Source organism: Nesterenkonia sedimenti (assembly GCF_012641515.1).
Taxonomy (GTDB): domain Bacteria; phylum Actinomycetota; class Actinomycetes; order Actinomycetales; family Micrococcaceae; genus Nesterenkonia; species Nesterenkonia sedimenti.
This window is the reverse complement of the sequence record NZ_JABAHY010000001.1, coordinates 1-110143: the sequence shown is the minus strand read 5'-3', so window position 1 is coordinate 110143 and position 110143 is coordinate 1. Positions and strand designations below refer to the sequence as shown.

The 110143-nt window shown below is 62.8% G+C and carries 119 protein-coding genes, 2 tRNA genes, 1 rRNA gene and 4 pseudogenes (1 of these 126 cut by a window edge); 52 read left to right on the top strand and 74 right to left on the bottom strand.

What is annotated here, in order from left to right; genetic code table 11:
• The 3 genes in view from HGQ17_RS00630 to HGQ17_RS00620 are tightly spaced (at most 29 nt apart) and all read right to left on the bottom strand, a layout consistent with a single transcriptional unit that may run on beyond the window.
• Window positions 1-234: the 5' end (the start) of an ATP-dependent DNA helicase RecG gene (locus tag HGQ17_RS00630; protein ID WP_168886039.1), read on the bottom strand. 1950 nt of this gene lie to the left of the window's left edge; only the first 234 of its 2184 coding nucleotides appear in the window; its start codon is at window positions 232-234; its stop codon lies beyond the left edge, outside the window.
• Window positions 231-1205, bottom strand: coding sequence for a DAK2 domain-containing protein (locus HGQ17_RS00625; protein ID WP_168886038.1), 975 nt, complete (start codon window positions 1203-1205; stop codon window positions 231-233). Before HGQ17_RS00625 ends, HGQ17_RS00630 begins: the two co-directional genes overlap by 4 nt.
• Before the next feature lie 29 nt (window positions 1206-1234).
• Window positions 1235-2332, bottom strand: coding sequence for an LCP family protein (locus HGQ17_RS00620; protein WP_168886037.1), 1098 nt, complete (start codon window positions 2330-2332; stop codon window positions 1235-1237).
• A 166-nt stretch (window positions 2333-2498) separates the two neighbouring features.
• Between HGQ17_RS00620 and HGQ17_RS00615 the strand changes: the two genes are divergently transcribed.
• Window positions 2499-2906 carry a DUF3515 family protein gene (locus HGQ17_RS00615; protein ID WP_168886036.1) on the top strand — a complete coding sequence of 136 codons (408 nt, stop codon included), beginning with the start codon at window positions 2499-2501 and terminating at the stop codon, window positions 2904-2906.
• Window positions 2907-3013: 107 nt separating this feature from the next.
• On the opposite strand, the gene HGQ17_RS00610 is transcribed toward HGQ17_RS00615, so the two are convergent.
• The 3 genes from HGQ17_RS00610 to HGQ17_RS00600 form a co-directional block, all read right to left on the bottom strand.
• Complete coding sequence (locus HGQ17_RS00610; RefSeq protein ID WP_168886035.1) at window positions 3014-3964, bottom strand: tetratricopeptide repeat protein; 951 nt, start codon at window positions 3962-3964, stop codon at window positions 3014-3016.
• 10 nt (window positions 3965-3974) lie between these two features.
• On the bottom strand, window positions 3975-5579 hold the full coding sequence (locus HGQ17_RS00605) for a hypothetical protein (RefSeq protein ID WP_168886034.1): 1605 nt from the start codon (window positions 5577-5579) through the stop codon (window positions 3975-3977).
• 144 nt (window positions 5580-5723) lie between these two features.
• A complete protein-coding gene (locus HGQ17_RS00600; protein ID WP_168886033.1) occupies window positions 5724-6359 on the bottom strand; it encodes a hypothetical protein in 636 nt (211 codons plus the stop codon).
• A 139-nt stretch (window positions 6360-6498) separates the two neighbouring features.
• Between HGQ17_RS00600 and HGQ17_RS00595 the strand changes: the two genes are divergently transcribed.
• Complete coding sequence (locus HGQ17_RS00595; RefSeq protein WP_324615125.1) at window positions 6499-6810, top strand: hypothetical protein; 312 nt, start codon at window positions 6499-6501, stop codon at window positions 6808-6810.
• Between the two features lie 223 nt (window positions 6811-7033).
• Here the strand turns inward: HGQ17_RS00595 and nucS are convergent, their stop codons facing one another.
• The 20 genes from nucS to argS all read right to left on the bottom strand — a co-directional run bounded on the left by nucS (window position 7034) and on the right by argS (window position 28081).
• A complete protein-coding gene (gene nucS / locus HGQ17_RS00590; protein WP_168886032.1) occupies window positions 7034-7726 on the bottom strand; it encodes an endonuclease NucS in 693 nt (230 codons plus the stop codon).
• A gap of 99 nt (window positions 7727-7825) precedes the next feature.
• Window positions 7826-8089, bottom strand: coding sequence for a F0F1 ATP synthase subunit epsilon (locus HGQ17_RS00585; protein ID WP_168886031.1), 264 nt, complete (start codon window positions 8087-8089; stop codon window positions 7826-7828).
• 5 nt (window positions 8090-8094) lie between these two features.
• Complete coding sequence (gene atpD, locus HGQ17_RS00580; RefSeq protein ID WP_168886030.1) at window positions 8095-9552, bottom strand: F0F1 ATP synthase subunit beta; 1458 nt, start codon at window positions 9550-9552, stop codon at window positions 8095-8097.
• 13 nt (window positions 9553-9565) lie between these two features.
• Window positions 9566-10462, bottom strand: coding sequence for a F0F1 ATP synthase subunit gamma (locus HGQ17_RS00575; protein WP_168886029.1), 897 nt, complete (start codon window positions 10460-10462; stop codon window positions 9566-9568).
• A 43-nt stretch (window positions 10463-10505) separates the two neighbouring features.
• Window positions 10506-12134 (bottom strand): F0F1 ATP synthase subunit alpha, encoded by a 1629-nt coding sequence (gene atpA, locus HGQ17_RS00570; RefSeq protein ID WP_168886028.1) that lies wholly within the window; start codon window positions 12132-12134, stop codon window positions 10506-10508.
• Window positions 12135-12213: 79 nt separating this feature from the next.
• A complete protein-coding gene (locus tag HGQ17_RS00565) occupies window positions 12214-13044 on the bottom strand; it encodes a F0F1 ATP synthase subunit delta (RefSeq protein ID WP_168886027.1) in 831 nt (276 codons plus the stop codon).
• Window positions 13044-13604: a F0F1 ATP synthase subunit B gene (locus HGQ17_RS00560; RefSeq protein ID WP_168886440.1), complete on the bottom strand. Its 561-nt coding sequence runs from the start codon at window positions 13602-13604 to the stop codon at window positions 13044-13046. Before HGQ17_RS00560 ends, HGQ17_RS00565 begins: the two co-directional genes overlap by 1 nt.
• Window positions 13605-13682: 78 nt before the next feature.
• Complete coding sequence (locus HGQ17_RS00555) at window positions 13683-13886, bottom strand: F0F1 ATP synthase subunit C (protein WP_168886026.1); 204 nt, start codon at window positions 13884-13886, stop codon at window positions 13683-13685.
• Window positions 13887-13949: 63 nt separating this feature from the next.
• Window positions 13950-14759 (bottom strand): F0F1 ATP synthase subunit A, encoded by an 810-nt coding sequence (gene atpB / locus HGQ17_RS00550; protein WP_168886025.1) that lies wholly within the window; start codon window positions 14757-14759, stop codon window positions 13950-13952.
• Between the two features lie 168 nt (window positions 14760-14927).
• Window positions 14928-15380, bottom strand: coding sequence for a hypothetical protein (locus HGQ17_RS00545; protein WP_168886024.1), 453 nt, complete (start codon window positions 15378-15380; stop codon window positions 14928-14930).
• The gene (locus tag HGQ17_RS00540; RefSeq protein WP_168886023.1) at window positions 15367-16482 is read right to left on the bottom strand and encodes an MraY family glycosyltransferase; all 1116 of its coding nucleotides are present in this window, start codon (window positions 16480-16482) and stop codon (window positions 15367-15369) included. Before HGQ17_RS00540 ends, HGQ17_RS00545 begins: the two co-directional genes overlap by 14 nt.
• Window positions 16479-17144 carry an L-threonylcarbamoyladenylate synthase gene (locus HGQ17_RS00535; protein WP_407670731.1) on the bottom strand — a complete coding sequence of 222 codons (666 nt, stop codon included), beginning with the start codon at window positions 17142-17144 and terminating at the stop codon, window positions 16479-16481. The genes HGQ17_RS00540 and HGQ17_RS00535 overlap by 4 nt, the downstream gene beginning before the upstream one ends.
• Complete coding sequence (gene prmC, locus HGQ17_RS00530) at window positions 17132-18064, bottom strand: peptide chain release factor N(5)-glutamine methyltransferase (RefSeq protein ID WP_168886021.1); 933 nt, start codon at window positions 18062-18064, stop codon at window positions 17132-17134. The genes HGQ17_RS00535 and prmC overlap by 13 nt, the downstream gene beginning before the upstream one ends.
• On the bottom strand, window positions 18057-19157 hold the full coding sequence (gene prfA / locus HGQ17_RS00525; RefSeq protein WP_168886439.1) for a peptide chain release factor 1: 1101 nt from the start codon (window positions 19155-19157) through the stop codon (window positions 18057-18059). The genes prmC and prfA overlap by 8 nt, the downstream gene beginning before the upstream one ends.
• 188 nt (window positions 19158-19345) lie before the next feature.
• Window positions 19346-21247, bottom strand: a complete 1902-nt coding sequence (gene rho / locus HGQ17_RS00520) for a transcription termination factor Rho (RefSeq protein ID WP_168886020.1) — start codon at window positions 21245-21247, stop codon at window positions 19346-19348.
• A 200-nt stretch (window positions 21248-21447) separates the two neighbouring features.
• A complete protein-coding gene (thrB, locus tag HGQ17_RS00515) occupies window positions 21448-22488 on the bottom strand; it encodes a homoserine kinase (protein WP_168886019.1) in 1041 nt (346 codons plus the stop codon).
• A gap of 7 nt (window positions 22489-22495) precedes the next feature.
• On the bottom strand, window positions 22496-23563 hold the full coding sequence (gene thrC, locus HGQ17_RS00510; protein WP_168886018.1) for a threonine synthase: 1068 nt from the start codon (window positions 23561-23563) through the stop codon (window positions 22496-22498).
• Between the two features lie 4 nt (window positions 23564-23567).
• Window positions 23568-24899, bottom strand: a complete 1332-nt coding sequence (locus tag HGQ17_RS00505; protein ID WP_168886017.1) for a homoserine dehydrogenase — start codon at window positions 24897-24899, stop codon at window positions 23568-23570.
• 51 nt (window positions 24900-24950) lie between these two features.
• Window positions 24951-26411 (bottom strand): diaminopimelate decarboxylase, encoded by a 1461-nt coding sequence (gene lysA / locus HGQ17_RS00500; RefSeq protein ID WP_168886016.1) that lies wholly within the window; start codon window positions 26409-26411, stop codon window positions 24951-24953.
• 11 nt (window positions 26412-26422) lie between these two features.
• Window positions 26423-28081: an arginine--tRNA ligase gene (gene argS / locus HGQ17_RS00495; RefSeq protein WP_168886015.1), complete on the bottom strand. Its 1659-nt coding sequence runs from the start codon at window positions 28079-28081 to the stop codon at window positions 26423-26425.
• Window positions 28082-28390: 309 nt separating this feature from the next.
• Here argS and HGQ17_RS00490 point away from each other — a divergent pair, with 309 nt between their 5' ends.
• Genes HGQ17_RS00490 through HGQ17_RS00480 form a run of 3 tightly spaced genes read left to right on the top strand, consistent with a single transcriptional unit; the run spans window position 28391 to window position 30991 of the window.
• Window positions 28391-29176, top strand: a complete 786-nt coding sequence (locus HGQ17_RS00490; protein WP_168886014.1) for a class I SAM-dependent methyltransferase — start codon at window positions 28391-28393, stop codon at window positions 29174-29176.
• Window positions 29173-29670, top strand: a complete 498-nt coding sequence (locus HGQ17_RS00485; RefSeq protein ID WP_168886013.1) for an RES family NAD+ phosphorylase — start codon at window positions 29173-29175, stop codon at window positions 29668-29670. The genes HGQ17_RS00490 and HGQ17_RS00485 overlap by 4 nt, the downstream gene beginning before the upstream one ends.
• A 40-nt stretch (window positions 29671-29710) precedes the next feature.
• Window positions 29711-30991: an MFS transporter gene (locus tag HGQ17_RS00480; protein ID WP_168886012.1), complete on the top strand. Its 1281-nt coding sequence runs from the start codon at window positions 29711-29713 to the stop codon at window positions 30989-30991.
• A 12-nt stretch (window positions 30992-31003) separates the two neighbouring features.
• Here the strand turns inward: HGQ17_RS00480 and HGQ17_RS00475 are convergent, their stop codons facing one another.
• Window positions 31004-31504, bottom strand: coding sequence for a winged helix-turn-helix transcriptional regulator (locus HGQ17_RS00475; RefSeq protein ID WP_168886011.1), 501 nt, complete (start codon window positions 31502-31504; stop codon window positions 31004-31006).
• 111 nt (window positions 31505-31615) lie between these two features.
• Here HGQ17_RS00475 and HGQ17_RS00470 point away from each other — a divergent pair, with 111 nt between their 5' ends.
• Genes HGQ17_RS00470 through HGQ17_RS00460 form a run of 3 tightly spaced genes read left to right on the top strand, consistent with a single transcriptional unit; the run spans window position 31616 to window position 33114 of the window.
• Complete coding sequence (locus HGQ17_RS00470; protein ID WP_168886010.1) at window positions 31616-31936, top strand: YciI family protein; 321 nt, start codon at window positions 31616-31618, stop codon at window positions 31934-31936.
• A 3-nt stretch (window positions 31937-31939) separates the two neighbouring features.
• Entirely contained in the window at window positions 31940-32560 is a 621-nt protein-coding gene (locus tag HGQ17_RS00465) for a dihydrofolate reductase family protein (protein ID WP_168886009.1), read from the top strand.
• On the top strand, window positions 32557-33114 hold the full coding sequence (locus tag HGQ17_RS00460) for a dihydrofolate reductase family protein (protein WP_168886008.1): 558 nt from the start codon (window positions 32557-32559) through the stop codon (window positions 33112-33114). The genes HGQ17_RS00465 and HGQ17_RS00460 overlap by 4 nt, the downstream gene beginning before the upstream one ends.
• Before the next feature lie 5 nt (window positions 33115-33119).
• On the opposite strand, the gene HGQ17_RS00455 is transcribed toward HGQ17_RS00460, so the two are convergent.
• The 3 genes from HGQ17_RS00455 to HGQ17_RS00445 all read right to left on the bottom strand — a co-directional run bounded on the left by HGQ17_RS00455 (window position 33120) and on the right by HGQ17_RS00445 (window position 36539).
• On the bottom strand, window positions 33120-34121 hold the full coding sequence (locus HGQ17_RS00455; RefSeq protein ID WP_168886007.1) for a class I SAM-dependent methyltransferase: 1002 nt from the start codon (window positions 34119-34121) through the stop codon (window positions 33120-33122).
• The gene (locus HGQ17_RS00450; RefSeq protein ID WP_168886006.1) at window positions 34121-34468 is read right to left on the bottom strand and encodes a YciI family protein; all 348 of its coding nucleotides are present in this window, start codon (window positions 34466-34468) and stop codon (window positions 34121-34123) included. The genes HGQ17_RS00455 and HGQ17_RS00450 overlap by 1 nt, the downstream gene beginning before the upstream one ends.
• A 109-nt stretch (window positions 34469-34577) precedes the next feature.
• The gene (locus HGQ17_RS00445; protein ID WP_168886005.1) at window positions 34578-36539 is read right to left on the bottom strand and encodes a hypothetical protein; all 1962 of its coding nucleotides are present in this window, start codon (window positions 36537-36539) and stop codon (window positions 34578-34580) included.
• Window positions 36540-36599: 60 nt separating this feature from the next.
• Between HGQ17_RS00445 and HGQ17_RS00440 the strand changes: the two genes are divergently transcribed.
• The 8 genes from HGQ17_RS00440 (at window position 36600) to HGQ17_RS00405 (ending at window position 40753) form a co-directional block, all read left to right on the top strand.
• A complete protein-coding gene (locus HGQ17_RS00440) occupies window positions 36600-36956 on the top strand; it encodes an ArsR/SmtB family transcription factor (protein ID WP_168886004.1) in 357 nt (118 codons plus the stop codon).
• Window positions 36957-36984: 28 nt separating this feature from the next.
• On the top strand, window positions 36985-37968 hold the full coding sequence (locus HGQ17_RS00435; protein WP_168886003.1) for an SRPBCC family protein: 984 nt from the start codon (window positions 36985-36987) through the stop codon (window positions 37966-37968).
• Window positions 37969-38035: 67 nt separating this feature from the next.
• On the top strand, window positions 38036-38368 hold the full coding sequence (locus tag HGQ17_RS00430; RefSeq protein ID WP_168886002.1) for an SRPBCC family protein: 333 nt from the start codon (window positions 38036-38038) through the stop codon (window positions 38366-38368).
• Entirely contained in the window at window positions 38368-38952 is a 585-nt protein-coding gene (locus HGQ17_RS00425) for a dihydrofolate reductase family protein (protein WP_168886001.1), read from the top strand. Before HGQ17_RS00430 ends, HGQ17_RS00425 begins: the two co-directional genes overlap by 1 nt.
• Complete coding sequence (locus tag HGQ17_RS00420; RefSeq protein ID WP_168886000.1) at window positions 38949-39563, top strand: dihydrofolate reductase family protein; 615 nt, start codon at window positions 38949-38951, stop codon at window positions 39561-39563. The genes HGQ17_RS00425 and HGQ17_RS00420 overlap by 4 nt, the downstream gene beginning before the upstream one ends.
• Window positions 39551-40117, top strand: a complete 567-nt coding sequence (locus HGQ17_RS00415) for a dihydrofolate reductase family protein (RefSeq protein ID WP_168885999.1) — start codon at window positions 39551-39553, stop codon at window positions 40115-40117. Before HGQ17_RS00420 ends, HGQ17_RS00415 begins: the two co-directional genes overlap by 13 nt.
• Window positions 40114-40518: a VOC family protein gene (locus HGQ17_RS00410; RefSeq protein ID WP_168885998.1), complete on the top strand. Its 405-nt coding sequence runs from the start codon at window positions 40114-40116 to the stop codon at window positions 40516-40518. Before HGQ17_RS00415 ends, HGQ17_RS00410 begins: the two co-directional genes overlap by 4 nt.
• Before the next feature lie 16 nt (window positions 40519-40534).
• Window positions 40535-40753 carry a helix-hairpin-helix domain-containing protein gene (locus HGQ17_RS00405; protein ID WP_211090321.1) on the top strand — a complete coding sequence of 73 codons (219 nt, stop codon included), beginning with the start codon at window positions 40535-40537 and terminating at the stop codon, window positions 40751-40753.
• Here HGQ17_RS00405 and HGQ17_RS00400 read toward each other — a convergent pair.
• Complete coding sequence (locus HGQ17_RS00400) at window positions 40733-41287, bottom strand: hypothetical protein (RefSeq protein WP_168885996.1); 555 nt, start codon at window positions 41285-41287, stop codon at window positions 40733-40735. The genes HGQ17_RS00405 and HGQ17_RS00400 overlap by 21 nt on opposite strands.
• A 55-nt stretch (window positions 41288-41342) precedes the next feature.
• On the opposite strand from HGQ17_RS00400, the gene HGQ17_RS00395 reads away from it, so the two are divergent.
• Both HGQ17_RS00395 and HGQ17_RS00390 read left to right on the top strand, forming a co-directional pair.
• The gene (locus tag HGQ17_RS00395; protein ID WP_168885995.1) at window positions 41343-41939 is read left to right on the top strand and encodes a TetR/AcrR family transcriptional regulator; all 597 of its coding nucleotides are present in this window, start codon (window positions 41343-41345) and stop codon (window positions 41937-41939) included.
• Window positions 41940-42101: 162 nt separating this feature from the next.
• Complete coding sequence (locus HGQ17_RS00390; protein WP_168885994.1) at window positions 42102-42404, top strand: putative quinol monooxygenase; 303 nt, start codon at window positions 42102-42104, stop codon at window positions 42402-42404.
• A gap of 34 nt (window positions 42405-42438) precedes the next feature.
• Here the strand turns inward: HGQ17_RS00390 and HGQ17_RS15800 are convergent, their stop codons facing one another.
• Entirely contained in the window at window positions 42439-42747 is a 309-nt protein-coding gene (locus HGQ17_RS15800; RefSeq protein ID WP_168885993.1) for a type II toxin-antitoxin system PemK/MazF family toxin, read from the bottom strand.
• Window positions 42748-42899: 152 nt separating this feature from the next.
• Here HGQ17_RS15800 and HGQ17_RS00380 point away from each other — a divergent pair, with 152 nt between their 5' ends.
• Window positions 42900-43295 (top strand): VOC family protein, encoded by a 396-nt coding sequence (locus tag HGQ17_RS00380; protein ID WP_168885992.1) that lies wholly within the window; start codon window positions 42900-42902, stop codon window positions 43293-43295.
• Window positions 43296-43304: 9 nt separating this feature from the next.
• The gene (locus HGQ17_RS00375; protein ID WP_168885991.1) at window positions 43305-43652 is read left to right on the top strand and encodes a VOC family protein; all 348 of its coding nucleotides are present in this window, start codon (window positions 43305-43307) and stop codon (window positions 43650-43652) included.
• Here HGQ17_RS00375 and HGQ17_RS00370 read toward each other — a convergent pair.
• On the bottom strand, window positions 43637-44209 hold the full coding sequence (locus HGQ17_RS00370) for a TetR/AcrR family transcriptional regulator (RefSeq protein WP_168885990.1): 573 nt from the start codon (window positions 44207-44209) through the stop codon (window positions 43637-43639). The two genes, HGQ17_RS00375 and HGQ17_RS00370, sit on opposite strands and share 16 nt — an antisense overlap.
• Window positions 44206-44583 (bottom strand): DUF4267 domain-containing protein, encoded by a 378-nt coding sequence (locus HGQ17_RS00365; RefSeq protein ID WP_168885989.1) that lies wholly within the window; start codon window positions 44581-44583, stop codon window positions 44206-44208. The genes HGQ17_RS00370 and HGQ17_RS00365 overlap by 4 nt, the downstream gene beginning before the upstream one ends.
• Window positions 44584-44757: 174 nt before the next feature.
• Between HGQ17_RS00365 and HGQ17_RS00360 the strand changes: the two genes are divergently transcribed.
• Together HGQ17_RS00360 and HGQ17_RS00355 are read left to right on the top strand one after the other, a co-directional pair.
• Entirely contained in the window at window positions 44758-45201 is a 444-nt protein-coding gene (locus tag HGQ17_RS00360; RefSeq protein ID WP_168885988.1) for a YciI family protein, read from the top strand.
• A 3-nt stretch (window positions 45202-45204) separates the two neighbouring features.
• Window positions 45205-46350 carry an RNA polymerase sigma factor gene (locus HGQ17_RS00355; protein WP_168885987.1) on the top strand — a complete coding sequence of 382 codons (1146 nt, stop codon included), beginning with the start codon at window positions 45205-45207 and terminating at the stop codon, window positions 46348-46350.
• Here HGQ17_RS00355 and HGQ17_RS00350 read toward each other — a convergent pair.
• The 3 genes from HGQ17_RS00350 to HGQ17_RS00340 all read right to left on the bottom strand — a co-directional run bounded on the left by HGQ17_RS00350 (window position 46347) and on the right by HGQ17_RS00340 (window position 48701).
• Entirely contained in the window at window positions 46347-47036 is a 690-nt protein-coding gene (locus tag HGQ17_RS00350) for a YqeB family protein (RefSeq protein ID WP_168885986.1), read from the bottom strand. The two genes, HGQ17_RS00355 and HGQ17_RS00350, sit on opposite strands and share 4 nt — an antisense overlap.
• An 88-nt stretch (window positions 47037-47124) precedes the next feature.
• Window positions 47125-47691, bottom strand: a complete 567-nt coding sequence (locus HGQ17_RS00345) for a hypothetical protein (RefSeq protein ID WP_211090320.1) — start codon at window positions 47689-47691, stop codon at window positions 47125-47127.
• Window positions 47692-47744: 53 nt separating this feature from the next.
• Window positions 47745-48701: a helix-turn-helix transcriptional regulator gene (locus tag HGQ17_RS00340; protein WP_168885985.1), complete on the bottom strand. Its 957-nt coding sequence runs from the start codon at window positions 48699-48701 to the stop codon at window positions 47745-47747.
• 61 nt (window positions 48702-48762) lie between these two features.
• Here HGQ17_RS00340 and HGQ17_RS00335 point away from each other — a divergent pair, with 61 nt between their 5' ends.
• From HGQ17_RS00335 to HGQ17_RS00315, 5 genes and pseudogenes are all read left to right on the top strand, one after another.
• Window positions 48763-49347: a DinB family protein gene (locus tag HGQ17_RS00335; RefSeq protein WP_168885984.1), complete on the top strand. Its 585-nt coding sequence runs from the start codon at window positions 48763-48765 to the stop codon at window positions 49345-49347.
• The gene (locus tag HGQ17_RS00330; RefSeq protein ID WP_168885983.1) at window positions 49332-49562 is read left to right on the top strand and encodes a hypothetical protein; all 231 of its coding nucleotides are present in this window, start codon (window positions 49332-49334) and stop codon (window positions 49560-49562) included. The genes HGQ17_RS00335 and HGQ17_RS00330 overlap by 16 nt, the downstream gene beginning before the upstream one ends.
• A 41-nt stretch (window positions 49563-49603) precedes the next feature.
• A complete protein-coding gene (locus HGQ17_RS00325; protein WP_168885982.1) occupies window positions 49604-50065 on the top strand; it encodes a VOC family protein in 462 nt (153 codons plus the stop codon).
• Between the two features lie 5 nt (window positions 50066-50070).
• A pseudogene (locus HGQ17_RS00320) lies at window positions 50071-50589 on the top strand (IS256 family transposase); the annotation flags it as partial.
• Between the two features lie 47 nt (window positions 50590-50636).
• Window positions 50637-51074: pseudogene (locus HGQ17_RS00315) on the top strand (transposase); the annotation flags it as partial.
• Between the two features lie 97 nt (window positions 51075-51171).
• On the opposite strand, the gene HGQ17_RS00310 reads toward HGQ17_RS00315, so the two are convergent.
• Genes HGQ17_RS00310 through HGQ17_RS00300 form a run of 3 tightly spaced genes read right to left on the bottom strand, consistent with a single transcriptional unit; the run spans window position 51172 to window position 53183 of the window.
• Window positions 51172-52170 carry a M56 family metallopeptidase gene (locus HGQ17_RS00310; RefSeq protein ID WP_168885981.1) on the bottom strand — a complete coding sequence of 333 codons (999 nt, stop codon included), beginning with the start codon at window positions 52168-52170 and terminating at the stop codon, window positions 51172-51174.
• A gap of 6 nt (window positions 52171-52176) precedes the next feature.
• The gene (locus HGQ17_RS00305; RefSeq protein WP_168885980.1) at window positions 52177-52584 is read right to left on the bottom strand and encodes a BlaI/MecI/CopY family transcriptional regulator; all 408 of its coding nucleotides are present in this window, start codon (window positions 52582-52584) and stop codon (window positions 52177-52179) included.
• Window positions 52581-53183 (bottom strand): hypothetical protein, encoded by a 603-nt coding sequence (locus HGQ17_RS00300; protein WP_211090319.1) that lies wholly within the window; start codon window positions 53181-53183, stop codon window positions 52581-52583. Before HGQ17_RS00300 ends, HGQ17_RS00305 begins: the two co-directional genes overlap by 4 nt.
• A 94-nt stretch (window positions 53184-53277) precedes the next feature.
• Here HGQ17_RS00300 and HGQ17_RS00295 point away from each other — a divergent pair, with 94 nt between their 5' ends.
• From HGQ17_RS00295 to HGQ17_RS00285, 3 genes are read left to right on the top strand one after another with little or no spacing between them, the layout of a single operon-like run.
• The gene (locus HGQ17_RS00295; RefSeq protein ID WP_168885979.1) at window positions 53278-54111 is read left to right on the top strand and encodes a DsbA family protein; all 834 of its coding nucleotides are present in this window, start codon (window positions 53278-53280) and stop codon (window positions 54109-54111) included.
• A 6-nt stretch (window positions 54112-54117) separates the two neighbouring features.
• On the top strand, window positions 54118-54960 hold the full coding sequence (locus HGQ17_RS00290; RefSeq protein ID WP_168885978.1) for a cytochrome c biogenesis CcdA family protein: 843 nt from the start codon (window positions 54118-54120) through the stop codon (window positions 54958-54960).
• On the top strand, window positions 54960-56189 hold the full coding sequence (locus HGQ17_RS00285; RefSeq protein WP_168885977.1) for a hypothetical protein: 1230 nt from the start codon (window positions 54960-54962) through the stop codon (window positions 56187-56189). The genes HGQ17_RS00290 and HGQ17_RS00285 overlap by 1 nt, the downstream gene beginning before the upstream one ends.
• Before the next feature lie 196 nt (window positions 56190-56385).
• On the opposite strand, the gene HGQ17_RS00280 is transcribed toward HGQ17_RS00285, so the two are convergent.
• Genes HGQ17_RS00280 through HGQ17_RS00270 form a run of 3 tightly spaced genes read right to left on the bottom strand, consistent with a single transcriptional unit; the run spans window position 56386 to window position 58148 of the window.
• Window positions 56386-57198, bottom strand: a complete 813-nt coding sequence (locus HGQ17_RS00280) for a MerR family transcriptional regulator (RefSeq protein WP_168885976.1) — start codon at window positions 57196-57198, stop codon at window positions 56386-56388.
• A gap of 48 nt (window positions 57199-57246) precedes the next feature.
• The gene (locus HGQ17_RS00275) at window positions 57247-57753 is read right to left on the bottom strand and encodes an SRPBCC domain-containing protein (protein WP_168885975.1); all 507 of its coding nucleotides are present in this window, start codon (window positions 57751-57753) and stop codon (window positions 57247-57249) included.
• Window positions 57750-58148 carry an ArsR/SmtB family transcription factor gene (locus HGQ17_RS00270; protein ID WP_168885974.1) on the bottom strand — a complete coding sequence of 133 codons (399 nt, stop codon included), beginning with the start codon at window positions 58146-58148 and terminating at the stop codon, window positions 57750-57752. Before HGQ17_RS00270 ends, HGQ17_RS00275 begins: the two co-directional genes overlap by 4 nt.
• Window positions 58149-58232: 84 nt before the next feature.
• Here HGQ17_RS00270 and HGQ17_RS00265 point away from each other — a divergent pair, with 84 nt between their 5' ends.
• The gene (locus HGQ17_RS00265; protein ID WP_168885973.1) at window positions 58233-58463 is read left to right on the top strand and encodes an SRPBCC family protein; all 231 of its coding nucleotides are present in this window, start codon (window positions 58233-58235) and stop codon (window positions 58461-58463) included.
• Between the two features lie 10 nt (window positions 58464-58473).
• Here HGQ17_RS00265 and HGQ17_RS00260 read toward each other — a convergent pair whose 3' ends face one another.
• The 3 genes from HGQ17_RS00260 to HGQ17_RS00250 are packed head-to-tail and all read right to left on the bottom strand — an operon-like array spanning window position 58474 to window position 60776.
• A complete protein-coding gene (locus HGQ17_RS00260; protein ID WP_168885972.1) occupies window positions 58474-59193 on the bottom strand; it encodes a type 1 glutamine amidotransferase in 720 nt (239 codons plus the stop codon).
• An 11-nt stretch (window positions 59194-59204) separates the two neighbouring features.
• The gene (locus HGQ17_RS00255) at window positions 59205-60053 is read right to left on the bottom strand and encodes an Fpg/Nei family DNA glycosylase (protein WP_168885971.1); all 849 of its coding nucleotides are present in this window, start codon (window positions 60051-60053) and stop codon (window positions 59205-59207) included.
• A 15-nt stretch (window positions 60054-60068) separates the two neighbouring features.
• A complete protein-coding gene (locus HGQ17_RS00250; RefSeq protein ID WP_168885970.1) occupies window positions 60069-60776 on the bottom strand; it encodes a LysE family translocator in 708 nt (235 codons plus the stop codon).
• Between the two features lie 89 nt (window positions 60777-60865).
• Between HGQ17_RS00250 and HGQ17_RS00245 the strand changes: the two genes are divergently transcribed.
• Complete coding sequence (locus HGQ17_RS00245; protein ID WP_168885969.1) at window positions 60866-61777, top strand: LysR family transcriptional regulator; 912 nt, start codon at window positions 60866-60868, stop codon at window positions 61775-61777.
• 31 nt (window positions 61778-61808) lie between these two features.
• Window positions 61809-63935, top strand: coding sequence for an intein-containing Rv2578c family radical SAM protein (locus HGQ17_RS00240; RefSeq protein WP_168885968.1), 2127 nt, complete (start codon window positions 61809-61811; stop codon window positions 63933-63935).
• 3 nt (window positions 63936-63938) lie between these two features.
• On the opposite strand, the gene HGQ17_RS00235 is transcribed toward HGQ17_RS00240, so the two are convergent.
• Entirely contained in the window at window positions 63939-69266 is a 5328-nt protein-coding gene (locus HGQ17_RS00235) for a DUF4011 domain-containing protein (protein WP_168885967.1), read from the bottom strand.
• A gap of 70 nt (window positions 69267-69336) precedes the next feature.
• On the opposite strand from HGQ17_RS00235, the gene HGQ17_RS00230 reads away from it, so the two are divergent.
• Window positions 69337-69648 (top strand): antibiotic biosynthesis monooxygenase family protein, encoded by a 312-nt coding sequence (locus HGQ17_RS00230; protein ID WP_168885966.1) that lies wholly within the window; start codon window positions 69337-69339, stop codon window positions 69646-69648.
• A gap of 4 nt (window positions 69649-69652) precedes the next feature.
• Here the strand turns inward: HGQ17_RS00230 and HGQ17_RS00225 are convergent, their stop codons facing one another.
• A complete protein-coding gene (locus HGQ17_RS00225) occupies window positions 69653-70291 on the bottom strand; it encodes an NUDIX domain-containing protein (RefSeq protein WP_168885965.1) in 639 nt (212 codons plus the stop codon).
• A gap of 121 nt (window positions 70292-70412) precedes the next feature.
• On the opposite strand from HGQ17_RS00225, the gene HGQ17_RS00220 reads away from it, so the two are divergent.
• The 6 genes from HGQ17_RS00220 to HGQ17_RS00195 all read left to right on the top strand — a co-directional run bounded on the left by HGQ17_RS00220 (window position 70413) and on the right by HGQ17_RS00195 (window position 74366).
• Window positions 70413-70488 (top strand) — tRNA-Arg (locus tag HGQ17_RS00220).
• A 256-nt stretch (window positions 70489-70744) separates the two neighbouring features.
• Entirely contained in the window at window positions 70745-70915 is a 171-nt protein-coding gene (locus HGQ17_RS00215; protein ID WP_168885964.1) for a hypothetical protein, read from the top strand.
• 256 nt (window positions 70916-71171) lie between these two features.
• Window positions 71172-72557 (top strand): MBL fold metallo-hydrolase, encoded by a 1386-nt coding sequence (locus tag HGQ17_RS00210; protein ID WP_168885963.1) that lies wholly within the window; start codon window positions 71172-71174, stop codon window positions 72555-72557.
• Window positions 72558-72589: 32 nt separating this feature from the next.
• The gene (locus HGQ17_RS00205) at window positions 72590-73174 is read left to right on the top strand and encodes a rhodanese-like domain-containing protein (protein ID WP_168885962.1); all 585 of its coding nucleotides are present in this window, start codon (window positions 72590-72592) and stop codon (window positions 73172-73174) included.
• A gap of 7 nt (window positions 73175-73181) precedes the next feature.
• Window positions 73182-73946, top strand: coding sequence for a sulfite exporter TauE/SafE family protein (locus HGQ17_RS00200; protein ID WP_168885961.1), 765 nt, complete (start codon window positions 73182-73184; stop codon window positions 73944-73946).
• A gap of 141 nt (window positions 73947-74087) precedes the next feature.
• Window positions 74088-74366: a metal-sensitive transcriptional regulator gene (locus tag HGQ17_RS00195; protein WP_168885960.1), complete on the top strand. Its 279-nt coding sequence runs from the start codon at window positions 74088-74090 to the stop codon at window positions 74364-74366.
• 32 nt (window positions 74367-74398) lie between these two features.
• Here the strand turns inward: HGQ17_RS00195 and HGQ17_RS00190 are convergent, their stop codons facing one another.
• Both HGQ17_RS00190 and HGQ17_RS00185 read right to left on the bottom strand, forming a co-directional pair.
• Complete coding sequence (locus HGQ17_RS00190) at window positions 74399-75046, bottom strand: vitamin K epoxide reductase family protein (protein WP_168885959.1); 648 nt, start codon at window positions 75044-75046, stop codon at window positions 74399-74401.
• On the bottom strand, window positions 75027-75308 hold the full coding sequence (locus HGQ17_RS00185) for a DsbA family protein (RefSeq protein WP_168885958.1): 282 nt from the start codon (window positions 75306-75308) through the stop codon (window positions 75027-75029). Before HGQ17_RS00185 ends, HGQ17_RS00190 begins: the two co-directional genes overlap by 20 nt.
• 28 nt (window positions 75309-75336) lie before the next feature.
• Here HGQ17_RS00185 and HGQ17_RS14955 point away from each other — a divergent pair.
• Window positions 75337-75543, top strand: a pseudogene (locus HGQ17_RS14955) (IS3 family transposase); the annotation flags it as partial.
• A 171-nt stretch (window positions 75544-75714) separates the two neighbouring features.
• On the opposite strand, the gene HGQ17_RS00180 reads toward HGQ17_RS14955, so the two are convergent.
• Window positions 75715-76761: a YeiH family protein gene (locus HGQ17_RS00180; protein ID WP_168885957.1), complete on the bottom strand. Its 1047-nt coding sequence runs from the start codon at window positions 76759-76761 to the stop codon at window positions 75715-75717.
• Between the two features lie 78 nt (window positions 76762-76839).
• Here HGQ17_RS00180 and tgt point away from each other — a divergent pair, with 78 nt between their 5' ends.
• Window positions 76840-78126: a tRNA guanosine(34) transglycosylase Tgt gene (tgt, locus tag HGQ17_RS00175; RefSeq protein WP_168885956.1), complete on the top strand. Its 1287-nt coding sequence runs from the start codon at window positions 76840-76842 to the stop codon at window positions 78124-78126.
• A gap of 26 nt (window positions 78127-78152) precedes the next feature.
• Here the strand turns inward: tgt and HGQ17_RS00170 are convergent, their stop codons facing one another.
• On the bottom strand, window positions 78153-79124 hold the full coding sequence (locus HGQ17_RS00170) for a 2-hydroxyacid dehydrogenase (RefSeq protein WP_168885955.1): 972 nt from the start codon (window positions 79122-79124) through the stop codon (window positions 78153-78155).
• A 125-nt stretch (window positions 79125-79249) separates the two neighbouring features.
• On the opposite strand from HGQ17_RS00170, the gene HGQ17_RS00165 reads away from it, so the two are divergent.
• From HGQ17_RS00165 to HGQ17_RS15795, 4 genes are all read left to right on the top strand, one after another.
• On the top strand, window positions 79250-79564 hold the full coding sequence (locus HGQ17_RS00165) for an FAD-dependent oxidoreductase (protein ID WP_168885954.1): 315 nt from the start codon (window positions 79250-79252) through the stop codon (window positions 79562-79564).
• The gene (locus HGQ17_RS00160) at window positions 79561-79797 is read left to right on the top strand and encodes a hypothetical protein (protein WP_168885953.1); all 237 of its coding nucleotides are present in this window, start codon (window positions 79561-79563) and stop codon (window positions 79795-79797) included. Before HGQ17_RS00165 ends, HGQ17_RS00160 begins: the two co-directional genes overlap by 4 nt.
• On the top strand, window positions 79730-80041 hold the full coding sequence (locus HGQ17_RS00155) for an FAD-dependent oxidoreductase (RefSeq protein ID WP_168885952.1): 312 nt from the start codon (window positions 79730-79732) through the stop codon (window positions 80039-80041). The genes HGQ17_RS00160 and HGQ17_RS00155 overlap by 68 nt, the downstream gene beginning before the upstream one ends.
• Window positions 80042-80273: 232 nt before the next feature.
• Window positions 80274-81506: an exonuclease domain-containing protein gene (locus HGQ17_RS15795; RefSeq protein ID WP_168885951.1), complete on the top strand. Its 1233-nt coding sequence runs from the start codon at window positions 80274-80276 to the stop codon at window positions 81504-81506.
• A gap of 311 nt (window positions 81507-81817) precedes the next feature.
• On the opposite strand, the gene HGQ17_RS00145 is transcribed toward HGQ17_RS15795, so the two are convergent.
• A tRNA-Pro gene (locus tag HGQ17_RS00145) sits at window positions 81818-81894 on the bottom strand.
• Between the two features lie 198 nt (window positions 81895-82092).
• On the opposite strand from HGQ17_RS00145, the gene HGQ17_RS00140 reads away from it, so the two are divergent.
• On the top strand, window positions 82093-83493 hold the full coding sequence (locus HGQ17_RS00140; RefSeq protein ID WP_168885950.1) for a serine hydrolase: 1401 nt from the start codon (window positions 82093-82095) through the stop codon (window positions 83491-83493).
• A gap of 31 nt (window positions 83494-83524) precedes the next feature.
• Here HGQ17_RS00140 and HGQ17_RS00135 read toward each other — a convergent pair.
• The 10 genes and pseudogenes from HGQ17_RS00135 to HGQ17_RS00085 form a co-directional block, all read right to left on the bottom strand.
• Window positions 83525-84058, bottom strand: a pseudogene (locus tag HGQ17_RS00135) (cob(I)yrinic acid a,c-diamide adenosyltransferase).
• Between the two features lie 274 nt (window positions 84059-84332).
• Complete coding sequence (gene der, locus HGQ17_RS00125) at window positions 84333-85838, bottom strand: ribosome biogenesis GTPase Der (RefSeq protein WP_168885947.1); 1506 nt, start codon at window positions 85836-85838, stop codon at window positions 84333-84335.
• Window positions 85838-86500, bottom strand: a complete 663-nt coding sequence (cmk, locus tag HGQ17_RS00120; protein ID WP_229503217.1) for a (d)CMP kinase — start codon at window positions 86498-86500, stop codon at window positions 85838-85840. Before cmk ends, der begins: the two co-directional genes overlap by 1 nt.
• 50 nt (window positions 86501-86550) lie before the next feature.
• Complete coding sequence (locus tag HGQ17_RS00115) at window positions 86551-87660, bottom strand: prephenate dehydrogenase (RefSeq protein WP_168885945.1); 1110 nt, start codon at window positions 87658-87660, stop codon at window positions 86551-86553.
• Window positions 87653-88591, bottom strand: coding sequence for a pseudouridine synthase (locus HGQ17_RS00110; protein WP_229503200.1), 939 nt, complete (start codon window positions 88589-88591; stop codon window positions 87653-87655). Before HGQ17_RS00110 ends, HGQ17_RS00115 begins: the two co-directional genes overlap by 8 nt.
• A 121-nt stretch (window positions 88592-88712) precedes the next feature.
• Window positions 88713-89369 (bottom strand): SMC-Scp complex subunit ScpB, encoded by a 657-nt coding sequence (gene scpB / locus HGQ17_RS00105; protein WP_168885943.1) that lies wholly within the window; start codon window positions 89367-89369, stop codon window positions 88713-88715.
• On the bottom strand, window positions 89354-90235 hold the full coding sequence (locus HGQ17_RS00100) for a segregation and condensation protein A (protein ID WP_168885942.1): 882 nt from the start codon (window positions 90233-90235) through the stop codon (window positions 89354-89356). The genes scpB and HGQ17_RS00100 overlap by 16 nt, the downstream gene beginning before the upstream one ends.
• 38 nt (window positions 90236-90273) lie before the next feature.
• Window positions 90274-91158: a ParA family protein gene (locus HGQ17_RS00095; RefSeq protein WP_168885941.1), complete on the bottom strand. Its 885-nt coding sequence runs from the start codon at window positions 91156-91158 to the stop codon at window positions 90274-90276.
• 99 nt (window positions 91159-91257) lie between these two features.
• Entirely contained in the window at window positions 91258-92073 is an 816-nt protein-coding gene (locus tag HGQ17_RS00090; protein ID WP_168885940.1) for a methyltransferase domain-containing protein, read from the bottom strand.
• Window positions 92074-92091: 18 nt separating this feature from the next.
• Entirely contained in the window at window positions 92092-94035 is a 1944-nt protein-coding gene (locus HGQ17_RS00085; protein WP_168885939.1) for an acetate--CoA ligase, read from the bottom strand.
• 165 nt (window positions 94036-94200) lie between these two features.
• Between HGQ17_RS00085 and HGQ17_RS00080 the strand changes: the two genes are divergently transcribed.
• Genes HGQ17_RS00080 through HGQ17_RS00065 form a run of 4 tightly spaced genes read left to right on the top strand, consistent with a single transcriptional unit; the run spans window position 94201 to window position 98445 of the window.
• Complete coding sequence (locus tag HGQ17_RS00080; RefSeq protein WP_168885938.1) at window positions 94201-94842, top strand: GntR family transcriptional regulator; 642 nt, start codon at window positions 94201-94203, stop codon at window positions 94840-94842.
• A gap of 19 nt (window positions 94843-94861) precedes the next feature.
• Complete coding sequence (locus HGQ17_RS00075; RefSeq protein ID WP_168885937.1) at window positions 94862-96379, top strand: MmgE/PrpD family protein; 1518 nt, start codon at window positions 94862-94864, stop codon at window positions 96377-96379.
• Between the two features lie 2 nt (window positions 96380-96381).
• Window positions 96382-97278 carry a methylisocitrate lyase gene (gene prpB, locus HGQ17_RS00070; protein ID WP_168885936.1) on the top strand — a complete coding sequence of 299 codons (897 nt, stop codon included), beginning with the start codon at window positions 96382-96384 and terminating at the stop codon, window positions 97276-97278.
• 30 nt (window positions 97279-97308) lie between these two features.
• A complete protein-coding gene (locus tag HGQ17_RS00065) occupies window positions 97309-98445 on the top strand; it encodes a bifunctional 2-methylcitrate synthase/citrate synthase (protein ID WP_168885935.1) in 1137 nt (378 codons plus the stop codon).
• Window positions 98446-98447: 2 nt separating this feature from the next.
• Here HGQ17_RS00065 and HGQ17_RS00060 read toward each other — a convergent pair whose 3' ends face one another.
• Complete coding sequence (locus HGQ17_RS00060) at window positions 98448-99692, bottom strand: citrate synthase (protein ID WP_168885934.1); 1245 nt, start codon at window positions 99690-99692, stop codon at window positions 98448-98450.
• 84 nt (window positions 99693-99776) lie between these two features.
• Between HGQ17_RS00060 and HGQ17_RS00055 the strand changes: the two genes are divergently transcribed.
• The gene (locus tag HGQ17_RS00055) at window positions 99777-100970 is read left to right on the top strand and encodes a citrate/2-methylcitrate synthase (RefSeq protein ID WP_229503199.1); all 1194 of its coding nucleotides are present in this window, start codon (window positions 99777-99779) and stop codon (window positions 100968-100970) included.
• On the opposite strand, the gene HGQ17_RS00050 is transcribed toward HGQ17_RS00055, so the two are convergent.
• The 10 genes from HGQ17_RS00050 to rrf all read right to left on the bottom strand — a co-directional run bounded on the left by HGQ17_RS00050 (window position 100957) and on the right by rrf (window position 109937).
• Window positions 100957-101583, bottom strand: a complete 627-nt coding sequence (locus HGQ17_RS00050; RefSeq protein ID WP_168885933.1) for a trimeric intracellular cation channel family protein — start codon at window positions 101581-101583, stop codon at window positions 100957-100959. The genes HGQ17_RS00055 and HGQ17_RS00050 overlap by 14 nt on opposite strands.
• 40 nt (window positions 101584-101623) lie before the next feature.
• Window positions 101624-102610: a site-specific tyrosine recombinase XerD gene (gene xerD, locus HGQ17_RS00045; protein ID WP_324615124.1), complete on the bottom strand. Its 987-nt coding sequence runs from the start codon at window positions 102608-102610 to the stop codon at window positions 101624-101626.
• A 1-nt stretch (window position 102611) separates the two neighbouring features.
• Window positions 102612-104312, bottom strand: a complete 1701-nt coding sequence (locus HGQ17_RS00040; RefSeq protein ID WP_407670711.1) for a CTP synthase — start codon at window positions 104310-104312, stop codon at window positions 102612-102614.
• A gap of 22 nt (window positions 104313-104334) precedes the next feature.
• Entirely contained in the window at window positions 104335-106074 is a 1740-nt protein-coding gene (gene recN, locus HGQ17_RS00035; protein ID WP_168885931.1) for a DNA repair protein RecN, read from the bottom strand.
• Between the two features lie 8 nt (window positions 106075-106082).
• The gene (locus tag HGQ17_RS00030) at window positions 106083-107066 is read right to left on the bottom strand and encodes an NAD kinase (protein WP_168885930.1); all 984 of its coding nucleotides are present in this window, start codon (window positions 107064-107066) and stop codon (window positions 106083-106085) included.
• A gap of 11 nt (window positions 107067-107077) precedes the next feature.
• Window positions 107078-107866: a TlyA family RNA methyltransferase gene (locus HGQ17_RS00025; protein ID WP_168885929.1), complete on the bottom strand. Its 789-nt coding sequence runs from the start codon at window positions 107864-107866 to the stop codon at window positions 107078-107080.
• A gap of 36 nt (window positions 107867-107902) precedes the next feature.
• A complete protein-coding gene (locus tag HGQ17_RS00020; protein ID WP_168885928.1) occupies window positions 107903-108091 on the bottom strand; it encodes a hypothetical protein in 189 nt (62 codons plus the stop codon).
• A complete protein-coding gene (locus HGQ17_RS00015) occupies window positions 108088-108897 on the bottom strand; it encodes an HAD-IIA family hydrolase (protein ID WP_229503198.1) in 810 nt (269 codons plus the stop codon). The genes HGQ17_RS00020 and HGQ17_RS00015 overlap by 4 nt, the downstream gene beginning before the upstream one ends.
• Window positions 108898-108899: 2 nt before the next feature.
• Window positions 108900-109721 (bottom strand): hypothetical protein, encoded by an 822-nt coding sequence (locus HGQ17_RS00010; RefSeq protein ID WP_229503197.1) that lies wholly within the window; start codon window positions 109719-109721, stop codon window positions 108900-108902.
• Window positions 109722-109820: 99 nt separating this feature from the next.
• Window positions 109821-109937: ribosomal RNA gene (gene rrf / locus HGQ17_RS00005) — 5S ribosomal RNA — on the bottom strand.
• Window positions 109938-110143 lie beyond the last annotated feature (206 nt).

The following is a 110143-nucleotide window of genomic DNA, read 5'->3' as shown; positions in this document are numbered from 1 at the left end:
CCGGCTGTGCAGGCTCCGCTTGGAGGATTTGACCACATCGGCCACGAAGTTGACCACCTCGCCCTCGCGGAGGTCAATAATGCGGGAGCGCTGCCCGGGGGCCAGGTACCTGCGCGGGAAGTGCCGCATAAGTTCCCCGACGGTCTCGTAGCCCATTTGCGCCCGGACTGTGGCGGCCTGCCCATGCGGCAGTGCGCTCTCCAGGGGTGAGTCCTCGAAGATGGGACCGCTCATAGCTGGGTCACCGTGCTGTCCTCGAGCTCGCCGGCCTCCTGAACTGCGGCCAGGGTGGCATCGACATCGCCGGTGTGCACGTGAATCCGCCATCGCAGTACCGCCTCGGAGTGGTCATCTCCGGCCGATGCCCCATCGATGGGGGTGATGATCACTGAGTCGCCCAGCTCATCCAGCTGATGGCGCAGGGAGGCAGCGCCCAGGGGATTGAGCTGGACAGTGCACATCAGCTCCACTCCCCCATCTTGCACATGGCTGTGCTTGGCTGTCTCGACTGTGGGCTGATTGGTCTCGGGGTTCCAGCCGGCCACACCGGTCAGCAGGTCGTCGTCGAACTCTCTGGCGCAGATCGTGGCTGCAAGGGCTTCGAGTACGATCAGCAGCCCGAGCCCACCGGAGTCCACCACTCTCGCCTCGGACAGCGGAGCAAGCTGCTGCTCGGTGCGGATGACCGCCTCGCGAGACCGGGCGACCATCGATGGCATAGCCTCCTCCAGTGCGCTGCGCGCCTGGGGGTCGGCTGCCGATTCAGCGGCCTCTGCCACAGCGTCGCGTGCAGCATCCAGAACAGAAAGCATCGTCCCATCCATGGGGCTCGACAGTGCCGACCAGGCCCTGAGGCTGGCCCGGCTAATGCCCTGGCTGAGCCCGGAGAGGGTCAGCCGCGGGCTGCCGGAGAGCGGTTCGGCGAATCCACTGATGAACACCGCCAGCAGGATCCCGGAGTTTCCTCCGGCCTGGTTCATCGCCGCGGAGCCGGCATGGGCCAGCAGTTCACCGATGTCTTCGGTCTGATGCTCCTCCACCGCGGCCCGGCTGGTCTGGACGGTGGCCAGCATATTGGAGCCGGTGTCCGAATCCGGGACGGGGAAGACATTGATCCGATTCAGGCGGCCCCGATGGGTCAGCAGGGCGGATTCGGTCAACGCGAACCATTCGCGGACTGCAGCGGTGCCCCTGACTTTTCTCACAGCACCCTATTGTTCCGCATTCCGGGGACTCAGTCGGAGAGGTATTCCTCCAGCGTGCCGTTGCGCAGGTGCTCGGAGATCTGTGCCTGGGCCGCCTCGTCCTGGTGCCAGATCCACTGACCGTCCGAGGAGTAGCCACTGCCAGCGGTGGGCAGGGTCATGAACTGGATATTGTCCAGGGCATCCCGGGAATCCCATGCCAGGCTGCCTGCGGTGGTAGCCGTGAAGTCGGGGTCGGTCATCAGATGGGAGGCGAAGGTTGAGACCATCTCATTGGTCCTGACCGGATTGGCGAAGTTTGAGGGGCTTGCCGCACCGTTGAGCACACCGCGGATGAAGGCCTGCTGGTTGCGGATGCGCTGGAGGTCGCCGTCGCCGAAGCTGGCGCGGTGGCGCACAAAGCTCAGCGCCTGATCGGAGTCCATCCGCTGGGTGCCGGGGTTGAAGGTGTAGCCCTCGTTGGTGGTGAAGGACTCCGAGTAGGAGGAGTTCACGGTGACACCGCCGAGGGTGTCCACCAGTCCGGTGAAGCCCTGCATATCCACTGCTGCGACATGGTCGATCCGGGTATCCAGTAGCTGTTCGACAGTGTTGACCGCCAGCCAGTGGCCCTGGTCGCCGCCGAGAGCGAGGCCTGCGTTGACCTTATGCCAGCCGCGGCCGCCCGGGATCTCCACCCAGACGTCTCGGGGAATGGAGATCACCTGCATGGAGTCGCGGGATTCGGGGATATGCACCAGCATCATGGTGTCGCTTCGGGCACCGCCGGGCACACGCGGAAGGTCCTCGTCCTCACCGGATCCGCCGCCGGCGTCGGTGCCGAGCAGCAGAATATTGGTGGCGTCTGTGTCCTCGGGCCGCTCCTCATCTGAGGGCAGCACAGGGTTGCCGTCGGGGCCGGTGGCATTGGGGTCCGCGCCCGGGAAGTGGGTGACGTTGTCGTTGAAGGAACGCTGCAGGGAGAACAGATAAGCTCCTGCGGCGATCAGCGCCAGGATGACAAGGGTGGCCATACTGCCCAGCACCCACCAGGCAGCTTTTTTCTTCTTCTTTTTCGGCCGGCGCTCTTCTGTGGGGTCGTATTCAAAGAACTGATCGGCTCCATGCCGTGGCTCGACAGCGGTCATGGACTTTTCTCCTCAAGATGCTTGAAGCGCAGATGGCGCAACAGTGACAATGTGCTACAGAATAAGGCACGTGACTGGAAACTTGGTACTTCTGCGCACGACACTCCGGCGAACTGCCCCTTTGGGCCTTATCGCAGCCGTTTTAGGGGGTGCAGGCTGCGCCTCCGTGGAGTCAGTGGAGTCCGCACCGAATGCCCATCATCCGGACTGTGCTGAGGTGATGCTGACCTTGCCGGAGACGATCGGCGAATTCGAGCAGCGGCCCACTTCCTCCCAGGGAACCTCGGTCTGGGGTGAACCATCAGCTGTGGTGATGCGCTGTGGGGTGGAACCTATCGGTCCCACGGACTATCCCTGCGTCTCCCCCGCCGGTGTGGATTGGGTATGGGTTGAGCAGGAGGATTACGTTCAGCTGATCAGCTATGGGCGCGAGCCCAGTGTTGAGCTGCTGGTTGATGAGGACCAGATCACTGAGTCAGCCATGATGGACATGCAGCTGACCCTCTCTGGGCCCGTCGAGCAGATCGAGCAGACCCGCGAATGCGTCTCCGTAGACGAAGCCCCGGAGATCTGAATTCCCGGACATGAGCTGCGAGCAAACGCGAGCAGCGACTTTAGGCGTGAAGTTCCGCGTCAGCGGAACGAGAGCGGCCGCGACATGCGCGCGGCCGCGGGACAAGCTCAGAAGAGGGCGGTGGCCAGCTTCTTGCGGGCGGCGGCGACTCGGGGATCCTGATCGCCGACGATCCCGAAGAGCTCCACAAGGTGCTTACGCGCAGTCTCCCGGTCATCGCCAAAATGCCCCTGGATGAATCGGATCAACCGGGCGAATGCATCCTCCACATGTCCACCGAGAACATCGGCATCGGCCACGCGCAGTTGCGCCTGGACGTCATCGGGGTTATCGGCTGCGGCCTGGCGGGCGGCTGCGAGGTCCAAATCCTGGGTCCGCTTGATCAGCTGCACCTGAGCCAGGCCAAGTTTGGCCTCTGAGTCATCCGGCTTCTCCTTGATCGCCTGCTCATAGGCGGCGATGGCGGCGTCGTAATCTCCGGCTTCCAGGGCGTCCTGGGCCTTCTTGTGCAGCGGAGGCAGCTCGGGCTCTTCACCTTCTGCATTTTCGGCTCCTGCTTTGCGGGACTGCGGGGGCACAGTGCCGCTGATGCCGTTCTGAGTGGCCAGCTGCAGGATCTGGCTGACTACCTGCGGAAGCTGTTCCACCGGAGCTTTGGTGGCGTCGAATTCAGCGATGGGCTGTCCGCCCAGGAACGCGGTGACCACCGGCAGCTGATCGGCCTGCTGAGCGATCTCCGGGGAGGCCGCAGCATCAATGGTGGCCAGCACCAGCCGTCCGCCCTGGGCGTCGACTGCTTCACCGAGTGTGGAGCTGAACTGCTGAGAGGTGGCGTCTTCCCCGTGGATCAGCACCAGCACCGGGACCTGGGCGGAGAGCTGGACGACCTGCTGCAGTTGCTGCGGCTGGACTGCCAGCACCCAGGAGTCTGATCCCTGCGCACTCCCCTGGGACTGCGGCTGCTGGGACTGTTGGGCCTGTTCGGCCAACCCGGAGAGGTCTACTGCTCCCTGAGTGTTGACGGCAGAGGTCTCTGGTGCTGAATTCTGTTCGCTCATCAGTCCTATCTTAGAACTCAAAACCTTCCGGGGCGTCAACGAATGCATCGGAGAACAGGGATGCCACTGCGACCAGTTCGATCCCCTCCTCAGATTCCGGTGCCGGGATATGCACCACGATCTGTTCACGGGTGATGATCTCCACCGGGAAGGTGGACCAGTCGGTACCAGCGGTCTCCTCGACCAGTTCATCCTCGAGCCAGATAGTGTCGCCGTCCTCCAGGGGCAGCATCTCCATCACGGATTCGAAGGAGCCTGCGGCCAGAATAGAGCCATCAGGCAGCTCCAGGCCGGTGATGCCCTCTTCGTTCAGCGCCTGGCTGGAGAACTCGATCTCGACATCCTCCTCGCTGGCGGAGATCAGCTCCTCGTTGTACTCGTGAGCACTTTCGATGTAGATGCTCTCGGCGGTGAGGTCTGCGTAGTCATGACCGGGGTCGACCATGAACTCGGAGATACCGATGATCGCCTCCAGAGGCTCCTCAGCGCTTTCGATCGGGGTGATCCCGCCGTGCTCAGCGGCCAGGGTTGGGAAGACCGACCCTGGGGGCATCTCTGCGACACTGATCAGTTTGTAGTTCTCGCGGGGGTCGGTCTGCTCGATGACCAGGATCTGGTAGGCAGTCTCGCCCTCTTCGAGATCCTCTTCCATCGCGGGGTGCTCCACGGCGACGAATGCCTGACGGGGGAACTCTGGCTCACCGGTGACCACTGCTGCGGTCACATTGGTGCCGAGCGGCGCGGGCATTCCGGTCTCAGCGAGCTCGTGGTTGCGGTAGGCCAGCTCACGGAAGTCCAGGGCGTCGCCGTCGACCCGTTCGGTGAGCAGCTCAGTGTCCATCTCGGCGTCGCCGGCTTCGACGACGTCAGCTATGTCGGCGATGATGCGGTCCAGCTGGGACTCCAGCAGCACGGAGTAGCCCTCTGAAGGCATGGGGTCCTCTTCGGCCTCTGCCTCAGGTGCCTCGCCCTCGATCTCCTCGACCCCGGGGTCTTCAACCTCCTCTGCCGGCTCCTCGTCGTCAGCCTCTTCCTCGGCCTCCTCGGTGGCCTCATCCTCTGTCTCGGCGTCCTCCTCGGAGTCAGCCTCGGCCTCTTCGTCATCCTCAGCGGCAGGGCTTTCGTCCTGCTCATCCTCCTGAGGCTCCTCAGTGGCCGTCTCCTCGGCCTCCTCGGGATCCTCTTCCTCATCGGCCTGGACTGGTCCAGCCAGGCTGACTGCAGAGATCACCGCCACGGTCATAGCCAGCAGCATGGCGAAGGCAGATGCGCCTCCCCGGCCCAGGCGGTCACGCAGACCCTTGGCCCAGCCGGAGAGCTTCTGAGTCTGATCCTGGTCCTGCTCCTCAGGCTGCTCGGTTTCCTCCTGCACGGTGGGCTCATCCTCCTCGGTGGACTCCGCTGCGGTCACGGCGTCGTCATCGTTCTTGTCATCGGTGATGGCCGGCTGAACCGCTGTGGCGTCCTCGGAGGCGACGAAGTCATCGGCAGCGGCCTCGAATTCTCCGGTGGCATCCTGCTCGGCTTCCTCGGCCACGGCGCCCTCAGCCTCAGTGAAGTCCTCACTGATGGGCGTGAAGACTTCGGTGGCGTGGTCATCGTCAGATGAGTCCACAGCCGGGGTGCTCCAATGCGACTCGGTGGACTCTGCCTCGGAGGTGGCCGGTGTCTGCTGATCGGTATCGGTCGGATCGACAGCGGCAACCGTTGCCTCGGAGCTGGTGACTGTGGTGGCGGTGGCTGCGGCAGCTGCATCAGCCTAGCCCTGCTTCTTCCGACGACGACGCGGAGCGCCCAGTGCCCAGTAGAACAGGGCCATAGCCAGCAGCAGAACCAGACCACCGGCAATGGTCATCACGATTCCGGCGGTATTGGAGAAGGTATGTGTCTCGGTGGCGGTGATGGTGGCCGGGGCAGATTCCTCACCGTCGGCGTAGATCAGCAGGGCCCAGTCCCCGGATTCCTCGCGGATATCCCAGCTGTAGAGGGTGTCACCTTCGACAGTATCGGTGCTGACCCAGAGATCGGATCCCTCCGGATTGGGAGCATCAGTCTCACCATCGACGTACTCCGCGAGAATTCGGGAGGGCGATTCGGGATCATCGGACTCCTCGAACTCGGTGACGCGGTTATGCGCGAGGTCGCCGAGCCAGGCCTCGATGTCGTAGGTGCGGGCTTCGATAATGGTGTATTCACCCTCGGATTCGATGGTGAACTCCTCACGCCCGGCCTCCGGATCGATGAGGTCATCGGTGATCAGCGTGAAGGCTGCATCCTCTGCACCCTCGGTCTCCACCGTATAGGTCTCTTCAGTCTCCTCGTTGAGCTGGGTGATACCGAAGCCCAGCAGGGTCAGGCCCAGGAGAAATGCCACGATGGCGGAGATTATGCGCACGGAAGTGATGTCCTTTGGGTTGGTGCAAAGTCTGGTGACTGTAATGTCCAGCGTCCTAGACTACAGAAGATAACGATACGATTACAATTCAGCTTTTATCAAGGTCTTGGCAACCTTCGAGGTGCGAGAGAATGGCTGTGTGGCTAAGGGAAAAGGACGACGGCGCGGCAGTTCCAAATGGCAGCAGGAGCACCGGCCGCTGAGCACTCAGTTCCTGGCACCGGGCGGATTCTCAGCGGGCCTCATCCGACGTCGGGATGGTGAGTATCACGTCCGCCATATCTCCGGGGCTGCTGCGACTAAGGACTACACCTGCCCGGGCTGTTCCCTGATCATTTCTGCCGGAACTGCTCATGTTGTCGCCTGGCGGGCAGATTCTGTGCTGGGAGATGACTTCGCTGCCTCCGAGCGCCGGCATTGGCACCGCCACTGCTGGAAGATCTCCGGCTAACGCCAGCCCCCGGCTCTCTCGCCGGCCCCCAGTGGCCCAGCTGCTGACCACTTTTCGTAGCCTTATAGGAAAATCGTAGCCTTATAGGCCTACGAAACGTCCAAAGCCCTACGAAAAATGGGGGTGGGGCCATGCCGAGACAGGAGCCGCGACGTCAGGCACCCGTGCAGATGCACGACATCCATGCGGGCCACCTCATGGAGAACGGGGCCACAGGACAAGTTCAGAACAGGGTGGGGTTGCCGGATTCTTCGCCCTTCATCTCCGTGTAGTCCAACACCACACAGCGAATACCGCGATCGGTGGCCAGGGTTCGGGCCTGGGGTTTGATCTGCTGGGCTGCGAAGACGCCCTCCACCGGTGCCAGCAGGGGGTCTCGGTTGAGCAGCTCGAGGTACCGGGTCAGCTGCTCTACGCCGTCGATATCCCCGCGGCGCTTCAGTTCAACGGCTACTGTGCCGCCGGGGCCCTTGGCGAGGATGTCCACCGGACCGATGGGAGTGGGGTGTTCCCGGCGAATCAGGGAGTGGCCCTCCCCCAGTCTTTCGATCTGCTCGGCCAACAGGCGCTGCAGATCTGCCTCGACCCCATCTTTGACCAGTCCGGGGTCGGTGCCCAGCTCATGGGAGGAGTCATGGTGGATCTCGGAGATGAGGATCTTCAGTTCGTCATCGGACTTTTCTGCCGAGACGGTCCACACTTCGCTGATGCCGGCTTCTGCCTGCTCGGCATCGGGATCGGTGACCCGCATGCTCGCCGGTGGGGACATCCAGTTCAGCGGTTTATAGGAACCGCCGTCTGAGTGCACCAATACCGCCCCGTCTGCCTTGACCATCAGCAGCCGCCGAGCCAGGGGCAGGTGGGCATTGAGCCGGCCGGAATAGGACACCGAACAATCCGCAATCACCAATCGCACAGCAAACAACCCTAGCAGTCGGCAGCAGGCCTGAATGCACTTCGCCCCGGTGCCTGCGAACAGGAACCGGGGCGAAGTTGAAAGCGAGAGATGATGCGATTATTCGCTGATATCGGCCTCATCGGCCACAACAGTGACCTTGTCGTTGTCCACGGAGAAAAATCCGCCGGAGACCTTGGCCTTGACTGTGGCACCGTCGACGGGCTCAATAGTGAGCTCGCCTTCGGAGAGCAGTGCCAGCACCGGGGTGTGCCCGGGCAGGATTCCCATATCTCCGTCGATGGTGCGGCCGGTCAGGGACTTAGCCTCGCCGGACCAGACTGCGTGGTCGGCGGCCACAACTTGAACATCAAGCACTGCCATGAGGATCAGCCTTGCTTCTGCATCTCGGCGTACTTGCGCTCGACGTCGTCGAGGCCACCGATGTTGTAGAAGGCCTGCTCGGGCACGTGGTCGAGGTCACCGTTGGCGATGGCGTTGAAGCCTTCGATGGTGTCCTTGATCGGCACGGTGGAGCCCTCAACACCGGTGAACTGCACGGCGGTGTAGGTGTTCTGGGATAGGAACTGCTCGATGCGCCGGGCGCGGGAGACGACGATCTTGTCCTCTTCGGAGAGCTCGTCGACACCCAGGATGGCGATGATGTCCTGCAGCTCCTTGTTCTTCTGCAGGATCTGCTTCACGCGGGTGGCGCAGTCGTAGTGCTCCTGGCCGATGTACTGGGGGTCCAGGATTCGGGAGGTGGAGGTCAGGGGGTCCACGGCCGGGTACAGACCACGGGAGGCGATCGCACGGGAGAGCTCGGTGGTCGCATCGAGGTGTGCGAACACGTTGGCCGGTGCGGGGTCGGTGTAGTCATCGGCGGGCACGTAGACGGCCTGCATGGAGGTGATGGAGTTACCGCGGGTGGAGGTGATCCGCTCCTGCAGCACACCCATCTCGTCCGCCAGGTTGGGCTGGTAACCCACGGCGGAGGGCATACGACCCAGCAGGGTGGAGACCTCCATACCGGCCTGGGAGAAGCGGAAGATGTTGTCGATGAACAGCAGCACGTCCTGGTTCTGAACATCGCGGAAGTACTCCGCCATGGTCAGACCGGTCAGGGCCACGCGCAGACGGGTTCCTGGCGGCTCATCCATCTGGCCGAACACCAGGGCGGTGTCCTTGAGCACGCCGGCTTCTTCCATCTCGACCCAAAGGTCGTTACCCTCACGGGTACGCTCGCCGACACCGGCGAACACGGAGGTACCGCCGAAGTTACGGGCAACACGGGTGATCATCTCCTGGATGAGCACGGTCTTACCCACACCGGCACCGCCGAAGAGGCCGATCTTACCGCCCTGGATGTAGGGGGTCAGGAGGTCGATGACCTTGATGCCGGTCTCCAGCATCTCGGTGGAGCCCTCCAGAGCTGCGAAGTTGGGTGCCTCGCGGTGGATGGGCCACCGCTCCTCGACCTCGAGGTCTTCGATGGGCATGTCCAGGGTCTCGCCCAGGACGTTGAAGATGTGACCCTTGACGGCGTCGCCGACGGGCACCGAGATCGGTGCGCCGGTGTCCCGCACGGGAGTGCCGCGGACCAGGCCGTCGGCGCCCTGCAGCGAGATGCCGCGGACCAGGTTGTCACCGAGGTGCTGGGCGGTCTCGAAGGTGATCTTCTTCTTCTCGCCGCCGATCTCCGCCTCGGCTACCAGTGCGTTGTAGATATCCGGAATCGCGTCGGCGGGGAACTCAATGTCCACCACCGGGCCGATGACACGGGCGACACGTCCGGTCGCGCCGGGCTGCACGGCCTCTGTGGGCTGTTCTGCAGTAGTGGCAGTCATCTCTCTCACTTTCTTACGACGACGCCAGCGCGTCGGCGCCGGCGATGAGCTCGGTCAGCTCCTGGGTGATTTCGGCCTGACGGGCGTTGTTCCGCAGCAGGGTGTACTTGCGGATGAGCTCGTCGGCATTGTCGGCGGCGGACTTCATCGCCTTCTGGCGTGCGGCCAGCTCGGAGGCAGAGGCTTCCAGCATGGCCGAGAAGATCCGGGACTCGATGTACTTCGGCAGCAGGGCGTCCAGCACCTCTTCTGCCGAGGGCTCGAAGTCGTAGAGCGGCATCGGGTCGGCCCCGGCACCTTCGTCCTGGGACTCCACCACGGCCAGCGGAAGCAGACGCTTGACCACCGGCTCCTGAGTCACCATGGAGCGGAACTCTGTGTACACCAGGTAGATCTCGTCTACCCCGCCCTCCTCAGTGGACTGGGTGAAGCGGTCGACCAGGGTCTGGCCGATCTCCTGTGCCCGTTCCACACCGGGGGCATCGGTCTGCCCGGTCCACACCTGGTCATACTCCCGGGAGCGGAAGTCATAGAAGGCCTGGGCCTTACGACCGTAGAGGTAGGGCCGGGCTTCGATTCCGTCCTGGCGCAGGCGGGCCAGCAGGGACTCCGAACGCTTCAGCACGTTGGTGGAGTAGGCACCTGCCAGGCCACGGTCGCTGGTCATCACCAGGACGGCCGCCCGCTTGGGGTTGGTGACCTTCTCGGTGAGGATATGGTCCACATCGTCCTGCGAGGCCACGGCGGAGACCGCACGGGTGATGGCCTCGGCATAGGGCGAGGCCGCCTGGGCACGGTTACGCGCCTTGCCGACGCGCGAGGTCGCGATCAGCTCCATCGCCTTGAAGATCTTCTTCATCGACGAGGTCGATGCGATCTTCTGGCGATAGACCCGAATCTGGGCTCCCATGCTTGTCCTTCCCTGTTAGTTCAGTCGAAGAGGCCGCTCACACCTACTTGGAGGTGGAGATCTCTTCCTGTTCGATCTCGTCCGCGGACAGTGCCTCAGCAGTCTCGTTACCGACCAGCGACTCGCCACCCTCGGAGTGGAAGTTCCGCTTGAACTCCTCGATGGCGGAGTTCAGGGTGCTGAGGGTGTCGTCCTCGAGCTTGCCGGTGGAGGCGATGTTGGTCAGCACATCGGTCTTGCGCTTGAGGTGGTCGATCCACTCGGCCTCGAAACGCTTGACATCGGAGAGTTCGACGTCGTCGAGGTGACCGTTGGAGCCTGCCCAGATGGAGACAACCTGCTCCTCAACCGGGTAGGGGCTGTACTGAGCCTGCTTCAGCAGCTCGGTCTGGCGCTCACCGCGGGTCAGCTGCTGACGGGTGGCCGGATCCAGATCTGAGGCGAACATCGCGAAGGCCTGCATATCGCGGTACTGAGCCAGGTCCAGCTTCAATGTACCGGAGACCTTCTTCAGTGCCTTGGTCTGTGCAGCACCACCGACGCGGGACACCGAGATACCGACATCCACAGCGGGACGCTGGTTGGCGTTGAACAGATCGGACTGCAGGAAGATCTGACCGTCGGTGATGGAGATGACGTTGGTCGGGATATAGGCCGAGACGTCGTTGGCCTTGGTCTCGATCAGCGGCAGACCGGTCATGGAGCCGGCACCCATCTCGTCGGAGAGCTTCGCGCAGCGCTCCAGCAGACGGGAGTGCAGGTAGAAGACGTCACCGGGGTATGCCTCACGGCCCGGCGGGCGACGCAGCAGCAGGGACACGGCACGGTAGGCCTCAGCCTGCTTGGAGAGGTCATCAAAGATGATCAGAACGTGCTTGCCGCCGTACATCCAGTGCTGACCGATAGCCGAACCGGCGAAGGGAGCCAGGTACTTGAAGCCAGCGGGGTCCGATGCCGGGGAGGCCACGATTGTGGTGTAGTCCAGGGCGCCCTTATCGGCCAGGGTCTGGCGGACCGAGGCGATGGTGGAGGCCTTCTGACCGACGGCGACGTAGATGCAGCGAACCTGCTTGTTGACGTCACCGGAGTCCCAGTTGGCCTTCTGGTTCAGAATGGTGTCGATCGCGATGGCGGTCTTACCGGTCTGACGGTCACCAATGATCAGCTGGCGCTGGCCGCGACCGATCGGGATCATCGCGTCGATGGCCTTCAGGCCGGTCTGCATCGGCTCGTGCACCGACTTACGCTCAACCACCGAAGGTGCCTGCAGCTCCAGGGCGCGGCGGCCCTCAGCCTCGATATCGCCGAGGTCGTCGATGGGGTTGCCCAGGGGGTCCACCACACGACCCAGGAACTTATCGCCCACAGGCACGGAGAGAACCTCTCCGGTGCGGGTGACCTCCTGGCCTTCCTCGATACCGGAGAACTCACCGAGGACCACGACGCCGATTTCGCGGGTGTCGAGGTTCTGGGCCAGTCCCAGTGTGCCGTCTTCGAAGCGAAGAAGTTCGTTGGACATGGTCGAGGGCAGTCCCTCGACCCGTGCGATGCCGTCGGCCGCGGAGATCACGCGTCCGACCTCAGTGCGCTCTGCGCTGCCCGGGTCGTAGGACGCGGCGAACTCGTTCAAGGCATTGCGGACGTCGTCGGCGTTGATGGTCAGATCCGCCATCTGCGTCTCCCTGCTCTCCTGTAATCAATGGCCACCAGATGCGGCCGTACGGTTCAAATTGCTTGTTGGGCCGACTGTACTAGCGGCCGATGCTTCGGTTCAGGCTGTTGATCCGGGAAGCGACAGTGCTGTCGACGACCTCGTCCCCTACCTGCACCCGGATGCCGCCGACCACAGTGGGATCGACGACGACGTCGAGCTTCAGCTCACGGCCGAAGTACTTGTCCAGGCTGGCCGAGAGCTTCTCCAGATAGGAGCTGCTGAGATCCTTGGCCACAGTCACCTGGGCGATCCAGCGTTGCTGGCGGGCTGCGATCTGCTCGGCGAACTTCTCGATGAGTGCCGAGGGCCGCAGTCCGCGCGGAGCGGTCACTGCCCGGTCGATCAGCAGTCGAGCCTCGGCAGTGGCCTGGGGACTCAGCCGAGCAGCCAGTTTCTGCTTTGACGCTGCCGGTGCCTGGCGGTCGGTCAGTGCCTGCTGGACTTCATGGGAGTCTTCGATGACCCGCCGGAAGTTCAGCAGTGCGCCTTCCAATTCCTCCAGGCCCTGCAGGCCGCCACGCTCTGCCTTAGCCGCTGCAACATCCACAGCCAGAACCTCGACGGCGTCGCCGAGGTCCCGTTCTGCACTCCAGCGCTGGGAGACAGCAGCCTGCAGGATGCTGACCGTGGCCGGCTGCGCTTTACCGCTGAAGAGCGACTGCACCACACCGGCGCGGGCTTCAGGCTCGCGGGCGGGGTCAGTCAGTGTGCGGCGCAGCGCAGCGGAACCATCCAGGGCGTCGAGTGCAGTGAAGAGCTCATCGGCCACAGCGAGGTCTGCTGCAGTGATGGTCTCGGCGAGCTCGCTGCGAAGTGCAGCCAGTGATTCGCTCGACTGCCGGGATCCGCTGAACTGGTCGGCTGCCATTACTGCGCTGCCCCCTGAGTCTGCTGCTCAGCGTCGAGGTCGGCCAGGAAACGGTCCACCACGCGCTGGGAGCGGGCGTCGTCCTCCAGGGCCTCGCCGACGACCTTGGAGGCAAGCTGGGTAGCCAGCGTGCCGACGTCGGCCTTCAGCTGTGCAGCAGCTGCTGCACGGTCTGCCTCGATCTGAGCGTGAGCCTGCTCCCGGATGCGGGAAGCTTCCGATGCGGCCTTCTCCTGAGCCTCAGAGACGATCTGAGCTGCCTCGGCCCGAGCCTCTTCACGAAGCTTGGACGCCTCAGCGCGGGAGTCGGCCAGCTGCTGCTCGTACTGTGACTTCAGTGCAGCAGCCTCGGCCTTGGCCTCTTCAGCCTGGTTGATGCCACCTTCAATGGCCTCAACCCGGTTCTGATAGGACTGCTCGAACTTGGGGGCGATGACCTTGATGACGATGAAGAGCAGCACCACGAAGCCGATACCGGCCACCGCTGCTTCCCACAGATTGGGGACCAGCGGGTTGGCGTCCTCGTAATCGGCTGCCTGGATCAGTGCTGTGCTGATCATGTGTTCACCCATCTTCTCTAGTCTGACGGTCTTCAGTGCCGCCGCAAGCGGCGGCTTAGGTGTTCAGGGCCTAAGAGGCTAGAGCACGAAGGCGAAGACGATGGCCAGAATGAACACAGCCTCAGCAAGAGCGAAGCCGAGCAGCGCGATGGGCTGCAGCACACGCTGAGCCTCGGGCTGGCGGGCGACGCCGTTGATGTAGGCAGCGAAGACCATACCGATAGCGATAGCAGCGCCGAGACCGGCGATGCCCATACCGAGCATGTTCAGGGAGCCGTCCATGTGTTTCTCTCTTTCTGTGTATTTCCGTGTTTACGGGGTGGTCGGTGGTCTTACAGGTTCAAGTCAGTGTGCATCTGCTTCGATGGAACCTTGGATGTAGATGGCCGTCAGCAGAGCGAAGACGAATGCCTGCAGGACCATCATGATCAGTTCCAGGAAGTACAGCGGGATCGAGCCGAGCAGGATGGCGATACCGAGACCGGTGTTGGCCACGCCTTCCTGCTGGGTGATCAGGAATTCGGCACCCGAGCCGCAGAGCATCACGATGATGTGGCCGGCCAGCATCACTGCCATCAGACGCAGTGAGTGGGTCAGCGGGCGGATCACGAAGTTGGAGAGGAACTCCAGGGGGGTCAGGATGACCAGCAGGGGCTTGGGAACCCCGGAAGGAACGGTCATCAGCTTCATGAATTTGCCGCCGTGGAGCTTGAAGCCCAGCACCACCCAGGTGATCCAGATGATCGCGGCCATGGCGTAGGCCGGGCCTGCGTGGCTGAAGGTGGGCATCTGCAGGAAGGGGATCGCGCCGAAGAGGTTGTTGAACAGCACGAAGAAGAAGACTGTGAACAGCAGCGGGATCCACGGCTTGAAGTGCTTATCCCCCAGGATGTCCCGGCCGATGGTGTTACGGACGAATCCGTAGGCGCCTTCGGCGAGGAACTGTCCGCGGGAGGGCACAAGGGCCTGCTTGCGGATTGCGAAGCTGAAGAGCCACCAGATCAACAGGACGGCCAGGATGACCATCAACATGTTCTTGCCGAAGCCAGTGCCCCAGGGTGCCATCCACGGGAAGATCTCCGGAAGGTGGGTCTCACTAATTGTGGGCGGCTGGAAGCCACCTTCTTCGGCGGCACTCAGGGCAAGCGATGACAACGCTGGTCCTCTCATCGGTCGTCGAATGATCGAGACAAGTATTCTGCATAGAGCATCTCTGCTCTTCTGCAAGGAAGTCGGCGCCGAGAATGTTCGGCCGCAATCCTCGGCAAGCCTACCAAAGGGCCTGTCGCATCAGCGGCATGTTATCCGGCTGTGACAACACTACTACAAGTTGTAGAAATCCGATGCATCGGGCTCGACTGTCACCCGTAAACGGGCAAAAGTCATGATCTCGACGGTCTGCCACAGCACCAGAACGCCGATTCCGGCCCCTAACGCCCAGGCCGGCTGCAGCCACTGGGAGGTGTCCATAAGGGGCAGCAGCATGGCCAGGGCGGCAATCTTCAGGCAAAAGCCGAGCATAAACATGGCCATGGTCAGATGTGGGGCGTGGCGTTCACAGAGATCGATGATCGCCAGGGAGATGGCAGAGAGTACGACGACGGCCCCTCCCCCGGCTGCTGCGGAGTAGGCTGCCTCGCTGCCGCCGATCAGTGCTGCAACAGCACTGAGCAGCGCGACAGCGCCTAGGCCGGCTGCGGTCGTGGAGATCAGGACCCTGCGCCAGCCGGTGGTGCGTGGGAAGACTTTCTGCTGGGGCTGGTCAGCTTCGGCCATGTCCTGCACCTCCTTTTCGGCGAAGCCATGGTCCCAGGGAGAGCACTGTGGCTGCACCGAGGGTCACCGCCATGACGAGGCTGACCTGCCACCAGGGCAGGAAGTTGAAGGAGACCGCCCCGAAGGCGAAGAGTCCGGCCCAGAGATAGAGCAGCAGTACTGCCTGAGGGTGTGAGTAGCCTGGGTCGATGAGTTTATGGTGCAGATGTCCGCGGTCTGGGCTGAAGGGCAGGGCTCCCCTGGCTGTTCTTCGGATCACGGCCAGCACGAGGTCCAGCACCGGCAGGATCATCACCGCCAGCGGCAGCAGCACCGGCATATAGGCCGGCACATTGCGGAACCGGAAGGCTTCGGAGTGCTCCTGCAGGGACCCGGTGATGATCAGGGCGCCAGCAGCCATGACCAGTCCCAGCAGCATGGCCCCGGTATCCCCCATAAAGATATTGGAGGGGTGGAAGTTATGCGGCAGGAAGCCCAGACAGGAGCCCACCAGCACCGCCATCAGCAGGGTCACCAGATTGGAGGCGTCGAATTCGTTGAGCTCCAGGGTCAGCAGGTAGCTGTAGATAAAGAAGGCTGCACCGCCCAGGGCGGCGACCCCGGCGACGAGTCCATCGAGCCCGTCGATGAAGTTGAAGGCGTTGATGGTGGCCACCACCAGGAAGATGGTCAGGAAGGCTTGGACCGCAGGTTCTCCCACGCCCAGCCAGCCCACGGGCATCACCTGCAGCTGGATTCCGTGCAGCACCAGGATGACACCGGCGGTGACCTGGGCTCCGAGCTTGATCAGCCAGTGGACATCCCAGGCGTCATCGGCCATTCCGGTCAGCAGGATCAGCGTCATCGCCAACAGCAGTCCGATGACCGGGGTGAGATCCTCGAAGAGTCCGCTGAGATACGGGATGGTGGCGGCTACTGCCAGTCCCGCCAGCATCCCGACGTAGATGGCCACACCACCCCACCGAGGTTTGACCTCAGTATGGATATCCCGGGCACGAATGGGTGTGTAGATGCCCAGTTTCAGCGACATCCGCCGCACCGGCGGGGTGAGCAGATAGGTAACCGCCGCGGAGACGGTCAGCACGATGAGGAAATAGATCATGAGCCCTCAGCAGGCGCGGTGACCTCGGGGACGATGGCCTGCAGTTCATGCAGCGGGATAGCACCTTCGCGCACCACCACGGGGGTCTCCTTGGTGCAGTCGACAATACTGGAGGGGTCTTGGGTGTCTCGCTGGCCGTCCTCGAGATAGACAGCCACCGCATCAGCGAGCATCTCCCGGGCCTCAGCTGCTGTAGTGGCCGCGGGCATCCCGGTCCGATTGGCACTGGATACCGCCATCGGCCCCACTGCGCCGAGCAGTTCCAGGGCCACCTCATCGGCGGGCATCCGCAGGGCCACTGTTCCATGGGTCTCCCCGAGGTCCCAGGCCAGGGATGGCTGGGCGCGCAGGATCAGGGTCAGTCCCCCGGGCCAGAAGGCATCGGCCAGGGAGCGGGCGTGGTCAGGGATGTCAGTGGCCAGTGCATCCAGAACCGCCTGGCGGGCGATGAGCACCGGTGGCGGCATACTGCGATTTCTTCCCTTGGCTGCCAGCAGTACGGCAACTGCTTGGGGACTGAAGGCGTCCACGCCGATTCCGTAGACCGTATCGGTGGGCAGAACGACGGGTTCGCCACGGCCGACGGCGGCTTTGGCAGCCTCGATCGCTTCGGCACGAGCTTCTGGGCCGGTCAGTTCAAAGGTCTGGCTCACGCGCTGTATTCTTTCACGACTGCACTGGTTGACCGTGGACGTCCACTGAGGTCCTGGTGGGTTTCCACATCTGTGAGGCTGGGATCGGTTTCGCAGATCTCCCGCAGTGCCTCTGCTTGGACCTCGGCATGTTCGAGGATAAACCAACCGCCGGGTCTCAGAAGCGCTTTGGCGGCCTCAATCACGGCCCGGGGCATTTCCAGCCCGTCACGGCCGCCTCCGTAGAGCGCCAGTTCGGGGTCATGGTCGCGGACTTCACGTTCTGTGGGCACCATATCCTCGGGGATATAGGGCGGATTGGAGACGACGACGTCGAACTCCTCGCTGACCTGTTTCGGGAATTCCCGCAGGTCACACTGGTGCAGTCTCACCGGGGCTGAACCACTGGGCAGGTTCTGGAAGTTCAGCTCGGCCCAGGCGGCAGCCTCTTCGGAGAGTTCCACGGCATGGATTTCGGCCTGCGGGAACTCGGCGGCCAGGGCGGCGGCGATGGCCCCGGATCCGGTGCCGAGATCCACTGCGTTCAGGCGGGGCTCAACCCCTGCTGTCTCCATCTGGGCACTGCGCATCTGCCTCAGGCGCTCCAGGGCGGCTTCGACCACTGTCTCAGTCTCGGGCCGCGGGATGAATGCCCCCGGACCCACGCGCAGTTCCAGCGTTCTGAACGGTGCGGTACCGGTGAGATGCTGCAGCGGGATCCGCTGGGCCCGCTCTGCCACCAGGGTGTTGAAACGTTCGGCCTGTTCCTCGCTCAGCTGCGCGCCGGTGAGGACTTTGGTCTGCACCTCTCCCCTGCTGGCGTTGAGAAGATGACCGGCCAGAAGTTCGGCATCTACCCGTGGGCTGGGGATGGAGGCTTCGGTCAGCTGTGCGGTGGCGGCTTCCAGCAGACCGCTGAGCTCCACGCTGGCGCCTGGCTGCTCAGCCATTCTGCTCAGTGGAGCCGTTCTGTTCGGCCAGTGCTGCCAGCCTTTCCTGCTCGTCCATCTGGATGCAGGACTGAATGACGGCCTCGAGGTCTCCGTTGATCACCGCATCGAGGTTATAGGCCTTGTATCCGGTGCGGTGATCGGCAATCCGGTTCTCCGGGAAGTTATAGGTCCGGATGCGCTCGGAGCGGTCCATGGTGCGGACCTGGGATTTGCGAGCCTCGGCGTTCTCAGCGTCGATCTCCTCCTGCTGGTGGGCCAGCAGGCGGGAGCGCAGCACGCGCATGGCTGCCTCTTTGTTCTGCAGCTGGGATTTCTCATTCTGCATGGCCACGACGATCCCGGTGGGCAGGTGGGTGATGCGCACTGCGGAGTCAGTGGTGTTCACCGACTGCCCACCGGGTCCCGATGAGCGGTAGACATCGATTTTGAGGTCATTGGCCGCGATCTCGATCTCCTCGGGCTCATCGACCTCCGGCAGTACCAGCACACCGGCGGCTGATGTGTGGATACGGCCCTGGGATTCGGTTTCGGGGACTCGCTGGACCCGGTGGACGCCGCCTTCGAACTTCAGATGCGCGAAGACTCCCTCGGCCGGATCATTGGTATTGGCCTTCACCGCGACCTGGACGTCCTTATAGCCGCCCAGATCGGAGGGGGTTGAGGAGATGATCTCGGTCTTCCACCCCTTGGTCTCGGCGTAGCGGGTGTACATCCGCAGCAGATCTCCGGCGAACAGGGCTGCCTCATCGCCGCCGGCTCCGCCCTTGATCTCGAGGATGGCGTTGCGAGCGTCGTTCTCATCCCGGGGAATCAGCATCCGCAGCAGCCGCTCAGCGGCAGTGTCGAGCTCTTCCTTCAGACGGGGCACCTCGGCGGCGAGTTCGGCGTCGTCGTCGGCGAATTCCTCGGCGGTCTCGAGGTCATCCTGCAGCTGGGTCCAGTGCTTATGCGCCTCCACGACTCCATTGAGCTGGGCGTAGCGGCGACCGAGCTTACGAGCCAGTGCCTGATCGGCGTGGGTCTCGGGTTCGGCCAGCTTGGCCTGCAGCTCTTTGTGTTCGGCCAGCAGAGTGCCGACGGAGTCGAACATCCGGGGGTTGATCTCGGTAGTCATGCAGATGCGTCCTTTGTCCTTTGTTCGCTGGCGCAGTTTGACAGTATCTCAGCCGGTTTCGGGGCCCAACTACAGGCAAACTGCGCCGCCGAATGAGAGGCAGGTGTGAAAAGACCCCGCTGGCCGCCCGGAATACCGGGGGTCAGCGGGGTCTTTTCGAGTCGCTACTTGTCGCCGTTGCCGCCCAAAGTGGTCTTGGAGACCAGCATCAGGAATTCGGCATTGGACTGGGTCTCCTTGAGCTTGTTCATCAGCAGCTCCAGACCCTGCTGCTGGTCCAGTCCGGAGAGGACACGACGCAGCTTCCACATGATCTTGACCTCTTCCTGGGAGAGCAGGGCCTCCTCGCGCCGGGTGGAGGATGCGTTGACATCCACGGCGGGGAAGATGCGCTTATCGGCCAGGTTGCGGCTCAGGCGCAGCTCCATATTGCCGGTGCCCTTGAACTCCTCGAAGATGACCTCGTCCATCTTGGATCCGGTCTCCACCAGGGCGGTGGCCAGGATGGTCAGGGAGCCGCCGTTTTCGATATTGCGGGCAGCACCGAAGAACCGCTTGGGCGGGTAGAGCGCGGAGGCGTCCACACCGCCGGAGAGGATCCGGCCGGAGGCAGGTGCGGCCTGGTTGTAGGCACGGCCCAGACGGGTCATGGAGTCCAGGAGGACGACGACGTCCTTGCCCAGCTCTACCAGGCGCTTGGCGCGCTCGATGGCCAGCTCAGCGACGGTGGTGTGGTCATCAGCGGGACGGTCGAAGGTGGAGGCGATGACCTCACCGTCGACAGTGCGCTGCATATCGGTGACTTCCTCGGGCCGTTCGTCGACCAGGACCATCATGAGGTGGACCTCGGGGTTGTTCTGCTTGATGGCATTGGCCACCGACTGCAGAATCATGGTCTTACCGGCCTTGGGCGGGGAGACGATCAGACCGCGCTGGCCCTTACCGATGGGGGCGACGAGATCGATGACCCGGGGGCCGATAGCCTTGGCATCGGAGGATTCAAGGCGCAGGCGCTCCTGCGGGTACAGCGGGGTGAGCTTGCCGAAGTCGACCCGCTCGGTATTGGCCTCCACTGGGCGGCCGTTGACCTTCTCGACCTTGACCAGGGCTGCGAACTTCTGCCGCTTATTGGGCTTCTGGTTCTCATTGGGGGCCTTGATGAAGCCGGTGACGACATCGCCCTTGCGCAGGTTGTTCTTCTTGACCTGCTGCAGGGAGACGTAGACATCGTTCTGACCGGGGAGGTAGCCGGAGGTGCGGACGAATGCGTAGTTGTCCAGAACATCGAGGATTCCCGCAATCGGGATCAGCTGCTCGGGGTCGAGGTTCTCCTCGACGTCCTCATGCTCGGGTCCGCGGTTGCGATCGCGGTTGCGGCGGTTGCGGTCATTGCGGTTACGCCGGCGGTTGCGGCGGTCATTGCGGCCTCCGCGGTCGTCGTCGTCATCGTTATTTCGGGCGCCGCCGCCGTCGTTGTTGTGCTGCTGCTTCTGGCGGGAGCCGTCCTGATCCTGGCGGCCGTCCTGGTCCTGCTGACGGTCCTGATGGTTCTGCTGGCGGTCGCGGTTATCGCGTCCACGGCGCTGACGGTCTTTGCCGCCCTGCTGTGCTGAGCCGTCTTCGCTGTCAGCCTCGGCGGAACCCTGCTCGGCGGAGTCCTTCTTCTGGGACTTCTGCTCGTTCTGGTTCTGCTCGCCCTGTTCAGCGGAGTCCTTGGCCTTCTCCTCCTTGGGAGCCTCAGTCTTGGACTGCTCGTTCTTGGACTGCTTGCCCTTGGATCCCTTACCGGAATCCTCGGCCTTGTCGTTCTGAGCCTTGCCGTTCTGCTCAGTGGACTTTTCGTCCTTCTTCTCGTCTTTCTTGTCTCGGTCGGCGACGGCGCCGCCGCGCTGATGGGCGGAGATCGCCTCTACGAGGTCAGACTTGCGCATCCGGGAGGAACCGGCGATTCCCAGCTGGGAGGCCAGTGCCTTGAGTTGGGCCAGTTTGAGTCCGGCGAGCCCATTTGCTCCGCCGTTACCGTTCTGTTCGGCGTCGTTCTTCACCGCAGTGGTGGTTTCTGTCACGAAGGTTTCCTTCTCCCTCGTCGGGCAGGCCGCCTCAGATGCGGCCAACGGTTTTCATGTCAGTCTTTCGCGTCAATGCGTTACAAGAATTCCCCTCATGACACACGGGGCTGTGCACGCTCCAGGAGAGTGCGGTTCAACGATTCAGCCCGGTCTGGGAGAGCGCGATCTGCGCGAAAGCTACTCGGTGATACCTACGATCACCGCAGTTCCTCCACTGTAGCACCTGTGCCCGCTATTGGCAGATTCCGGGGCTGGAATGTCCGGCCCGTGTCCCGCGCGGTGCCGGTGTTGAAGGCCTTGACTGCTTCGACGACCTCTTCGGCGTTATCCCGGTGGGTGAAGATCAACACTGCCGGACCGGCACCGGAGATCACTGCCGCATATCCTGCCGCACGCAGTTCGTCCACCAAGGACATCGACAGGGGGAAGGCTGAACGCCGGTACTCCTGGTGCAGATAATCCTCGGTGGCATCCAGCAGCAGTTCCGGGGCCGAGCTGATGGCGTGGACCAGCAGGGCAGCCCGGGAGCTGTTCTTGGCCGCCTGATCATGGGGAACGCTTCCGGGCAGGACATCCCGTGCAGCCTGGGTGGACTGTTCGAAGTCCGGGACGGCGACCACACAGCGCAGCTGTGGGTGCGGGGTCAGCGCCGCCGTCTTGAACTCGGGCTCGGGTGCAGCACCGGCCAGCCAGGAGACTGCCACTCCCCCGCGCAGTGCCGGGACATAGTTATCCGGGTGGCCTTCGATCCGGGATCCGATCTGCAGCTGCTCATCCTCGGTGAGCCCCTCGGGGATCAGCTGGTGGGCGGTCAGCACGGCCGTGGCGATCGCTGCAGCCGATGAGCCCAGTCCCCTGGAGTGCGGGATGGTGTTCTGCGCGGTCACCTGCAGATCAGGCAGCCAATAGCCGCGTGCGGCTAGGATCCGTTCCACGGCGGTGACTACCAGATGGGAGGCGTCGGTGGGCAGCGCACCTGCACCTTCACCCTCGACCACCACGCTGATCTGGGGGTTCTCCGGGTTCCGGCGTGGGCGGGCCTGGACTCGGATCTCGTCTCGCCACTCCAGGGCCAGGCCCAGGGTGTCATAGCCGGGGCCGAGGTTGGCGCTGGTGGCAGGAACCTTCAGGCTGAACTGTAGGGGCGCATCAAGGGGTTCGCGCAGCGGCTCAGCTGCTGCACCGGCAGCGGCATCGGGGGTGAGGCCCTGGCCGAGTTGTCCCAGATGTGTAGTCATCGACAGATCACAACCCCAGGGTCCGGGCCACAGTCTCCACATCCTGGGGCACCTGGGTGGGAGCGGCGTCGTCGTAGCCTGCGTTCTGCAGGGCCCAGTCGGGGTCCTTCAGCCCATGCCCGGTCACGGTGATCACCCAGCGCTTGCCTGCCGGGACCTCACCGGCGGCATGCTTCTTGATCAGACCTGCCACACCCGAGGCTGAGGCCGGCTCCACGAACACACCTTCTTTGGCGGAGAGCCACCGGTGGGCGGAGAGGATCTCCTCATCGGTGACTGCCTCGATGACACCGCCGGATTCGTCCCGGGCGGCCTCGGCCTTCTCCCAGGAGGCGGGGTTGCCGATCCGGATGGCGGTGGCCACCGTTTCGGGCTCGGTGATGGGGTGACCGGCCACGATCGGGGCCGAGCCTGCTGCCTGGAACCCCCACATGGTGGGCAGGGCGGAGGCGAGGCCGTCCTCGTAGTACTCCCGGTAGCCCTTCCAGTAGGCGGTGATGTTTCCGGCATTGCCCACCGGCAGCAGGTGATAGTCCGGTGCTTCGCCGAGGAAGTCGACGACTTCGAAGGCCGCGGTCTTCTGCCCCTCGATCCGGGAGGGATTCACTGAGTTCACCAGGAAGACGGGGTAGTTCTCCGAGAGTTTGCGCGCGACATCCAGGCAGCCGTCGAAGTTGCCGTCGATCTGGATCAGCTCGGCCCCGTGGGCGATTGCCTGGGAGAGTTTGCCCATCGCGATTTTGCCCGCGGGGACCAGAACGGCGCAGGTCAGCCCGGCCTGGGTGGCGTAGGCGGCGGCCGAGGCCGAGGTGTTGCCGGTGGAGGCGCAGACCACGGCTTTGGCGCCGTCGGCCACCGCTGAGGTGATGGCCATGGTCATACCGCGGTCTTTGAAGGATCCGGTGGGATTCATTCCTTCGACTTTGAGGTGAACTTCACCGTCGACCAGCTCGGAGAGGGCTGGGGCGTGCACCAGTGGGGTGCCGCCTTCGCCGAGGGTGATGATCCGGTCGCCGTCTTCGACGGGCAGCCGGTCGAAGTATTCGCGGATGACCCCGCGCCATTGGTGTGCCATGTGCTTATTTCTCCACTTCTACGCGCAGCACGGAGTTGACGGTTTTGACCACATCGAGGTCCCGCAGTTCCTGGACCGTCTCATGGAGGTCCTTCTCACTGGCCAGGTGGGTGACGATCTGGACCTTAGCACCGTTGTCGCTGTCCTCAACCTCACCTTCGACGGTGACCGAGCCGGGCTGGCGCATGGACTCAATGGAGACCCGGTGGGCGGCCAGGACCTGGGCGATCTCGGCGATGACACCTTCTTTATCGGCGACGTCCATATCGATGTAGTACTGGGTGGTGGCCCGCTCGATGGGCAGAGGTGCGAGGTTGACCGCATCGGAGACCCCGGGGCTCTCGGCTACCGGAGTGCGCAGCCGGCGTGCCACCGAGACCACATCGCCCATGATGGCGCTGGAGGTGGGCAGACCACCTGCGCCCTGGCCGTAGAACATCAGCTCGCCGGCATTTTCGGCGACGACAAAGACTGCGTTGAACGCGCCCCGGACACTGGCCAGGGGGTGGGTGCGCGGCAGCAGGGTCGGGTGCACGCGCAGCACTGCGCCATCTGCCTGTTTTTCGGCGATGGCCAGCAGTTTGATGACATACCCGGAGGCTGCTGCGGCTTCGATATCGTCCTGGGTGACGGCGGAGATGCCCTCGCAGTAAACCTCGTCGAAGCTGAAGGGTGCGTGGAATGCCAGGGTGCCGAGGATGGCTGCCTTGGCGGCGGCGTCATGCCCTTCGACATCGGCGGTGGGGTCGGCCTCGGCGTAGCCGAGCTTCTGGGCCTCGGCCAGGGCGTCGTCGAAGGCTGCCCCGGTGGTGTCCATCTGATCGAGGATGTAGTTGGTGGTGCCGTTGACGATGCCCATCACTTTGGTGATCCGGTCACCGGAGAGCGATTCCTCCACCGGGCGCAGGATCGGGATGGCTCCACCGACACTGGCCTCAAAGCGCAGGGCTGCCCCGGTCTCGGCGGCGATGGCGTTGAGTTCCGCACCACGGCTGGCCAGCAGGGCCTTATTGCCGGTGACCACTGCCGCGCCACGGCGCAGGGCGCGTTCAATGAGTTCCCCGGCCGGTTCCATACCGCCGATGAGTTCGACGACGAGGTCGACTTCGTCCACCAGTGCCTCGGCATCGGTGGTGATCAGTTCCCCGGGAATCTTCCAGTCCCGTGGCGCCTCGGGGTCGCGGACGGCGACTCCGGTAAGCCGCACTGGGGTGCCTACGCGGGCAGAGATGAGCTCGCGCTCCTCCACCAGAGTCCGGGCCACCTGGGCGCCGACATTGCCGGCGCCGAGCAGGCCGATAGTGATCGCATCCTCGGGGAGCGTTGCGGGGGCCATTATCACCTCTACTGTTGTTCCATTGATGAAAGTAGCCGACAGGATTTCAGCTCAGGCCGGTGCGGTGTAGCCGGTGTCCCGAGCCAGCATCTGCTCCTCTGTCTCGCGGCGGATCAGCAGGTGGGCGTCTCCGTTGTTCACAGCAACTACCGCTGGCCGGGTGAGGTAGTTGTAGTTGCTGGACAGCGAGTGGCAGTAGGCGCCGGTGGCAGGCACCGCGAGGATATCTCCGCGGGTGACAGCCGAGGGCAAGTATACGTTTCTGACGACGATGTCCCCGGACTCGCAGTGCTTGCCCACAATGCGAGACAGATCGTGTTCTCCGGTGATGTTCCGGGAGGCCAACACCGCGGAGTAGTCGGCGTCGTAGAGCACGGGCCGGGCGTTATCCCCCATACCGCCGTCGACGGCGATGTAGCGGCGGGTGAGCCCATCTTCGACGACGACGTCCTTGGTGGTTCCGGCGGTGTAGAGGGTGATACCGGCGGGGCCGACGATACTGCGGCCGGGTTCGATGCTGATCCGCGGCAGGCTCAGCTGGTGCTCGCCGCAGGCGGCCTTCACAGTGGCTGCCAGGGCCTGGGCGATCTCCTGGGGATCGCGCGGGGTATCGGCCTCGGTGTAGGCGATGCCGTGGCCACCGCCGAGATCGAGCTCGGGCAGTTCGACACCGTGGACCGCACGGATCTGGGCCAGGAACTTGATGAGCTTCTGGGCGGCGAGCTCAAAACCGGTGGGCTCGAAGATCTGTGAACCGATATGGCAGTGCAGGCCGATAAGTTCCACACCGGCGGCCTCGCGGGCGGCGTTGACCGCAGCCCAGGCCGGTGAGCCCGCATAAGGATTGGCTTCTTCGGCAGCTGTACCGGGTACCGGGGTCAGGGACAGCCCGAACTTCTGATCCTCATGTGCGGTGGCGATGTAGTCATGGGTGGAGGCGTGGACCCCGGGGGTCAGCCGCAGCATGACCGGGGCGGTGGTGCCGAGTTCGACGGCGATGGCGGAGATACGGTGGATCTCCTCCAGGGAGTCGGCGATCAGCCGGCCGATACCTGCCTGGAGGGCTCGGCGGATCTCCTGGTCGGATTTATTGTTCCCATGCAGGCCGATCCGGCGGGGGTTGACCCCGGCGGTCAGGGCGATGGCCAGCTCTCCCCCGCTGGCGGTGTCCACGCAGAGGCCCTCTTCATCGGCCCAGCGTGCGGCGTGGGTGGAGAGGAAGGCTTTGCCGGCGTAGAAGACATCGACCTCAGCCTCCGGGGCGAAGGCGGCGCTGAATGCCTCTCGGAAAGCCCGGGCCCGGTTGCGGAACTCGGTTTCGGAGAGCACATAGAGCGGGGTGCCGTAGGTTTCGGCGAGTTCGGTGACACTCACTCCGCCGATGGTCAGTTCCCCGTTGGGGCCGCGCTCGGCGTCGGCGGGGAAGAGTTTCTCCTCGAGATCCGCGGTGTCGGTGCGGGGGCTGAGCCATTCAGGGGCCAGGGGGTGTGCTTGGCTGTTGTTGGCGGTCATCGCAGGCTGCCTCACATCTTTTCCGGGGCGGTGACGCCCAGCAGTGCCAGGCCGTTGCGCAGCACCTGGACGGCGGCGTCATTGAGCCAGAGTCGGCCGCGGTGCAGATCGCTGACCGGTTCGGTCTCTCCGGATTCGGAGGTGCTGGGGGCGATCCGGCATTTGGCGTACCAGGCGTGGTAGGCCGAGGCGAGGTCCTCCAGATAGCGAGCGACCCGGTGGGGTTCGCGCAGCTCGGCGGCTCGGGCCACGGTATTCGGGAAGGAGGCGAGGTGGGCCAGCAGTTCTTCTTCCCGCTCGTGGCTCAGCTGTCCGGCGTCGAAGCTTGAGCGGTCCACCCCATGAGCCTCGGCATTGCGCGCGGCGTTGCATGCTCGGGCATGGGCGTATTGGACGTAGAAGACCGGGTTGTCATTAGTCTTCGACTGCAGCAGCTCGGGGTCGACATCCAGGGGCGAGTCGGTGGGGTAGCGCGCCAGGGTGTAGCGCAGCGCATCGGCGCCCAGCCATTCGATGAGCTCCTCGAGCAGGATCATGTTCCCGGCGCGCTTGGAGAGCCGGGCCCCTTTGACGCTGATCATCTGGCCGATGAGGATTTCGATGTTCGTCTCGGGGTCATCACCGGCACATGCGGCAATGGCCTTCAGGCGCCCGATGTAGCCGTGGTGATCGGCACCGAGGAGATAGATCTTCTCGGTGAAGCCGCGCTCCCGCTTGGAGAGGTAGTAGGCGGCATCGGCGGCGAAATAGGTCTTCTCCCCATCAGCCTTGATGAGCACCCGGTCCTTGTCATCGCCGAAGTCGGTGGTGCGCAGGAACACCGCACCGTCCTTATCGTAGACATGCCCCTGTTCGCGCAGGGTCGCTACGGCGTCGTCGATCTTGCCGCCGTCGTGCAGCGTCTTCTCGGAGAACCACAGGTCGAAGGCGATGTGGAAATCTTCCAGGGTCTTCCGGATCTGGGCCAGCTGGCCGGAGTAGGCCAGTTCGCGGACCACCGGCAGCGCCTCATCCCGGGGGAGGTCCTTGATCTCGGGCCGCTCTGCAGTGATCTGGGCTGCCAGGTCCTGGATGTACTGGCCCGGGTAGCCGCCCTCGGGGGTGGGCTCGCCGTGGACGGCAGCCAGCACGGAGTCTGCGAAGACGTTCATCTGGTTGCCGGCGTCGTTGATGTAGTACTCGGTGGTCAGCTCGGCACCGGAGGCACGCAGCACTCGGGCGATGGCGTCTCCGACGGCGGCCCAGCGGGTGTGGCCCATATGCAGGGGGCCGGTGGGGTTGGCGGAGACGTATTCCAGGTTGATGGTGTGTCCCACCAGAGCTTCGTTATGGCCGTAGCTGTCCCCTGCTTCAACGATCTGCTGGGCGAGCTGGCCGGCTGCGGCGGCATCCAAGGTGATGTTGATGAACCCGGGTCCGGCGATCTCGACGGCGGAGATGCCCTCATGCTCGTTGAGCCGGGTAGCGATGATCTCGGCCAGCTGCCGGGGGTTGGTTCCTGCCTTCTTGGCCAGCTGCAGGGCAATATTGGTGGCCCAGTCCCCGTGATCGCGACTCTTAGGTCGCTCCACTCGCACCTCATCTGGGATGGAATCCAGGACGACGTCGCCTGCGGCAACTGCCTCGGTCAGAGTGGTTTTGACTAGAGCGGAGAGTTCTTCAGGAGTCACCTGTCCATCCTAATGGTTATGCGGTGCTGAGCTTCGCCGCTCAGCGCGGTGGTCTCAGCGTTAATCCGTGGGCGCATATGCCAGTATCCACAAAGGGCTTCCAGCACTCCCTTGAGACACCAGCGATTGAAACTTCTGGGGAGCTGAAACGCTGCCCATCCGGCCGAGGACTCCCCCCGAAGTTTCAGCATCGGATTACCAGCCCCCTTCCCTGAAACGCAGAGGGAGTCAACTAGGCCCTGTGAGCATCGGCGACTCCCCGAAGGTTTCATCTACCTGCCATATCCCCCTCATGGAAGGATCACCTATATGGAGCGTCAATACCGTGATGGATCGGCCGGCGACGCCGACTACAGCCGTATCGGCCAGGGGTACCGGAACTACCGGCGCCCCGAGCCGGAATTTGAGGCGGCCATTTCTCAGGCACTCGGCGGTGCCGAGACAGTTCTCAACGTAGGGGCAGGAGCAGGTTCCTATGAGCCGCGGGACCGTCGAGTCACCGCAGTGGAACCTTCTGCGGCCATGCGCGATCAGCGCCCAGTGGGCCTATCGGCGGCTGTGGATGCCGCAGCCGAGAACCTTCCCTTGGCTGACGGGGCCTTTGATGCTGCCATGACCACTTTCTCCGTTCATCAATGGGCGGACCTCAATCAGGGGCTCAGCGAGATCCGCCGGGTCACTACAGGGCCCATTGTGATTTTGACCTGTGACCCTGCGCTGCTGGACAGGTTCTGGCTGAACCACTACGCCCCGAAGGTCATTGAGACCGAGGCCAAACGCTATCCCCGGATCAGCACCATTGCCGAGGCATTGGGCGGAGAGGTTGAGACCACCGCCCTGCCGATACCGCTGCAGTGTGCTGATGGGTTCAATGAGGCCTATTACGGGCGGCCCGAGATGCTGTTGGATCCGGCGGCGCGTCGCTCCTGTTCGGCGTGGAGCTTCCTCTTAGAAGCGGAGACTGCAGAAGCGGAGTCGGCACTGCGCCGGGACCTCGATTCAGGCCACTGGGATCAGCAGTATGGATACCTGCGCCAGAGGCCACACTTCGACGGTTCCCTCGTGCTGGTCACCGCACAGGGTTCTGGGTCATGACCAGTGATCCTCTACCTCTGATCACGCTGGAGGGCACCTTCTACCGTGCCGTGGACCCCCAGTACCGGGACTACGCCCTGTCAGGTTCACGAAATCCGGGCCGGTACTCGCGGGCTGACCAGCCGACTCTGTATTTGAGTTCAACACCCGATGGAGTTGAGGCGGCCATGATCGCCCACCGGGATCAGCACTCTGCCGGGCTCACCCTGGTGGAGGTCTCTGTGCAGGCATCGGGAATCTTCGACCTGCGCGATGCCGAAAGCCGTGCCGTGGCGGGTCTCCGTCTGGGAGATGCAACTGCGGAGTGGAAACAGCTGGTGGCAGCTGGGATAGAACCATCCTCCTGGAGGGTTCGTCGGGAACTCGAAGAGCGCGGCGCCCAAGGGTTGGTGGATCCCTCACGGAAGGCCCCCGGCCTCTGGCATCTGGTGCTGTTCCGATGGAACGAGCCCGGGGCTGCCCAGGTCCAGCTGCTGGATCCAACTGTAGGCTGAAGCTACTCAGCACAGTGCCGAAAAGGACGCCGATACGGATATGCGGCAGGACCAGAGCAGCCCGTCTCCCATGGAGCCTCTGCGCCGCCCTGCCTTCGCAAGATTCTGGTCCGGCAGCAGTCTGACATTCTTCGCCGCGGCGATGACCACAGTGGCTGTCGATGCCCTGGTGATCAATGAGCTGGGCGCATCGGAGGCAGAGGTCGGCGTTATTCGAGCTGTTCAGTTCCTCCCTTATCTGTTGGTCGGCCTCATCGCTGGTGCGCTCATCGATCGGTGGCGGAAGAAACCGGTACTCATTGCCACTACAGCAGGCAGTGGCATCGCCTTATCGGTCATTCCCGTTCTGTGGTGGTCCGGCAGTCTCAACCTGGCCGCGGTGGCAGTTGCCCTGTTCATCACTGGTGGTTTCGGAGTATTTACGGCTGCGGCTCAGCAGCCAGTGCTGCCCTCGCTTGTTCGGCGCGATGAGCTGGTCAGCGCCAATGCCCGGCTGGGTCAGTCAATGACCGCGGCACAGACCTCCGGTCCGCCACTGGGTGGCGGGCTGGTCAGCACTATTGGGGCAGCAGCCAGTCTTATGGCCAGCTCCGTGGGATATCTGCTCTCGGCGGTGCTCTATGCCCGGATGAAGCCGAGTCCAGCAGGCGCTGATACCCCGACGCCCTCGGAGAAATCGGCATCGTCGGCGGTCAAACGCAGTATCTGGCGGGATATCCGCGCCGGTATGGCTTTTCTGTACCGGCATCGCACATTGACCCCCTTGGCCATTTCGACCCATATCTGGTTTCTGGCCAATAGCGCGGCGGTGACGGTCTTTGCTCTCTTCGCCCTGAGACATCTGGGACTGAGTCCCTTTCTCTACGGCATCACCCTAGCCCTGGCAGGCGTGACGGGGTTACTGGGCGCATTAGTTGCTCCGAGGATCGGCCGCAGAATCGGTGAAGGCAATGCTGTGATCGCGGCCCGGATGCTCTACCCGGTGAGTTGGGCTGTCGTGGCCCTGGCTCCGCAGGATCCGGTGTGGGGACTGGTCATGCTGTGCTTTGCCCAAGCACTCTACGGTTTCTGCATGGGGTTCGAGGACCCCAATGAGATGGGTTACTGCCAGGCGGTGACCCCGGCTCATCTCCTGGGGCGGATGCATGCCACCATGCGTTCGGCAAATCGGTCTATGGCGGTGATCGGGGCCCTGCTCGGCGGGGTACTGGCCGGGGTGATCGGATACCACGGAACCCTATGGGCAATCATCGCTGTCTTCACCGCAGCAGCGGTGGTCATCGGCCTCTCCCCAATGCGCGGGGCCCGCGCACTACCATGAGCCAAGGGAGACCTAACCCCTGTCCTGGGCTGCGACCTCTCGCTGGTAAGCCTCCTCCAACTGCTCGAATACAGACTTCTCAATGCCTCGGGGCGCACCGAGGTGCATGACGCGCAGTTCATCCATGAAATCAGCCCAAAGCTGGGGCCCGCCCTCCTCCATGACTTTGGCTCGGATACTCAACTCGGGGCTGACCGGCAGGAACTTCCTCCCCCAGGCCCCGAGTTGGGCAATGACCGGCACAAGTTGGATGGACTGCTCGGTGAGACTGTAGAGCTGACGCTGTTTATGGGCTGGATCCGGTTCCTTGCTCACCAGCCCATTGGCGGTGAGCCGCTTGAGGCGGTCATTGAGGATATTGGAGGCAATCCCCTCCTCGGACTCATTGAGCAGCTGGCGGTAGTGCCTACGGTTGCCGAACATGATGTCGCGGATGACGATGAGCGACCAGCTGTCACCCAATACCTCCAAGGAGAGGTTGATGGGGCAGCCTGACCTGTGCTCGGACTCCATGCAGATCTCCTGACCTCAAACTTTCTAAAACTGCTTGCAGTTTACATCCAGTTATGATGCGATGGTCACACCAGTTGCATAATGCAACCGGATAGCTGAGAGGAGAATCCCATGTCTTCGCCCACACACGTCCTGATTCATCGGTACACCCCCGGCACTGGACCGCAGGAGGGCACAGCCGAACTTGATGCCGAGATGCGGATCTGGGCCCAGATCGACAAGGAGCTCCGGGAGGCCGGGCAGCTCGTCGAGGGCTGGGCGCTCAATGAAGCCACCGCCGCCCTTGGTGTCACCGAAGCCCATACCGGGTCCCAGGTGGTCTTCGCCGTGCATGCCATTGCCGTGGGATCTGATGCTGAAGCTCGCCAGTTGGCCGCAAGAATGCCGCATTTGGCCTATGGCTCCACCACCGTGCACCCGAGGATGGACTGACTCATGACAACAGACGCAACACCAGGCAGCCCCTCACAGGCCTTTGCTTTCATCGTCTGTTCCGTGGACGGCTTTATCGAGGACGGACAGAAACGACTCGACTGGAGCACTGCGGAGCCTGAAGTCTTCACCTGGAACAATCCCGAGGCCCGCCATAACCCCAGAGTCTCAGCCATGCTTCTGGGACGTAACACCTATGACCACTTCGCTGACTTCTGGCCCTCCGAGGCGGCCTTCAACGATTTTCCAAAGATCGCAGAGTTCATGCGTGAGACCCCCAAGCATGTGGTGACCAGCCGACCGGAGTCCCTACCAGTGTGGAATGGCGCGAAACCGGTCGATGGCAAAAACCTCAAGGATGCCGTGACCACTCTGAAAGAAACTCACGACGACGACATCGCAGTCTTCGGCAGTCCCACCCTGGCTGCCCAGTTGCTCGAGCAGGCACTGCTCGATGAATTACGGATTCTGATCAACCCTGTGGCACTGGGTGCGGGCACCAAACTTTTTGAAGGGCTTGGGCGCCGAGTCCCCTTGATCACTACCAGCGCCACGACATTCCCCAGTGGAAATGCACTTCTCACCTACACCCCGCAGGTTCCCCAGGAAGGTGTTCCCGCATGACTGCCTTCATTTACTCGGTGACAGCCTCTGCCGACGGCTACATCGCCGGCCCTGATGGCGATATGTCCTGGCTGCTGCCATATCTGGAGGATGGCCCTGATCCCATCATTTCGGCGCTCATCCCTCGCATCACAGCAGTTCTTATGGGCCGGAGGAGTTTCGACGGCGATGACCCCCATGCCGGTGACGCCGAACAGGAGGGGACCTTCGAAGGGCAATGGCATGGCCCTCAGGTGCTCCTCACCAATCGTGCTGTGGAGGACCCACCTGCTGGATTCCTTATCAGCAACACTTTTGACGATGCCATAGCCACAGCACGCGAAGCGGCCGGCCCCGATGGCACGGTCAACGTGATCGGAGCAGATATCGCCCGGCAGTGTTTAGAGGCCGGAATTCTTGATGAGGTCACCATCGCGACCGCTCCGCTGTTTCTCGGACAGGGAACCCGCCTGCTCAGCGGCAGCGCGACCAAATACTCACTCCACCCGGTGAACCATTCGCCTCCTGGAGAGCAGAGCAACCTGCACACCACCCACTACCGAATCACCCACTGAACCACTCAGGCACGAGCCGTGATCAGCCAGGATCGCTCTGGGGCAAATGGCAAGGGCTGAAATTCGACAGTGGTGAAACCTGCTTCTTCAAGGTTCTGGCGCAGAACCACTTCTGTACGGAAACGCAGGGTCGAATACGAGACAAGTCGCTGGCCATCCGAGTGGAAGATAGTCGGCGATTCAAAAGAGACCAGTTCGCCATCGACCTTGGTAACGACTTTCCATTCCTCGACGGCGCCTTCACCTTCGATCTCCACCCGCTGCCAGGTGTTTTCTTTGGTCCAGTTCTTCCATGCCCGCACCTCGGGATTCCTGGTTTCGAATGCGAGTAGCCCGCCAGGTTTGAGGCATTGCCGAATACTCCTCAGCGTCGCATGCCAGTCCGCATCTTCCAGGAAGACTTGTGCCACATTGGCAGTCATAGTGGCGACGTCGAATCTGCGCAGATAGGAGGGCTCTCTGGCCACATCCTCTGCTGTCCCGATAACCCACTCCACAAGATTCGAATCAGTCTTAGTTCGGGCGACATCGACAGAAGCAGCCGCGGGGTCGAACCCCACAACTTGGATACCGCTGCGCGCGAGCATGACCGCTAGGGTGCCGGTGCCACAGCCGACGTCGAGTACCTGGTCTGCATTTTCATCTTTGACGAGCTCTATATAGGCATCGAGATCGCTCCGGTCCGGATCTAGTGGGTCGTAGACACGCGCTAACCGCGCCTGGGTCTGTTCTTCGCCTGCACTCACCCGGTCTTGAAACCCCAGGACCAGAACCATGGCCTGGTCCCGACGGATGGCATCGACTCCTTTGCGCTTGGCCGCGGTAGTCAGCCAGGCCTCGGGGACCCGGGGCATGCCACGTTCGGGCCAGATGCGCAGTGCCTGGACCAGTGCCTCCTGGAGCATTTCCTCGGCGAAGTCGAGGTCGCCGAAGTGCTTGGCCAATGTGGCAAGCACCCGGCTGCGCCCGTCTGCGCCGAGGTCTTCCAGGACCCGGTGGGTCTGCATCAGTAGGGTGCTACCGGGCGGACCTCAACATGCCCGCCGGGCTTCGCGCCGGGACTCTTCTTCGCCCAGGTGATGGCGGCGTCGATATCGGGAACGTCGATGATGTAGCTTCCACCCACGAATTCCTGAACCTCAGCGAAGGGTCCTGATGAGGTGACCAGTTCCCCTGCTGCGTCAGTTTCGACTTTGACCGCGTGTTCGGGGTCTTCGAGTGCGAAGGAGGTGACCACCACCCCGGCCTCGGTGATCTCCTTGTCGAAGGCGAAGAACTCTTCGGGGTCGGCGCCGCCCTCCTCACCGCAGTTTGGGTCATCAAGACGGCCCATCAGCAACAGTGCATATTTCATGATTTCTCCTCAACTCATCCCCATTTCTCGGGGCCAGTGAATGTCGAGCGGGCTCGCCCGACACCATCATGACGCACCAGCTGCATCCAGATCGACAGTCTGGGGAGAATTAATTTTCTGTCCCGGGATTCAGCAGTTTGTCGGCGAACTCCTCCACGGCCTGGTGATAGGCCTCTTCTCGTCGATAATCACCGTGCCCGGCAATCTCCGACCATGGCTGACGCGGTGCTTCCAATTCCGTGCGGACCTCGGCCTGGCTGCCACCACCTGAGACTGTTTCCTCGGCAGGATCAGGCAGCTCCTGATCCATTGTGGGGTCCATCTGTTGGATAACCGGACCGCCGATGGCGTCAGTAAGCCGGTAGAGGTTCTTCCACCCGGGGCCGGTTCCCAGATGCTGATGCAGGTCACGGACCGCCCCACTTCCGCAGTAGGCCGGAAAAATCTGACCGTACAGGGTGCTCACCGGGGACCCATAGGTCACCAAAGCCACCCTCTGGACTACTTCTTCTGGCAGCGGAGCCAATGAGGCGAAGGCGATAACCGATCCCTGACTGTGGGCAGAGACGACGACGCCGCCTGCCTCCTGAACAGCCTTACGGATATGCTCCTGAAACTCCGGGACGACTCGTTCGGAGTAGGGCCGGACCGCGAAGGGGTGGAAGCGGCGGGGCCAGAAGGTCAGCACGTCCCAGATAATGGCGACAGTCCGGCGCAAGGTTCTCCGCGTGGTGGAGAGATAGATCAGGGCCATACTCGCCACCGCCAAACCTGGCAGCACCACCATGGCGATACCCACCAGGACCCCCTGCTGCGGGGCCTGCAGCCAGTCAGTGGCACTGACTGGTTCGAAACGCAGGGCGCCGGCGGCAATCCCGGAAATGAGGAAGGTTGCTGCAAAGAGCACCAGCAGCACCGACGCCCGGTGCGCCCCCTGGGCCAGGCCCCGTCGGATGGCGATGCGGCGTCGGAACCGGGGACTCACGCCATCGGGAGTTTGCTCTTCGGCTGTTGTGCGCTCGGGAAGCTCCTGTGCCCGACCCCGGGAGCACCAGAAGAGCAACCAACCGGTCAGCAGCACCGCCCAGACCCCTGTGGTGATGACAAAGGACTCGATCAGGGCCAGCTCCTGCCCCCAGTGTTCCCATTCGATGCCTGCCACCTGGGCGGTCAGCAGAGCGAAGCCGGAGAAGACCCCGTTGGTCAGTGCTACTGCCAGGGTCACAGCGGCTGCCGGCATCGCCGGCGGACGCGGAATCCCGGGCCCCTGTCCCCTGGTTCTCCAACTGACACAGCCCAGCAGCAGGATCACCAGGAATTGCATCAATCCCAGCAGGATGAAGATCTGCCCCAGCCCGAGGGTCGCCTCACCCCAGTTGAACAGGACCGAGACCAGGACTGCGGCCAAAGTGCCGACCAGGATGAGACTGTGCCAGCGTAGGCGGATGAGCATACTGCGGTCGTGGTCGAAGAAGCTTGGTGCGCTGAAGTCCTCTCGCAGCCCCCAAGCCTGATAGCTGCCGTTGTTCCTTCGGTGGCCTTTTGCCTCATAGCGTCGTCGGGTGTTTCCGGCCACCAGGATCAGGGCTGCCATCACTGCGGTGGTCAGCAGGATTCCCCCAGTGGTGCCGAGTATCACCACTGGGCTGCCTGGATTGTTTCCAGTCAGCTGAGCCGTTGCCTGGTAGCCGAGGTAGTCGACGAAGATAATGGCCACCCAGACTAAGTAACTGCTGGTGAGCAGCCCAGCACTGAGGTGGACCAGTCCGCGGATGGCACGCAGCCGGGCTGAGGTCTCTGAAGTGGGGTGATGAGCCCAGCCAGCAGTATTGATCAGGCTGAAGGGAAGCAGCAGAACCCATAGCGGCTGCAAGGGCGAACCGGAGGTCAGGTGACCCCAGCCATAGCCGGTGATATGCCGCTGATCCCGGCGGGCGATCAGTGTGGATCTGTCTCGACCCTGACCCGATCCGCGCTCGACGACGACGGCCTCTGTGGAATCCGCCAGCCCCAACAGCTCTGGCCCGGGAAAGCCACCTACCCCATGAATGCGCAGCTGCCGGATGCTCATCGCAGCCAGTTTATCCAGACCCCTTGACCGTGGCGTCGTCGTCATCTAACGTGAAACCAAATGGTTGTATATCAAGATTCTCACTCACAGACCGTTGACCTCTCCGATGACGAGGTGGACCGGATCTTCCGCGCGTTGGCCGATGCCACTCGTCGGGATATCGTCCGCCGGACTCTGACCGAAGAGGCAACGATCTCCCATCTGGCCGACCACTATGAGATGTCCTTCGCGGCCGTCCAGAAACACATCACTGTCCTGGAAGGAGCTGGGCTCGTGTCGAAGCACCGCAGCGGTCGTGAGCGCCGCATCCGGGGGAACCCCGAGGCTGTTCAGAAGGCCCAGCACCTCCTCAACGCCTATGAACGCATATGGCAGGGACGGATCGACCGTCTCGATGCGCTACTTGCCGACGAATAATCAGCAATGACCACTTAAGGATCTCGCCATGCCTATCACCGATGTCACCAAAGATCCCGAGAATCTCAGCCTGACGATTGTGGCGGATTTCCCCGTCTCAGTTCGCCGCCTCTGGGATGCGTATGCCGACCCCAGGCAGCTGGAGAAGTTCTGGGGGCCGCCCACCTATCCGGCCACTTTCACTCGCCATGACCTCTACCCGGGCGGGCGATCGGAGTACTACATGACCGGCCCCAATGGGGAGCATGCCGGCGGGTATTGGGAATATCTGGCCGTGGAGGAAGGGCGCAGCTTCGAGGTCCGCAATGGGTTCGCTGATGCCGATGGTCGACCCAATGAGAACTTGCCGAGCAATCGAATAGTCTTCTCCTTCGAGGAAACCGCGCAGGGCGCCCGGCTGATCATGTTCGAACAGTTCGACTCCGTCGAGGATATGGAAACTGTCCTCGGGATGGGCCAGGAGGAAGGCCTCAAAGCCGCCCTGGGCCAGGCCGATGATGTCCTCACCGATCTGCAGTCCTTCGCCGCCGGCCAGGCAGTGGATGTTCAGATCCTCAGCGATACCAAGATTCGGTGCAGTCGGATCATCCGCGGCACGGTGGAGCAGGTCTGGGAGGCTCAGCACAACCCCGAACTGCTCAAACGTTGGCTGCTGGGCCCCGATGGCTGGGTCATGACTGAGGCAACTGTGGCCCAGGCGGTGGGTGACACCTACCGCTATGCCTGGTCACCGGGCCCCGGCGTAGAGGGCCAGGCCTTCGCGTTCACCGGGGAGCTGAAAGAGTCCGAGCCTCCGCACCGGGAAGTGACCAGAGAGGCGATGGAGGGTATGGAGGGGCCCGCATCTCTGAATGAGACCACCCTGACTCCTGTGGAGGGTGGCACACTGCTGACTCTGATCATCACCTACGCCAATGCCGAGATTCGCGACATGGTTTTGGACACCGGAATGGCCAGTGGCATGGAGGACAGCTATGCCCGGCTCGAGGCGGAAGTGCTGGTGGCTGCCTGATACGGATTCTGATGTTCGCTGCTTTCTCAAAGTCTGACCAATTCCTGCTCATCCGAAAGGATCCGCCATGCCTATCACCGATGTCACCAAAGATCCCGAGAATCTCAGCCTGACGATTATGGCGGATTTCCCCGTCTCAGTCCGCCGACTCTGGGACGCCTATGTGGACCCGCGACAGCTGGAGAAATTCTGGGGGCCACCGGAGTATCCCGCCACTTTTATCCGCCATGATCTCTACCCGGGTGGTAAGTCGTTCTACTACATGACCGGCCCTTCCGGGAATCGTTCATACAACTACTGGGAGTTCTTGTCTGTAGAAGTCGGGCAGTCCTTCGAGGTGATCAGTGGCTTGGAAGACTGCTACGCGCGTCTTGAGCGCGAGGTTCCGGTGGGTGCCTGATGCGTCCGCTGATTATCACCACATTCGTATCCCTCGACGGCGTCATGGAGGCCCCGGGCGGGGAGGGCAATTACCGCAATGCCGGATGGAGCTTCAAACTCGTTGATCCGGATCCGGCCATGTATGAGATCAAGGAGCGGGAGCAGGCCGAGGCAGGAGCGCTGCTGCTGGGGCGGGTCAGTTATGAGACCTTTGCTCCCATCTGGCCGAAGATGACTGAGGAATTCGCCCGGTACAACACACTGCCGAAGTATGTTGTCTCATCCACCCTGCAGGAGCAGGAGCTGGTGACCAACTGGGGCGAGATCACCATCCTGCGCACCCTGGATGAGGTCTCACAGGTGAAGGACACCGAGGGCGGACCCCTGCTGGTACACGGCAGTGGAACTCTTGCACAGTCGCTTGCTGAAGCGGGCCTCGTGGACCGATATCACCTGCTGGTCTTCCCACTACTGCTGGGAGGTGGGAAGCGGCTGTTCAGCACCGCCGACTTGGATGCGACCCGGCTTGAACTGGTGGAGCAGGAAACCTACAGCAACGGAGTGCAGAAGATGATCTATGACGTGAAGGGGGCGGGCCGATGAGCACCGTCGTCGCCGATATCTCAATGTCGCTGGATGGCTATGTCACTGGCCCCGAGCCGGGTGAAGACAGTGGGCTGGGCCAGGGTGGAGAGGCGATTCAAGGATGGGTCTTCAATGCGAAGGACTCACCACGCGACAGGCAGTTCCTTGATGAGGCTTCCTCAGGCACTGGGGCAGTCATCATGGGCCGGAACACCTTTGACTTCGTGGACGGCCCCAATGGTTGGAATGCTGAAGTCAGCTACGGCTACGACCAGGGCCCTCCGGAGTTGCCCCCAGTGTTTGTGGTGACTCATGCTGCCCCAGAGGATCCGCGGCATGCATTTACCTTCATCACCGACGGCCTGGAGCCAGCGGTGACGGCTGCGCAGAAAGCTGCAGGAGACAAGGACGTCATGATCATGGGCGGGGCCGCGGTCATCGATCAGGCCCTGGTCGCCGGTTTAGTCGATCAACTGCGGATCCACCTCTCCCCTGTGCTGATGGGCGGCGGCACCCAGCTCTTTGACCTGATCGATGAGCGGATCCTCCTGAGGCAGGACGACGTCGTCGTCACCGGTCACGCCACCCACCTCACCTATCGGATCAGGGAGGACTCATGGGCAAGCTGATCGTCAGTGAATTCCTGTCCCTGGACGGCCGTTTTGAAGGCCCACCGGGGGCGGAGATGGGTTGGGTCCACCGCGGGTTCAGCCCACAGCTCGAAGAGGGGCAGGCCGAACGGTACGCGAACTTACGCGGCCTGGTCATGGGGCGGCGGACTTTCGAGGCCCTTGGGTCCTATTGGCCAACTCCAGCTGCTCAGGAAGAGCACCTTTTCGAGCAGATGAATTCTCTGCCCAAGCTGGTGGTCTCCCACCGCGAGGATGTGGGGTCATGGCAGAACTCTCGCCATCTAGGCGAGGATCCGCTTGAGAGCTTGCGCCGGGAACGCTCCGGCGGGGATCTCATGGTCATCGGCAGCCGTAGCCTGGTTCAGCAGCTGGCTGAGGCGGACATGATCGATGAGTACCAGCTGTTGCTCTTCCCTGAGGTGCTGGGAACGGGCGAGCTGCTATTCCCCGACCAAGGGCCTCCGGCGGATTTCACTCTCAGCCGCACTGAGACCTTCCCCAATGATGTTCTTGTCCTGCACTACACCCGGAATCGAGACAACCAGTCATGAGTCGAAACTTCACCATTGCCCTGCCCATCGAGGACCGCCAGCGGTCTTATGAGTTCTATCAGTCTGCCCTGGGGCTGAAGCCAGTGGGCGACCCCGCAGAGGACGGAGTGCCGGAGCCTCTTCAGTTCCAGCTGGATGAGCATATGCTGTTGATGCTCGTGCCTTCCGGCGGCTTCGACTGGGTTACTGGCGATCGTCAGGTTGCTCCCCCGGATGTGAGCGAAGTGCTGCTGAGCCTGGAGGTCAGCACCGCTGTAGAGGTCACTGCCACCGTGGAGCGCATGAAACATGGCGGTGGCAGCATTGCAGCGGCTCCGGAACAGCAAGACTGGGGGTTCACCGGAGTGGCAACCGATCCCGATGGTCACGCCTGGCAGATCATCGCGACATCAGGTTCATGATGAGGAGGAGAGGATGATGGCCGATACCCCTGATATTCGCCCCATTGGCGATCTCCCCAATGAGATGGGCAAGACCGCAGTGCGAGAACTTCACTACACCGGTATCAGCAGCCTGGCCGAGGTAGCCAAGCACACCCGCAAAGAACTCCTGGCTATCCACGGGGTCGGACCAAAGGCCATCCGCATCCTCGAGCCGGCACTCGAGGAAAAAGGTTTAAGCTTCCAAGGCGAATGAGTCCTGCTTCACCACTCGCCGCAGCCTGAGCAACTCGCCTAAGAGGACCGGAAGCAGGAAGAACACTGCAGAAACGGTGCCAAATGCCACCCAGGCAAGGATAACGACGCCGCCCTCATCAATCGTCGTCGTGCGTTGGACGATCCATGCCAGTGTCGCGCCCAGGCATACCAGGGCCGCAAACAGTGCCATGAGCCGGTGTTTTCCACGTTGAACGACGATGAATACCGCAACCATGGCGGGCAGGGTCATGCCGAACTCGTAGTCTCGCAGGATAAACGCCGCATAGGCTCCAGCAGTGGTGGCCAATCCGACAAGGGGCCATCGCCCAACCGTTATCAGTCCGGCTGCCCCAGCCAGGGTCAACGTAATTGCCCAGGAATCCGTGGGCCGGGTCGGCGCCCAGCCTGGCACCAATTCCATGGGTTCGGCACCGAAGCTGCCGATAGTGGCCGCGAGCTCAATAGCCGCAACTATCAGTACAAGGACGACCAATACCCAACGATTGTGACTGCTCTGAGTTTCCTGTGACATCCGTACCCCTTAAAGGGTGGGTGAGCGTTTACTCACCCCACTATACTCGGAAGGGATGGCAGCTGAGAAGACCCCCAGACCACCAGCACGAGAGCGTATTCTCGACGCGGCTGCTGAGGTGATGCGCCGAGATGGCCTCGCCCATGCCACCACCAAGCAGATTGCCCACCAGGCAGATTGCTCAGAGGCTCTGCTGTACAAACACTTTCCGGATAAGAAGGACATCTTCCTCTCAGTCCTCGGTGAGCGTTCGGCGGGCCTGACATTTACCCCCGAGCATGCTGGAACCGGTTCAGTGAAGGAAAACTTAGTTCAGCTGACGGTTCAGCTGATGGAGTTCTATCGGGAGAATTTCCCCATGGCTGCTTCGATCTTCGGCAGCCGCGATCTCCTTGTCAGCCACCGCGAGGGAATGCAACAGCGCGGCGCAGGCCCCTGGGCCCCCAAGGACGTGGTGAAGAATTACCTTGAAGCTGAGGCCCGCCTGGGCCGAATTCACGCTGATGGTTCGGTATTGGATGCCGCAGCAACACTTCTGACAGGAGGGGCTCTTCACGAGGCTTTTCTTGCTGCCTATGCGGATCAGCCACTCAATGCGGTGAATGAAACCGCCCAAGCCCTGGTCAACGCGCTTGATCATCACCTTGTGTAAATCACGGAGAGACGGATGCATGACCTCGACTGAGCACGCGCTCGGCTACACGGATATGTCCGGCGATCTGAATCTTTTCGGGCACCATAGCGGACTGAGACCGCAGTCAACCGCTGGCCGAAGGCTCTTCCGCTGGGCGATTTCAGGCGCTAGATTCTGGATATGACTTTCGCGAATGTGGGGACACTCGAAACTCAGCCCGGCCAACGGGAAGCCGTGGTTGCCATCCTGACCCGCTCTAATCCGCAGCTAGCAGAAGCGGGCTGCCTGCACTACGAGGTCGGCACCTCGGACGAGAAGCCCGATACCGTCTTCGTCACCGAGCTGTGGACCTCCGCCGAGGCACATCAGGCCTCACTGCAGCTGCCCAGCGTCCGCGGGGCCATTGCCGAGGCGATGCCACTGCTGACCGGACAGATGGATGGATTCCAGTACGAGGTCGCCGGCTCGCCGCTGCGCGACTAAGTCTCTTTAAAAGGACCTCAGCAACCTGCTGGGATTACACCTGCAGGGCCAAGTAGTTGCACACGGCTTGCTCAACCTGCAATAACTCAGCAGCAGAAAGCCGCCCGCGATGTTTGCGAAGTCGCCCCTTAGGTAGAGAGTGGATCATCGTGGCGTTTGCATAGGATCGATCCCGGCCGGTGAGTCCTGCGTCGCAATTAATCTGGATATGAGTGCTGGATGGGCCCTCCGTGCTAGTCACTTCAACGACGGTGATGTGGGCTAACTTTGGAACCAGACGATTCGGGGTGAGAATGATCGCGGGACGATAGCCGGTTGGACCGGGGAACTGCTCGTCCCACACATCACCGCGAAACTCTGAGGCTCACCGGTCCAGTTCGCCAGAAAGTTCTTCAGCCCCGGCAAGTGAGTCGGGCAGCGGCGCTACATTGTCCCCCGGGCCGTAGAACTCATCGCTTCGGAGGCACCTGGGCCTTATGTGGTTGGATGGGCGTCATGGCCAGCTACGTGTCACACACCACGATCGATTCTCACAATGCTTATGAGCTTTCGGAATGGTGGAAGAAAGTGCTCGACTACGCGGATATGCCCGGCGATCCGAATCTTCCTGGGCACCCCCAATGCTTGATCCACGACCCGGAGACCGGACATCGCCTGCTCTTCATCGAGGGGGATCATGGGAAGAAGTCGGAGAAGAACCGCATTCACCTCGATCTGGCCTCCCGCGAGGGAAACCGTGACGCCGAGATTGCGCGACTTCACGAGCTCGGGGCGACAGTGGTCGCGGATCTGCGGGGCAAGCACGGCCCCGGCAGCGGCTGGGTAACCTTCGCCGACCCCGAAGGCAATGAGTTCTGCGTTGTCCGCTCCCCTGCAGAGATGGATGGATAATGTGAACCCATGGATGTGAAGAGCGTGACCGTTGGGCTCCCGGTCAGTGACATCGCGCGTGCCGTTGACTGGTACCGGCGGGTTTTCGAGCTCACAGGCCCCGACCTCCAACCCGCTGGGGGTGTCGTGGAGTTTCAGATGGGACCCTTATGGCTCCAGTTGGGAGAGGAGCCCACTAAGCGCTCAGGAGCTGAGGTCATCACTCGTTTCGGCGTGGAGGACGCCGCCGCTGAGCATCAGCGTCTAATCAATCTGGGCATTGATGTCGGACCACTGGAACATGCACCCGGTGCGGTGAACTACTTCGACTTCCTCGACCCAGACGGCAATGCTCTCAGCTTCTATTCCGAGCTGTAGATACGGATCATTCCGCACAGACGAGCAACCTGATCCTGCCTTGCTGGAATACGACCCGCTAAGTGCAGACTGGCCAAGCCGTGACAGGCGGCCCAGAAGAACTCAGTGAGCGCCGCGGCGTCGTCGTAGGTTTTCATCCCGGCCTCATTCCCAATGACTTCCACCAGCGCCTCGAAGGAATCCCGCAGCTCGGCCGGAGTGTTCTCCGCGGCGAATTCAAGAGCAGTTGGCCTGGTGAACATCGCCTCATAAAGGGCGGGGTTCTGCCAGCTGAAGTTGAGATAGCTCCAGCACAGCGATTCAAGGGGTGCATCTGCTTGCTGTGCGTGCTCGCGGATGAGTTCAGTCAGTTCCGCAAACCCCTGCCTGACCACCGCGGCCACCACATGCTCCCGGTTCCGGAAGTGCTGATAGATCACTGGCTGACTGTGGTCGATCTCCTGGGCCAACCGTCGCGTACTCACCGCCGACCACCCCTCGGCCTCGGCGATCCGGCGAGCGTGATCGATGATCTGCTGTTCGCGGATGCGATATCTGCGTTCCCGCGGTGTAGTCATGACGCGCCACCCAAAATCAGCCCAGCACTGAGCAGCATCAGCGCAGCGGTGCCTCCGTGGATACCCCATGCTGCTGCCTTACTGCCCCGACTGCCGAGCACCAGGCTGGCATCGCCAAGGGGTATCAGCGTGAAGGCCAGTACACACCAGGCGACGACGACGGGCTCCGCGGTGATCAACAAGACCGCGGCCACCACACCGGTCACCGCATCACGGACACCCTTGACCCTCAGCCACTGTCCGGCAGCTGCCTGGGGCAGTTCCCGCAGCCCGAAGCTGGCAGCCATGGCCTGAGGGGCGAACAGATAGAACAGCCCCACAATGAATATGGCCGCCCCTGCGGCTGCCGCAATGATGAGTCCCGCTGTTTCCACCCATCCTCCTATCGATGACAGAAAATCTATCAGTGATAGATCATTATGGGAACACCTTCCCCCAGAGGGGTTCGGCCATTAGATTCAAGAACACATGTCGAAATCTCCCCGGCGGCTCCGTCCCAGGGATAGACACAGCCACACCGGCTGGGTCAGGACAAAGGAGAACCGACCATGAAATACATCATGCTCAAGCACTACCGCGGCGCCCCCGATCCAAGGAACAACGTTCCGATGGACCAGTGGACACCTGAGGAGGTGGATGCGCATGTGAAGTACATGAACGACTTCGCAGATCGCCTGCGCGAGACTGGGGAGTTCGTCGACTCCCAGGCCCTGTCCCCACAGGGCGAATGGGTCAGCCACAGCGGACAGGGTAAACCTCCGATTACTGATGGCCCCTTCCCAGAGACCAAGGACCTCGTTGCGGGGTTCATGATTATTGATGTGCAGGACCATCAGCGCGCGGTGGAGCTGGCCGGAGAGCTCTCCGCGGCCCCAGGGGCGGACGGTCAGCCTATCCATGAATGGCTGGAGCTCCGGCCGTTTCTGAATCAGAAGGCAGAAACCGTTGAGGCTATCCATGAGGCCCTTCAGACGGGGTCATCAGCACAGTGACCCATGGATGACCGCCGACTGCGCAGTCTCATTCCAGAGACGCTCAGTGCTCTGATCGGCCGAGGTGCTGACTTCGCCTCGGCCGAGGATGCCGTCCAGGAGGCCCTAGTTCAGGCATTGGACACCTGGCCAGATACTCCACCTCGAGACCCCAAAGCCTGGCTGATCCGTACCGCCTGGCATCGTTTCCTGGACGCATCCCGGTCAGAACAGGCACGACGACGCCGCGAGGCATCCGCTTGGACCCAGCCTCCGCCTATGCCAATCTCCGAGACTGACGACTCTCTGAAGCTGTATTTCCTCTGCGCACATCCATCCTTGACACAGTCCTCAGCCGTGGCGCTCACCCTCCGGGCGGTGGGTGGTCTGACCACAGAACAGATCGCCGAGGCCTATATGGTCCCCGCCTCTACGATGGGCCAGCGGATCAGCAGGGCCAAGCAGAGGATCAGTGGCCTCCGGTTGACCTCACCCGGGGATCTCAGCACTGTCCTTCGGGTCTTCTATCTCATCTTCAACGAGGGGTACTCCGGTGAGGTGGATCTGGCCACCGAGGCGATCCGACTGACTGAGCAACTAGCCCACCGCAACAGTCACCCCGAGGTTCTGGGACTTCTTGCTCTGATGCTGCTGACCGATGCCCGCCGGCCGGCCCGCACAGACAGTGATGGCCGGTTGATCCCCTTGGCTGAGCAGGACCGGGGCCGCTGGAAGCACCACCAGATAGCTCTGGGGGTTGAGGTGCTGCAACGTGCCCTGGCTCGAGATCGGCTCGGAGAGTTTCAGGCACAGGCCGCAATCGCTGCACTTCATGCTGATGCTCAGTCAACCCAGGAGACCGACTGGCAACAGATTCTGCACTGGTATGACGAACTGGTCAGCCTGACGGAGAACCCCCTGGCCAGACTCAACCGCGCCATCGCACTGGGCCATGCACAGGATCCGACCTCGGGGTTAGCTGAACTGAGCAGCCTGGATCCCTCACTGCCCAGACATACTGCAGCAGCGGCCTATCTGCATGAGCTCAATGGTGAACCCACTATCGCCGCTGATCTGTATTCACAGGCTGCCCAAGAGGCAACCAGTCTGCCTGAGCGCCATCATCTGATCCGGCAGGCAGCCCGCCTCAGCGCTCAAGACTGCCACTAGAGGGCTGGCAGGCGCCGATATTGCTGCTTCTCGTCACGATCCCGGACGACAATGCCCTGAGCCGCCAGTTCCTCCCGCAGGGATTCGGCCTCCCCGGCCTTTTCATCGGTCAAAGCACGACGACGAGCCCTCAGAAGTGCGTGGATGTTCTCCTCAAGCTCCGGGCTGCGATCCACCCAATCGGCGAACTCCGCCTCGCGTGGGTCTTCTCCCCCGGCCCAGGGATAGTCGAAGGCGCCAAAGGCATCGGCCAGCTTCCCCACCAGAAACCAACTGTCGGAACTCGTGCGGGACAGTTCTCGGGCTTCCTTATCGACCAGCACCAGCTCGTCCTTATCTAAAAAGATCTGGGAAATCTCATCGCGTGAGTATTCGGCTGAGCCGCTCTTATTGTCGATACGGATTTTCTCTGGATCCACCATGACGCGTCCCACGCCCTCGTCCCAGACCATGAAGATAATCCACCCGCCTAGAGCTCCCAACAGTGTCAGCAGAGGAACTGACCACATCATGGGAATTCGGTCCAACAGCTGCAGGGGCAGGAATGTCATATCAAACTGATTGACCATCCACGTCGCCAAGGGACCAACAATGAACGCCAAGACAGCACCGATTGCCGCACCGGCCACAGTGAAGATGCGCACAAGTTTCGAATCGAGCGTGACAGTGATACTCGAATCCGACATGGGTGCTCCTTTGTGACCAGACCATAAGCTAATACTTACTCCAGGCTACACATATTGGAGCACTCACTCTACTAATTGGCTTGACGTACTATCTCCCTGAGGCGTCGTCGTTCTCTGCCAGGTTGCGAAGCACCAACAGCTGCTTGCGCATCATCATGAGATCACCCCAGGCCAGCAGATAGCGACGCTGCTTGGCCAAGACTTTCCCTATCGGAGGCATCCACAGGACCACACTGAGCCGGGAGAACTCGTCATCGATCCGTTCTGCCCGGTATTGCAGACTGAGGTCGCCGAAAGCGTTTCGTGGCCAGCCTGGTTTCATTCGCAGGGTGATGGAAGCATCCGGTTCGAAGTCGGTCAGGGTGAAAATCGTCATCACTGACTGGCCACGCTCGAGGTGGCACAGTTCAGGATCTGCCTGTCGGGGGCTTCGGCGGCCAAAATTATCAATCCAGTCATAGCTGTAGGGTGCTCGCCGCAGCTGGCAGAGCCATAGATATATCCGCCCCGGCGAGGCCCGGACGCCTACTGCGCGGGTGGCCGCACGCATTATTTCGGGATGCGGTCCCGGGATTTCTTTCCCGGAAACCACAGCCTCACCCCAGCTCCAGGGGAGGTTGTTGTTCATGGGCTTGGACGACAGAGATGTTGTCACAGCTCAGAGCCTAATAGCCTATTGTCTGTGGCGGGAATACCTAGCGGCCCGGATTATCCACCCGCCATTGACCTCAGAGTCTCGGCGAGGTTCATGGCGACTTCGCGTAAGCCCTCCGGCTCCAGGATTTCCATCTCCAGGCCGAGACCCGCCAGGTAGAGCGCCATCCATTCCATATTGTCAGCCCCTGCGATGAACAGACACCGGCCCGGGGCAGGGTCCTCTTCGATCTTGGCGATCTGGGGCGGGATTCTGCGACGGGCTTCCTCGGCTGAAAGGTGAAGCCGAACCCGGGTCAGATGCTGGTAGGCCGAGGCGGTCACTGATTCCTGCACATAATCCAGGGGGTCCGGATGGTCTCGGGGGCGGAACCGGAAGGTAGTGGCCGCGACGTGTTGCATACGGTCCAGCCTGAAGGTTCGCCAGTCCTGCCGGTCGAGGTCGTAGGCCATGAGGTACCAGCGGGGGCCGGCAGCGACCATTCGAACAGGTTCTGTTCGGCGCTGACCTTCGATGCCATGAAACTTGGTATATGAAAACCGCACCTGGACCTGGTCCCGGCATGCGGCGGCCAGCGTGGTGAGAGTTTCGATGCTCACTTCTCCGGTTCCGGCCAATGTGGCGGTGGAATCATGCAGGGCCCGGACGTTGCCCCGCAACCGAGGAGGCATGACCTGATCAAGTTTGGCCAGGGCATCCAGGGCCGCATCGCCGATACCTGAGATGGCACCTCCTGCAGCTATCCGGAGTGAGACAGCCGTGGCGGTGGCCTCCTCATCGGTGAGCAGCAGTGGCGGCAGTTGGCGTCCGGCGCCGAGCTTATAGCCCCCGCCCAGGCCGGAAGCTGCCTGAACGGGGTATCCCAGATTCCGCAGTCGTTCGATATCGCGGCGGACTGAGCGATCAGTGATCCCCAGTTCCTCAGCCAGCTCCACCGCTGTCCAGACGGGCCGACGCTGCAGTAGGGAGAGCAGTCGCAGCACCCGCTCGACAGTTGCTTCGGAGGACATGGGCCAATCCTCGCACGATTCACGGACAGGAACTGTCCGGTATCAGTGTGAGAGTGCAGCTATGACACTTCACAAACCTGAAGAATCTTGGAGCGAGCTGCTTCTCGACCAGCTCGAGTGGCATTGGAAGCATCAGGTGCGGGACCGGTCAGCCGGGCTCAGTGATGCGGAGTATTTCTGGGAGCCCGCCCCGGACTGTTGGAATATTCGCCGCCGAGGCGCCAGTGATGCTCCCGTTCAGGGCGGGGCCGGAGAGATGGTGGTGGAGTTCGCTTTTCCGCCCCCGGAGCCAGCCCCCTTCACCTCCATCGCCTGGCGACTGGCACATGTCGTCGTCGGTATTTTTGCGATGCGCAATGCCTCGCACTTTGGGCGTGAGGCCACCGACTATCACTCCTTCACCTACGCGGCCACAGCCGCTGAGGCCCTGGAGCAGTTGGAAACTGAGTACGCCAGATGGGCAGCTGGGGTGCGGTCATTATCGGATGCAGACCTGCAGCGACCATGTGGTGAGGAAGGGTTTGAGCAGGAACCGATGTCGAAGTTGGTTCTGCATATACACCGTGAGGTGATCCACCACCTGGCTGAGGTCGCTCTGCTGCGTGACATCTATCTGCACACTCAGAAACGGTGGCCAACGGTCTGATGTCAGCGGTTTCCCAGTATTCGCAGCCCGAGCGAATCGCGCTCTCCGCAGGCCAGGCCCTCGTCAGCTGGGCTGAGCGCCAGGCAGAGCTCAGGGCCGCTGGCAGGACGGCTGCTGCTGCACGGCGGGTACGCCGGGAGGAGCTCAGCCAGTACGCCTTCGAGCAGCGCGAAGCTGCAATCCTGAAGGGGCTCCAGCAGCCGCGGCCATGGTGAGTTTCGCTCCCAACCCAAATCCCCTCACAAAGGAGAACATGATGAGCAGTACCGTACAGATCACCATCGATGCCCAGGACCCGCGGTCCCTTTCTGCCTTCTGGGCCGAGGTGCTGGGCTACCTCCACCCCGCCCCACCCGGAGTAGATCTCTCCCCAGGTGAGGACGGGCAGGCCGCCTGGGACAGGTTTCTGGCAGAAACAGGAGTCCCCGAGGAGCAGCGCAACTCTGCTTCGGCGTTGGAGGACCCCGACGGCAAAGGACCCAGACTCTACTTCCAGCAGGTGCCGGAGGCTAAGGTCGCCAAAAACCGAGTGCACCTGGACGTGCGCACTGCCTCGGAGCTAACCGGTGAGGCGCGAATGACAGCCCTCGAGCGGGAGTGTGAGCGCCTGGTGGCTCTGGGAGCCCGCCGCATTCAGCGCCACGAACCGGCTCCTCCCTTATCCATTGGGTTCATCGTCATGTCAGACCCCGAGGGCAATGAGTTCTGTCTGGATTAGGCAACTGTGACGGGCTCAAAGGACTGCCCGAGGCGATCACCACCGCGTGGGAGTACGCCACGGTCCAGACCTGCAACATCCATCTGATCCGCAACACTTTCCGGTACGCGTCGAAGAAGTATTGGGAGAAGATCAGTAAGGACCTCAAACCGATCTACACCGCACCCTCGGAAGTGGTGGCGAAGGAGAGATTCGCTGAGTTTGACCAGAAATGGGGCGGCCAATACCTGGCGATCAGCAAGCTCTGGGCCAACGCCTGGAATGAGTTCGTGCCCTTTCTGGATTACGATGCTGAGATCCGTCGGGTGATCTGCTCGACCAACGCGATCGAGTCAATGAACGCCCGCTACCGCAGGGCCCTCAGAGCCAGAGGACATTTCCCCAACGAAGCAGCCGCGCTGAAGTGCCTGTATCTTGCTACTAGGGCACTGGATCCCACCGGGAAAGGCCGAGCACGCTGGGCCACCCGATGGAAACCAGCGCTAAACGCCTTCGCTATCACCTTCGAAGGACGCCTCAACTAAAAATGAGCCAGACCAGATACACCGTTAATCAGACACTCCCTGTCCTGGAGCTCGATGACCAGCTCAAAGCCAACGAGACGCAACTGACCGCACTGGTGCAGATCAGCGAAGCCGCGCCCCTGCTGCAGGAAAAGGGCTTCGGGCCTGTAACTGCGGCGACGTGCCTCACCGCCTGGTCCCATCAGGGACGCGTCCGCAACCAGGCCGCCTTCGCCTCCCTGGCTGGAGTCAATCCGATTCCCGCTTCCTCGGGCAACACCGTCCGGCACCGCCTGAACCGAGGCGGCGATAGAAGCCTGAACCATGCCCTCCACATGGTTGCCCTGACCAAGATGACCCACGACCCAGAAACACGGAAATACGTCGAGAAACGGCGAGCAGAAGGCCGCACCGACCGGGAAATCCGCCGATGCCTCAAACGCTACCTCGCCCGCCGCGTCCACCGGACGCTCAACGACTCAGCATTAGCCACGACTGCAGCTTGACAGACATAGAAGAGTCTCTACGGGGCATTGCTGAAAGAAAATCAACGGAGTTTCACAGTCCTCGTTGCCCTGAAGATCGGACCTCACTCCTAGCTGTTTAGAATGCGCAGCCGGCCAGAGCGGCCTGTATATAGTTACCGTGGACTGCGGTGCTGGTGGTGGTCATCAACGCAATAGTCACCATCACAGCCACCAGGTAGCCCCTGCCGCCCCGGTGGCTGCTCGGGGCCACCAGGTGGCGGATGCGGTCCGTGCCAGCAGCGTTGAGCACCAGGGAGTCAGTCTGTGTCTGGGGCATATTTTCCAGGCTGTGGGCGCGGTCCCCGAGTTTCAGCAGAGCGCTGGCCAAGGCGGGTGTACCGGTCTCGCGACGGGCGGCGCAATCGGCGGCTATCTCCAGGTAATGGGGGATTGCGTCGGCGATGGCGCGAATCAGTGGCACCCAGCGCAATGGCCGGGTGAGGCCTTCTACGAGCAGGAGGATGAGGTGGTGGCGCTGGCGCAGGTGTGCGGATTCGTGGGCCAGCACAGCGTGCAGTTCATCTTCATCCAGCAGATTCAGAAGTTTCTGGGAGATCACCATCCCGCATCGCTTCTTGGGCAGGGCGAAGGCCACCGGTGCCGGGTCGTTGACTACCAGCACCTGATAGCCCAGCAGATGCGTGGAGGAAGTAACCCTATTCAGACTCTGGCAGGTCGACCGCATCGCGGCTTTCCTGCGTACAGAGTATCGGGCCAGCGAGAACAGTAGGGCACCGGCCAGCAGCAGCGGGAGCAGAATCAGCAGCAGGACAGGGACAATGGTGTCGACTGCTGTGCCTTGGGGCAGCGGGTTGGCTGCGGCCAGGCAGCGTTGGCAAATTTCACCGGTTGTCCCCGGCATCAGCACTGCCGGTCCGGAGATCACCCAGGCGACCATTGGCCCGACGGCAGCAAGTGCTAGCAGCCAGAAGGCCGCAGTAGCGCTCAGCACGGCGACGGCGGCCCGAGGCGTGCCCACCAGAGCAGGCGTTGCTCGCCGCACAAACGGTGCCCCTAGCGCACCGAATAGGAGGATGCCCGCCACGAACACCAGGATGATGGTTACAGGTGCCATGGGTGATCACCTCTGTTCTGCGTCACGGGCATCAGGGTTATCGGCGAAGTAGGCCTGCAGCAGGGAGCGGTCTTCTGCGGGCATATCTTTGACGAAGTGCAGGATGGAGGCAGCCCGATCAGTGCTGGACTCCAAAGCGTGGCGCATCAAACCAGCGGTATGCTCCTCATGGCTGATCAACGGTAGATAGCTGACCAGACGCCCCTGCTTTTCAGCCTTGACCAGCTGCTTACGCTGCAGATTCTGCATGACCGTGGCCACCGTGGTGTAGGCCGGCTTCTGTGCCAGGGTGTCCATCACATTACGGATGCTGAGCGCGCCTCGGTCCCACAGCAGCTCCATGATCTGCTCTTCCAAGGGACCGAGCCGAAGATTGGCATGTGCCGCGGCCTCACTATGTTGACTCACGCTCATACTCCTGCACTCTCATGGGCCTGGACGTTTTTGGCGGCCACACGCGGGGTTGGGCAGGCCACCTGTCCTTTCAGTCTAAGCACCAGTGCCACACCGCAGAAAATGACTGCGGCCGCAGCCAAGAACGGCTGGACCGGGGTGAAATAGGTGATCGCCCCTGAATAGCCCAGCGCCAGCAGTGCGATCTTATTGCAGACCGGGCAGCCTACGGCGAACCAAGCGAGAAAGGTGCCGACCATGCCGAGCCGACTGCTCCGCTTCTCGTTCTTACCGAGAACAGCGTCCTCCGCACCAGAAGCAGAGGGTGCCTCAACTGTCGGGGTCTGTGCGGCAGAGTAGGGACGAACATAGGTGGCCACCAACATCCCGCTCAAGACCGCGGTCAGAATCCAAATCGGATAGTTCCACCAGACCGGAGGAATGTCTCGGGCAAACAGGGGGTTGGGGATCAGGACAGTCGCAATGCCGATCAGCAGAGCCACCCCCACTGAGCTCAGAACGGCCGCCATGATCTGCCGCGGCGTCCACATACGCAGACCCTGCCAGGCCATCGCCAGACTCGACTGCAGTTTTCCTGAAGGCTGTGATGAGGTTCTCATGTGAACTACTATGCATGATAGTAATGAATTTGTATAGTAACTAGGCGAGACAGTTATTCCATGATCAACGATCTGAACGCGAAGGACAGCATTGATGACCGAGAAGCCTCAAGCCACGCCGGCGGAGAAGAAAGCTACGGCCAAGCCGGCGCTGAACGCGCGCTCCCTGTGGGTTCCCATCACCGTGATCGTCGTCGCTGCGGCAGTGGTCATCTGGCTGCTCTGGGACGGGGAGTCCAACGGTGATTCTCCTGCCGCTGAGGATGCAGCAGTCACGCAGCCGGAGGACGAAGATCAGGTGGACACACAGGAGGATAACAGCCCGGCAGAGGACGATGCGCCGGAGGAAGCAGCGGAACCTGAGCAGCCGGACCTCACAGAGTTGGAACGTCATGACCCCGAAGACCCCCTGGCCATCGGAGAGGCTGATGCCCCGGTGACTATGATTGTCTTCTCCGACTATCAGTGCCCCTATTGCGCTTCCTGGAGTGAGGACACTCTGCCGTCGATGATGGAGTATGTCGAGGCCGGGGATATGCGCATCGAATGGCGAGATCTGAACGTGTTCGGCCCGGCTTCCACCCAAGCGGCAAGGGCGGTCTACGCCGCGGCTCTGCAGGGTGAGTTTTGGGATTATCATCACCACTTGTTCGCCAACGGTGAGATCCTCAGCGAGGACCAGCTGAGCCCAGAGTCGATGACCGACCTGGCCGCAGAGATCGGACTGGACACCGAGCAGTTCGCGCAGGATATGAACTCCGAGGAGGTGGAGGAGCAGGTTGATGACAACGCCGAACTTGGCTACAGCATCGGCGCCTACTCCACTCCGACTTTCATCATCGGTGGCGCCCCGATGGTCGGTGCCCAGCCCACCGAGGTCTTCATCCAGGCCGTCGATGACGCACTTGAGCGGGCTGAGGAGGGCTGACCAAGCGTGGAGATCACCCTTCTGACCGCGTTCTTCGGCGGCGTGCTGGCGCTGCTGAGTCCCTGCGGGGCCCTGCTACTGCCGGCGTTCTTCGCCTCCAGCCTGGGCAACCGGCTGCGAATACTGCTGCACGGCGGGATCTTCTACCTCGGACTCGCCCTGACCCTGGTGCCCCTGGGGCTCGGCCTGGGCGCCTTGGGGACGCTGGTTACCTCCTACCGGGAGGTGATGATCATCGCCACCTCCGCGATCCTGGTGCTGCTGGGTCTGGCCCAGGCGCTGGGCTTCGGCTTCGACATGTCGAAATACCTGCCCGGGGCCGGAGGCCTGCAGCAGAAGGCCCACACCCGCTCCGGTGCACTGCGCACCTTCCTGCTGGGTGCGGCCAGCGGGGTGGCGGGTTTCTGCGCCGGCCCTATTCTCGGAGCGATCCTGACCCTGGCCATGGCCCAAGGCGACACCCTGCGGGCCGGGTTCATGCTCGCAGTCTACGGGGCCGGCATGGTGGTGCCGCTGATCGGCCTGGCCGCCATCTGGACCCGGCTGGGCCCACGGGCGATGAAGGTGCTGCGCGGACGCGGCTTCACCGTCCTCGGCAGGCAGCTGCACACCACCTCGGTGGTCACCGGACTGCTCATCGCAGGTGTCGGCGTGCTCTTCTGGACCACCAACGGCCTGGTCACCGCGCCCTCACTGCTGCCCGCTGAGATCGACCGCTGGCTGCAGTCCAACAGCGGCCTGCTGGCCTCCCCAGTCTTCAACGCCGTTGTCGTAGCCGTCATCGCCATCAGCATCATCCTGATCTGGGCGCTGCAGCAGCGCCGGCGCCACAGGGAGGAGATCTCCTGATGGCGGAGACAGCGCCGCAGCAGCAGATCCGCCGTCGTCGTCGAGCTGCGGCAGCGCTGCTGGCAGGCGGACTTCTGGCGGCATGCTCATCACCGCAGGATTCTGGGCCCGGCGAGTCCGCACCTTCGGAGCAGGCTGCAGCAGTCGAGTATGACCCGCAGCCCCAAGTGCTGGATGAGCCGCTCCCCGAGACCGATGCCGGCGATGCCCAGCTGCCCACACAGTTCACCGGCCGGGCTCTGCTCGAGACCGACTGGGGCACCCCGCCGCAGGAGGCCGATGGAGTGTTCCTCGCCCCCGGAGACACCGGCGGGAAGCTGACCTTCACCGCTGTCGACTCCGAGGGGGTCGCGCTCTGGGAGGCAGAGCGTCCGCTCAGCTGCACGGGGTTCACCCTCACCACCGATGAAGACCAGACTCTGGCGATCCTCTCCGATATCGATGAGAACGCCGAAGGCAGTCCTTTGGGCGCACCGACGGTCACCGCCTATGACCTGCACACCGGGGAAGAGGTCTGGGGCCCGGTAGAGGTGCCGGGCCCCCATCAGGGCCCGGGAATGCTCTTCGCCGCACCCCCTGAGGAGAGCTTCGGCGAGCTCGGCCCTGCCGTGGTGCTGGATCCGGCCACCGGGGAGGTCGTCTTCGATGAGCGCGACGACGAAGAACTCCGGGTTCTCGGCGAACACCACGGCACCGTCCTGGTGGCTGAGGAGGACGAACTGCGCGGATACTCCGCAGGTGCGGCAGACCCTGAATGGGCGGTTGCGCTCACCGACCTCGGCTGGCAGGACGAGCCGCTGCGGGCCACTGCCGGACAGAACTCCGGGCAGGTGACCGCAATGCTGATCGGCCCCTCCGCCGATGACCGAGCACTGGTCGACCTGCAGAGCGGACAGATGCTGGGCGAGAGCCTGCGTGAGGCAGGACAGGACCCCTCCAGCGGCACCTGGCTGACCCTCGGCGATGACCTGACCGGAATCGACCCCGATGGCGTACAGCTCTTCAGCGCCGAGCTGGACGAGGATATGAGCGTTGAGATCGTCGGAGGCGTCCTGGCGTATCTGCGCGGCGCCGACCAGCTGCATATCTACAATGTGGTCACCGGGGATCAGGCCCATGCCTACGAGCCCGGCGGTGAGGGTCCGCTCGCTGTTCCGACGCATATCACCGGCACCGGGGTCGGTGCCCTGGAGATTGAGGACAGACTGTTCCTCGCTGTAGGTGAGTGACAGAGAAACAGGCTCAAGGATTAACGACTATGACGTAGGCCACTACCCTGAACAACCCCGTTCGTGGACTTTTTACCACGGTGCCTTTGGGGAGTGGACTCGTTGCGGAGCAATTGACGTGTCATGGTTCAGGCTAGGGCAGGTGTGAAGTGGTGACCATCTCGGCGGTTTCAGAAGTTCCGGCCATAAACGCCGGTCAAGCTTTGGCGACCCGGACCGGTTGCTGCAGCTCGACCACAAAATCCTGGCTCTGCACCGATTCGGGGGCGCGCAGATAGAACTCCCGGCAGGGCCCGGAGGGCTCATAGCCACGGGCAATAATCTCTTCATGCAGAGCCTGCCAACTATTGCCAATACCCTGGATCTCCCCCAGATGAACTCCCACAAAGGCCTCATCCTGGGCCGGCAGCGTGATCATCTCGAAGCCTTCCTCCGCCTGGCCGCTGTAGGCATAGCCGATGATGGCCTCAATCCCGTCTTCACCTGCGGAGTAGACCGCAATGGGAGTCTCCAAGGCCCCGCCGACCTTGCCGATGATCTCAGCCACAGCGTCGAAAGCCGGGCCGACCAGATTGATCAGTTCCGGCTGTTCACTGGCGCTGATCTGCCGGGCGGCGAGCTGGACGGAGGGAAGCGGCTTCTTGATCACTTCGATATTGGACATAGGTCTCTGCCTTTCGATGAGGTGGAGCCTGCGCTCAACATCGGCCAGCCTGGCGGCGGCCGTCCTATGTTCCTCTTCCACCTCGGCACGGCGCCGTTGCAGCATTACGGCCAGCTGCTCGGCGTCGAGACCATCGGCCAGCATTGAGGCGATTTCCTCGATGCCGAAGCCCAGTTGCCGCAGCGCTACGATCCGGTGCAGCCGTTCAAGCTGCTCAGAATCGTAGGAGCGGTAACCGGTGAAGGGGTCGGTGTGTGCTGGCACCAGGAGGCCGGCCTGATCCCAATGCCGCAGCATGCGGTGGGTGACCTGACCAATCTGCGCGAAGGCTCCTATTGAATGCACACCCTCACCTCACCGTCTGACACTGTGTCAGAGTCAAGCATGGCATGCTCACAGAGTGTCGAAGAGCTCCTGGTAGATCGGCTGCAGGCTGCTGAAGCGCTCGCCCCAGTCGAAACTGGAGTCCCCATCGGGCAGCCGGTCCAGGTAGGTATGCCACCCCGGACCGTAGAGCACCAGGTCCTTGGCCATCAGCTGCTCATGCTCCAGGCGAAGCACCACGGCGTCGTCGTCCTTCTCCAGTGATACGCGCAGCACGGTGTCGGCCAGCGCCATAGAGTCATCGGTGGCCTTCCAGCTGACTTCAATAAGCCGCTGGGGTTCGCAGCGTTGGATCTGCCCCTTGGCGTATTCGCGACCGTCGTCCCAGTAGGTGATCCACTCCTTGCCTTCTACAGTCACCGGGGCAAACCAGCGGGCGATGCGTTCGGGGTCGCTGACCGCTGCCCAGGCGTCTTCCACGCTGGTGGAGAGCCGGCGTTCAAACCGGACACTGCCGCGCTCGCCGTCCCGGGTCATAGCACCCAGGCCGGGGGTTTCTAACTTCGCAGTATTCACGATGCTTCCTTCCGCGGTGGTGAGTGTGGCCGGCCGGCACCGGGGTTGCCCTCGGTGTGGGCTTCGGCTTTGCGCCGCGCGGCCTTTCCGCGGGCGATTTCGGTTTCCAAGGCGTCGAGGCGCTGATTCCAGAACGCGGTGATGCGCTGGGTCCAGGCGGCGACGTCCTCTACTGCTTCAGGCTTGAGGGAGTACATACGGCGTTGGGCGTCGATCCTGCTTTCCACCACGCCGGCGTCTTTGAGTACGCGCAGGTGCCGGGAGGCCGCCGGTTGGGACATGCCGAATTCCACATGCAGAACTTCTGCGATCTCTCCTGCGGGGCGGGAACCTTCAGCCAGAACCTCGACAACGCGGCGCCTGGCCGGCTCGCCCAATACATCCAATGCGTGCATAGATCCACTATTGCACCTCTGGTTATATAATGCAATAGTTATACACGGAAGGATGAAGTCACCACAGGAACGGAGTGCTCAGATATGAATCTCGTTGCGGAATTCACCCGTCAGTTTCAGGGAACCAAGGATGACCCCACACTGATCTTTGAGCGCCTGTATTCGACGACGCCATCGGATCTCTGGGATGCGATGACCACCCCTGAGCGCCTCGCACGCTGGTTCGGCACCTTCACCGGCACTGAGACCTATAAGCCTCTGATCGGCGCCCACGAGGAGACCGCCCATAAGATCTGGCGGGAGCTTATCGGCTGATCGAGAGAGTTCAGCCTGCCTTGCGCTGTTGGATGAAGTGTAGGAAGGCTTCGGCTACTGGGCGGAAGGAATCCTCGATCTCAGCCTCCTGGGCGCGGAACTCCTCGATGACCTCTTCCGCGCTGCGACCGGCCCGGCCCAGGAACTCCTCGGAGTTATCGGCCCAGCGCTGCAGCAGCTTAGCGTCTGGTTCCGGATGGAACTGCACTGACCAGGAGGCCTCCCCTACCCGGTAGGCCTGCACGGGCGCATCGGTGCCTTCGAGCAGATAGACCGCGCCTTCGGGAATATTGGCGATCTGTTCCTGGTGCCACAGCACGGCTTTGGGGTGTTCCGGCATGGCGGCGAAGACTGGGTCCTGCCCTGCCTCGGGCCGAACCTGCAGCTCCATGACCCCCACCTGGGGTCGGCCGCGGCGGAAGACTTCGGTGCCATGGGCGACTGCATTCAGCTGCGCACCAAGACAGATGTTGAAGTTGGGCTGATGCTGTTCAGTGCTGCGCCGCTGGAGAGCCCGGACTGCTGGCAGCCACTCCCAGTCGGCGTCGTCGTTGGGTGCTGCGGTACCGCCCAGTACGACTAAGCCGTCGTATCCGGTCAGCTCCTCAGGGACCGTCTGCCCCAGATCGGGTCGCAGAACATCAATCTCTGCTCCGGCGGCAGTCAGCCAGTCTCCGAACTTGGCTGCGGGCACGGATTCCTGGTGCTGGATGATCAGAATTTTCGCCACGGCCAGGCAGTCTATAGCAGACGGTCAATCCCGCGGTCAGAGAATGCCTTCCCGTTGTTCTGACACCCTGGGCAGTATTGGAAGCTGGAGTCGCTGTAGACGACCTGTTTGATGGTGTCACCGCATTCGGGACAGGGCTCACCGAACCGACCGTGGACGCGAAGTCCGGACTTCTTCTCCTTCTTCAGCTCGCTGGCGGCCTGGCCTTCAGCCCTGGTCAGCGCCTCCTGGAGACTCTGGCGCATCGCGGTGTAGAGCGCGGCGGCGTCGTCGGGCTTCATGGCCGCCGGCTGGAAGGGTGACATCTTGGCGCGGTGGAGGATCTCATCGGAGTAGGCATTGCCGATCCCAGCGATGACCGATTGTTTTCGCAGCACTTTCTTGATCGGCGAGCGCCCCGCGGCCTGAAGGATCTGGCTGAACTGAGCTTCGGTGACATCTAGGGCATCGGGACCCAGATCTGCGATACCGGGAACTTCAGAGGGCTCGGTGACGATGTGGAGGGCAAGGCCTTTGCGGGTGCCTGCCTCGGTGATGTCGATTCCTGATCCGTTCTCGGTGACCAGTCGTGCGGCAATCGGGCTCTTGCGTGAGGGCATGGAGGTCGGTGCCTGATCGCGCCAACGGATCCATCCGGCCAGGGCCAGGTGGATGATCAGGTGCAGATTGCCGATCTGCAGGTCGAGGAATTTGCCGTGCCTGCCCACCTGCTCAACGGTCTGTCCAGTCAGGGCTGTGGGTGGTGGATCAAAGGTCTTCAGGGCATGGAATGCCAGCACATCCAGCCGCTGCACGCTGAGTCCCCGCAGTCGGGATTCGAGATCCCCCGCGAGCGCATGCACTTCTGGAAGCTCCGGCATGGCACCAGAGTAGTCTTATCCGCCCCAGAGGGTCAGCAGGCCGAGGCCTCCGCTGCCGAGCATGAAGATTCCCAGTCCGATCAGGGTTGCGCCGCTGATTCCTTCGATCCAGGAGGTGGCCTTGGGGCTGGAGAGCCACCGGTTGGCGGCATCGACCAGCAGCACTACCGCAATCAGGTACAGATACATCGTGGCGGCCACGGTTCCACCCAGCACCCCGATGGTGAAGATCAGTGAGGCATCTGTGGGGGTGAACTGCGGGAACAGCGCGAGGAAGAACAGCCCCACCTTGGGGTTTGTCATGCAGGTGGCCATACCCGCCAGAAAACCCACCCTCGCCTTGGGTACCGTCAGGGTCGCCACCGGGGACGACGGCGGCTGCGATCCGGCAGCCCCGGAGACCGGCTCTGTGGCGACAGTTGCCATAGTGGCGATGCGGGTGCGGGCGCTGAGGACGGCTCGCGTCCCCAGGAAGAGCAGATAGAGACCCCCGACGACGCTGAGCAGCTCATAGGCCAGTGGTGATGCTTCGAAGAGTGCGGCCAGCCCTACTGCGGCCAATGCGGCCCAGATGAAGGCTGCGGCTGAGGATCCGGTGGCTGCACCGAGGCCGGCCCGGCGGGACCTCAGGGCATAACGCAGCGAGAGCATAGTGTCGGGCCCGGGTGTCACGGCCAGGACAGCTGCTACGGCGAGCAGGCCGAAATAGGTCGCAAGAGTCACCCGAATATCTTGGTGCCCGAAGACAACTTGGCACAAGCACATAGAATCGAACAATCGTCAGGTATTCCCGAATGATTGTGAGACCCGTAGTGATCAACCCACATCGGCTGCGCGTTCTGCGTGCTGTTCTGACTGCTGGGTCCATCCATGGGGCAGCGCGGAATCTGCATTATTCACCGGCGACAGTCAGTCAGCATATGGCCGAACTGGCCCGGGAAACTGGATTGGAACTCTTTACCCGCAGTGGCCGCGGCTTAGCCCCGACCCCTGCTGCGGTCCACCTCTCTGAGCAGGCCGGGGAGGCCCTGGCCGGGTTGGACCGTCTGGATCGGGTGGTGACCGACCTCCGCGAGGGTCGGGACCGTCAGCTGACCATCAGCACGTTCTCCTCGGCCGCTAAGCACTGGTTGCCGGATGTGGTCACCGCCGTGCGCGCGCAGGACCCCGGGTTGACCTTTGAGATCAGTCTGAACGAATCGGAGGCACCTGCGGCATCGCGACCGGTGGACATTGACGTCCAGCAGGAGAGCCTCGAGGAGCCGGAGCAGCATTTCCCCGGCTATCTCCGCCACCCGCTGGGGATTGAGGATTTCGAGGTGGTGCTGCCTGCAGGGCACCCATTGGCCGAGGCTGAGGCGACCTCAGTGCATGATCTGCGTGATCTGCCCTGGATCGATCAGGACATCTACGACTCCCCGGTAACGCGGATTATTCGCAGCGCCTGCCGGGCTGCCGGATTCACTCCTCGGGTGATGGCTAAGTTGGATGATCACTATGCGGCTCTTGGCCTAGTGGAGGCTGGGGCCGGCATTACGGTGCTGACACGCTTAGCTGCCCTGGATGCTCCTGCCGGGGTGGCGGTCCGCCCGCTGGTGAATCCCAGGATTCAACGCCGGGTGGTCGCCCATATCCGCAAGGACAGTGGCAGCACTCCCCCGGTGGCTACTGCCATGGAGACCCTGGAGCGTTTGGCTCAGGAGGCTGGCCTCCTCAATCCTTGAAGCCTTTTCGAATGTGTGTTCGAATAGGTGTATGCGCTGGGAGACCCAGAAACTTCACGACGACGTCGCCGGCCCGGCGCTGCTGCCGATGGCTGGGCTGGTGCGCTCGGTGCAGACCCCTGAGTTTGATGGTGTGACCTTCCATGAGGTGGCAGCGAAGACCGCGCTGAATAAGGTGCCCAGTCAGTCCAATATGCCGTTCCGGTGGACCATCAACCCCATGCGCGGCTGTCTCCACCAGTGTCGTTATTGCCTGAGTCCGGACACGTTGATCATGATGGCTGACGGCCGACAGCGTCGTCTGGATGAAATCCGGGTGGGCGACAAGATCATCGGCACCCATCTTTCGGGCCGATATCGCTATTACACAGAAACCGAAGTCAACGTCGTCTGGAGGACTCGTAAGCCTGCTTACCGAGTCACACTCGAGGATGGCACTGAACTGATCGCAAGCGGTAATCACCGATTCCTGACCGAACGCGGATGGAAGCATGTTGCCCCTCCGGCCCCAGGAGAAGGCCAACGCCCATACCTGACAACCAACAATTCCCTCATGGGCTTCGGCTTGGGATGCGCCACCGAAAAGTACCAATATCCAGCACCCAGCGCCCAATATCGCCGCGGTTATCTCACGGGGATGATCCGCGGCGATGGGATGCTCATTGATCGCACATACGACCGGAAGTCGAACGGTAAGCCCTATCGTGTGACGATCTTTCGCCTGGCTCTCACTGATTCAGATGCGTTAACGCGAACACAGGAGTATTTGACACAGGAGAACGTCCATACTTCGCTTAAGCCGTTCGTCACCGGCCGAGCCTCGCGTAAGCCAATGAATATGATCGTCACCTCCACGCGAGATAATTACGCGCGCATACTCCAACTCATCTCATGGCCTACTTCCGTGGCCGACGAATGGGAAGCCGGCTTCCTCGCTGGCATCTTTGACGCGGAGGGCTCGTTCAGCGGCAGCGCCTTGAGAGTGAGCAATTCCGATGAGGAGATTCTGCAGCACACAGAGGCCGCTCTGAAGAGCCTCGATATTCCGCATATACGCGAACCTGCCAATGACAAGGGCGTTGCCTCGGTCCGAGTCACTGGAGGGGCCACCAGTTACCGACGATTTTTTCACCTCGTCAATCCAGCCATATCACGCAAACTGAAGATGGCTGGTCGTGCAGTCAAGACCTTCAGCAACTTGAAAGTGTCAAGCGTCGAGGCGCTCGGCCAGGAGCAGAGTCTGGTTGATATCACCACTGGAACAGGCGATTTCATTGCTAACGGCGTTATCAGTCACAACTGCTTTGCGAGGAAGACGCATGAGTATTTGGACTTGGACGCGGGGAAGGACTTCGATTCACAGATCGTGGTCAAGACCAATGTCGCAGATGTACTCCGCGCGGAGCTGGCCAAACCCAGTTGGGGCCACGAGCATGTAGCCCTTGGGACCAATACCGACCCCTATCAGCGAGCAGAAGGCCGCTACCGCCTGATGCCGGGGATTATTCAGGCCCTGGCTGACTCCGGGACTCCGTTTTCGATCCTGACCAAGGGCCCCCTGCTGAAACGTGACCTACCCCTGCTGAAGGAGGCCGCGAAGAAAGTCCCGGTCTCAGTGGCGGTGTCCCTGGCGATTATGGACACCGAGCTGCAGCAGATGGTGGAACCAGGAACTCCTGATTCGCGGGCCAGGCTGAGCCTCATCAAGGCCATCACCGATGCCGGGCTGGAGTGTAATGTCCTGGCGATGCCGATCCTGCCGTGGCTGACCGACTCCGCCACACACCTGGACTCCCTGCACGGTGCCCTCGCTGAAGCTGGGGCCAGCTGGGTCTCCACCGGCGCGCTGCATCTGCGTCCCGGTGCCCGGGAATGGTTCATGCAATGGCTGCAGGCGGAGTTCCCGAAACTGGTGCCGAAGTATCGTCGGCTTTACCGCGGCAAGAACGGCCAGTTCACCACCTATGCCTCTGCCGAGTACAAGAAATGGCTCGGACAGCAGGCGGCCCAGGCTCGACGACGCCATGGGTTCATCAAACGTGAGGACTTCACCTGGCGCGGACGCACCTCCCCCGAACAGGCAGATGCCCCTAACGAGGCTGTCCACCAACCGACTCTGGAGGCATTTGCCACCCCGGCTCAGCCGGCACTGTTCTAAGCCCTACTCCCCCACAGCAGTGAGCAGACCATCCTGCTCCTGAATCTGCCCCTGGGACAGAGCCAGGTCAGTGACCTCCTGCATCCGCGCCGATATCCGTGATCCCATCTTCTGGTGCCCGTACAGTCGGGCCACCTCACGCTGAGCCTCATCCCGGGGCGCCCCATGGGCACGCCGGATCACCTCGACGAAAACCCCCAGCAGCTCATCAATCGGAGCATCAGCAACATGCTGCTGCTGCACCTGAATCGGCGCAGGCCCACTTGATGCCCCGGCTCCCCTGTCAGCCTGAGGCTGGGTAGCCCGGTTGCTCTCCTCAGCGCCTGGTTGATCCTCCGAGTCACGGGGTTGATCCGCACCAGCAGCCACACGGCAGATACGCTCCACCACGAGCTCGGGATCTTTCAGCCACGCCGGCAGCCAAACCCGTTCCACGGCTGCCCAGGACATCAACCCCTGCAAGATCACAGAAGGCAGCAGCTCCCGGTCACCGACGGTGCCGCGCGCTGCCCACAGAGGCCCATCCAGCAGTACTGCCACCCATGGCCGTTCAGGCCCACTGCGGACGGCCAGATCCACCGTGAAATCCGAAAGCCCAACCCGGCGGCGCACCTCAAGTCCTGCCGCCTCCAGTGCCGTGGCAACTGTCTCCGAGTGGCGGTCCAAACTGGTCTGCGCTGAGCCGCTGCCCAACTGAGCTGTGCCGTACTCAGCGGTGAGGAGGTACTCCCGCAGATCATGTAATCCCTGAGAGGCCGAGGTTGAGACATCCAGCTGCTGGGGGCGGAAGGAGGTGAAGATGATCACCTGCTCCCGGGCACGGGTGATCGCAACATTGAGCCGCCGCTCTCCCCCTGCCCCACTGAGGGCACCGAAGTTCAGCGGGACACGCCCGCGCTCATCAGCCGAGATAGCCAGCGTGAAGAGAATGACATCGCGCTCATCACCCTGCACATTCTCCAGGTTCTTCACAAAGACTGGATCCTCATCCCGCATCAGCGCCTCTCTGACAGCCGATGATGGGTGCTCCTCAAGGAGGTCCAGGATGAGGTCCCGCTGCTGGATGTTGAACGTAACAACCCCGATGCTCCGCTCAGGCTGTTCTTGGAGAAGTTGGTCCACCTCGGCAACAACTGCCTCGGCCTCGGCCCGGTTGACCCTTGCGCCACCTCGGCCACCTTCCCAGAGGCCCCCAATATGCCGCAGCTGCACTGCCGAACTGCCCTCAGCCTGCGGCGGAGCCGGAAATGTCGAGAGCCGGTCCTCGTAGTACTGCTGATTCGAGAAGGCAATCAGCGACTCATCCCGGGAGCGGTAATGCCAGCTCAGCCACTGCCTGGGGAAGCCTGCTTCAGCGGCCTCCGAAAGGATGGAGTCCATATCCGCAGGTACTGGCAGCTCATCGCCTGCACCACTGGCCTCATCTGCCGTGCGGGCCGAGAAGGTGGAACTGGGCGGCATCTGCTTGGTGTCACCGACAATGACCACAGACTTTGCCCGCCCCATGGCCCGGATGGCCTCCGGCACTCGAATCTGAGAAGCCTCATCAAAGACCACCAGGTCAACTTCCACAGACTCTGGCGGCAGGAAACGAGCCACTGAGTCAGGGCTCATCAGCAGGCAGGGGGCAGCCTCGGTGATGAGACTGCCGAAATGTTCGAATAGGCCCCGGATACTCAGTCCGCCCCGCCGCCGACCGGCCTGGGTGCGCAGCTGGCCCACCCGCCCCAATGACGCATGGGGGTCAAAGCTGCGTGAGGCCACCAGATCGGCTGGCAGCTGCCGGCTCAGCAATTCCCGATGGGCCGAAGAGGCTGAGCCGAACTGCTCGATTCGCCGCAGGTGCCGAGTCTCATCAAAGCGCACCGAGCCCGTCGACTCCAACCGTTCGGCTAGAGAGGCATCCGTGAGCGCTTGCCGCAGGCTGGGTTCGAGATCACCGGGCAAAAGTCGCTCCTGCTGCAGGGCACGTACCCAGTTCTCCAGACCATGTCGGTGCAGCCAGTCCAGTCCTGCACTGACCTGGGCCCAACGGTCCAGGGATGTCATCCCCGTGTTGAGATCTGCCGACCAGGCTGCTGCGCAGCGATCGATGGCCTCCTTTCGGCTTTGCGTCCCGGCCCACCGGTGCAGACTCCTACTGGTAGCGCCCAGTAGCTCGAGCATTGAGGTCCAGGCCGTGGCCCGTTGGCGCAATGACTCAGCAGGATAGGAGATCGGGCTACCATCGCGGTAGATCTCAGCTATCAGGGCCGCCACCTGTTCCCGGGTGCTGGGTGATTCTTCGGCGAACACCAGGTGCAGACGCTCCCATTGAGCCTTCAGTTGGCTCAGCGCCTCCAGACGTGAGGTCAGCTCCTCCACCGCTAGGGCTTCGGGGCCAGTGAGATGTTCCTCTATTCCACGCAGCAGCTTCCGCCGTGACCTGCCCCGCCCGATGGGAAACCACCGCTGGTCGATGTCCTTAGCCTGGGTGATCAAGGAAGGCAGGTCCAGGCCGAAGGCACTAGTCCGGAACCCGGACACCAGTGATTCCAACCAGGTGATGACCGCATCGGTCTGCTCTACGGTGAGAGCGAGATCCATCAGTGCATGGGCAGGGCTGCCATCGGTGCCGTGCTCAGCCTCCAGTGTGGCGGTCAGGATGGCGCTGAACTGGCTGCGATGCTGATCTAGGGCAGTCGTTGCAGCAGGTTCTGCCAGGGCCCAGGGGTGCTCAGCTATCGGTGCCTGAAGTTGCAGCAGGTCCCGGTCGACCTCAGCGGCCCGGGAACAGGCTTCCTCCAGGGCTCCCAGTCTCGGCGCTTGTTCTGGGGTCAGCACCAGGGGGTCGTCGTCGGGGTCTACGGTGTCCTCATATTCTGCCAGTTCGAGTACCAGTTGCCGGGCCTGCCAGGCGCTGAGGCCGGCCGGTCCGGCACTATGCAGCGCCTGCGGATAGCGGGCTAAATACTCCACGGCATTGCGTAGCCGAGCCCTCGTGGTTTCGAAGGCCACCTCAGGGGCTGGGTTGGCCTCCAGGGCGGCACGGATCTGGGCCCGGACTGCGCTGACCGACTGGTTCTTCCCATGCAGGTCCAGACAGAAATCTGCGAGCCCAACTTCTTCCAGGCGGCGCTGGACCACATCCAGGGCCACCTGTTTCTCGGCCACAAAGAGGACTTTCTTCCCGCGGGCGAGGTTCTCCGCGATGAGGTTGGTGATGGTTTGGGATTTTCCGGTTCCTGGTGGGCCTTCGAGGATGAAACTCTTTCCTGCCGCAGCCCAGGAGACCGCCCGTATCTGGGAGGCATCGGCTGGCACCGGAAGGTGCAGGGTCGCCTCCTCCTCCGGCACCGGCTCCGGGGAGCCCACCCCGTCGTCGAACTGCGCTCCGGGGGTCTCCACCAGGTGCCGGATATGGTCCCGGCGCATAAAGACTTCCCAATGCTCACTGAGATCCCGCCAAAGATCCAGGGTGGAGAACTGCAGCAGTGCCAGGTGGGCGGTCTCCTCCACGGTGATCTGCTCGGCCCGCTCTTTCAGCAGACTCCGGCGGATCCCGCTCAGTGCCGTGTGGAGATCAATCAGCCCTTCGGATGTCCGCGGCGGATCAGCCAGTGCCTGAAGGGTTAGGCCCATATCGGTGCGCAGCTTCTCCAGGGCACTGATATTGGGCACAATCTCCCGGGAATCGTCATACTCGACCCGGAAAGGTGAGCGTCGCCCACCGGTGAGAGTTACCGGAACCAAGAACAGGGGTGCGTGTCCGCCGCGTTTTCCTCCGCGGTCCTCCCAGCGCAGGGCTCCGATGGCGCAGTAGAGCGGATGGGCGCCGGTCTCCTCGGCAGTGGTGTTCGCCCGCCGTTGGAGGGAGCGCAGCCGCTTCTCGAACTCGCTGAATCCCAGGATCGCGAAGATTCGACGCTCTTCGATCAGGATTCGGCTCAGTGTCTCAGGGTCCACATCCGCCGCAGTACGGGCTCCCTGGGCCTGGTGGATCTGTTCGATATCCCCGTGCTCGCTCAGCTCGAACTTGTTGCCTGCGACCAGTTGTTCCATCAGCGCGTTCAGTGACCCAGCCGGTACATGCAGGGGCGCAGAGCTGGACTTCGCCAGACGCAGCAGCGGGTTGCGGTAGCTGAGGTCCAGCAGCGCTCGCCGCCACTGTTCGATCCGTGCTGGAGCCTTCCGGGCTTCGGCCGTCTGGATCGAAGGGGAGCTGGTGGGGTGGGCAGACGCCTTGGACCCTGGTGGGGATGATCGCCACCTGTGGTGATTGCCTTCCTGGACGGTCTCAACCACGAGCGTCTCCCCGTCGAATCGCAGGTTTGGCAGCGGCCGGATGCGACGGTGGGCGGCGGCAACATCCAGGAGCCAGAGCCCCTCCTGCTCGTAGCTGGTCCACCACCGGGCGGCCTGGGAGCCAGCCATATCGAAATCGCTGCCCTGGTTGGTAGTGGTCATGCCGGTGACCTCGATGACTTCCAGCAGCTCTGAATCAGCCAGGGTGGCGATCACATTCGGCTGGTCCACAACAGTGGTGCTGAGGTGGCTGTGTTCGGCCAGCCAGCCCACCAGGGCATGCCTGCCGGTTACCGCCACCACGGCATGCAGGCCTGCACGGCTCAATGCCGCGGCAAAGAGACAGGCGGCCTCAAGACTGCTGGCCTGCCGAGTCTTCAGAACATCGGTATGGCTCCGGATCCGCTGCTGGTGATCAGTCGCAGAGGGGGAAGCCGCCAGCCCCCGCATGGCCAGGGCGTGGTAGATACCCCGTGCGGTGAGCTCCACACGCTCGGGTCCGCCGGCATAGCCGGGCATCTCCCCGGATCCGGTGTGCTCAGTCAGAGCAGCACTGGCTTCGGTGAGCAGTTCCTCGATGATCGGATCTCGGGGGCGGATATAGGCCGCCAATGATTCCCGGATGCCCTCCGGTGACCATAACTCTGCTGGCAGCACACGCACCGCTGCGGTCCCGGTAGACAGCCGGGATTCCTGGCTGCGGTCCACCAGCTCAGCGCGCAGGGTCGTGCTGGCTGTCTCTGTGATGGTCAGGAACGCTGCGTGTTCTAGGTTCCAGCTGATCTGCCGAGCAGGTAGTACCGCCTCTTCCCCGGCGGGAACCGAAGGCAGCGGAATCTCCAGGGCCTGCGCCACCTCTACTGGACCCACCGGAGCGATGCTCAGCCGCAGGGCAAGATCCAGGGTTTCGGTTCCGGCCGTTTCCTCTGCACGGAGTTGTACGGAACTCAGTACCGGAACCCGGTTATGCTCCAGGGCGTAGTTGAACGAGTCCTGGTGCAGGACTTGTACGGTGAGGCCCTGGTGGACCAGGCTCAGCAGGTTCATAGTCCTATCCTGCCCTCTTCACCTGGGATCCCGTGTGACCGCCGGCGGTATCAGTGGAACAATGACTGCTATGAGCGTCATCAAGATCAATGCGATTACTGTCCCCGAGGACTCCGGTGATGAACTCGGCAAGCGCTTTGCCGCACGCCATGGCTCCATGAACGGCACCCCTGGGTTTCAGGGGTATGAGCTGCTCCAGCCCACCGATGACCGCAATACCTGGTTGGTGATCACCCGGTGGGATTCGGAGGAGGACTTCGAGAACTGGCGCAACTCCCAGCACTTTGCCAAGTCCCATGGGGACGATGACGGCAAGCCCAAGAAGCCCCCGGTGGGCATGTCCAGTGAGCTGTGGAGCTATACAGTCTCCACCACTGGCTGAGGGATCAGGGGCGAATCACTGAACTGCGGGGATGATCCGGCCACGGGGCCCGGGCATCCCGCAGGCTACCCACATCGGTGCGCACTGCATGTAGGGCCAGGATGGCATTCGCGGCGCTGGGGTTGTGGATCTTTCCGGCCAGGACAGCTTCGACTGCCTCTTTCAGCGGCACCCAGGCTGTGGTGATCTCGGCTTCCTCTGCCTGACGTGTGTGGCGCTCGCCGTGGGGGATTTCGCTGAGCCCTTGGGCGAGATATACCCGGATGGCCTCATCGCTGGCCCCGGGTGTGGTGTAGAAGTCAGTCAGGGTGTACCAATTCTCAGCCCGGAGGTCGGCCTCCTCAGCCAGTTCCCGCTGAGCAGTCTCCAGAAGCGGCTCGCCCTCCACATCCAGTAGGCCTGCGGGGATTTCCCATAAGTTCATCCGCACCGGGTGACGGTACTGATTGATCAACAGGACCTCATCGTCCTCGTTGACGGCCAAGACGGCCACGGCACTGAGATGTTGTATGAAGATCCTGCTCAGGGTTCCACCGGTCTCACCGAAGGTGAAGGTCTCCTCCACTGCATTGAAAACTCGTGAGGAGACGAGCTCCTGCGAACTCTGGATGGGCAGGTCAGCAGCCGAGTCCTGGATATCCATAAGCCTTAGCCTAGACCTTCGGCGGCTGAGGTTCTCCGAGGGGCTCAGCGTTTCCCAACTAGGCTCCTGCGGATTGGACTGGTAATCTATATCGGTCAGCACGAGCGAATCGTGCGGCCCCGCCTCCGTAGCTCAGGGGATAGAGCGTCGGTTTCCGGTACCGAAGGCCAGAGGTTCGAATCCTCTCGGGGGCACCAAAGTACTGATATTCGACTCAATTGAGCTTTCGAGTACCGTCGATACAGTTGAGTTAGAGTGCCGATCCCCAGGGGTCGGCGCTTCGTTTTCACTCTCGTGCACTCCGCGGTGCGTCTTCTCAGACTTCTGGATCTCTGCCACTCCGGCACAGCCAGTCGATCGACCAGGAAGAGCACGACCGTCTCGAACACCAGCACAACAGTCGTCAACCAGAGCCCCACGTGCCCGATTATCTCCAAAGGCTCGTCCAGCAAGGTGAGGAAGACCGCGGGGACCGACACGATCGCTGCGATCAGCACCGGCCAGGCCAGCCAGGTCTCCCAGCGCTCCTCGATCTCACTGGTCCGCCCTTCGGATGCCTTCCCAGCGGCCGTCTCAGCGAGTCCCCGGGCAGCCGAGGATGCTCGCTCCACCGGAGGCTGTTGACCGCGCTCGCCGTCGCGGCCGGAATGCTGCGCAGGGCTCATGATCCGTCGCTCAGTTGTCGGCTTCTCCAAGAATGACTCTACGTTCTCTAAGCGCCGCCCAGGCCATTGCCGCGGCTCCCGAGCTCACCTCCCCTCAGGTGGCGCGCCGCGGGAAGCTGTCGCAAGCCGCCTCTTTTGCGTACCCCTCGGGGTATATGTCATGCTTCCTTCTATACCCCCTGGGGTATATAAGCAGTTCTCTCGAAGGAGACACAATGTTGTTGGAACGCATATATGACGAGGATCTGGCCCAGGCCAGCTATTTCATCGGCTGTCAGGCCAAGAACGAGGCGGTGGTGGTAGACGCCCGCCGCGACATCGGCGAGTACCTGGACCTGGCACGGCACCATGGAATGAAGATCGTGGCTGTCACCGAGACACACATCCATGCCGACTATCTCTCAGGAACCCGGGAGCTGGCCGCTGCCACCGACGCTGAGGTCTACCTCTCCGGGGAGGGCGACGACGAATGGCAATACGGCTTCGAAGGTCGCCGCCTCCACGACGGTGATGTGATCAGCGTAGGGAACATCACCATCAGGGCCAGGCATACCCCGGGGCATACCCCCGAGCACCTGGTCTTCGAGATCACCGACGGCGCCTTCAGCAGCGACCCCGGGTACGTTCTCTCCGGAGACTTCGTCTTCGCCGGCGAGCTCGGGCGACCTGACCTGCTGGACGAAGCCGCCGACGGCGTCGATTCACGGTATGCGGGGGCCAAGCAGCTCTTCGACAGCCTGAAGAACGTCTTCCTGCCCATGGAGGACCATGTGATGGTCTACCCCGGACACGGTGCGGGGAGCGCCTGCGGCAAGTCCCTGGGAGCACTGCCGGCAACGACAGTCGGGTACGAGCGGGCCAATGCCTGGTGGTCTTCCTTCCTCAAGGCCGACGACGAGGCCGGATTCATCGAGCAGCTGCTGGAGGGACAGCCGGATGCCCACGCCTATTTCGGGCGGATGAAGCGGCAGAACAAGAATGGCCCTGCAATTCTGGGTCAGCTTCCAGCTCTCAAGGAGCTTCCGGCTGGCCAAGTCGCTACGGCGGTCGAGACCGATGAGCTCATTGTGGCCGATACTCGATCCCATGATGAAGTTCACGCCGGCACCGCACTCGGGGCATTGAACATCCCCCAGGAGAAGCCGGCCAGCTTCGGCGCCTGGGTCTACGATCCCGAGCGAGAGGCGCGACCGCTGGTCCTGCTCGCCGCCGACCAGGCGGAGGCTCACCGGCTGAGGAATCACCTCATCCGGGTAGGCATTGACCGTTATGCCGGATACATCACCAGTCTCGATGGGTTGCCGGTGGTCACTCCTGCGACTATCCCCGCAGCTGAGCTGGCCACATCTGAGACAGATGTGCTGCTCGATGTCCGCAACGCCACCGAATACGCGGAAGGTCATATCCCAGGTGCCCACAATCTCAGCGCTGGGAAGGTCCTCTGGCACCTGGACAAGCTGCCCCAGGACGCCACGGTCATCTCCTACTGCCAGTCCGGTAAGAGGAATTCCGTCGCAGCCAGTGCTCTGCGCCGGAAGGGCTATCGAGTCCTCGAATTAGAAGGCAGCTACAACGGCTGGCTCGAGCACCAGAACCGCTGATCCCCCCATCCCCCCCTGACGAAAGGTTTCCTGTGACCCCCACCCCCTGCGCACCCGAAGACCTGCTCCACAACACCCACCTTGCATCCCAGACGGTGCTCATTGATGTCCGGACGCCGGCAGAGTTCGAGACTGCCCATATCAAAGGCTCCCGCAACCTGCCGCTGGACCTGCTACAGAAGAACCCCTCCCCCGTCGCGTCCTCGCTTCCGGAGAACGCTGTGCTGCTCTGCCAATCCGGTGCCCGCAGCCAGCAGGCTGTGGAAGCCCTGTCAACGGCAGGAGCCGATCAGCTTCAGGTGCTCGTCGGGGGCATCAACGCCTACCAGAAGGCAGGGGGTGAACTCCTGCGGGGGAAACAGCGCTGGGCCATGGAGCGGCAGGTCCGCATGGGCGCCGGGGCCCTGGTGGCGACCGGCGTGCTTGCCAGCCACTTCATCCACCCGAAGCTGAAGTGGCTCTCCTTCGGCGTCGGGTCGGGGCTGATCTTCGCTGCGGCGAGCAACACGTGCGCGATGGGTTACGCACTGAGCCGGATGCCGTGGAACAGGACTGCCACGGATCCGACCCTGGAAGCGGCACTTCGGGATATCCCCGACGCGACCGGCCTACGGTGAGCCCCCCATGGAACCGCTGACCCTGCTCGTCGTCGGCCTGGCAGTGCTCATCGGTCTATCGCTGGGCCTGCTGGGCGGCGGCGGCTCCATTCTCGCCGTCCCCCTGTTGGCCTACGTGGCGGGGATGGAACCGCAGGAAGCAATAGCCGGGTCCCTGTTCGTGGTCGCTGTGACCTCTGCGGTGAGTCTGCTCAGCCACGCACGCCGGGGAAACGTGCAGTGGAGGATCGGCTCGCTCTTCGGGGGCGCCAGCATGATCGGGGCTTTCGCCGGCGGGCTGATCGGTGGCCGCATCCCCGGCACAGTGCTGATGATCGCCTTCGCGATGATGATGGTGGCCACTGCCGCAGCCATGCTCCGGCGCAGGACAACGTCGAGTGCGCCGTCAACGCGCGGGGAACGCATCTCGCGCCGCTGGTGGCGGATCCTCATCGACGGATCGGTCGTCGGCCTGGTGACCGGCATGGTGGGCGCGGGAGGCGGATTCCTGGTCGTGCCCGCCCTGGTCCTGCTCGGCGGCTTGTCCATGCCCGCAGCAGTGGGGACCTCCCTGATGGTCATCACCATGAAATCAGCAGCGGGACTGGGCGGATACCTGACCACCGTGACCCTGGACTGGACGCTGATCCTGATGGTCACCGCTGCCGCCGTCGCAGGAGCGCTGCTGGGCTCACGGTTCACCGACCGCATCCCGGAGACGCTGCTCCGCAGAGCCTTCGGAGTTTTCGTCCTGATCATGGGTGGCCTGGTGCTGACCATGGAACTCGTCTGAGGCGGGGAGAACTCCGCGAATCTGCGAAGACTGCCACGAGCGAAAACCAGGCCGCCTTTCCTCCGGCTGATCCCCGGCTCTCAGAATCATGGGACCATTGTTCGTCGTGTTCTCGCGCCCAGAATCCCGGAAGGAAACCTCATGCGTAACGCAGACCCCGAAACTCAGCGCAAGATCATCAACCGGCTCAAGCGCGCCCGCGGCCAGCTGGACTCGGTCATCAACGCGGTGGAGAACGATGGCTCATGCAGGGAGGTCGTCACACAGCTGGCCGCGGTGTCCACCGCCCTGGACCGGGCAGGTTTCGTCATCGTATCCGGAGTCATGCAGTACTGCATCACAGACCCCGAGACGGCGGCCGAAGAAGAGGACGGCCTCACCATCGAGGAACTCGAGAAGCTCTTCCTCACCCTCTCCTGAGGAGCCGACGGCTGGCTGACTTCCCACGTCAGTCAGATGAGGGTGGTCCAGTAATCCCAGAATCGGTGTGCGATCAGCGCGAGGATGACCAGGTACCAGGCGGTGAGGATGGTGCCACGGTACTCGGTGATACCCGCGAGGGCCCTCCCCAGCACGGTACGGCTGGAGACGTGAAGGAGCTGAAGGTTGCTGATGGTGATGTGCCAGAAGTTAGGAATCATCGCGGCCCAGACGATCATGCAGTACGGGCACAGGGCTCCGATGACATGGAGGCTCTGGTAGATCAACCAGTGCACGAACACCACCCCGAAGGTCACCCCCGCCTGTACGAGGATCCAGAACCAGCCGGCGAACCGTGCTCCGGCCAGCATGGCGGCACCGATGGCGGTGACGGCGGTGAATCCAACGATCCCGAGGATGGGATTGGGGATGCCGAAGGCCTCGGCCTGCGGGGTGTCCATGACCGAGCCACATGACAGGACCGGGTTAATGGTGCAGGTGGGGATGTAATCGGGGTTCCTGATCAGCTCGATCTTCTCCACCAGCAGCACTGCAGCGGCCAGCAGGCCGACTACCCCGCCGAGGAGCAGCAGTATCCCCAGCCAGCGCCCGGGCAACACCGGGCGGACGCCATCGGCCGACCCTGGCCCGGTCCGGGGCTTAGTCGTCAAGGGCGGCATCGAGGCTGTTCTCCAAGTCGGTGATGCTTTCAAGCTCAAGGCGCTCGCCGTCGAGGAAGAACGTCGGGGTGCCCTGGACACCGAGATCCTGACCGTCCTGCTGGCTCTGTTCGACGCGTTCCAGGATCGCTGGGTCGTTGAAGTCGGCTTCGAAGCGTTCCATGTCAAGGCCGAGTTCTTCGGCATAGCCGAAGAACGTCTCTTCCTGGGAAGTCTCCTGGTGTCCCCACTCCTCTGGGGACTCGAACAGGCGCTGGTACATAGCCTCGAACTCGCACTATAGGAGCGTCAACGCCGCGATGGAGTCCTTCTTCGCCCTGCTCCAGAAGAATGTCCTGGACCGCAAGCGATGACGGACTCGAGAAGATCTCCGGATCGCGATCATCACCTGGATCGAGCGGACCTACCATCGACGCCGCCGGCAGGCCCGCCTGGGCCGATTGACCCCCATCGAATACGAGACCATCATGAACCCGACAGTCAGCCTTGCGGCCTAACTGTTGTGGGGCGGGTCTCCCAATTGACGCCGAAGCGAGCAAGTGCCCTGCGCAGTGTCCTGCAAGCCGAGTGAGGGAGCAAATGCAGCGCATTTGTGACTGAGCGAGGCGCAGTCAGGGCGCCCGCAGGGTGCTGCGCAGTCGGTGAGAAATTGGGAGACACGCCTTCACTCAGAGCAGCACCAGGATGCCCAGAAGGGCCGTCCCTGCAGCCAGCACGCTTCCGGCACCACCGAGCAGTACCGCGGGACCACCGGTTTTCACTAGGGTCCGTAGGTTCACCGCCGCCCCAACTCCGACCATCGCCACGGTGATGAGCATGGTCGTGATCTGAGCCAGCAGGTCTGCAGTATCAGTCGGAATATCCACAGTGGAGTTGAGTACCACCGCGCCCAGGAACCCGATAACGAACCACGGGATCAGTGGGGGCCGTTTCCCACCCTCAGCACTGCCGCCGCGTACCGGGGCCCCGGGGCCGATGCGAAGCGCGACCACCATCGGGGCAAGCATCAGTACCCTGGCCAGTTTCACCATGGTCGCCACAGTCAGTGCAGTCGCGGCCACCATGCCGCCTGCAGCCACCACCTGTCCCACCTCGTGGACGCTGGCACCGATCCAGACACCGGCCCGGTGATCCCCCATGCCGGTAAGGCCCACCAAGACAGGCAGAACCAGCATGGCGACCGTACCCCAGAGGGTCACCACGGCCAGTGCAGTCGCGGTCGGGGCCGCAATATCCCTCCCCTGGGCATCCTTGCCGTCACCGCGGTCCAGGACCGCTGCGGCGGCGGCCACCGCTGAGGCCCCGCAGATGGCTGTTCCGGTGGCCAGCAGCGACGTCGTCGTCGTATCTGTTCTAAAGCTCGAGCCCAGCAGACGGATTCCGAAGAATGTGACCAGCACAGTGGCCACAATGATCACCAGGACTTCCCAACCCAGACCGAGAATATCCCCGAAGGCCAATTGCAGGCCCAGCAGCACGATCCCCACCCTGAGCGGGAATTTGGCAGTCCACTTCAGTCCGGCCTCACCCCACCAGGGGACCCATCCGAGGGTGCGCAGCAGCATGCCCAGCACAATGGCGATCAGCAGGGCGGAGACCGGCAGCCACTCCCCCAGGAAGCGGTGGGCCAGCACCGCGCCGACAAAGGCCAGTATTACCCCGGGCAGGATCTCGTAGCCGCGCTCAGCCCACTGCTCTGGATCGAATCTAGACACCGAATCAGTCTATGAACACCAACTGCTCCCACCGGAGCAATGGCACAGTCATGAGTGACCAGCCGGTAGAATTCACAGGTGCTTGAGCCCGGAAAAGAAACCCCGACGTCGCCCCCTGCCCCTCACCCTGCCCACGGGCAGGAGAACTTCGGCTTTGAAGTCCATGACCGGATCGAGGGGGCACTGGGCCGGACCGGGACTATCACAACCCCACATGGGACGATACAGACCCCGGCCTTCATTCCAGTGGCCACCAAAGCCACAATCAAAGCCGTGCGGCCGGAGGAGATGTCCGAACTCGGATCCCAGGCGGTGCTGGCCAACGCCTATCACCTGAACCTGCAGCCGGGCACCGATGTGCTCGATGCCGCCGGGGGCCTGGGGAAGTTCATGAACTGGCCCGGCCCTACCTTCACCGACTCCGGCGGGTTCCAGGTGATGAGCCTGGGGGTTGGGTTTAAAAAGACGATCTCCATGGATGCCACCCGGGTCACCGATGACGAGGCGATCGCTGAGGAGCATGAGCGCCGGGCATTCGTCGACGACGATGGGGTCACCTTCAAATCCCATATCGACGGCACCGAGCACCGGTTCACCCCGGAGATTTCGATGGGACTACAGCACGAGATCGGGGCGGATATCATCTTCGCCTTCGATGAGCTGACCACCCTGTTCAACACCCGGGCCTACCAGGAGGAATCCCTGGAGCGGACCCGGCGCTGGGCCGAACGCTGCTTGGCTGAGCACCGACAGCTGACCCAGCAGCGCAGCCACCGGCCGTATCAGGCACTTTTCGGTGTGCTGCAGGGGGCTCAGTATGAGGACCTGCGGCGCAAGGCCGCCCAGGATCTGGCCGCTATGGAGGTTGATGGTCAGGTATTCGACGGTTTCGGCATCGGTGGGGCCCTGGAGAAGGAAAACCTGGGCACTATTGTCGGTTGGGTCTCCGCGGAGCTGCCGGAGTCCAAACCCCGGCACCTGCTGGGAATCTCCGAACCCGATGACTTCTTCACCGCAGTGGAGAACGGGGCCGATACCTTCGACTGCGTCCAGCCCTCACGGGTGGCCCGCAATGGCCGGGTCTACACCCCCGATGGGTACTTCAACGTCCCGCAGGCGAAGTATAAGAAGGACTTCTCCCCTATTCAGGACGACTGCGGCTGCTACACCTGCCAGAACTACTCCAAGGCCTATCTGCATCATCTGTTCAAGGCCAAGGAGATGCTGTACTCCACCCTGTGCACCATCCACAACGAGTACTACACCGTGAAGCTCGTCGACGATATCCGGGCCTCAATCACCGAGGGCCGGTTCTACGAGTTCCGCGATGAGACCCTGGGCCGCTACCGCGGGCGGATCAGCTAGGTAGGGTTCCAGGTTCGGTTGGTCGGTCAGCGCACCGGCGTCGGCGGCTGTTCTCCGTTGAGGACTGCCAGCACGTTGTCCAGGGCAAGGGTCGCCATCTTCCGGCGGGTGGCCCCGCCTGCTGAACCGATATGCGGCAGCATGACCACCTGCTCCATTTCGCGCAGCTGGGGGTCGGTCTGGGGTTCGAATTCGTGGACATCGAGTCCGGCTCCGGCCAGATGTCCCGAGTTCAGCGCCGCCACCAGGGCCTTCTCATCCACCAGGGGCCCGCGGGCAGTGTTGATGAGGTAGCTGCCGGGCTTCATGCTCTGCAGTTGCGCAGCGCCGATGAGGTGCCGGTTCTCCTCGGTGAGGGGACAGTGGAGGCTGAGCACATCCACCTGGGGCAGCAGTTCGGCCACTGATGCCGCCGGGATCACTCCCAGCTGCTGGGCTTCCTCACTGGTGGCCCGGCTGCCGGTGGCCACGATCTTCATGCCGAATGCCTGGGCGCGTTTGGCCACAGCCATCCCGATTCGGCCCAGGCCGACGATTCCCAGGCTTGCTCCGGCGGAGATGTCCAGGCCCACATAGCCCTGGGGGCCCCAGATCCACTCCCTGCCGGTGCGGAGGAAACGATCCGCTTCAACCACCCGGCGGGTGGTGGCCAGCATCAGCCCCAGGGTGAGGTCTGCGACGGCCTCATCCAGAACACCGGGGGTATTGGTGACGGTGATGCCCCGGGCGGCGGCAGCTTCGAGATCGATATTGTCGTAGCCGACTGCCACATTGGCCACCACTTTCAGCTGGTCGCCGGCGGCGTCGAAAACTTCCTCGTCAATCCGGTCAGTCACCGTGGTGATCAGTGCCTCCGCTCCGGCAACTGCCTTGAGCAGTTCCTCCCTGGGGGGAGGAAACTCAGTATCGGGGTGGATCCGCACCTCGCGAGATCCAAATGCACTGCTGTACTGGTCGACGACCTCGCCCAGGGGGCGGGTGAGATACACATGGGCCATGTGAATCAGCCTACACATGAACAGCTGGCCCCGATGCGATATCCGGCAAACGCCCAGGTCAGATTGAGCTTCAGTGTTTAGTTTCGGCAGATAGACAACTGTGGTCGATACCTGAGGTGAGTCAGATGTCAGAGCCCCAGCACGCCGTCGTCGTCGGATCCGGTTTAGCCGGCCTAGCCGCAGCCGTGGATCTGGTCGACTCTGGACACCGCGTCACCGTTTTGGAGGCCGGACATGTTGTCGGTGGGCGCACCTCCAGTTGGGATGCCGATGGGATGACCATTGAATCGGGTCTGCACCGTTACCTGGGTTTCTACCGGGCGCTGCCGAAACTGATCAAACATATGGGCAAGGACCTCAATGACGTCGTTCATTGGGAGGACGAGGTCGAGATTCTGACTCCCGATGGGGCCCCGACGCAGTCTTCGGTGCGTCAATGATCCATAAGCCGATCAAATCGCTGGCCGAGGCACTGGGTAACAATGATTTCCTGCCCATGGGGCAGAAACTGGCCCTGGGCAAGATGCTGGCCGCCGGAGCCAAGGAGTACGTTCAGGACCCCGAGGCTCTGGATGAGGTGACGGTGACCAGCTTTGCGCAGCAGCATGGGGTCTCTTCCGCAGCGGCATATTGCCACCGAGGCCCAGCAGCTTCTGGAGCTGGCCTACGATGACGCCAAACGGCTGGGGCTGAACCTGCATGGCCTGGTGACCGATTTCCGGAAGGTGGTCATCGATTCGGACTTCTACTCACTGGAGCCCGGCAATGAGAAGCTCCGGCCGGTTCAAGCAACACCGGTGCCAGGACTGACCTTGGCCGGTGACTATACGAAGCAGAAACACCTGGCGACTATGGAAGGCGCAGTAGTCTCAGGCCATTATGCTGCGGAGGCGGTGCGCCAGGAATTGGGCACCTGATTCGGAGATTTTGGTCGGGATAGCCCGGGGGGTTACCGTCATCAATCCCCGTCCTGCGGCAACCGCCACGTAAAACAGCTTCGCTCGGTTCTCTGACCTAGGGCCGGCCAGACAGTCATCGGGGCTGCACAATACTCCGCGGAGAGACTCATGCCACCGCAACAACATCCATATACAGCCTGATCACAGGCACAATGAGGGATGAATTGCTCGCTACCGTTGGGGGAACACATTGGCTGGGCCGACTTTTGTTGCTATCGACTTCGAAACTGCTAACAATGACCAAGCTTCCATCTGTCAGGTAGGAGTATGCCTGGTAGAGAACGGGAGCATTACCCTCACTGAGCAGTGGTACGTGCAGCCGCTGACGGGCTTAGAGTCCTTCAACCCCTACAACGTGAACATTCACGGCATCACTCCCGACATGGTGAAATCCGGCCTTACATGGCAAGAGTCGTCAATCAAATTGAAGAGGCTCGTAGGCACTCGTGGTGTTACAGCGCATAACGTCCAGTTCGACAGTGGGTGTTATACAGCAGCATGCGAACGCGCAGAGATTACCCCAGAACCTTGGGAATGGCGGTGCAGTTTGGACCTTTCCCGGAAGATGCTGCCTAACCTAAGCGAATACAAACTGGACCGAGTATGCGAGCACTTGGGGATTAGCCTCGCCGCACATCACCAAGCGGGTAGTGATGCCCGGGCTTCGGCCGAAGTTGTGTTGGCCATAGCTCTGCAAACTGGCGCGAATCGAATCGAAGACCTGTGTGCCCCTAATTCGGCAAGTAGACCCCGGCGAGCGACTAACGGTGGGCCGTCCTTTGCCCCCTCACACTCCATCAGCCGATATAAGAAGGTGGCTGACCTGCCAGCGCCAAATCCCGATGCTGACCCACAACACCCGATCTTCGGTCAGCACGTAGTCATTAGTGGCTCTATCCCCGGATGGACTCGGGACCGGTTCATCGAGAGGATTGCTGAGCTTGGAGGGCAACCACAGAACAACGTAACTCGAAAGACGACGCTCCTGGTCGTAGGAGAGGATTCAGGAGAGGTGAAACTTCGCAAGGCTGAAGAGAACATTGGCAGGGGTTTCGCCACAGAGATAATATCCGCGAAAGCAGCCCTTCAGCTGATTGATACGGGGGGATCTGTTGAACAGAAAAACGAACGGCCTGAAATACCCCAGGCCTATGTGGCACCAAAACGAACACGCTCAAGGCAGGGCCCTAAACTCACGACCCCTTCTAATCTTGGAACGCGCCCAACGTCCATTAAGCCAATCGCTCCAGGTACCCGTTCGAGAGGGTTTAGGGGTTGGCCCCTGCTAGGAAAGATTGCAGCCGTCATCGCTGCTGTGTTCTTCGGACTTGTTGTCCTAGGAGCCATCCTGCGGGCCTGCGACGCTGATTACGCAGAATCTGTTCCCGACAGTTGGCAAGATAGCACTCAGATGCACACATAGACGATAGGTAGAACCAAGCCGTGACGACGAAACTGCTATTCCCTTTCGATTCCAGACTTATCAGAGTATGAGCGCCTACATTCGGTCAGCTTCGACCCCTCGGCGCGAGGCACTGTCAATGTAAAGGCCTCCATGCCAGTTTGAGATCTCACGGCTCACTACCAATGTCTCGGTGAAGGTTTGTGCATAAATTCGCTGACAGTAAATGAGATCCCGGCACGTCCTGAACGTCCCTGGCCAGGCGCACTGTGGAAACAAAAAAATCCCGCAGAATCGCCATGGATATCTGAGATTCTGCGGGAATTTTGTCTTGGTCGGGATAGCCGGATTTGAACCGACGACCTTCCGTCCCCCAGACGGACGCGCTACCAAGCTGCGCTATATCCCGTGGATTATGCTCAACCGGACTCTGCCGAGCCCCTTGAGCACCAGACGATCTTAGCCGCTTGCCCCGCCAGGTGTCCACTTGGCAGGACCACCCCCGTGTCATCCCTGATGAATGCGACATCCCGCCGTGACAAAAACGTAACCCGGTTTGCTGAGTGAAATCCGCCGAACCTGCCGGTGGGTTAATTAGCCTGTCCCTATGCACCCGCGCCTTCCCCTGATAGCGGGTGTGCCCGGACGTCTCAGTGCGGTGGCCCTGACCACTGCTCTGCTGGCTACCGGTTGCGCACCCAATTTCCACTCCCCCGAGCCCTCCAGCATGGTGCAGGTTCGGTTCACCCAGCCGGCACCGGCGGCCGCCCAGGACAGTGCTGAATCCACAATGTCCGAGGCCGCTGTCGAACTCGCTGACCGCATCTCCGAAACCCATGCCGCAGCGGCACATGCCCCCGATGGCGGCACTGCCGCTGTCGCTGGTGAAGTCACAGCTGAAGAACCCGTTGAGGAAGCAGGAGCAGAGCCCTCAACCACCACAGGTGGTTCTGACACCCCGGGGACGCAAACTCCCATCCCCACTGCCCCACCCGAGGGCGTCACTGAACTGGCAGCTGACCTCAATGCTGCCCATGAGGCCTCCAATGGCCGTTCCGAGGAGGAAGAGGCTGACGCGGAGGACAGTGAGGATGGCTCTCCCGCAGATGAATCCGATGAGGCCACCGATCCTGAGGAAGATGACGACGGCGACTCCTCCTCCGAGGACACCACCCGGGACGAGGCCGATGAGCCCGAGGATGAGGGCACCGCTGACGAAGGCGAATCAGCAGATATCGGTCCAGATGAGGAACCAGAGCTGGGTGAAAGCCTAGAGCTTGAGGACCCAACGGACCCCGCACCTCCGGTGCAGTCCACCGCTCCAAGCTTCGATGGGGATCTCAACACGTACCTAGCAGCACTGGCTTCGAACTATCCCGGCCAGATCTCCATCAATGTCGCAGAACTTGGCGCTGATGGTCGGCACGGCTCAACCGGTGGCGGAGACTCCCACCGCAGCGCCAGCACCTATAAGATCCTCATTGCCCATAGTGTCCTGCAACGAATCGAGGACGGTTCGATGAGCTGGGATGACCCAGTGATCGGGGAACGGGATCTCGCACAGTGCTTCCATGACATGATCGCCCTCAGCGACAACCACTGCCCGGAGAAGCTTGGGCCGGAGATCGGTTGGGCGACTATCTACAGTGAAGCGGCCCCGCTGGGAGTGACTAACACTCGCGGCGGTGAAGGCGGCATCCTGACCACCGCAGATGACCTCAGCTCATTTATGACCAGCTTGGCCACCGGATCGATGAGCATCACTGACTCCAGCCAGCAGCGGCTGCGTGATGCCCTGGCAGCCAATATTCACCGGCAGGGCATTCCTGCCGGATCGACTGGTCAGGTGCTGAATAAGCCGGGCTGGATCAGCGGGAATCTGCATGACACTGCGATTGTCCACCACCCCTCGGGCAGTTATGTCCTCACCATCCTCAGCCAGGGCTCCAGCTGGGATGCCATCGCAGCGATCACCCGCGATATCGAAACCGCCCTGGGCTACCAGTAACCGGCAGGAGGCCCCGGGACCTCCGGCCAGCTCAATGGGTCATCGGCTTGCCCAGGCGCTCATCGTGTTTGAGCAGGTCGAAACGGATGACAGTATCGGCGGTCTCGATCAGCTCCGGGGTCTCCGGCTTACCGGTCATGATCACTGAGGTCTGCGGGTACCGGTCATTGACGGCACTGGCGATATCGGCTGCCTGCAGCCACCCATGATCGGCGGCTCCGCTGATCTCGTCGAGGATGACCAACCCCCCTGCAGGTGACTCCAGGGCGGTACGGGCTGCCGACCAGGCTTCCAGGCACAGCTCCCGGGGGTCGCGGCGTCCCCAGGTAAGCCCTGGCGAAAACACTGGCCAGTGCACTCAGTTCTGTACAGCGATACTGGCCTCGGCCTGGTTCCAGGACCGGCCCTTCAGGAACTGGATGACTGTCACCGGCCACCCTCGACCCACAGCTCGCATGGCGTAGCCGAAGGCGGATGCGCTCTTTCCCCATCCGGGACCGGTAAGCAGAAGCGAGAAGCTGGCTGGAGAGGACTCTGTCTCTGCGGGGGATTCTGGAGCGTCCACCACCTCCGAGCTTACCCGCCGGAGTCTGTACGACGGCGTGCCAGATAATCTGCGAGCAGTTCCTGGTCCTGGTCTTCTTGCCCAGGGACTTTGTATCCATTCTGTTCTCCTCAAGGTCACGGTGTGGAACTGCGTCCAGAGGAGATCTCACCAATGGGGAGTGAATCCAGTGCAGGTGCTGGGTAACCGGAAGGTGATAGTCGGCTAAACCTTCTGTTTACCCAGGTGAGATTCGTTCATATCCCGTTCACCTACAGCGGAGCTCAGGCTGTGATCAGCGGCGTTTGCGTTTCTCCCGCACTCGCATCTGCACTTCGATAGGGGTTCCGGTGAAGTCGAAGGTCTCGCGCAGCCGCCTGGTGATGAACCGCCGGTAACCGGGGTCGAGGAAACCGGTGGTGAACAGCACGAATTTCGGCGGACGGGTCGAGGGCTGGGTTCCGAAGAGGATTCGGGGCTGTTTGCCTCCACGCACCGGATGCGGATGGGCAGCGACGAGCTCGCCCAGGAATGCGTTGAGCCTTCCGGTGGGGATCCGCTGTTCCCAGTTCTCCAGGGAGGTGGACAGAGCGGGGCCGAGTTTGTCCTTATGCCAGCCGGTGCGTGCCGAGACGTTGACCCGCGGTGCCCATGCGACATGGGCTAGGTCCCTATCGATCTCACGTTCCAGGTAGTAGCGGCGTTCATCGTCGAGCAGATCCCATTTGTTATAGGCCAGCACCAGGGCGCGGCCGGCGTCCAGGGACATCTGGATGATCCGCACATCCTGTTCGGAGATGGGCTCATCAACAGCCAGCAGCACGACGGCGACCTCTGCCTTGTCCAGGGCGCGTTGGGTGCGCAGCATGGCGTAGTACTCGGAGCCGGATGCCATATGTTGACGACGACGGATGCCGGCGGTGTCCACGAACCGCCATTCCTCACCGGCAAGGGTGACCAGTTCGTCAACGGGGTCTCGGGTGGTCCCGGCGACGTTGTCTACGACCACGCGCTCCTCACCGGCGAGTTTGTTCAGCAGGGAGGATTTGCCCACATTCGGCCGGCCGACCAGGGCCACCCGGCGGGGTCCGCCAACCGGTACCATGCCGCCGTACTGCGCGGTCTCAGGCAGATGCTTCATCGCGGCATCCAGGAGGTCACCGGTTCCTGTGCCGTGCAGTGCTGAGACGGGGTAGGGCTCACCGAGTCCCAGGTTCCACAGGGGGTAGACCTCGGTCATCTGGGCGGTGGAGTCGATCTTATTGGCCGCCAGCAGCACCGGTTTCTTCTTCCGGCGCAGCATTTTGACCACGGCCTCATCCACGGCGGTGGCTCCGACGAGCCCATCGAGGACGAAGACCACGACATCGGCCTCGTCCACGGCCAGTTCGGCCTGGTCAGCTACCCGTTTGTGGATGCCCTTGGCATCGGCCTCCCATCCCCCGGTGTCGACCAGGGTGAAGTCCCGCCCATTCCATTCGGCGGGGTAGGTCACTCGGTCTCGGGTGACTCCGGGGACGTCCTCGACCACAGCCTCCCGGGAACGGATGATCCGGTTGACCAGGGTGGATTTGCCGACATTGGGCCGACCGACGATCGCCAGCACAGGAGGTGCCGGCACATAGGGCTCGGCCCCGTCCTCGTCGTATTCATCGGCGAGTAGGGCCGCGTCCTCATCGTCGAGTTCGTAGTCCTGTAGGCCCGCGCGCAGGGCAGCGGCCCGGGCCTCGGCCTCATCCTCACTGATCTCGGCCAGGCGCTCAGCCAGGTTGTCCTGGTCCTCAGGGAATTCTTCGCTCATCAGGCAGCATCTTCCTGGGCGATCTGCACCCGGCCGATCAGGGAGTCCACGGTCTCTTGGAATGTGAGGTCGGAGGAGTCCAGAACTGCGACCCCATCGGCGGCCTCGGTGAAATTGGAGGCCGCGGAGTCCTTCTTATCGCGCTCCAGAACCTGTTTCTTCAACGCCTCGGCATCCTGGGTGCCGCCAAGCTGTGCTCCGCGGCGGCGCAGACGTGCCTCGGCGGAGGCGGTCAGCAGCACCCGGACCTGGGCATCGGGGGCCACCACAGTGGTGATGTCCCGGCCTTCGGCCACAATGAACCCGGCCTCGTCGATAATTCGACGCTGGGCTGCCACCAGCAGGGAGCGTGCCCTACGGTTGGTGGCCACCTCGGAGACCTTCTCGGAGATCCGCGGTTCCCGGATGGCGTCGGTGACGTCCTGGGAGCCCACGCAGATCACCTGGTGATCGGGGTCGGTGGAGATGTTCATGGGCAGTTCTTCGACGGCGACGGCGACTGCCTCTTCGTCGTCGAGGTCGATCTGCTGGTCCAGGCAGTACCAGGTGGCTGCCCGGTACATTGCCCCGGTGTCCAGATAGCCGGCGCCGAGGTGGGTGGCTGCGGCCCGGCACACACTGGACTTCCCGGAGCCGGAGGGCCCGTCCACGGCGATGATCATCCGAGGCGCCCCCGGATCTGTCGCCGGTGGTGTCTGTTCGGTGTGTGTGCTCACGAAAGTACTACCTTCCATCCCATCTCAGTCAGCGCTTCTGCCAACTCATCTCGTCTGCCCGGCAGAACGGACACTTCCAACATACCTACTTGGTGCCCGGCCGAGTGTTCCATCCGGAGGTCCTCTACGTTGACCCCGACGGTGGAGACATCATTGAGCACTGCGGCGATCTGTCCGGGTTTGTCATCGATGATCACCGTCACCACCGCGAAGGACTGCGGGGGCGCTCCGTGTTTGCCCGGGATCCGGGTGACCCCGGCGTTGCCCTCGGCGATCAGTTGGGCGATATCGGCCTGGCCGCCTGGGGCCTCTGGTTCCTCCAGGGTGCCGATGAGCCGCTCGATGTCCTCACGCAGTCCGTAGAGGATCTCCACCACTGGGCGGGCGTTGCCGGAGAGAATCTGCACCCAGAGGTTGGGGTCGCTGGCTGCGATCCGGGTGACATCGCGCAGGCCGTTGCCGGAGAGAGCCAGGGCGCTGGTCTCGGCATCCTGCAGCCGGCTGGCCACCAGGGATGCGGCCACCTGGGGCAGGTGGGAGATCAGGGCTACCGATTCGTCATGTTTGGTCGCTGTCATCCGGTGCACGCTGGCGCCGAGACTGCGAGCCAGGGCGGTGGCGGTGGCCACGGCTTCCTCGGAGGAGGTCTCGTGGGCGCAAATGACCCAGGGCATGGAGGTGAACAGCTCTCCCCTGGCGGCCACGGGTCCGGATTTCTCCCGACCTGCCATGGGGTGGGTGCCCACATACCGGTGGAGGTCCTGTTGCTGCAGCGGGTGCTGGGCATCAGCTGCCAGAGCATTCAGTTGGCTCAGGATCTTTCCTTTGACCGAGGCGATGTCCAGCACGGTGGCTGTGGGGTGGTTCTGCAGGGCATCGGCAACTTCCTGCGCGGTCACCTCCGGTGGGGAGGCGACGACGACGATCTCGGCCTGATCTCCGGCCTCATAGATGGTGCCGGCTCCGATGTCCTGGGCGATCCGCTGGGCTGTCGGTGAGGGGTCGGATAGCCAGACCTTCTGCCCGGCTGCCCGCAGGCCCAGGCCGATACTGGCCCCGAGCAGGCCGGTGCCGCGGATCAAGACTGTGCGCTGGGGCTCAACCATTGCTGCCTCCAGTGCTGGTGAGGTCCATGAGATGGCCGATCTCCTGGGGTTCGAGGTCTCGGAGGCTGCCCTGGGCCTGGTCTCCGATAGTGATCCGGCCGATTCCGGTGCGCACCAGGCGCTGGACAGGATGGCCCACGGCTTCGAACATACGGCGCACAATTCGGTTGCGTCCCGAGTGCAGGGTTATCTCCACCATGGTCTTCGACCCTGCGCTGCCGATGATGGTGCAGTCATCTGCGGCGATCGGCCCGTCCTCGAGCTCGATGCCGCTCTTCAGCTGTTTGGCCTTCTTGGCCGGCAGCTGGCCGCTGACCTCGGCGAGGTAGGTTTTGGGCACCTCGTAGGAGGGGTGGGCGAGTTTATTGGCCAGCTGACCGTCATTGGTCAGCAGCAGCAGGCCCTCAGTCTCGTAGTCGAGCCGGCCAACGTGGAAGAGCCTGAGGTTCTTATACTCCCCGGTCAGAAAATCGCCGATGCTGCGCCGACCTTCGGGGTCGGACATAGTGGTCATCACCTTGGCCGGTTTGTTGAACATCACATATCGGTGTTCGACATCGAGGGTCACCCGGACCCCGTCGACGTGGATGGTGACATCCTCAGGTTTGACCCGGACACCGGGTTCAATGATGACTTTGCCATTGACGGAGACCCGGCCCTCGGCGATGAGATTCTCGCAGACCCTACGGGAGGCGACCCCGGCGGAGGCCAGGACTTTCTGCAGGCGGGTGCCGTCGTCGTCGTGGACGGCCCGGAAATTGGCCTCGGCCTCATCGGCGCGGATTTTGACAGGTTTCGGTTCGGCGTTGATCAGCCGTTCGGGGTTGGCCTTGGCGAAGGGTCCGCCCTCGGTGCCTGGCTTAGGGGTTCGGGCTGCCCGGGTTGCCCGTGGCGCAGGCTTCTTCGGCCTGCGTTTACCCTGAAAACTCATGCCGATCATCCTACCGGCCCGAGGACGTTGCATTTACCGCGTCCTTATTGAGTTCCCGTCTGCTGATAAGGCTGCGGCTGACCAATAACTACGCGGCAGCCTGTGGCCTGGACTGTGGAGCTCAGGCGGAGGTCTCCGTCTCGTCCAGATCCTCAACACCTGGCAGATGAGGGCTGAGTTTGGGCAGATCCTCCAGGGAGTCCAGTCCGAGGCGTTCGAGGAACTCCGCGGTGGTGGTATAGAGGGTGGCGCCGGTAACCGGATCGGTGCCGGCGGTGTCCAGCAGTCCGCGTTGAACCAGGGTACGGACCACCCCATCGACGTTGACCCCGCGGATTGCTGCCACGGCGGATCGGGCCACCGGCTGCCGGTAGGCGATCACGGCAAGGGTTTCCAGGGCTGCCGGGGAGAGTCGGGAGGTCTGGCCGCCCAGGATGAAGGCTGAGACCTGGTCGGCATAGCGCAACCGGGAGTAGTAACGCCAGCCGCCGGCGACCTCGCGCAGCTCAAAACCGCGCTGCCTTCCGGGGGGCTTATCCCCCGGCCAGTTCTCATCGACACCATCGGCCTCAGCGCGCAGTTCATCGAGCAGGACCTGCACCTGGTGCTGGGGCAGGTTGACCGCTGCGGCCAGCTCAGCAGGGGTCACCGGTTCCTCGGCGACCATCAGCACCGCTTCGATGGCGCCGAGATAATCCTCATGGGAGACCAGATGGGAGGATTCGGCTTCCTCCAGTGCTGGGTTGATGTTCTGCTGACCGTTCACTGTTGGTCCCATTCCTCTTCTGCACGGGCCAGGGTCTCGGCGGCCTCTTCCTGACTGCTGCCGGACCAGGTGATGGTCAGGTCCCCCAGGGGCTGGTCCTGGTCGAAATCGATGGCCCGGTCGCGGAAGAGCTCCAAAAGTCCCAGAAAACGCACGACGACGACCAGGCGGTTCTCCGCCTGGGCCACCAGGTCTTGGAACCGGCAGGTGCCGGCCTGGCGCAGCTGCTCGGTCATCGCCGCCATCTCCTCGCGCACATTGACCGCATGAGCATGCAGATGCTCCAGCTTCACATGGTCCGGTTCATAGTGCTGGCGGGCGAAGGCCTTCTCGGCCAGGGCCTTGAGATCCTCGGCGGTGGTGTTCCAGACCAGCTCGGGCAGCAGGTTCTGCATATCCGGGTGAGTACCTGGACGGCGGGGGAAGCGCCCGGCGTTCTGACTGGCGGCCTGCCCCATCTGCTCGGCGATCTGCTTGAATGCCTTGTACTGCAGCAGCCGGGCGAAGAGCAGATCCCTGGCCTCCAGTGCCGCGATGTCCTCCTCAGATTCGACCTCGGAACCGGGCAGCAGCTGGACCAGTTTCATATCCAGAAGGGTCGCTGCCACGAAGACGAAGTTCGAGGACTCGTCCAGAGCTTTCTGGGCGTCGAGAGTGCGCACATAGGCGATGAACTCATCGGTGACTTCACCCAGGGCCACTTTGGTGACGTCCATCTTTCGTTTGGCGATCAGACCCAGCAGCAGGTCGAAGGGGCCGTCGAACCCATCGAGGGTGACGGTGAACCCAGAGCGAAGTTCCTCCCCGTCCTCGCCGGTGAGGCCCTCGGCACCGGAGGCTGGCGCCTGGTCCAGTCCGGTCTCAGCGGCGGTGACCATTAGGCAGCCGCCGTTCGCTCACGTGGACGTCCTCGCACCTACGGTGCTCCTCCCCGACTGATCAGTTCGCGGGCCAGCTGACGGTAGGCCTTGGCGCCGTCGTGCTTTGCCGCGTAATTGGTGATCGGTTCGGCGGCCACTGTGGCATCTGGGAATTTCACCGATCGTTTGATCACCGTTTCGAAGACCTTCTCCCCGAAGGCCTCGACGATCCGTTGGATGACCTCTTTGGCGTGGGTGGTGCGCAGATCGACCATGGTGACCAGCACGCCGTCGATCTCCAGATCGGGGTTGATGCGGTCCTGGACCTTCTCGATGGTGTCCTTGAGCAGGGCCACTGCGCGCAGGGCGAAGAACTCAGCCACCAGTGGGATGACCACACCATGGGCTGCGGTGAGCGCATTGACTGTCAGCAGTCCGAGGCTGGGCTGGCAGTCGATGATGACGACGTCGTAGTCGTCACGGACCTGCCGCAGGGCACGTTCCAGGACCTGTTCACGGCCGACCTCGGTGACCAGCTGGACCTCAGCTGCGGAGAGGTCGATATTGGCCGGCAGCAGGTCAACCCCAGGCACATGGGTGGAGACCAGGGCATCGTTGACGGTGACGGATTTCTCCATCATCACGTTGTAGACACTGGTCTCGAGCTCATGGGGGTTGGCGCCCAATCCCGCCGAGAGTGCCCCCTGGGGGTCGAAGTCGACCATAAGGACTTTGCGGCCGTATTCAGCCAGGGCGGCGGCGAGATTGATCGCCGAGGTGGTCTTACCGACCCCGCCCTTCTGGTTGACCATGGCGATGACGCGGCCCGGACCATGCGAGTCGAGGGGCTCGGGCACCGGGAACTCATGCTTGGGACGGCCGGTGGGTCCGATGATCGCCTCACCGTGGATGGTGAAGAGCTCCTTCGGCTCGGAAGTCAACGTATTGCTCCTGACGCGTCGGCCCGGCTGGGCACTGCAGTGGTCACTGACTCGACCAGATTACCGCCTGATCTCACATGGGCAACCAGCAACCTTCTACTAGCCAGTACGCCGGGCGATGAAGAAGATCCGTCGGAACGGCAGCACAGTGCCGATCTCGCTGGCGGGGTAGGCATCTCGCAGTGCGGCCTTGTACTGACCGATGAAGTCGTCACGGACCGGCGGTGGTAGTTGTTCCAGTACTGGTTTGGCCCCGGTGGCCGAGATCCACTCGAAGACTGGGTCTGGGCCCTGCAGGATGTGGAGGTAGGTGGTCTCCCAGGCTTCGACCTCCCAGCCGGGCCGGGAGATCTCCTGCAGATAGTCGCTGGGCTCAGCAGTGGGGCGCAGCAGGCGGGATGGGTCGATGTGCTGGGCATAGGGTTCGGCTGCGGCCATCTCGTAGAGCAGCCGGTGGCTGGGGTTGCTGAAGTTTCCCGGGACCTGGACTGCGAGCGCACCGCCGGGGGCGAGGATCTCCATCAGCCCGGGCAGCAGCTGGCGGTGATCGGGCAGCCATTGCAGGGCGGCATTGGAGATGATGACATCGACCTCTCCGGTCTCGGCTACTTCCTGGGGCAGTCCCGCGCTGCTGATGCTGCGGATATCGGCCTGGTGGAAGCGAATGTCCTCGCCCGCCCAGTTCCCTTCGGCCGTGCGCAGCATCTCGGGGCTGGAGTCAATACCCAGGACCCTCGCCTGAGGCCAGGTGGCCCGGATGACCGGTACCGCGTTGCCGGCACCACAGCCGAGGTCCAGTACAGAGGCCGCATGCGGGTGCCGGATCCGATGGATGAGATCCACCAGGGGCTGCAGCCGCTCGGCACTGAACTGAAGATAGGCCTGTGGATCCCATCCGGTGCTCTCTGCGCTCATACCCCGGAAGGCTATCGGCTATTTGGCGCCTGCGCTGCCGCGCAGTACCGGAAGAAGGGCATCGATCACCGCGGGATCCTCAATGGTGGAGGGCACTGTGTAGTCCTGGCCGTCGGCAATCTGGCGCATGGTTTTTCGCAGGATCTTTCCTGATCTCGTCTTCGGCAGGGCCTCCACCACCGATACCTCTTTGAAATCGGCCACCGGCCCAATAGTGGCGCGGACATGGGCGACCAGTTCCTCGCGCAGCCGCTGGTGGTCGATCTCAGCACCGGATTTCAGCACCAGGAACCCGGCAGGGCGCTGTCCTTTGAGCTCATCGGCCAGGCCGATCACCGCACATTCGGCCACTGCCGGATGCTCAGCCACTGCGGCTTCGATCTCCCCGGTGGAGAGCCGGTGCCCAGAGACATTGATGACATCATCAGTCCGACCCATGACATAGATATAACCGTCCTGGTCGATATAGCCGGAGTCTCCTGTGGTGTAGTACCCCTCGAAGGCGCTCAGATAGGCATCCACATACCTGTCATCATCACCCCACAGTGAATGCAGGGTCCCCGGCGGCAGCGGCAGTTTGATCGCGATATTGCCCTCCTGCCCCGCAGGCAGCGGCTCCCCCATGGGGTCCAGGACTTCCACCTCGTAACCGACCATCGGCAGGGTGGCTGATCCCTCTTTGACCGGCAGCTGTTGGATACCCACTGGATTGGCGGCAATCGGCCAACCGGTCTCGGTCTGCCACCAATTGTCGATCACCGGGACATCCAGGGCCTGCCCGATCCAGCGTTGGGTCTCAGGGTCCAGGCGCTCGCCGGCGGAGAAGAGGTACTGCAGGCTGGAGATATCGTAGTCGGCCACCAGGCTGGCCTCGGGGTCGGCTTTGCGGATCGCCCGCAGCGCAGTGGGGGCGGTGAACAGAGATTTGATCTTATGCTGTTCGACCATTCGCCAGAAGGCCCCGGCATCCGGGGTGCCCACCGGTTTGCCCTCATAGAGCACGCTGGTGGCCCCGGCCAGCAGCGGGGCGTAGACGATATAGGAGTGCCCCACCACCCAGCCGACATCGGAGGCACAGAGGATGACCTCATCAGGCCCGACGTCGAAGATCGACGGCATAGTCCACTGCAGCGCTGCGGCGGTTCCGCCCTGATCGCGGACCACCCCTTTGGGTTTACCCGTGGTCCCGGAGGTGTAGAGGATATACAGGGGGTGGGTGGCATCCACAGTCACCGGATCGGCTGGTTCGGCCTGTGTGGTCAGCTGATGCCAGTCATGCCACTGCACAGCGGGGCTCGTCGCCGAGGTTGTCGCTGCTGCTGAATCCAGACTGGTTTCGAATCCCTCACGATCAACGACGACGACATCCCGAACCCCATGCTGGGCCAGCTGAACGGCCTCGGCGACTTTGGGCAGGTACTCGATCCGGCGGGTGGGCTCAATACCGCCGGTTGCGGTGATCACGGTATCGGGGGCGGCGTCGTCGATCCTTGCGGCGATCTCCTTGGCGGCGAATCCGCCGAAGACCACTGAGTGCACCGCTCCCAGGCGGGCGCAGGCCAGCATGGCGATAACTGCCTGCGGGATCATCGGCAGATACAGCAGAACCCGGTCCCCGGGGCTGACCCCGAGGCCGGCGAGCGCACCAGCGGCGGTGGCCACCTCATCTCTGAGCTCGGCATAGGTGTAGCTGCGGGAGCCCTCGGTGACCGCCGAATCGTAGATCAGGGCAGTGCAGTCTCCCCGGCCGGCGGCGATATGCCGGTCCAGGGCGTTATGACAGAGATTGAGCTGCCCATCGGGGAACCACCGGTATAGGGGTGCATTGCTCGCATCCACTGCAGCAGTTGGAGAGCTGTCCCAGTCGAGTTCTGCGGCGGTCTCCAACCAGAAGCCCTCCCGGTCGGTGATCGACCGCTGATGCAGTTGGCGATAGTCAGTATGGGAGGTTGAGGCGTTCATCTATCGCTCCTTCGGCACAAGAGGCTGTGCAGACAGTTCAATGCATGTGTCCTGCATCACACAGACTAATACCTGAAACACTCTGTGTATACACCTGGGCGGACTTCCACCCAGAAACCCAGAAGACCCTGCCAATTTCGCATGACTGTGTATACACTGATGAGCATGCGGGCAAGTGACGCAGCCTACAATGCGCTGCAGGAGCAGATCCTTGAGGGCCATCTTGCCCCGGGGACCGTGCTGGCCGAGGTCGAGCAGTCCGAACGGCTCGGTGTGTCCCGCACCCCCGTGCGCGAGGCCCTGTCCCGACTGGTGGCCGCCGGTCTGGCCACCCAGCAGCGCGGCCGCGGGACCGTGGTCAGCGAGATATCACCGGAGAACATCGACCAGCTCTTCGAACTGCGCATCCCCTTGGAGACCCAGGCCGCCGCCCTGGCCGCCCGCCGCTGTGACCCCACAGTCTTCTCCGCCCTGGCCGCAGAATTCAGTGATCTTCCTCCGGAAGCCGAAGCAGAGGACTACTACGCCCTGGCTGCCCGGATGGATGCGGCCATCGACCAGGCTGTGGCCAATCCCTATCTCAGCGGCACACTGGCCAATCTGCGCATCCACCTCACCCGGATTCGCCGGATGGCCCGCGACCGGCCCGAACGCCTGCAGGAGTCAGCGGCTGAGCACCGCGATATCTGTTTGGGCATCGCCTCCGGCGATCCTGAGATGGCCGAGGCGGCCATCCGTCTGCACCTGCGCCGAAGTCTTGCCTATATCGCCCGACAGCGGCAGTCTGAACCTGTATCCACACCATGAGAGAGGACACACCCACCCCATGATCGAACATAATGTCCGGGTCCACCCCAGCAAGGACAACCTCGCCCGGGAGGATCAGCTGGCCTATAAGATCGCCCAGGTCGCAACCGATCCGGTCGCTGTCGAGGACGAGGTCACCGAGATGGTCATCAACCGGGTGATCGACAATGCCGCGGTGGCCGTGGCCAGCCTCAACCGGGCACCGATCGTCGCCGCCCGCTCCCAGGCCCTGGATCATGCGGTCACCGCCAACGGCTCGGGATCCTCTATCTTCGGCATCGCAGAGAAGTCCTCCTCCGAATGGGCCGCCTGGGCCAATGGTGTGGCGGTGCGAGAACTCGACTATCACGACACATTCCTGGCCGCGGACTACTCCCACCCCGGGGACAATATCCCCGCCATTCTGGCGGTGGCCGAGCACACCGGGGCCACCGGTGCCGATCTGGTCCGCGGTATCGCCACCGGCTATGAGATCCAGGTGGACCTCGTCAAAGCCATCTGCCTGCATAAGCACAAAATCGACCATGTCGCCCACCTCGGCCCCGCTGCCGCGGCAGGTATCGGCACCCTGCTGGGCCTGAACACGGAGACCATCTTCCAGGCCGTGGGCCAGGCTCTGCACACCACCACCGCCACCCGACAGTCCCGTAAGGGCGAGATCTCCACCTGGAAAGCCCATGCCCCTGCCTTCGCCGGGAAGATGGCTGTCGAAGCAGTGGACCGGGCGATGCGGGGCCAGACCTCACCGGTGCCCATCTATGAGGGTGAGGACGGGGTGATCGCCTGGATGCTGGATGGCCCCGATGCCGACTACACCGTACCGCTGCCGGGTCCCGGTGAGGCCAAACGCGCCATCCTGGACACCTACACCAAGGAGCATTCCGCCGAATACCAGGCACAGGCCTGGATCGACCTCGCTCGGAAGCTGCATAGGGAACATCCCGAGGTCACCGATCCCGCCAATGTGGAATCAGTACTCATCCGCACCAGCCACCACACCCACTATGTGATCGGCTCCGGGGCAAACGACCCCCAGAAATACGATCCCACCGCCTCCCGGGAGACACTGGATCACTCCATCCCATATATCTTCACCGTCGCCCTGCAGGACGGGGCATGGCACCATGTGGACTCCTACGCCCCCGAACGTGCCGGCCGGGCCGACACTGTTCAGCTGTGGCATAAGGTCACCACCGAGGAGGACCCCGAGTGGACCCGGCGCTACCACTCCCTGGACATCTCCGAGAAGGCCTTCGGCGGTTCCGTGGAGATCCGACTGACCGATGGTCGGGTGATCACCGATGAGATCGCTGTGGCTGATGCCCACCCGCTGGGCGCCCGGCCCTTTGCGCGGGCCCAGTACATCACCAAGTTCCGCACTCTGGCCGAAGGGGTCCTCGACGAGGCCGAGATCGAGCGGTTCCTGCAGACCGTTGAGCGTCTTCCCGAGCTGACTGCCGAGGAGCTGGTGGGGCTCAATGTCCAGGCCGCAGGCGGCGTCGTGGATCTCTCGGCATCTCCGAAGGGACTGTTCTGAGCATGCTGTACGCCAAAACCACCCCCGAGGCCAAGCGCGAAAAGCTGCGCGAGATTCTGACCCCCGGTGCGGCCCGGCAGTTCCCCGGCACTTTCACTCCCCTGTCGGCCCCGCTGATCCAGGAGAAGGGATTCGATGGGCTCTATGTCTCCGGGGCTGTGCTGGCCAATGAGCTGGGACTGCCCGATATCGGACTGACTACCCTGACTGAGGTGGCCCAACGGGCGGGCCAGATCGCCCGGCTCTCCGATCTGCCCACGATTGTGGATGCCGATACCGGTTTCGGCGAACCGATGAACGTCGCCCGGACCATCCACGAACTGGAGAACGCCGGGCTGGCCGGCTGCCATATTGAGGACCAGGTCAACCCCAAACGATGCGGGCATCTCGACGGCAAGGCGACTGTGGACACCGAAACCGCCACCAAACGGATCAAAGCCGCAGCTGAGGCCCGCCGGGATGAGAACTTCCTGATCATGGCTCGCACTGACCTGCGGGCCGCAGAGGGACTTGATGCCGCCATCGACCGGGCCAAGGCTCTGGTGGCCGCCGGGGCCGATGCGATCTTCCCCGAGGCGATGGCTGATCTCTCAGAGTTCGAGGTGGTCTGCTCGGCAGTGGATGTGCCGGTGCTGGCCAATATGACCGAGTTCGGCAAATCCGAGCTGTTCACCCGCGAGCAGCTGGCTGCCGCCGGGATCGCACTGATCATCTACCCGGTGACCTCACTGCGCACCGCGATGGGTGCGATCGAACGCACGCTGGACACTATCCGGTCCGAGGGCACCCAGCAGCCAGCGGTGGAGCAGATGATGACCCGGGCCCGGCTCTACGAGCTGGTCGACTACGAGGCCTACAGCAGTTTCGACTCCGGCATCTTCGACTTCGAAGTGCCATAAAGGTTTCACCCAACCCCCAGGAGGTCAATGATGACTGAAGAAACCGTCTACAAAGGACTTGCCGGGGTGGTCGCCGACCACACCGCTATCTCCAAGGTCAACCCGGAGACCAACTCTCTGCTCTACCGGGGGTATCCCGTCCAGCAGCTTGCCGCCCAGCTGAGCTTCGAGGAAGTTGCCCTGCTGCTGTGGAACGCTGAACTGCCCACTGAGGAGGAGTTGGCGGAGTTCATCGAATTCGAACGCAGCAACCGGGCCCTGACCCCTGAGGTCAAAGCCGCCATCGACCTTCTGCCCACCGACTGTCACCCCATGGATGTGGGCCGCACTGCTGTCTCGGTGATCGGGGCCAATGATCCCGCCTCGGAGGATTCCTCCCCGGAGACTGAACTGCTCAAGGCCAAGCGGCTCTTTGCGGCCTTCCCCGCGGTAGTGGCCTATGACCAACGACGACGACGCGGCCAACAGCCGGTCGATCCCCGGGAGGACCTCGACTACTCCCAGAACTTTCTGTGGATGACCTTCGGCGAGGAGGCCGCCGAAGAGGTTGTGGACGCCTTCCGAGTCTCGATGGTGCTCTACGCAGAGCATTCCTTCAACGCCTCCACCTTCACCGCCCGGGTGGTCACCTCAACCCTCTCGGATCTGCATTCGGCCGTTACCGCGGCTATCGGTGCGCTCAAGGGTCCCCTGCATGGTGGGGCCAATGAGGCGGTGATGCACACCTTTGAGGAAATCGGCATCCGTCAGGAGGAGACCCGGGAAGAGGCCGCAGCCCGGGCCAAGGCCTGGATGGAGGATGCCCTGGCTGCGAAGAAGAAGGTCATGGGCTTCGGGCACCGGGTCTATAAGAAGGGTGATTCCCGGGTCCCGACGATGAAGCAGGCCCTGGATGCCATGGTCGAACACTTCGGCCGGGAAGAGATGATGGGTCTCTACGACGGGTTGGAACAGGCCATGGATGAGGCCAAGGGGATCAAACCGAATCTGGACTATCCGGCCGGTCCCACCTATCACCTCATGGGTTTCGACACTGAGCTGTTCACTCCCCTGTTCATCGCCTCACGGATCACCGGGTGGACGGCTCATATCCTCGAACAGCGTGCGAATAACTCGCTGATCCGCCCACTGAGTGCCTATAACGGTCCCGCCGAACGGCAGCTCTAGCTTTAAGGGCCGGTGTAGCGGCCCTGGGGGCGCAGCCGCAGCGGCTGCTGGTGGTATTCAGCGATGGCATGGGCAATCCAGCCCACCGAGCGGCCCAGTGCGAAGAACAGTGGGGCGTCGTCGTCGTTCATTCCTGCTGCCTGGGTCAGTGCTGCCAGGGCGAGGTCGATATTCGGCTGCAGCTGGCCTGACCCTCCGGCCTCCTCCACCAGGGCGGCCACCGCCTCGACCACCGCTGGCCCATGGGGCAGTGCCGGGATCAGCTCCAAGAGGGTTTTGGCCCGGCAGTCTCCGTCCTGGTAGGCGAAATGCCCGAACCCCGGCAGGCCCCTGCCGTTTGTGGAGGTCATGATCTCCGCCACCGCATGATGCGGGCCCTGCCCGCTGCGAATGGAGCGCAGCAGTCTCGCCGCCGAGTGGCTGGCGTGTCCGTGCAGGGGTGTGGCGAAGGCCCCCAGTGCCGCGGAAAGCACCGCATAGCCGGAACCACGTGCCGAGGCTGCGATCCGCCCGGCCAAGGTGGAGACTGCGAGGTCATGGTCGATGGTCAGGATCAGCGCGGCATTGATGGCCTGCAGATACTCGGGCTGAAGGTCCTGGTCCGACAGGGCCAGCCAGAGCTGCTCGGCCACTGAGCTGGAGTCGGCTGGCGAATCCGTCTGTCGCCGTGCACCTCCGCTGCTATGGGCCAGCACGGCCGGAGCTGCCAGGAGGAACCGGGAGCCAGCTGCCTGCAGCCCCTGAGCCGTGCCTGCAGCAGTTTGGGGATCAGTTGCGCTCAGGGCCAGGGCGAGTGCACTGAGCTGATCGGTCCGACTGGCCGCCGCCGGCATTGCCGCCAGAAAGGCCTCTGCTGCGGTGAGGTCCTGCTGAGATGGCCTGGTCAGCTCAGCGGCATAGTCTCCGGTCCAGATCCAGGCGGCGACCTCCTCGACTGTTCTGGATCGGGCCAGAGCGCCCGCCGGCTGTCCGCGCAGATACAGCTCATCGTCTTCGACCACTGCCAGATCAGTGTCCAGAACCATCAGTGGTTTTGCTGCCAGACTTCCCTGCCGCCTGACAGGTTGGGACCGGCGGCGGGCAGCGAACTCCTCAACCTCCAAGGGATCGAATCGTGAACCCTGGGGAGTGCGCAGACAGCCGATCAGTCCCCGGGAGACATAGGCGTAGAGAGTCTGCACCTTGACTCCGAGCCGGGCAGCCACCTCATCGGAGGTCAGCATGGCGGACTGAGCATCACTGGCCATATTGATCCAATCAACATTGATTCGCTCCTCCCATGATTAGACCATGAAGCGACTGCTGAGCAGTCCGATGCGAAGGAGACACTGATGAGCAACCAGAGCAATACCGGCACCGACCGGATGGATGACACCCTGATCGAGGTCCCTCGGGGGCTGACCAATGTTGCGGTGGCTGAGACGGCGATCAGTCAGGTCCGCGGCTTGGAAGGCTATTACCAGTACCGGGGGCATTCGGCCACTGAGGTGGCCCGGACTGCCAGCTTCGAGCAGGCCTGGCAGCTGCTGATGGATGGGAACCTCCCCGACGACGACGCCGGTCTGGGCGACCAGGCAGTGGCCCTGCAGCAGGAGCACCGGCAGCTGGTCACCGATATCGCCCGCCGCACCCTCCCCGCCCAGCAGGCTCAGTCACAGGGCACATCCTTCAATGCGCTGACCGGTCTGCAGGTCGGTCTTCCGCTGATCGCCTCGGAGCTGGGCCTCAAACCGCTCTATGACTTGGATCCGCGGACCCGGCGGGAACAGGCGGTGCTGATGATCGCACTGACCCCTCAGCTGCTGACCACCCTGCACCGGTTCGCCCGCGGGGAGACCGAATTGGTGCTCTCAGAGCAGACTGGTTTTGTGGCCCGGTACCTGCATCAGCTCACCGGTGAGCTGCCTGCGGAGAAGACTGTGGCCGCTCTGAGCACATATCTGGTGGCAGCAATGGAGCATGGGTTCAACGCCTCCACTTTCACTGCCCGGGTGATCGCCTCCACCGGGGCTGATATCGCCGCCTGCCTGGCAGGCGCCCTTGGGGCGTTCACCGGTCCCCTACACGGCGGTGCGCCCTCTCGTGCCCTGGAGACCTTGGATGAGGTCCAGGCCTCGGGGGCCGAAACTGAGCAGTGGCTGCGGGATGAGATCTCCTCGGGCCGCCGGCTGATGGGCTTCGGGCATGCGGTCTACCGGACCGTGGATCCGCGCTCCCAAATGCTCAAGGAAGTCGTCTCTGACCTCGGTGGGGACCGAGTCTCCTCTGCCCTGGAATTCGAGGAGGCAGCTGAGAAAGTGCTTCAGGAGCTGAAGCCCGGACGCGGTTTGCACGCCAATGTGGAGTTCTATGCCTCAGTGCTGCTGGAGCACTGTGGGATTCCCCGGCAGATGTTCACTCCGACCTTTGCAGTGGCCCGGGTGGTGGGCTGGGCAGCCCATATTCTGGAACAAGCTGAGGACACCAAGATCTTCCGCCCTTCGGCGAAGTTCACCGGTGAGCAGCTGAGAGCTACTCCTCGTTGATGTGTTTACCGGCCAATGGGATTCGCCAGCCGAAGCGCAGTGAGAGCATCCGCAGGGTGAAGACAAGTGCGGAGATGGCCAGCCCGCTCCAGATGGTGAAGATACCCAGCTCCAGGGTCAGCACCGTGAGGCCAGCCCCCAGCATGGCCGGCAGTGCGTAGACCCCTCGGGGGTTGAAGATCTGGGGCACCTCATTGGCCACCACATCCCGCAGCGCTCCGCCGCCGACCCCGGTGGTCAGTCCCAGGAGAGTGCAGGCCACCGGGTTCAGCCCGGCCTCATAGGCGATCACGGCCCCGGTGAGGCAGAACAGAGACAGCCCCATGGCGTCGAAGGCCAGCAGGGTCTTACGCAGTCGGTTCTCGTAGAGGAGTTTTGCGGCCACCAGGACCACCGCCAGCAGCACCGGCAGGAGCAACAGGGAGTTGGTCATGGCCACTGGTGGGCCCTGGTCGATCATGAGGTCACGGACCACTCCCCCGCCGAGGCCGGCGAGGCTGGCCAGGAGCACGGAGCCGACGAGGTCGAACTGTTTCCGGGCAGCCAGCAGCGCCCCGGAGACCGCGAAAGCGAAGATCCCCAGCAGTTCCAGGGGCAGCATGAGTGCATCCATGGTCTATGACCTTTCCATCCAGGCCTGTGTTCTGCCTGGTCTACCGCGCACGGGGGTGGGCAGTCTGATACTGCTCACGCAAGGATTCTATGGTGACCTTGGTGTAGATCTGGGTGGTGGTAACCGAGGCGTGGCCCAGCAGTTCCTGGACCGTTCGGATATCTGCACCGCCCTCCAGCAGGTGGGTGGCGCAGGAGTGGCGCAGGGTATGCGGGGAGACCTCAGCAGTGATTCCGGCAGCATCGGCGGTCTTCTTCAGCACTTCCCAGGCTGATTGCCGGGAGAGCCTGCCGCCGAGTTTGTTCAGGAACAGGGCGGGGCTGGCGCCGCTGCGCCCGGACCGGGCGGCGGCCTTATCCGCCAGAGTGGTCCGGCCGGCACTGGAGAGGTAGTTCCCCAGTGCCTCCTGGGCTTTGCTGCCCAGGGGAACCATGCGCTGTTTATTGCCCTTACCGGTGACCCTGACCAGCACCAGTCCGCCTGCTCCGGCGTCCTGGACGGCGTGGACATCGTCGACGTCCAGGGCCACCGCCTCGCTGATCCGGGCTCCGGTTGCGTAGAGGAACTCCAGCAGCGCCCTGTCCCGCAGTCCCAATGGGGTTGCCGGATCCGGTGTCTCGATCAGCGCTACGACCTCATCGGTGCTCAAGGCCTTGGGCAGTGATTGGGTCAAGGTGGGAGCGACGACGTCGGCTGCGGCATCATGTGCTGCCCGCCCCTCCTGTGCCCAGTACTTATGGAGGCCGCGGACTGAGGCCAGCATCCGCGCAGTGGAGCGTTCGGAGAGGGCAGTTCCCTCATCACTTCCGGTGGTCACCACCTGGAGGTAGTCCGAGATATGCCCGGAGTCCACCTCCGCCGGCCGGTTGAGGTTCCGGCCGGCGAGATAGGCGGTGTAGCGCACCAGATCGCGCTCATAGGAGGCCAGGGTATTGGCTGAGGAGCCGCGTTCGATCCGCAGGTGGGCGAGGTAGTCGGCCACCTCCGGCCAGAGCGGGCTGGTCTCAGCCGCCTGACGGATGCTCACGTCAGCTGCTGCGTCGGCGAGCCAGCCCGGCCCCGATGAGTCCAGCGAAGAGCGGGTGCGGGTTGGTCGGCCGTGACTTCAGCTCAGGATGCGCCTGGGTGGAGACATAGTAGGGGTGGACCTCTTTGGGCAGTTCCACGAATTCCACGAGCAGGCCGTCAGGGCTGGTTCCGGAGAAGACCAGGCCAGCCTCGCTGAGCTGGTCCCGGTACTCGTTGTTGACCTCGTAACGGTGCCGGTGGCGTTCAGAGACCTCGGTGCTCCCATAGGCTGCAGCCACGACACTGTCCTCAGCCAGGACTGCGTCATAGGCGCCCAGGCGCATAGTGCCACCGAGATCGCCGGCACCTTCGACGATGTTCTTCTGCTCGGCCATTGTGGCGATCACCGGGTAGGCGGTCTCCGGGTCGAACTCAGTGGAGTTTGCCTGGGTCAGTCCGAGCACATTGCGGGCGTATTCCATGACCATGGTCTGCAGGCCCAGGCAGAGGCCCAGGGCTGGGATCTTCTGTTCACGGGCGTGCCGCAGGGCGCCGATCTTGCCGTCGAGGCCACGGACACCGAAGCCTCCGGGCACGCAGATGGCGTCTACGCCGTCGAGAGCTTTGGCCGCGCCGTCGGGGTCGGAGCAGAGGTCGGAGGGCACCCAGCGGATCTTGGTGCGCGCGTTATGGGCGAAGCCGCCGGCTCGCAGTGCCTCGCTGACCGAGAGGTAGGCATCGGGGAGGTCGATGTATTTGCCGACCAGGGCGACTTCCACATCCTCATCGGGGTTGTGCACCACATTGAGCAGGCGGCTCCACTTGCTCCAGTCCACATCCTTGAACTTCAGGTCCAGGGACTGGACGACATAGGCGTCGATGGCCTGCTTATGCAGGATCTTAGGGATGTCGTAGATGCTGGGGGCATCGGCGCAGTTGATGACTGCATCGGCGTCGACATCACACATCCGGGAGATCTTGCCGCGGATATCGGCCGGCAGTTCCCGGTCCGAACGCAGCACGATGCCATCGGGCTGGATGCCGAGGCTGCGCAGGGCGGCCACCGAGTGCTGGGTCGGCTTGGTCTTCAGCTCCTGGCTGGGACCGATATAGGGAACCAGGGAGACATGCAGGAAGAAGACGTTCTCTCGGCCGATGTCCTGGCGCAGCTGGCGGGCTGCCTCCAGGAAGGGCTGGGATTCGATATCCCCGACGGTGCCGCCGATTTCGGTGATGATGATATCTGGTGCTTCGCGGTCGCCGGGCTCATCGGCGGGCAGCCGCATCCGGCGTTTGATCTCGTCGGTGATATGCGGGATGACCTGGACGGTGTCGCCGAGGTAGTCGCCGCGGCGTTCCTTCTCGATGACCGAGGAGTAGATCTGGCCGGTAGTGACGTTATTGAGACCGTCGAGGCTCTCGTCGAGGAAACGTTCGTAATGACCGATGTCGAGGTCGGTCTCTGCACCGTCCTCGGTGACGAAGACCTCGCCATGCTGGAACGGGTTCATCGTTCCGGGGTCAACGTTGAGATAGGGGTCGAGCTTCTGCATCACGATCGAGAGGCCGCGGGCTCTGAGGAGATGCCCCAGGGATGAGGCCGTGAGGCCTTTGCCGAGTGAGGAGACAACACCACCGGTGACAAAGATCTGTCGGGTGCTGTCGGGACTGTTCTGATTCCGGGAATTAATGCGCTGCGCCACGGGATTCCAGCCTATCACTCGGTATGGGTAGTTGTGATCTTCATAAGGTACCGGACTCCTCGGCTGCGGTCTCGAGGAGCTCGGCTGCATGGTCTCGGGCTGCCTCGGAGTCCTCCTGGCCGGCCAGCATTCGGGCCAGTTCCCCGATGCGTCCCTGCTTGTCCAGGGGGTGGACATCGGAGGCGGTGACTCCTGCGGCGGCATCGGAGGTTTTATGCACTCGGATGTGGTGGTCTGCGTAGGCGGCGACCTGGGGCAGGTGGGTGACAACAATCACCTGGGCGTGTCGGGCCAGGGCGGCGAGTCGTTTGCCGATCTGGACTGCTGCCTTGCCACCGACCCCGGAGTCGACCTCGTCGAAGATGAAGGTTCCGGCGTGGTGCTTCTCGGCCAGGACTACCTCCAGGGCGAGCATGATGCGGGAGAGTTCACCGCCGGAGGCGCCTTTGCCCAGGGGAAGCGGCTGCGCCCCGGAGTGTGGGCTGAGCAGGAACTCCACCGTGTCGGCACCGTGTGGGGTCAGCATCTGGCTGGGTTCCACCGCGGCGGTGAGCTTGGCCTGGGGCATGGCCAGGGCTTTGAGCTCCTCCCCCACTGCTTGGGCCAGTTGTTCCCCGGCGCTCTGCCTGCGTTGGGTGAGCTCGGCCGCGCTCTGCCAGAGTTTCTCCTCCAGCTGTTGGACCTCGGCTGTGAGCTCTTCGATCCGGTCGGTATCAGACTGCAGGGTGCCCAGCCGTTCTCTGGATTCCTGGGCCCAGTTGATGACATCGGTGATCTCGGGCCCGTAGAGCCGCAGCAGCTTGTCGATCTCGGCGCGCCGGGCGTGGACCTCGGCGAGACGTTCGGGGCCGGATTCCTCCAGGCTGGCGGCGTAGATACCCAGTTGGGAGGCGGCATCGGTGAGCACGGCGGAGGCCTCGCTGAGCTGCCGGGAGATCTCTGTGAGCTCCTGATCCTCGGCGCCGGTGCCGTTGATGGCGGAGAAGGCTGCTTCGACCAGTTCCACCGCGTTCGGGCCGGGTTCGGTGACCTCGGCGGCGTCTCCTCCGGAGAGCGCGGTCTGGGCGGTTCGGGCGGCCTCTCGGAGGGTCTCGACGTTCTCCAGCTTCAGCGATTCGGCTTTCAGCGCCTCGTCCTCCCCCGGCTGGGGGTCGACGGTGTCGATGTTCTCCAGGGCCTGCTGGAGGTGCTCGGCCTCGCGGCGGCGCTCGAGTTCGTTGCTGGTGATTTCTTCCAGTTCGGCCTTCTGCTGCTGGTAGTGGCTGAAGTTCGTTTGGTATTCGCTCAGGAGGCTGGCGAATTCCTCACCGGCATAGGCGTCCAGGGCTGAGCGTTGGGCGGTGGGGCTCTTCAGCCGCAGCTGGTCGCTCTGGCCATGTACGGTCACCAGTTCCGCCCCGACCTCTGCGAGGACGGAGACCGGTACTGCTCTGCCGCAGAGGCTTGCCCTGCTGCGGCCCTTGGCGCTGACTGCTCGGCCCAGCAGGATCGGCTCAGGTTCGTCGTCGTCGGTCTCTTCTGCCAATGCCCCGAGTTCGATGGCCTGGTGGCGGGCGGGATGAGTGGCGGGGACCTGGATCTCGGCGTCCACGGCGGCTTTGGCGGCTCCTGAGCGGACGGCTGTTGCCTCTGCTCGGGCGCCCAGCAGCAGGCCGAATGCGGTGACCACCATGGTTTTGCCGGCGCCGGTTTCGCCGGTGACCACATTGAAGCCCGGTGCGAGGTCGAGTTCGGCGCGTTCGATGACGCCGAGGTCGCTGATGCCCAGATGCTCGATCATGATGGTCTCTATCCTGCCCCCAGTCCTGCCTCGGGGTCTGGTCCCAGTCCGATCTCCGGCTCCCGGGAGGGCAGGGTGTTATGGGCCTCTACGGGGCCGCGCCAACCAGTTGTGGGGAGGTTGAATTTGTCCACCAGCCGTTGGGAGAACGGGGTCTGGTGCACCCGGGCCAGCAGCACGGATTTCTCCGAGCGGGTGACCTCGACTCGGGCACCGGGGGGCAGTTCCATGGATCGGCTGCCATCGCACCAGAGGATGCCGCGTTCGTCCTCGCGCTGGAGCAGTTCGACTGCCATTACCGAATCCGGGGCCACCACCAGGGGGCGGGCGAAGAGGGCATGGGCTGAGATCGGCACCAGGACCAGTGCCTGAACCTCGGGCCAGACTACTGGGCCGCCGGCGGAGAAGGCATAGGCGGTGGAGCCGGTGGGGGTGGACATCACGATGCCGTCGCAGCCGAAGGCGGAGACCGGTGCGCCGTCGATTTCGATGACGAGCTCCACCATGCGCTGGCGGGAGGCTTTTTCGATACTGGCCTCGTTGAGCGCCCAGCTGGATCCCAGATGTTGATCGGCCTGCCAGACTTGGACGTCTAGGGCCATGCGTTCTTCGACGGTGTAGTTCTGGTCGATGACCCATTGGACGGAGTCGTCGATCTGGGTGCGTTCGGATTCGGCCAGGAATCCGACATGTCCGAGGTTGATGCCCATCAGGGGAAGACGCGCATCGCGGACGCGGTCCGCGGCTCGCAGGATGGAGCCGTCTCCGCCGAGGACCATGCCGATCTCGCAGTCCTGGATTTCGACCTCGCGCCCGGCCACAGCGATATTGGCGGCTTTGAGGCGCTGCTCTGCGGCGGCGGCGAGGGACTGCAGGTTATGTTCCAGCATCACCGGGCGCAGGCCGGCTGCGTGGAGGTTCTCAGCGACGGTTACGGCCGCCTCCACCGCATCGCGGCGGCCGGTATGCGCCAGGACGAGTACTGCTCGCACCTATACCTCCTTCAGCCGAAGTCCACATTCTCCAGGTCAGCGGTTTCCAGCCTATCGTTGACTCCGGACACTGGCTGCAACCAGAGGAAGAACTCGGCGTTGCCGTCCTGTCCTGCCAGGGGTGAGCGCGCCACGGCACGGGCGGCCAGCTGGTGTTCGGCCGCGGCCTCCAGCACCCCGGTGACCGCTTCACGGCGCAGCCCGGGGTCGGTGACCACTCCGGTGCGCGGTAAGCGTTGGCGGCCGACTTCGAATTGGGGTTTGACCATCAGCAGCATCTGACCCCGCTCGGTCAGCTGCTGTGCCAGCGGCCCGATGACCAGTTGCAGGGAGATGAAGGAGAGGTCTGCGACGATCAGATCGAAGGGCGCTCCGAGGTCGCCGGCTTCGGCATAGCGTAAGTTGATGCCTTCAATATTGGTCACCTGTGGGTGCTCCCGCAGCGAGGGCGCCAGTTGGTCGTGTCCGACATCGGCGGCGACGACATGATCGGCCCCATAGTGCAGCAGCACCTGGGTGAAGCCTCCAGTGGAGGCCCCGGCATCGAGGCAGCGTGTGCCGCGGGGGTCGATATCGCTGAAGGTCTCCAGTGCCCCGAGGAGTTTATGCGCGGCCCTGCTGACCCAGGGGTCCTCTCCGGTGACTGCCACCTGTTGCTCGGCCCGCACTGTGGTGGAGGATTTCTTCACGACGACGCCGTCGATGGTCACTGAGCCGCCGCTGATGAGCTGGCCGGCCCTGCTGCGGCTGGGGGCTAGTCCGCGGGCTACCAGTATCTTGTCCAGCCGGTCGGCGGTCATCGGCGTGTGTATCCCTCAGGTGACAGGTGAGCGGGGCTATTCGCCTGCAGTCTTCTGCAGGCGCTGGGTCAGTTCCTGGTGCAGTGTCTCGGCCTCGCGGATCTTTTCTTCGACCTTCTCCAAGCTGAGTTGGGCGGTCTGTTCACCTGTGGCTTCGGCGGAGGCCTCTGTCTGCGGGTTCTCTGCCAGCTCCTGTTCGGGGGGCTGTTCTGGAGTTTCTGTCATGAGTTGAGACTCCTGTGGTTGCCGTTGAAGATATCGGCCAGGGTTTCCAGGACCCAGTGGGGCGTTTCCGCTCCGGTGGCCTCTTGGGCCTGCGCCAGCGTTGTGGCTCCAGTAAGTACCAGGGCGGTGGTGTAACCGGCCCGGTTGCCACCGAGGACATCGGTGTCGAGCCGGTCGCCGATCACCAGTGGTCGCTGAAGGCCCAGTGCCTCGGACGCCTGCTGGAACATCACTGGTTCGGGTTTTCCTGCGGCCAGGGGCCGCTGGCCGGTGGCGAAGCTGACTGCTTCGACCAGGGCACCATTGGCAGGAGCCAGACCGCGGTCTCGGGGTACGCTGCGGTCGAGGTTGGTGGCGAACCACTGGGCACCTCGGTTGATGGCATAGGAGGCCTCTGCGAGGTCAGTCCATCCCAGTGTCGGTTCGAAGCCCTGGATGACGGCATCGGGTTTGTCATCGGCGGAGTCCACCAGCTGGTAGCCCTGTTGGCGGCAGAGGTCTTTGAGGGATTCGCTGCCGGTGACCAGAACCTTGGCTGGGGCGGGCAGGTGCTGGCTCATCAGGGCCACTCCGGCAGGTGCCGAACCGTAGACTTCCTCTGGCTGGGCGGGGATGCCCAGTTCGTTCAGATGTGCTGCGATCTGCTCGGCAGAGCGCGAGGCATTATTGGTGACGTATGCGCAGGCTATGCCGCGGCCCTTGAGGTTCTCTACTGCCTCTTTGGCTCCGGGGACGGCGTTGGGGCCGGCATAGAGGACGCCGTCGAGGTCGAAGAGGACACCGTCATGGGATTTGATCAGCGCCATGGTCAGCGCCCGCCCTCCTGTCCGGGAACGTGCTTATCCCCCAGCACATCTTTGACTTTGGGGGCTGGGGCTTCTTCGGCGTCGTCGAAGTCCAGGATCTCGGGGTCTTCGAATATGCCGGTGCCGAGGGCTTTTTCAGCAATGCCGATATGGCGGTGCCATTTCTGGGCTTCCTCGTCACGTCCGAGGTTTTCAAGTGCCTCTGCATAGGCAGCGTAGAGTCGGGGGCTGAAGCTGTAGGCCCGTTTGAGGTCGAGTTCGGGGATCTCCAGGGCGGTGAGGGCGGCCGCGTGGTTTCCGAGGTCCTGGTAGGCGCCGGCGGTGACGATAGCCAGTTCGGCACGGGGTGCGCCCTTGAGCTGCTGAGCTTCGGGTTCCTGGGCCAGTTCGATGGCCTTCTCGGGCTTCTCCTGGGCACGCAGGCAGTCGGCGATGACGGAGAGGTGTGTCTGGTCTCCGCTGATCCGGCGATAGGTCCGCAGTTCACGCAGAGCCTCCGCGTAGTCTCCTGCGGCATAGGCGGCCAGGCCTACGGCTTCACGGACGATGGCCAGACGCCCACCGCGTCGCGAGGCTGCCAGGGCGTGTTCCAGGGCCAATGCCGGGTCGATATCGAGCAGTCGTCCTGCCATGACCAGATGCTTGGCCACCCATTTGCGGTTGCTGTCATTGAGGGTGCCCAGCTGGCGGGCTGCGTCCCGATCGAGTTCTTTGCCGGTGACGTCCTCGTCAATATCTGGCGACCGTCCACGGTCATCCCGGTTGGAGCGCCGGAGGTCCCTGGGGTTACGGCTGGGACGGTCTCGTTCGGAGCGCTCAGACATAGCGTGGTCTCTTTTCATCACTGCAATAGGATATCGGGCATACAGAAAACCCCCGCACTCGGCGCCTTTGCCGTGTGCGGGGGTTTCCCTCTAATTTGTGTCCGGCGGTGTCCTACTCTCCCACACACTCTCGAGTGCAGTACCATCGGCGCTGTGGGCCTTAGCTTCCGGGTTCGGGATGGGACCGGGCGTTTCCCCCACGCTATAACCGCCGTAACCCTACCAACCACAACCCCCACAGGGGGGGCGGGTAAAACTATGGGTCACAACAACAGGTGACACTATTCAACTATCACACCCCCACTAAGGGTGTGTACTGTTCTTGGGTCCATCAACAACCAGGGTTGTTGAAAGGGGACCGCAGAGTGGACGCGCAACACACAAACAATTCTGAGCACAAGTATCTTTTGAAGATGTGTGGT

What these genes read in the sequence shown, in the direction of transcription:
- HGQ17_RS00545 (WP_168886024.1), bottom strand. Translation starts at nt 15,380, where the DNA reads ATGGCCGAAGCTGACCAGCCCCAGCAGAAAGTCTTCCCACGCACCACC.
- HGQ17_RS00575 (WP_168886029.1), bottom strand. Translation starts at nt 10,462, where the DNA reads ATGGGAGCCCAGATTCGGGTCTATCGCCAGAAGATCGCATCGACCTCG.
- HGQ17_RS00200 (WP_168885961.1), top strand. Translation starts at nt 73,182, where the DNA reads ATGGAACCGCTGACCCTGCTCGTCGTCGGCCTGGCAGTGCTCATCGGT.
- HGQ17_RS00610 (WP_168886035.1), bottom strand. Translation starts at nt 3,964, where the DNA reads ATGAGCGAACAGAATTCAGCACCAGAGACCTCTGCCGTCAACACTCAG.
- HGQ17_RS00270 (WP_168885974.1), bottom strand. Translation starts at nt 58,148, where the DNA reads ATGCACGCATTGGATGTATTGGGCGAGCCGGCCAGGCGCCGCGTTGTC.
- HGQ17_RS00080 (WP_168885938.1), top strand. Translation starts at nt 94,201, where the DNA reads ATGCGGGCAAGTGACGCAGCCTACAATGCGCTGCAGGAGCAGATCCTT.
- prmC (WP_168886021.1), bottom strand. Translation starts at nt 18,064, where the DNA reads ATGGCTGAGCAGCCAGGCGCCAGCGTGGAGCTCAGCGGTCTGCTGGAA.
- HGQ17_RS00085 (WP_168885939.1), bottom strand. Translation starts at nt 94,035, where the DNA reads ATGAACGCCTCAACCTCCCATACTGACTATCGCCAACTGCATCAGCGG.
- HGQ17_RS00620 (WP_168886037.1), bottom strand. Translation starts at nt 2,332, where the DNA reads ATGACCGCTGTCGAGCCACGGCATGGAGCCGATCAGTTCTTTGAATAC.
- HGQ17_RS00480 (WP_168886012.1), top strand. Translation starts at nt 29,711, where the DNA reads ATGCGGCAGGACCAGAGCAGCCCGTCTCCCATGGAGCCTCTGCGCCGC.
- atpA (WP_168886028.1), bottom strand. Translation starts at nt 12,134, where the DNA reads ATGGCGGATCTGACCATCAACGCCGACGACGTCCGCAATGCCTTGAAC.
- HGQ17_RS00335 (WP_168885984.1), top strand. Translation starts at nt 48,763, where the DNA reads ATGACACTTCACAAACCTGAAGAATCTTGGAGCGAGCTGCTTCTCGAC.
- HGQ17_RS00155 (WP_168885952.1), top strand. Translation starts at nt 79,730, where the DNA reads ATGGGGTCTCTTCCGCAGCGGCATATTGCCACCGAGGCCCAGCAGCTT.
- HGQ17_RS00165 (WP_168885954.1), top strand. Translation starts at nt 79,250, where the DNA reads ATGTCAGAGCCCCAGCACGCCGTCGTCGTCGGATCCGGTTTAGCCGGC.
- HGQ17_RS00295 (WP_168885979.1), top strand. Translation starts at nt 53,278, where the DNA reads ATGACCGAGAAGCCTCAAGCCACGCCGGCGGAGAAGAAAGCTACGGCC.
- HGQ17_RS00370 (WP_168885990.1), bottom strand. Translation starts at nt 44,209, where the DNA reads ATGACTACACCGCGGGAACGCAGATATCGCATCCGCGAACAGCAGATC.
- prfA (WP_168886439.1), bottom strand. Translation starts at nt 19,157, where the DNA reads ATGTTCGACTCCGTCGGCACTCTGCTGGCCGAACACAAAGAGCTGCAG.
- HGQ17_RS00390 (WP_168885994.1), top strand. Translation starts at nt 42,102, where the DNA reads ATGACTTTCGCGAATGTGGGGACACTCGAAACTCAGCCCGGCCAACGG.
- HGQ17_RS00405 (WP_211090321.1), top strand. Translation starts at nt 40,535, where the DNA reads ATGGCCGATACCCCTGATATTCGCCCCATTGGCGATCTCCCCAATGAG.
- HGQ17_RS00310 (WP_168885981.1), bottom strand. Translation starts at nt 52,170, where the DNA reads ATGGCACCTGTAACCATCATCCTGGTGTTCGTGGCGGGCATCCTCCTA.
- prpB (WP_168885936.1), top strand. Translation starts at nt 96,382, where the DNA reads ATGCTGTACGCCAAAACCACCCCCGAGGCCAAGCGCGAAAAGCTGCGC.
- recN (WP_168885931.1), bottom strand. Translation starts at nt 106,074, where the DNA reads ATGATCGAGCATCTGGGCATCAGCGACCTCGGCGTCATCGAACGCGCC.
- HGQ17_RS00255 (WP_168885971.1), bottom strand. Translation starts at nt 60,053, where the DNA reads ATGCCGGAGCTTCCAGAAGTGCATGCGCTCGCGGGGGATCTCGAATCC.
- HGQ17_RS00540 (WP_168886023.1), bottom strand. Translation starts at nt 16,482, where the DNA reads ATGATCTATTTCCTCATCGTGCTGACCGTCTCCGCGGCGGTTACCTAT.
- HGQ17_RS00050 (WP_168885933.1), bottom strand. Translation starts at nt 101,583, where the DNA reads ATGGATGCACTCATGCTGCCCCTGGAACTGCTGGGGATCTTCGCTTTC.
- HGQ17_RS00470 (WP_168886010.1), top strand. Translation starts at nt 31,616, where the DNA reads ATGTCTTCGCCCACACACGTCCTGATTCATCGGTACACCCCCGGCACT.
- HGQ17_RS00075 (WP_168885937.1), top strand. Translation starts at nt 94,862, where the DNA reads ATGATCGAACATAATGTCCGGGTCCACCCCAGCAAGGACAACCTCGCC.
- HGQ17_RS00285 (WP_168885977.1), top strand. Translation starts at nt 54,960, where the DNA reads ATGGCGGAGACAGCGCCGCAGCAGCAGATCCGCCGTCGTCGTCGAGCT.
- lysA (WP_168886016.1), bottom strand. Translation starts at nt 26,411, where the DNA reads ATGACCGCCAACAACAGCCAAGCACACCCCCTGGCCCCTGAATGGCTC.
- HGQ17_RS00305 (WP_168885980.1), bottom strand. Translation starts at nt 52,584, where the DNA reads ATGAGCGTGAGTCAACATAGTGAGGCCGCGGCACATGCCAATCTTCGG.
- HGQ17_RS00230 (WP_168885966.1), top strand. Translation starts at nt 69,337, where the DNA reads ATGAGCGTCATCAAGATCAATGCGATTACTGTCCCCGAGGACTCCGGT.
- HGQ17_RS00325 (WP_168885982.1), top strand. Translation starts at nt 49,604, where the DNA reads ATGAGCAGTACCGTACAGATCACCATCGATGCCCAGGACCCGCGGTCC.
- HGQ17_RS00475 (WP_168886011.1), bottom strand. Translation starts at nt 31,504, where the DNA reads ATGGAGTCCGAGCACAGGTCAGGCTGCCCCATCAACCTCTCCTTGGAG.
- HGQ17_RS00225 (WP_168885965.1), bottom strand. Translation starts at nt 70,291, where the DNA reads ATGGATATCCAGGACTCGGCTGCTGACCTGCCCATCCAGAGTTCGCAG.
- HGQ17_RS00505 (WP_168886017.1), bottom strand. Translation starts at nt 24,899, where the DNA reads ATGGCCCCCGCAACGCTCCCCGAGGATGCGATCACTATCGGCCTGCTC.
- HGQ17_RS00140 (WP_168885950.1), top strand. Translation starts at nt 82,093, where the DNA reads ATGCACCCGCGCCTTCCCCTGATAGCGGGTGTGCCCGGACGTCTCAGT.
- HGQ17_RS00490 (WP_168886014.1), top strand. Translation starts at nt 28,391, where the DNA reads ATGGAGCGTCAATACCGTGATGGATCGGCCGGCGACGCCGACTACAGC.
- HGQ17_RS00110 (WP_229503200.1), bottom strand. Translation starts at nt 88,591, where the DNA reads ATGAGTTTTCAGGGTAAACGCAGGCCGAAGAAGCCTGCGCCACGGGCA.
- HGQ17_RS00440 (WP_168886004.1), top strand. Translation starts at nt 36,600, where the DNA reads ATGGTTGTATATCAAGATTCTCACTCACAGACCGTTGACCTCTCCGAT.
- HGQ17_RS00435 (WP_168886003.1), top strand. Translation starts at nt 36,985, where the DNA reads ATGCCTATCACCGATGTCACCAAAGATCCCGAGAATCTCAGCCTGACG.
- HGQ17_RS00060 (WP_168885934.1), bottom strand. Translation starts at nt 99,692, where the DNA reads ATGGCCAGTGATGCTCAGTCCGCCATGCTGACCTCCGATGAGGTGGCT.
- HGQ17_RS00020 (WP_168885928.1), bottom strand. Translation starts at nt 108,091, where the DNA reads ATGACAGAAACTCCAGAACAGCCCCCCGAACAGGAGCTGGCAGAGAAC.
- HGQ17_RS00395 (WP_168885995.1), top strand. Translation starts at nt 41,343, where the DNA reads ATGGCAGCTGAGAAGACCCCCAGACCACCAGCACGAGAGCGTATTCTC.
- HGQ17_RS00380 (WP_168885992.1), top strand. Translation starts at nt 42,900, where the DNA reads ATGGCCAGCTACGTGTCACACACCACGATCGATTCTCACAATGCTTAT.
- HGQ17_RS00235 (WP_168885967.1), bottom strand. Translation starts at nt 69,266, where the DNA reads ATGAACCTGCTGAGCCTGGTCCACCAGGGCCTCACCGTACAAGTCCTG.
- HGQ17_RS00350 (WP_168885986.1), bottom strand. Translation starts at nt 47,036, where the DNA reads ATGTCGGATTCGAGTATCACTGTCACGCTCGATTCGAAACTTGTGCGC.
- HGQ17_RS00055 (WP_229503199.1), top strand. Translation starts at nt 99,777, where the DNA reads ATGAGCAACCAGAGCAATACCGGCACCGACCGGATGGATGACACCCTG.
- HGQ17_RS00340 (WP_168885985.1), bottom strand. Translation starts at nt 48,701, where the DNA reads ATGTCCTCCGAAGCAACTGTCGAGCGGGTGCTGCGACTGCTCTCCCTA.
- HGQ17_RS00555 (WP_168886026.1), bottom strand. Translation starts at nt 13,886, where the DNA reads ATGGACGGCTCCCTGAACATGCTCGGTATGGGCATCGCCGGTCTCGGC.
- HGQ17_RS00210 (WP_168885963.1), top strand. Translation starts at nt 71,172, where the DNA reads ATGTTGTTGGAACGCATATATGACGAGGATCTGGCCCAGGCCAGCTAT.
- HGQ17_RS00300 (WP_211090319.1), bottom strand. Translation starts at nt 53,183, where the DNA reads ATGAGAACCTCATCACAGCCTTCAGGAAAACTGCAGTCGAGTCTGGCG.
- HGQ17_RS00025 (WP_168885929.1), bottom strand. Translation starts at nt 107,866, where the DNA reads ATGACCGCCGACCGGCTGGACAAGATACTGGTAGCCCGCGGACTAGCC.
- cmk (WP_229503217.1), bottom strand. Translation starts at nt 86,500, where the DNA reads ATGATCATCGCCGTGGACGGGCCCTCCGGCTCCGGGAAGTCCAGTGTG.
- thrC (WP_168886018.1), bottom strand. Translation starts at nt 23,563, where the DNA reads ATGGCACACCAATGGCGCGGGGTCATCCGCGAATACTTCGACCGGCTG.
- HGQ17_RS00585 (WP_168886031.1), bottom strand. Translation starts at nt 8,089, where the DNA reads ATGGCAGTGCTTGATGTTCAAGTTGTGGCCGCCGACCACGCAGTCTGG.
- HGQ17_RS00170 (WP_168885955.1), bottom strand. Translation starts at nt 79,124, where the DNA reads ATGGCCCATGTGTATCTCACCCGCCCCCTGGGCGAGGTCGTCGACCAG.
- HGQ17_RS00415 (WP_168885999.1), top strand. Translation starts at nt 39,551, where the DNA reads ATGGGCAAGCTGATCGTCAGTGAATTCCTGTCCCTGGACGGCCGTTTT.
- HGQ17_RS00100 (WP_168885942.1), bottom strand. Translation starts at nt 90,235, where the DNA reads ATGGTCACCGCCGCTGAGACCGGACTGGACCAGGCGCCAGCCTCCGGT.
- HGQ17_RS00195 (WP_168885960.1), top strand. Translation starts at nt 74,088, where the DNA reads ATGCGTAACGCAGACCCCGAAACTCAGCGCAAGATCATCAACCGGCTC.
- HGQ17_RS00410 (WP_168885998.1), top strand. Translation starts at nt 40,114, where the DNA reads ATGAGTCGAAACTTCACCATTGCCCTGCCCATCGAGGACCGCCAGCGG.
- HGQ17_RS00400 (WP_168885996.1), bottom strand. Translation starts at nt 41,287, where the DNA reads ATGTCACAGGAAACTCAGAGCAGTCACAATCGTTGGGTATTGGTCGTC.
- thrB (WP_168886019.1), bottom strand. Translation starts at nt 22,488, where the DNA reads ATGACTACACATCTGGGACAACTCGGCCAGGGCCTCACCCCCGATGCC.
- HGQ17_RS00015 (WP_229503198.1), bottom strand. Translation starts at nt 108,897, where the DNA reads ATGGCGCTGATCAAATCCCATGACGGTGTCCTCTTCGACCTCGACGGC.
- HGQ17_RS00465 (WP_168886009.1), top strand. Translation starts at nt 31,940, where the DNA reads ATGACAACAGACGCAACACCAGGCAGCCCCTCACAGGCCTTTGCTTTC.
- HGQ17_RS00090 (WP_168885940.1), bottom strand. Translation starts at nt 92,073, where the DNA reads ATGAGCGCAGAGAGCACCGGATGGGATCCACAGGCCTATCTTCAGTTC.
- HGQ17_RS00560 (WP_168886440.1), bottom strand. Translation starts at nt 13,604, where the DNA reads ATGATCAGCACAGCACTGATCCAGGCAGCCGATTACGAGGACGCCAAC.
- HGQ17_RS00185 (WP_168885958.1), bottom strand. Translation starts at nt 75,308, where the DNA reads ATGTACCAGCGCCTGTTCGAGTCCCCAGAGGAGTGGGGACACCAGGAG.
- HGQ17_RS00240 (WP_168885968.1), top strand. Translation starts at nt 61,809, where the DNA reads ATGCGCTGGGAGACCCAGAAACTTCACGACGACGTCGCCGGCCCGGCG.
- HGQ17_RS00455 (WP_168886007.1), bottom strand. Translation starts at nt 34,121, where the DNA reads ATGCAGACCCACCGGGTCCTGGAAGACCTCGGCGCAGACGGGCGCAGC.
- HGQ17_RS00190 (WP_168885959.1), bottom strand. Translation starts at nt 75,046, where the DNA reads ATGCCGCCCTTGACGACTAAGCCCCGGACCGGGCCAGGGTCGGCCGAT.
- HGQ17_RS00265 (WP_168885973.1), top strand. Translation starts at nt 58,233, where the DNA reads ATGAATCTCGTTGCGGAATTCACCCGTCAGTTTCAGGGAACCAAGGAT.
- HGQ17_RS00425 (WP_168886001.1), top strand. Translation starts at nt 38,368, where the DNA reads ATGCGTCCGCTGATTATCACCACATTCGTATCCCTCGACGGCGTCATG.
- HGQ17_RS00065 (WP_168885935.1), top strand. Translation starts at nt 97,309, where the DNA reads ATGACTGAAGAAACCGTCTACAAAGGACTTGCCGGGGTGGTCGCCGAC.
- HGQ17_RS00430 (WP_168886002.1), top strand. Translation starts at nt 38,036, where the DNA reads ATGCCTATCACCGATGTCACCAAAGATCCCGAGAATCTCAGCCTGACG.
- HGQ17_RS00010 (WP_229503197.1), bottom strand. Translation starts at nt 109,721, where the DNA reads ATGTCTGAGCGCTCCGAACGAGACCGTCCCAGCCGTAACCCCAGGGAC.
- HGQ17_RS00355 (WP_168885987.1), top strand. Translation starts at nt 45,205, where the DNA reads ATGGATGACCGCCGACTGCGCAGTCTCATTCCAGAGACGCTCAGTGCT.
- scpB (WP_168885943.1), bottom strand. Translation starts at nt 89,369, where the DNA reads ATGGGACCAACAGTGAACGGTCAGCAGAACATCAACCCAGCACTGGAG.
- HGQ17_RS00460 (WP_168886008.1), top strand. Translation starts at nt 32,557, where the DNA reads ATGACTGCCTTCATTTACTCGGTGACAGCCTCTGCCGACGGCTACATC.
- HGQ17_RS00565 (WP_168886027.1), bottom strand. Translation starts at nt 13,044, where the DNA reads ATGGCAGCCGACCAGTTCAGCGGATCCCGGCAGTCGAGCGAATCACTG.
- HGQ17_RS00375 (WP_168885991.1), top strand. Translation starts at nt 43,305, where the DNA reads ATGGATGTGAAGAGCGTGACCGTTGGGCTCCCGGTCAGTGACATCGCG.
- HGQ17_RS00360 (WP_168885988.1), top strand. Translation starts at nt 44,758, where the DNA reads ATGAAATACATCATGCTCAAGCACTACCGCGGCGCCCCCGATCCAAGG.
- HGQ17_RS00450 (WP_168886006.1), bottom strand. Translation starts at nt 34,468, where the DNA reads ATGAAATATGCACTGTTGCTGATGGGCCGTCTTGATGACCCAAACTGC.
- atpD (WP_168886030.1), bottom strand. Translation starts at nt 9,552, where the DNA reads ATGACTGCCACTACTGCAGAACAGCCCACAGAGGCCGTGCAGCCCGGC.
- HGQ17_RS00485 (WP_168886013.1), top strand. Translation starts at nt 29,173, where the DNA reads ATGACCAGTGATCCTCTACCTCTGATCACGCTGGAGGGCACCTTCTAC.
- HGQ17_RS00160 (WP_168885953.1), top strand. Translation starts at nt 79,561, where the DNA reads ATGATCCATAAGCCGATCAAATCGCTGGCCGAGGCACTGGGTAACAAT.
- HGQ17_RS00115 (WP_168885945.1), bottom strand. Translation starts at nt 87,660, where the DNA reads ATGGTTGAGCCCCAGCGCACAGTCTTGATCCGCGGCACCGGCCTGCTC.
- der (WP_168885947.1), bottom strand. Translation starts at nt 85,838, where the DNA reads ATGAGCGAAGAATTCCCTGAGGACCAGGACAACCTGGCTGAGCGCCTG.
- HGQ17_RS00420 (WP_168886000.1), top strand. Translation starts at nt 38,949, where the DNA reads ATGAGCACCGTCGTCGCCGATATCTCAATGTCGCTGGATGGCTATGTC.
- HGQ17_RS00445 (WP_168886005.1), bottom strand. Translation starts at nt 36,539, where the DNA reads ATGAGCATCCGGCAGCTGCGCATTCATGGGGTAGGTGGCTTTCCCGGG.